Below are 115,343 nucleotides of genomic sequence, written 5' to 3' on the forward strand. Positions count from 1 at the left end.
GGAAAATCCATTACTTAGTTATAAAAATATAGTTAAAACAATAAACTCTAAAACGATACTAAAAGGCATTTCTTTAGATATACATGCAGGCATGGTGATTGGTTTACTAGGAAAAAATGGGGCGGGTAAAACCACACTACTGCGCAGTGCATTAGGCTTAGTAACACCAGATAGCGGAGAGGTGAGTGTTTTTTCAAATCCAAGTAATGCACTTTCAACAAGCAGCAAAGAAAAAATAGGCTATGTGCCACAACACGCTTTTGGTTATGAAGGCTTTACCATAGACGATGCATTAGAGCTGCACAGTAGTTTTTACCCGCAATGGGATAAGCAACTACAAGAAAAATGGTTAACGCGCTTTGAGCTATCAGCTAGCAGCGCTGTAAATAACTTATCAATTGGCCAACGTCAAACACTGGCACTGATTATGGCTATGGCTTATCGTCCGCAACTGTTAATACTAGACGAACCCGTCGCGAGCCTAGACCCTATTGCACGACGCGAATTTATGAGTGATCTATTTGATTTAGCGTTAGATGCAGGATCGGGGATTATATTTTCATCGCATATCACTTCAGATATTGAGCGTGTTGCCAGTCATATAGCACTGATAAAAGACGGCGAGTTGTTATTATTTAACGAGCAAGATGCGGTGCGTGAAACAATACGAAAAGTGACATTTAGCGATCCAAACATTGATTTATCGGCCTTTAAAATATTAAGTCGTCAAGCCAATAGTGCCATTATTGAACACTATAATAATCAGGACATTGAGGGGGCTCTAACGGTTACTTCACTCTCGTTAGAACAATTGTTTGTGGAGTTACATACATGAGTATAAAAGACCCCAGAGCATGGTATAAAGGCTGGATAAGCTTTTGGGTAAAAGATACCGGTGTTGCTAGCTACTTTATCCCCGCGTTATTTGCTAGCTTGCTGTCACCTTTACTGGTTGCCCTCGATCCAATCGCACTTAATATGGCGACACTATTTTCCATTGTGTGCATGTACAGCGCGTTGGCACAACAAAGTATTAAAATGCAAGCAACAGAATGGCAAAGCCTCGTTGTTGGTTACCAAGAGCATGTAATGCAACAAGGAAAAATCATACTACTGCTTATCAACATACTGATGATGTGTAATATTTTATTTATACAAAACGTACACTTAGCAGCCACTCTTGGTATGGCCAATGCATTAGGAATAAGCTTGTGGTTTTTATGTAGAGTGTATTCGCATTTATTTACTACCGCCTGCTACATCACGTTCACTCTGGCTATTTTGCTGATTATAGTGTGTGAACAAACGCCATTATTTTTTGCTCCAACCGGTTTTGTTATATGCTTAACCTTACTACTTTTTAATAAAAAGTTAGGCTTAGCTTATGCATTTAAGCATGATGCTTTAGCGAATTACCTTAATGGGGTGCAATCAGGTTGGTCGCCACTGCCAGATAAACTCCCACTGACCAACCTCGCCCACTTAAATAAATTCCTTTTTCCGTTAAGTTATTTTGTTGGTCCAGCTTTATCGCAATACCTTATTTTATTACTTTTTATCAGTGCTGCTGCGCTCGGCGTAAACCAATTTTACGATGTTTCAGAGCACGCTTTATTTATACTTTGTAATATCATTTTGGCGCTGTTTATGTTTTTTCACTGGAGTAAAGCCCAGCGCACTAAATCATGGGAATTACTGTATACCTTACCCATTTACAACAGTATTGCTCAAGCTAAGTTAGCACTGGCTTATAGCACCTATAAAGTCACAATATTATTAGCCGTGCTCTGTTTTGTATTTTGTTTATTAATAAATTCAGAGCCAGCGTGGCAGTGGCTACTTGCATTAAAGTTTAGCCTTGTTATCAGCGCAGGTGTGTTAGCAAGCTTTGTGATTGCAAACTTAAGCAAAAACAGTAATGTAATTGGTATATATTTATGCCTTTGGTATGGTGCTCAAATGGCTATAACCGTGAAGGTCGTTGAAGCGAAGAGTGAGAGTACGACGTTATTGTTCAGTGTTGTTTATCTATTAGTAACTTTACTACTTCATCGCTACACTATTGCGTTTGTAAACACTAAACACTAATCAATATTTAACCTTAAATTAGCTTTAATTTAAGGTTAAATCTCTTTTGACAGCCAGGCCATTACATTTAATAAAAACAGTTCATTTTGGTCTGCACCAGGCGATGTTAAACCAAACTTATCACCGGTTTTAACCTCTACTTGAGACGAAAACATCATCCCTTCGGAAAATACCGCAACCCGCCCCTTACCTATTTTTAGGATTGCCCCTTGGCTCCAGCCTTTCATAGAGACCCTGGGTGTTTGGCTATTAATTTTAAACGGGATTGTGGGTATAACAGATACAGCCTCATCGCCTAAAGTTAACAGCGAAATCGCCTTTGCTGGCGGTTTAAATGCAGAACCACCAAATGTACGAACATGATCGACATAATTTGACCTATTCCGGCGCAATACTGGCCATGAAAGTGATGGAGCAAAGCGGGCTGGGTTTTTAATATCATTTGGCTTTGTTATAACATGAGCAGTCAGCGTTTTATTATTAAGATTAAACTGTGCATTGGCTACATGGCCATTGCTAAACTCAAAACCAAATTCATCACTTAAATTTTTAATAAACCGTGGGAAAGGCGCATGATCGGCCACCAAAAAAAGTGAGCCTCCGTGTAATACCCACTGTTTTATTGCTGCCACTTCTTTAGCGCTTAATGCGTTGTTATAGGGGGGCTGCCAGTCGTGCCTATTTTTATCAAGTGCATTTGCAATGACTAAAATGTCCGCTTTATTTAGCTGGGCTTCGTTGATCGTCGCATTGCTTTTTTGTACGTTGTAACCATCACTAACCAATACATCATAAAATGGTTTATATCGGCCAGATAACGTTAAAAAGTTATGATGTTTTTCATCAATAAGCACCACCGGAGCGTTATTTAATGAAAACCGACTGTGTTTATTTTGGGGGATAAAATCAGGATCAGCAATCTGTTTATTGTCAGTACACGCAAGCAAGATGATACTTAAAAAACAAACTACATTAATTAAAAAGATAGACTTCATCGATATCCTATATTTCATTTTTATAACGCGGCGCGATGCAAAAAATAGTGTCCGTATAGATGTGCAGTAATGACACTCATTTAATTTTAAAAATGAAATACCACGCCCTGTTAATACGAGATTTGCCCATAACAAGTAAAGAAACGTCAAGCTAGGTAAAACAAAGTAAAGCTAATCCTCGGTAAAACAATACTCAGTTTATGTTCATTTTAAAAGCCTAGTATCGAACATGTACTATCACTTATTAAGGTAAATATGATGAAACTTAAATTCGCAATTCCAACAATACTTGTATCTCTTTTGTCAGCACAAATGGCGTTTGCAAATGCTTATCATGATAAACCAAACAAAGGTGTCACCCATAAGCAGCAAGTAAAGGCAAAAGTAAGCCCAAATGTAGTGGTAAAAGTAAATAAGAAGCACACACTGCCTGCTGCCACGGTTGTTAAATACAACGGTAATAAATTTAATGTAGTTGATGGCATTTTCTACATGATAAAAAATGCTAAATACATAATGACTCCCCCACCACAAGGGTTAAACATTAAAGTATTACCGAAAAATGCAAAGCTAGTTTCTTATAATAAGCAAAACTACTACCAGTATAAAAATGTGTATTATGTGAAAACCCATAATGGTTATCAGGTAGTCAAAGCGCCAGCAAAAAAGGCGGCTAGAATATAAACAAAACTCTTCGCTTTTAATTAAAATATTATTGATGTAAAACCTAATCGCTAACGCGATTAGGTTTTAGCTGTAGCGATAAAATCGCAGCGATCGCCACAAACACACTCGAAATACATAAACAAGCGACTAAGCCATAAGCTTGATAAACCCAACCAGAGAGTATTGTGCCAATTAAGCGCCCCATTGCATTGGCCATATAATAAAAACCAACATCTAAAGATACGCCATCATTGCCTGCATAGCTGACGATTAAATAGCTGTGTAATGATGAGTTTATAGCAAAAACAGCACCAAAAATAAGTAACCCTATAATAATGCTAGCTTGAATATAAAAATTAAAATATACAGCCAGCGCTATCAATACAGGAATAAAGGTTAGATAACTTGCCCATATTGCAGCGGTGTTCCCTTGTGGTACACGCCCTTGGTGTTTCCCTGTTATAAAAGGTGCAAACGATTGCACAATACCATAACCAACCACCCAACTAGCCATAAAGCCACCAACCCACCAATGATCCCAATTAAAAGTGGCGGCTAAAAATACCGGTAAGGCAACCACAAACCACACATCACGCGCGCCAAATAAAAACATACGCGCTGCGGATAACACATTTATGTTATGACTTTTCGAAAAAATATCATTAAATTTGGGCTTTGCAGATGCCTTACCTAAATCATTTTTTAATGCGATTAAGCTAATCACCCATACCACACTCAACATGCTCGCCATTAAAATGATTGCACCTTTAAAAGAGAGTAAAGTAAGTAACAATCCTCCCATAAAAAAGCCAACGCCTTTAAGGGCATTTTTAGAGCCGGTTAAAATGGCAATCCATTGGTATAATTTCCCTTGGGCATTGCCTGGGACTAATAATTTAATAGCGCTTTTTGCACTCATTTTATTTAAATCTTTGGCAATACCCGACAATGCTTGTGCCATCATAACGTACAGCATAGATAGCATATCGGCAGGTATTGCTAACATGCTAAGTGCGACTATTTGCAGCGCTAAACCTATATTCATAGTTTTATTAAGGCCCAATCGAGCCCCTAACCAACCACCGACAAGGTTCGTTATTACCCCAAATATTTCATAAAATAAAAACAACATAGCAATTTTAATGGGGCTGTAACCTAATTGATGAAAATACAAAACCACCAGCATACGAAGCGCGCCGTCGGTTAAAGTAAATGCCCAATAATTAGTGGTTATCATTAAATACTGTTTTATTTGTGGTGATAACTCGCTTAGCGATAACAAGCCCATTTTTTGCTATTCCTTATCAGCCAAACCAACCATACGTGCCAACTCTGCGGTTCTATTTGCATAACCCCACTCGTTGTCGTACCACACATATAATTTCACTTGAGTGTCGTTCACCACCATTGTTGACAGCGCATCAATAATACTTGAGCGCGGATCGGTTTTGTAATCTATCGATACCAATGGACGCTCTTCAAAGCCCATAATCCCGTTTAATTCGTTAGCTGCGGCCTCTTTTAATAACTGATTAACTTCATCTACCGTGGTACTGCGGGCTAACTCAAACACACAATCGGTTAAAGACGCATTCGCTAAAGGCACTCGGATTGCGTGGCCATTTAACTTCCCTTTAAGCTCAGGAAATATATGGGTAATCGCAGTAGCCGATCCTGTGGTTGTTGGAATTAAACTCATACCGCAAGCACGAGCTCGACGTAAGTCTTTATGGGGGGCATCAAGTATCGTTTGCGTATTAGTAATATCGTGAATGGTGGTCATTGAGCCATGTTTAATCCCTATTTTTTCATGCATCACTTTAACCACTGGCGCTAAACAGTTCGTGGTACACGACGCAGCTGTCACAATAGGGTGAATTGCTTTATCGTAATGTGTTTCGTTCACCCCCATTACAACATTTAACACCCCCTCTTCTTTTACTGGCGCAGTGACTACGACACGCTTAACACCTTGCTTTAAATAGCTTTGTAATAACGCTTTCGTTTTTATTTTACCCGAAGCTTCTATTACAACATCGCACTGCGACCAATCAGTATCTTCAGTCGCCACATTCTGACTACAAGGTATAACTTTGCCATTAATAACAATTGCATTATCTTGATGAGTCGCTTGGTGATGCCAACGCCCATGTACTGAGTCAAATGTTAATAGGTGAGCTAAGGTTTCTGCGTTCCCTGCAGGGTCATTAATATGAACGATTTCAATATCGCTCCAATCATACGCTGCACGCATAGATAAACGACCCATACGACCAAAACCATTAATGCCTATTTTAATTGTCATTGTTCAATTCCTTCAAAGTTAATACATTAATAATTATCAAAATAGCTGCGCTGCAGCGAGTTAATAAGCGCTTTTGGGCGAACTTGTTGAACTAATTTAAGTGCCTGCGCTTTAGTATAACCAAGTTCAAGTAATATCAATCCGATCACCAAACCCGTTCGCCCTGTTCCACCTTTACAATGCACGGCTGCGCTTCCTTGGTTTTTTAACAATTGAAAAATTTCGCTTTTATGTATGCGCCAACGTTCTTCAAATACTTGGCTGGGGCCTTCGTCATCCACAATAGGTAATTGCAGCCACGTCATGTTTTTTACCAATACATATTCTTGCAGCTGTGCAACGTTATGAGTTGTAAGCTCTTCATCGTCAAGTAAAGTGATCACCATATTTACCCCAGCCTCTTTAAGCTGAGTTACAGAGTCAGATAAATTTACACCTTTAGTACCTGGGCAGGGAGTGAAAATTAATTTTCCCCCGTCATTTAATGTTAATGTGTCAAAAGGGTGATAAGCCATTATTCATTCCTTATTTAAATCAATGTTGAGTGCGATTAGTAACTGCAACGAAAAGCAACATAATAGGTACTTCAGCTAACCCCCCACTGCCGTAACCAATGCCGCACCTGAATGTAATCAAAATAATGTAATAACCACAGCAACAGCCAATTAATGTTAAGAGTCAGTTTTTGGATTATTTCCTGCATTCATAATTAAGAGAAATCTATTTGCACACGCTGTTTTTTGCAGGGCGATTTTGCATTACTTTTAAACGCGCTAGCTCTTCGGTGATCAGCGCAATATTGTTTTCTGTTGTTTGTGCCAATACACCTTTGGCCCATAAAGGCAATTCTGGGTTTATCCGATAAAACACCCATTGCCCACTTTTACGGGCACTAATAATATTATTTTTTTTAAGCACCGATAAGTTACGCGACACCTTCGGCTGACTTTGTTCATCTAGCGCTTGCATTAATTCGCATACACACAGCTCCCCATGATAATGCGTTAACATTAATGTTTTTAAACGAATATCATCAGTTAAGCTTTTATAAAAATTGATAACATTTAAATCAGCGGGAGGAGGCGTAATTAATTTTTTGCTTTCGACTAATAAAAACATTGATATACGGTTATCAAGTTCGTTTAATGTCGCAAAAAAGGGGTCATTCCCTTGGCGTGATTTAGGATCTGGGAAATCCCACGCTAACTGCTTTTTAGCACCAGGGTAACTGCGGCACTCATCGCCCGCTTTATTACATAAGGTAATGACATAATCAAATACGTCACCTGCATATACCTCAATTCCCTTAGCCGTTAAGTTTTGACAATTAATACCTTGCTTATTTAATGCTGTTAACGCTCTGCTATCAACGTTTTCTGGCGTAGTTCCTGCACTATAAACAGTAAATATATCTCCTGCTTTATGGCGCAGTAAAGCTTCGGCCATTTGCGAGCGTGCAGAATTACCTGTACATAAAAAAAGGACTTTTTGTTTATTCATTTATAAGCTCACATAACCAATCTTGCATATACGAAATATTATATATACAAAAAGTCATATGTAAAGATAAGCTTTATTACCGTTTTATTAAAAGATCCCTCAGATTCATTTGAAAAATAAGTAAAAGTGAATTATTTAGTGCAGTAATAAAGTAAAAATATCGTATTAATTTTTTGAAAGACTCATTAAATTAACCACCAATGCGTTATATCTCAATATTTGTTTCGGCTAACAAAATACTGGCTATATTTTTAAAAATAGCTTCATTAGCAATCACCCAACGCCCATCTTCTTTAATAAACGTCCAAGGAAATGCTGTATATGTAACCGTATTAATATTGCCGCTTTCAATTACTTTATATTGTAAGGAAATAACAGCCGTTAGCTGTTGTGGGTTTTCAGTGATATTACTTATCACATTTGCATCATCTAAAGTAAGCTGTATCCGCCTGCAACCTTCATTAAATATTTTTGAAAATACAGCTGTATTGGTAAAGCTTTTATTAATCGCGTTATTTAAATCGCTGGTAAAATTATGATAAAACTCGGTATGTTCACAATGATTAAAAGCGTGTAAGCTTTTACTGATAACGAATACAACAGTATTGGTGATTTTAACTTTTTTTAAATTATCTTCAGGTGGGGCAACTTTAGAGCAGCCGCCCAAAATAAAACATATAATGACTATACTTTTTGCGGTAATCCATTTCATCATTCTTCCTTAAACTAATGAACGTTTTAATTATTACTGATTAATACAAGACTTAAATACAACCTTATTCCGACCGTTATTTTTGGCTAAATACAGTCGCTCATCGCACTCTTTTAACCACTCTTTCCAATTGGAGAAATGTGTTAACTCGCAGATACCAATACTCACGGTCACAGTATGCGTGTCGATCATAGGTTTATTTTGTACTTCTACGCGTATTTTTTCTGCAACCATCAATGCGTCATGGGCACTTTTTTCGGGCAGTAAAATTAAAAACTCTTCCCCACCTAAACGAAATAACATATCGGCTTCACCGCTATGACTTTTCATTATTTTGGCTACAGATTTAAGTACTTTATCACCTTCATCATGGCCAAATTGATCATTCACTCGCTTAAAATGATCTAAGTCGACCATTAAAATACAAGCGTTATTATCCTCATTTTGATATTCATCGATGGCATTTCTTAAGCTTTCTCCTAACAATAATCGGTTATTTAAGCCCGTTAATACATCGGTAGTCGACAACCTATGCAACTTAAAATGCTGGCTATAAATCTCCCTCAGTGTAAACAGAGCAAAAATACTAATTGCAATGAGGACCGCATAAAAACGAGCAGAAACATCTGTATCAAGATAATGCCACCCTACAGGAAGCATAAATAACAAATAAAATAAGTTAACTCGTTTAGCAAAATGTAAAGGCAACACAAAATAACAAGTTAATACGGCAGGATAAGACCAAAAAGAAGCGACCACTCCCCATTCATGTAATGCAACTAAGGAGCTTCCCATCAAAAGGGGAGTAATCACGAATAAATTTAGAGACAGTTTATACACCCCCTTAAAACAAATATAAGCGTTATAAGCACAAAACAATGTAATAATTAGGCCTAAAATACCGACCCCATTTCGGGTTGCATAAAAGTCATAAATTGTAAAAGGTGCAATAGCCAATACACTCAGCATTGCAACATTACGTGTAGAACGTAATAAAAATTTAGGATTATCTGGGATAGCTTTCGATTTATTATTTTCCATGCATATCTGCTCTATTTAATCGTGTTACTAATATGAAATAGCCATGTATCTATTTTATATTCCCATTAAAAGCCCTGTTATCTTATAAAGCGCTTTTAATATACCTGTACTTAAAACCTCTTTAGGGCATTGTTTATAGTCAACCTCACGACACTTATAATTACGCTTGTTGTGATTAAATCTGGTTGCGTTTATCACGTCACGACCGCTTTGTTAATAAACGCATATATCTACGCTACAAAACACAACCAGCATCGTTACCTATTACTTATTTTTATCATCACTTTTAGACTCAGATTCATTAATTGAATTACCTTTGTTCTCGCCTGGAATCGATAGTAATGAAATTAAATTACTGTGAGTAATGATATTTTTTAAATCGGTTAACAAAGCAGCCGGTTTTTTATCTGGGTTGTTTTCATCTTCACCATGAATAAAAAAGATCGTTTGTGATACTTCATTAGCAAGTTTCTCTTTAACATTATTATTAAGTAAGTAAGCCAAAAATAAATCATCATCAATTTCAGAACCAAGTAATAAAGCTAAAAATAAAAATCCAGTGTTATACGTTAATTTCTCATTATTTATATCTTTATTACCTAATAATAAACTCCCTAACAACAGCCAAGCGGCATGAGAGGGAGTAATAGCACCATCATTAACATGTGATAATAATTTTTTTAGATACTCATCGCGCTTTTCTAGTAATAAATTTGAACGCAAAAAGTGTAACCCTTCACCAAAGTTATGCTGCTCATTCATATACTCCTCATGAAAATCAAAACGTTTGGAGTCTTTTAAAATAATGTCGCTAAAAAGTGAAATCTGTTGCTGTTGATCTACATTTGTTGCATAAAAAAAGCTCGCCAGCTTTGTTTGCATAAACTCATGCGAAAAATTTTTATTATCAACAATCCCCATATAGGTTTTATCCATAATAAGTTCTTCAATTGAATTTATTAACGTTAATAAATCTTTTTCTAAGCGCTCATAAAATGTAGGTAGAAGCTGCTCGATGCTATTACGCTTGCTATCACTTTGACCATTATTATAAATAGCTTTCTTTTCATCGTTCATCATCACAACAGGGTTTGAGACTAAAAAAACGATAAAGCTGGTACAACTGCGTTTTGCATCTAACGCGTTTCGAGTCAGCACTGAATTTAATGCCGAGACTCGGTCAGCGTCTTTTTGATGTAACTCTTTTAATTTGGTTAAGCTATCTTGCTCTTGTAAGTTGGTCGCTATCAGCGCAATTTTAATCGCAACCCAAGCCCCAGCAAACCCGATGGCAATACTGCCTATAGCATCTATATAAGCCGACTCATTTTGCGTGATGCTTTTAGGGGAAGGAATAAACTCCCATAATATATAGCCTCCAGAGTGAACTAAACTAAAAATAGCAACTAAAATAACAATTAAACCCAATGTCATTAATAGTAGTTCAGTGATACTTTTATTTTTTCCAAACAACATAACGACCTCTTATTCTGTGTCCGCATCTTTATCTAAAATAAGCTGTGCTTTTTCTTTTGTAATTTTCGCAATATCAGCCACTAACGTTGAAAATTGTTGTTCACTCAATGCTTTTAATGTTTCATCTTGGCTAAATACTTGCTCACATAATGTTTTTACAATAACTGACTCATCAACTTGATAAAGCTTTTTAGCAAATTGTTCGGTACTAACACCACTATCAAATATAGCTTTAAACTCTTCACTGTAATCATCTGCGACTTGGCGTAATAAATTCACAGCACGAATCACTTGTTCTTCAGAAAAGCTTTGTTCATTATTAAGCATAATTCTGATTTCGTGGAACACTTCACCATCTCTTTGATCATATGCTGTAGTAATAAATTTTATTGAAGAGGTCAGCTTTAGGTTTAATAGCCCTAATTTGATCTGGCGATCTAATACTTCTTGTTTGCTGATCACATTTTTTGAGAGGTTGTATATAAATGGCGTTGAAAAAACCACTTCGGGTTTATTATCGTAAATTATACGAATAGAGAGGCTATTATCCTTTTTCTCATCAACATAATTTTCTGTCGCAAAGCCGGTATATAAAATAAAGCGATCACCCTCTTTAGTTTTATATTTCCAGTCTCGGCTGGTAAATGCACAAGTAATAACGTCGCTAACACTGTGTTTAACTTCACTCTGCTTTGAACTTTCTGCTTGTGTTGTTTGCGTTGGTGTTGAATCAGCCATGCAATCGGTGATAATTTTTAACACTTGTTTCGCTATCACTGGGCTGTTTTTTACAATTTCTTTTACTTTTACTGCAACTTCATCGGCTGCTATTTGCCAGGTTATGTGAGCAAATTTATGAATGCCAATTTTAAATTGATCTTGATCTAGATTTATTTTTTCATCAAGTATTGCTTCTAATTCTTCATCGATAGCGAAAGGTTGTTCTTCATCGGTTAAAAAAACCACCACACAGTCAACGGTCTCTGTATCATTGCTTGAAAAAATATAATGCTCTTGGTTAAGTGTAAATTTTAAAGTGTTTGGCGTGTGCTCACATTTAAGTTCACCATCTGTAAGCTCGGTAATTGCGCTTTTTACTAAATTGATCAACTCACTCATTATCATTCCTTATATCACAGCAAACAAAAACCAATAACAAAGAATTAATTTTTACACATTTGCTTATATTCGTTAATACAAAAACACTATTTAATACTTAAACATATCAGTAATTACATATCCCTTAAAGCTATTTATCATTTCATAAATGATTATTTACCAACTAATCAGATAGTTATGTCAGCTAAACTACCTCAATAAACAGTTAAATTTATAAAACCATGACCAAAAAATTGAAACACCGTTCATATTTTTCGCCGAAAAAATATTAAAATAGATCAATCACCATACAAAAAAATGACGATTCATTAATATTTCCACCTTTTTTGAGTAGATTTAATTCATTTTTTGAACAATAATGTCCCTTAAAGGGGAAAGTTAATATTGAGTTAATTTCTGCCACTTTAAAATAATGGATAATAATAAATAAATGGAGTTGTTTTTCGCATGATGGTTCGCGCTTTCAAACTAATTAAAATAATGACAATGCTTGTATCTATTACTTTAAGTATGTCGTTATCTGCCGCTCCACCCCATGCACATAAAGTAAATATCGTATTTGCTGCAAGTATGAATGAAATAAATTTAGAAATAAGAAATGGTTACGCCCCCATTGCACATTTACTAAAACAACAACGACAATCACCAACACCTACTTTTTTCTTTTTTGGTGGGGCCAGTGTGGGCCCTGCGATGCTATCTACCTTTGATTTGGGCTCTCATATAATCGATTTACTTAATAAAATTGAACCCGATGTAATGGCAATTGCTAAACGTGACTTTAGCTATTTAGAAGATGAGTTAATATTAAGATCTTACGAAGCCGCTTTTCCATTTGTATCTACAAACTTAATTGATAAAAGAAGAAAAACGCCACTTGAAGGGATCAAACCATACTTTATTGCAGAGCAAGGCCCCTACAAAATTGGGGTTCTGAGCACCTTATCAAGTAGAGCAATCAATGAATATAACCTTAAAAATATACAGATTATTGATGATGTAAAAATTATCAAACAGTATGCAAATGAGTTGAGGCACCAAGGGGTTGATTTAGTCGCTTTAATAGATACGGGATTTATTGAAGATACAACCATATTGTTAGAGAATAAGGTTGTTGATATTATTTTCACTAAAGATTCATCTGCGGCATTTCGAACAGATAGAAAAATAACCACCCACCCTCGTAAAGTGTTTATTGAAAATGTTGATGATATAGCAGTATCAACAATTAGCTGGAATACGCCAGATGATATAGTTATAGAAAATACATTCTATCCCTATAGCTCTCAGCCTAAAGATGCTGAAATGCAGAATATGTTGGCAGATTATAAAATTCGCTTAGATAATTTATTAGATGAAATTATTGCCACCACAACCACTGACTTTTCTACCCGTAGTATTTACATTAGAAATCAAGAATCGTTATTTGGCAGCATAGTAACCGATGCAATGAAAGATCATACCGGAGCTGATATTGCACTATTAAATAGCGGCACGATCAGAGGGCAGTCTTTTTATAAAGCAGGGCAAAGTGTTAGCCGAAAACATATTTTATTAGAGCTGCCATATCGCAATAATGTGGTATTAATGGACTTATCTGGCCAAGAAATTCGCTTAGCAATAGAGCATGGTTTAAGCGGGATGGATAAAATCCTCGGTTTATATTTACAAGTATCGGGGTTAGAAATTACCTATAACAGTAAGAGTCTTGTTGGTGAGCGCATTGTTAGCATAAAGCATAAAGGAAAAGAGATTTCAGATGATGACCATTACAAAGTCGCCTTAACTGACTACTTAGCCCTAGGCGGAGATAATTTTTCGATGTTCGCTCATCATTCGCCACTGTATTTTAGCCAACAAAATTATAGTTTACTCTCAGATGTAGTCATTAATCATATACGTAATTTACATGTTATCTCATCTTCACCAAAGCTAAGGTTGAATGATATAGCAAAGGGTAAATCACAGTTTATAACCTCCGATGAGCAACCTAATAATGAGTAAAATTATTAATACCAGTTCACTTTCTACTCTAGTGTCTGGTTCATTTGTAATTATCGTAACGTTAACACTTATTAGTACTTTCGCTTCTTATAGCCGCTTACAAGAGTTTAATCTTATTGTTTCTGATATTACCGATAACTCATTACATGAGGCGACAAAAGCAACTAAGATAAACAGTATATTAAAAGAAGTATTATATTTAAGTGAGCGCTTAACAACGGCAAACAATCAAGTATCCCGACGGATCTCTTTAGAGTTATTAATGGAACAAACGACTGAGCTTGGTTATTTATTGCAAAGTAGCGAAAGTTCAACTTATTTAAACAGCCAACTTGATACAATAAAAAATGAAGTTGCAGCGTTAAATTTATTAGTAACGACAAAAATCAATAATCGATTAATTATTCAAAATAAAGTGAATCAATCATACGAATTACAAAATAAAATAATTAATGATTTTAATGAATTAGGAATAGATAGCCGACTTCTTGATAATATAACCATGAATGTCGTGCGCAGCGTCTCGTTAAGCCATAAAGCGTTAACGCTTGAAAAACTGCAACCGGTAAGACAAATTTTTAGAGACGTTCAAAGTAAATTACAGCAAATATCAAATACTATTGCGGCGAATAACCTGACTAAAAATTCAGATTTAGCTGAAACATTACAACAGCTACACACTTTATTTTTGGCTGATAAAGGTCTTCTTAATTATAAAATTAAGCAATTACAAATTAAAGGTCGCGCTCGTGGCCGAGGCAGTTTTTTGCATAATTTAATTGCAGATGCCTCAAAGTCTTCAGAATATAGTTTTTATAAAACCAATGAGTCAATTATAAAAAACTCGCGACAAACAGAAAAAAGAATTGCAGAGCAAATTAAATGGTCGATATCGTTAGCTTGTGTTGTGTTTATTTTACTTGTGCTCACTATTTATTTAATAAACCATAAAATTGTAGCGCGCTTAGTGAGTTTAAATGCCAAGGTCATTCAGCGAATGAAGTCTCACGATGTTGAGATCGACACCTCTGGTAATGATGAAATAAGCCATTTAGCTCGCTCTATTGTATATTTTGCAGAAAAAGTTGAAAAACAAAGGCAAGAATTAAAAGCTCTTTCATTAACTGATAGCCTCACAGGCGTGTCTAATCGCCGGGCTTTAGATGAGCGTCTTAATCATGATTTACAAATAGCTAAACGAAACCAATGGCCACTCTCTTTATTAATTTTAGATATTGACTACTTTAAAAATTACAATGACTACTATGGACATATAGCGGGAGATGAATGTCTGGTAACGATTGCCTCAATCTTAAAGTCAGTTCCTCTTCGAGATTCTGATAATATTGCACGCTATGGCGGCGAAGAATTTGTTATTTTACTTCCCGATACTGATAAAAAGGGAGCGCAAACTAAAGCATTGCAAGTCATACATGCCATAAACCGATTACAGTTGCCTCATGAAAAAAGTTTGGTTTCTTCTCATATTACAGTCAGTATAGGAATTAGTACGTTTGATAAAATTGATAAAATCACTCTCGATGATGCTTTAAAATCAGCAGACAAAGCACTTTATTTAGCTAAAAAGACAGGGCGCAACAGGTATTGTCATGCCGAGCCACAATTAGTCTCTACGACGAGCAAAGCAAGTTAAAGATAGTAAACTACAATTAATTATAACTAACCACTAAAAACATAAATAAAACCTAAAATTTACATAAAGCAAACCTTTAGTCTTTATTTTTACTTTTTTAATAAAGACTCAAACGTAACAATTTAATTTACCAATTATTCACCTTTCATACAGGGTTCTTTTTACAAAGTACCTAATCGCTTAATTTCTCACTATCAAACTGAAATTCAAGTCAATATCTAACTCAAAAAATCACTTTAGACTTTGGTCTAAGAAAAATTGTTAACCAAATTGGTAACAATTAAAATAACCAATAACTAAGCCCTATTAACTATTTTTTTTGATATTTTTTTTATACTTTAAACATAATTAAAAACAATTAGTTAACATATTTGGTAATACCAATCACTGAATTTTTGGTAAAAAGCATTTGAATTAGAATAATAAATACCCTAATGTTAACAATGTTACCAACACACACACACACGGTAACAACATTGAAATATAGAAACACTGATTAACTAAATACACACACATACCCTAAATTGGGAGAGATACATGAAACTCAACAAAATCACATCATCTTTAATTACAAATAAAACAAAATGTAACCAAACACTGATTAGCGCAGCTTTTTTAGCCCTACTAACCTCCACAGGTGTATCAGCGCAAGACGAGCAAGCAGCTGCTCCTGCTAGTGATATTGAAGTCATCGAAGTTAAAGGCATGTTAGGCAGTATGAAAGCCGCGGCTATGCTTAAACGCACAGATGGACGTATTGTTGATGCTATTGTTGCAGAAGATATTGGTAAGCTTCCTGACAATAATATTGCTGAAGCATTACAACGTATTACGGGTGTATCAATCAATACTGATTTTGGCGTTGGTGATAGCGTTTCGATTCGTGGTTTACCTCAAAACCGTGTTGAATTAAATGGTCGCTCTACAATTGGTGATTCACGTGACGGTATCAGCTTACAAGATTTCCCTTCAAGCTTCTTAAAAACAGTTGAAGTTGTTAAATCACCAACCGCAGATATGATTGAAGGCGCGTTAGGTGGTACTGTAAGTATGAAAACAGTACGCCCACTCGAGCTTGATAAACTAACCGGCGCTGTGTCAATCGATGCAGAGTATTCAGACAAAACAGAAAACATTGCCCCCATTTTTAGTGGTTCAATTGGTAACAACTGGGACTTTGACGATGCAGGTACTTTTGGCGCCATTTTTATGCTTTCGTACCAAGATCGTGAGCTACGTCAAGATCAATATATAGCCCGCGCATTAGCAAGTGATATTGAAATCGATGGTTTAACAGGTAATGCACCCGATGGTGAATTTGTTGTACGTGACCAACATACTATTGAACAATACGTAGAAGGACGCGAACGAACTGCAGTTAACCTGTCTTTACAATGGGCGCCTAAATCAGGTGACGGTATGGTTTACCTTGATTTAAACACCACTAAACGCTCTGGTGAGCAAAATGGTACTTCTATTATTGGTGTAGGTGGCTCTTTAGTTACCGATTCAAATACAACGCAAGATGCCGGTGGTCAAATTAATAACTACACCTTAACTGGTGAGTACGCCATTCCTAAAACATACAGTGATTTTCGTGAAACAGATTCATTCTCTCACGCATTAGGCGGTGAATGGATGTTAACTGACAATATCACCATATCGGGTGAAATTGCGGTTGCATCATCTGAAAGTACACGCCCTGATTCTGAATTTACCTTACGCCCAATTGAGCGTGAATTAAATGCCGATGGTAGCCAAGCAAACCACTTATACGATGGCACTTTTTATCAATCAGGGAACAAATTACCAAGTATTATTCATTCAGACCCTGGCGCATACACAGACCCTGAAAACCTTGCTTTACGTACATTTAAAAGCGAGTTAAAAAACACTGACAACGATGAAACAGCCGTTCGTTTTGACGTAGTTATTAACGAGCCACTTGATGTTGAATGGTTAACTAAGGTTAAAACCGGCTTCCGTGCAACTAAACGTGACTACGAATATGAACAATATAAAGTAGAAGTTAAAGATATCTACAAAAATGCACTTAATGCTGATGGTTCATATGCAACACCTTATATTGATGATTTCAATGCTTTATTCCCAGGTAGCTTTGTAACAAATACTTACGATAACTCGTTTGATCAATTAGGTTTATCTGGTCAAAATGATCTTCTTACTTCTGCTATTTTCACTGGTTTAACTAACCCAGCTGAAACTTACGCGCAATTACAACAATTACTAGCAGGTACATCTTTAGCCTCTACTGGAAGCTTCGAAGATAACCTTGAGTTTCAAGACAGTGCTTATCGAGACATCAGCGAAAATACAACGGCATTTTACATTTCAGCATACTTAGATTTTGAAGACATTACGGCGATTGTCGGTGGCCGTTATATCACTACCGACCTTGAGTCTTCTGTTATTCGTAATGGCGTACTTGAAACCGGTGAAAATGACTACAGTGACTTTTTACCAAGTGTAAACGTAAGTTATAACTACTCTGACGATACATTGGTACGCTTTGCTGCAGCGAAAGTTATGCGAAGAGCAGACTTTGGTGAACTAAGCCCTGCATTCGATGTTAACAACGATTCAACGAAAGCGACACAAGGTGCAATCGACCTAGAACCGTACCGTGCAACACAATATGATTTATCAGTAGAGCATTACTTTGGTACGGGTAACATGTTGTCATTTGCAGTATTTTATAAAGATGTTGAGTCTTTCTTAAGTACAGAAAATACCTGTGTTGCTGATTCATCAACGCAATCAGGACAAAATGTAACTGAATGGTACGCGGTATGTCAGTTAGACTCTGCCGGTGTATCTAACTCTGAAATGGTATTCTCTAGCTCATCAGAGTTTAGCGATGCCGCTGGTTTTGCTCACGTAGAAGCGTTAAGAAACCAAGGCCTTACTGGTATCGATACTGAAAAAGTAACCAACGGTGAAAATGGTAAAGTACAAGGTTTTGAAATTGGTTACCAACAACACTTTAGTTCATTACCGGGAGCATTCTCTGGCTTAGGTATTAGTGCAAACTATACTTATGCAGATAGTGAACAACCCAATGGTAGCCCATTATTAGATATTTCTAAAAATACTTATAACTTACAAGGTTTTTGGGAATACTCTGATTACGCAGTACGTTTAGCGTATAACTACCGTGATAGCTTCTTAGCATCTGAAAGTGAAAAACGTGTACTTAATTTCTCTAATAACTACCGTGCTGATAGAGGTCAGTTAGACTTCTCTGCAAGCTGGGATATTAACGAGCAAGTAACAATGGTTGCTAACGCGACAAACTTAACGGGTGAGCCTTCAATATTTGAGTCTGAGCTAGGAAGTGCTTGGAAATACACTGAAGCGGATCGTCGTTACACTATCGGTATTCGTGCTAAGTTTTAATTGAAATCAATTACCTTGTATTTTAATAGGTAATAATCCAAAAAACAGTTATTGTTAACTCAATAACTGTTTTTTCATCTCCCCTTATTTTATCTAGCTATTTTTCAATTAAATTTAACCCCTATTTTAACTAAAAATTACACCTAAATTATCGCTAAAACTGTTTAAATATAAAAAATTGTTTAGCCTATACGACTAAACATTAAAGGCATCATACAGATACCAATAAATAAGCTATATTAGCAAGAGAAATGTAAACGAAATAAAAAGGGCAACAATGGCCCTAACAGTAGTTTTATCAGCGTTAAACAAAGTTAAAAGCGAGAATAAACCCATTATAGTTCGCAATAGTATCACTTATAACTTTATTACCATTAAGCAGCTAAATATATACTTGCTTTAGCTATTTTCTTGATAAATAGTGACTAAATTACGGCCATTTTGTTTTGATTGATATAAGGCCTCATCAGCAAGACGTAACGGCTCTTCAATGTCACTATGTTGGGGTTTAAACATAGCGACACCTGCACTAATGGCTAAATCAATGCTTTTATCTTCAAATTTAAATGGCGTATTTTTTATTTGCTTACGAATATTTTCAGCAACATGAAAACAGCCTTCGCTATCGGTTTCGGGTAATAACATCACGAACTCTTCTCCACCAAAGCGAGCAACAAAATCGCTTGTTCTACTATTTTCGCGTAAAAGGGCCGAAACGTGTTTAATAGCCAAATCTCCCGCCGCATGGCCATAGGTATCATTTATTGTTTTAAATAAATCAATATCAAATATAACGACGCCTAGAGTTCGCTTATACCTTAGGCTGGCTGCAACAACTTTCTCAGCTTGCAAATTAAGTGCCCGACGATTCAATAAACCGGTCAAATGATCTACGTTAGCATCGTACTGTAATTTATAAGCAAATTGGCTGATCTTATCAACCATCGGGCGAAATACTAATAATGCTTCAAATATAATAGTTAAAATAATGATACCTAGCACCACATTTTGTGCAAATCTAAGCTTGTTGACTTTCTCCACACTTTCTCGCTCATATAGCCCTACTACTTCATTTAATGCGTACAGTAAAGGCTCTTCAGCTAAAACCAAAAAACCCGACTTAATTTGCGAAATTAAGTCGGTTTCCGACGGGTTTTGTAACGCATCATTAATTTGACGAGAAAAAAGCTTAATTTTTGCATTCACATTTAGCGGCTCTTCAAAATACATCTTCAATAACGTGGGTGATAAAGGTGATTTTTCTCCGTTATTTAATGCCTGATAATGTGGCTCTAATAACCAAGTGTGATTCTGCTGCATTTTATCTAATGCGTTTAAGGCATATGTTTTTGCTTGCTCAGTCCCTAGCATTAAATATTCCATAGCAAATAAACTGGATCGTTGTGATAGCATCCTTTGCTGACCACTGATGTTAACAACTTTACCGGTAGCACTTTGCTCAGCAATCACTTTATCTAACATAAAATGTACAATAATAGAGAGCAAAGCAATTATAGACAAAGAAATAACATAAGTATAAGCAAGTGATTTTATGGGGTTTTTTATTTCAATCGAGGCAGCTGTTTGTGTCATTTGAATATCGCTATTTAATACGTGAAGGTAAGTTATTTGCTATGAAAATAGATAACTTATATATTAAATGTTAATTTAGCAATGTAATCCAAGATTCTCAATGTTTATTGTTTTGTTAATCGAATTAATTAAAGCCACATAAGCAATAAAAAAAACTGAGTAGCTTAATGTAAAGTGACTTTAAATATGTTGAGCTAAACGATTACTACAACTACTTTATTCGTTATCAGGTAGGTATCCTGATGTCGTTGTTAAAGCCATAAAGGTTACCTGAGTATAATCACCGTTTAGCTTATCGGTTTTCCAATCGCCAGTCCCCGGACAAGCGGGGTAACGAAAGCTTGGTTTATCGGCTGTGCTACATTGGTTATAGGCACCGGCTTTAAAAAAATGCCCTTCGCCTTGATAGCCTTTGGGGTGATCTAATGTATCTTGCACGCCGAACGCATCAATATTATTTGCTAAATTAATTTCGTACTTCATTGTCCCGTGGCGCTCATTAGTGAAAGTTAAATACATGGTATTATCAACGACGTTCACCTCATAGCTAAACGGTTCATCAAGAGCAATACCTTTCTTTGCAGGCTCGCTTTTATCTAACCAGTCATTTCCCCAAACCGGGTAACTGATATCGATTCTATTTGGATTATCTTTTTCTAAGTTACGCTCATAGTTCCAAAAAACAGAGCCATATTGATGATTTGGCCACTTTTTAAAATAAATTTTTAATGGTTCATTGCCCCAGCCGTAACCTTCACCTTCCGCTTGTCTGGCTGGATCTTGTATAGCATGCACTTGGCCTACCACCACAGAATATGCTGTGGGTTTTTCAGCATACTTAGCACGCTTTGAAACATGATTAACCGAAAGAGTGGCTTTTAAATTGCCTCCAATTTGTGCAAATTGTTCCGCGCGACGGTTATTTTTAAGTGCAAAGTTATTCGAAAAATCTTTTTCCTGGGCTAATTCCCCTCCTAACATATTATGTAACTCACTGCGAGTATTGGTAGAGTTAACCGATGTTATGGCTTTATTTGGTGCAGCAAACACCATATTCCCTTCATCGTTAATATAAAAGTAATCGGGATGATAATAACTTTGTAGCTCTTTTAGGCGTATTTCATCAACAACACCATCGTTATCAATGTCAGTTGGGGTGTTGATTTGCCATTGTGACAGATCAAATTTTTGTGCTGGTAAAATAACCCCCTCAGCAGCATTATTTTTCGTGCTATTTATACACCCTGTTAGCATAATTGAACTCACACACAGTGCGTAAAAAGGTAACTGGTTACTTAATTTCATAATGTATACTCCTACTCGCGCTAAATTAATTTTAATAAAGCCCGAGTGATTAATTAATGTTTATGGCACATAAACTTTGTTGATTGCCATCAATCAATAAAGCTCTATACGCCCTAACAAATTGCAACTGATACCCAAGCTATGTCGCACTTATATAGCGACTAATTTTTTCCACTATGTCATTTACCGATGCTTTAACATCGAGTGTTAAACCATATTGTGGTAATTCAAGTGTATTTAATTGTGATTCGAGTAACGATGCATCAAAGAAGTGATCTTGGCGAGAGTTGAGTCGAGATAATAATAGCTCGCGAGAGCCATGTAACATCACCCATTTAATACTCACCATACAATTAGACGCTAAGGTAATACGATAAGATTCTTTTAACGCTGAGCAAGCTAAAACAGCTCCTTTCCCTTCTTTTTCCCAAAGACAAAGCTGCTGAGATAACTGCTCTAACCAAGGTTTTCTATCGGTATCATTAAGCGCTATCCCATTTTTCATTTTTTGAATATTTGCTTTGCTATGAAAATCATCCGCATCAAAAAAAGGCAAGTTTAATGTTTCGGATACAGCCTTACCCACGGTTGATTTACCTGTACCCGATACACCACAAACAACAACAATCATATTTATGCTCCTAGTTACTCAATCAGTCCTAGTACACCGTTATACGAAATAATGATAGAAAACAGCAATGCCAGTCCTAACACAAAGTTAAGTAAATACCCGGCTTTATGCTCTTGCATTAGTTTCTTGTTATTAATCATTAAAATAATACCTAAAATAACTAAAGGTAAAACAAACACATTAAATACTTGGGTTAAAATTTGCCCTTTTACTGGATTAAAGCCAAATACCGGAATCGTTAACGCAAATAATGCCGCAATGCCGGTAATTATTTTAAATTGTTTAGATTGTGTATCGAGCTTACCAGAGCGGTAATCCTCTATAAGTAATGGTGCAATTAGCATACACGGAAACACCGATGATAAACCCGCTGCTAAGGTTCCAAAGAAAAATACAGTGAGCGCACCTTTACCTGCAATAGGCTCTAACGCAGTGACCATATCAAGTACTTTTGTTACTTTTTGTCCTTCATGAAATAACGACCCCGCAGCCACTGCCATGACCGCAGCACTAATAAGAAAGACTAATACCGCAGCAACTATCGCATCTTTTTTCTGTTGTGCCTGATCGCTTATATCCCAACCCTTACCCTGAATAAACAACGGTCTTGAAAGAAATGTTGCGGCCGCCATGGTTGTTCCAACAAATGCTGCCACCATCATTTTGCCGCCCTCAACATCGGGGATCACAGGAATTAAACCTTGCACCACTTCAGCCGGCAATGGGTGCACGACAAATAAAGATAAAACAAAAGATAGCCCCATACACGAGACAAAAATAACTAACACTTTTTCAAATAAAGAATACTTGCCAATTAGTAAAATTGAGTACATTACGCCGATCACCAGTACAGCAATACTCAGCACCACTGCATACTTGTGCTCACTGACAGAGGGGAAATACATAGCTATCATTTCATATAAAATATTGGCCGAAATTCCCAAAATTCCCATTAACGAATTCCACTGACCAAAACTTACGCCAATGATAATTAAAATAGCCATGGGCTTGCCAAATTTTAAATGCTTTTTGAAGCTGTATAAGGCCGTTTCTTTCGTTACTAAGGCAAAATTACCGTAGGCATAAATAAGTACCCCAGAAAAAAGGCAACTTAGTAATAAAACCCATAACAATTGCATACCAAAAGTACTACCAGCAACAATCATCGCTGTTACACTTCCCGTACCTATGGTGTAACCTATCGCTAAAAAAGCAGGTCCAAAGCTCAATATCGATCTTAATATTGCAGACACATTGTCTCTCCCAAAATGTTGTCAGTGACAGGAAAATCAACTTTACCTGTTGTGTGTGAGGTTATTGTTACCACCCAAAATGTGTGTGTGAGGGTGTGTGATTTATACAGTGTATAAATTACGCGTAATAATAAACTCGTGTTTAAAAATTACTTTCTTGTGCCATTTTTACAACGCCAACCGTTAAAATTAAATTAGCGAACCGGCGTTGCTCACCGGTTTGAATAATTAATACAGTGGCAGAATCTTTTATCTTGTCATAAAATTCCCAGCGCTCCATTTCATCCCAGCTAACCTCACCTAACAGCGATTTATATGCGTCATGAATCTCAGCACTCGCTGCAGCAGGCTTTTTCATCACTGTAGCGCCCTGTATCGGGCACACCGCTAAAATACCTTCAAGTACTGAAATAGCATCAAGCATGCCGGGACGAAAATTTAAGTGTACCGTCGTCGAGTTAGGGCCTGTCATTGCGCCTACAGGTAAATTGCCATCGGCAATCACCACCTGAGAAAAATGCCCACTGCGGCCAAGAGCTTCTAAAATAGTCGGATGAATGACTTCGGTTTTTAACATATAAAGTCTCTACCTTAAAAATAGATTAACGTTAATGCATCGTGCTACATGCAGTAAACGCCGCCATTAATATCAAGTGTTGAACCGGTAATAAAACCATCGTATTCAGAAGCTAAATAAATGACCGCACGAGCCACATCATCGGCATTACCTGCTCGTTGAATTGGAATCCCTGCAACTGTTTGATCTGCTGATTCTTTTGTGGTGTGAGTATTATGAAAAGAAGTACCTAAAATAAGCCCTGGTGCCACTGCATTTACACGCGTACCTTGTGGACCTAGCTCAGCAGATAAAGCGCGAGTAAACGTTAAAATAGCCCCTTTACTGGTCGAATAAACTAACGAGCCTGGGTGCCCGCCTTTACGCCCTGCTAAAGAGGCTAAATTAACAATACTGCTGTTTTGGTTTTTTGCTAAATGAGGGGCTGCGGCCTTAGTAACAAACATCATAGATGTTAAATTAATATCCATTACTTTATGCCAAAAAGTAATGTCCATTTCGTCTAACAATTTACGGTCAACTAAAGACCCTGCATTGTTAATTAATATATCTAATGAGCCTAGCGTGCCTACCGCTTGCTCAATTAACGTATTTGCTTGAGCCTCATCAGTTAAATCGCCGCTAAGCGCAATCGCTTTACCCCCTTTAGAATCGGCATATTCAACCAGTTTATTAGCAGTCTCAGCACTAGAAAAATAATGGATAGCCACGTTTGCACCGCTATCAATAAAGTGTTTAGTAATAGCTTCGCCAATACCTTGTGCACCCGCTGTGATTAATACATTTTTGTTTGATAATTTATTCATGTCATCCCCTAATATAGATTTAGGCGGTCAACTGTAGTCTAAACATGTGTTATTAATAACTACAAATTGACAACGTACTCGCGTTTAAGCCTAGCTAAAATCGACAAGATCTATTTTAACTAGCCTTAAACGACATAGAATTATTTGTAAGTTATGTTTTTAGTGGTGTATTCGTTGTTATTTGCGCGGATTTTAGGTGTATCTTTCATTGTCACATCTTCAATGACGGTAATTGGCTCGCCATTGGTTAAATATAAGCTCAATGGTGCACTTTTTTCCCACTTAGTATTGGCTATATGTAAATCTTGAACACCATGGAAATACATAGACGATGCAGAGCGATGTGTCGTGCCATTTCCAACATTAACTAACGTGTTATTGTCTACGTTTACAATAGGACCAAAAGTACTTTCATCAAAGCCACCACGATAGACTGTTGCTACTTCAGCTTTAATATCTTTAAAGGTGTTGCCTTTTAACGTTAAATTCTCAACACTATAAATACCTAAGTCATCTGTTTCATGGTTTAACACTAATATAGACCCTGTGATATTCGTCATGTTCGAATCAATAATTTCAATATAATCTGCAAATGTGTTTGCAGTCGCTTTAAAGAAATCAAAATAACCATTAATGTCTAAATTAGTCACTTTTACATTACGTACCGACAATGAATAGTTAATATTCATTGAGTAACCACTTGTTCTAATAATGTTATTACCTTTGTAATCGGGCGATTGTTCACCATCAAACCATAGATTTTCAACCTCAAGGGCTCCGCCATTTTCGATCACTAAAAAGCTTGGTTTTTGCGAACGAATAACCGGTTTTTTACCTTTTTCAGCCATAATAGTGAGTGGATGATTAACCGAAGCCAATTTAGTAAGTAAATACTCGCCACCATTTTCAAGTACTAAAACATCACCTGGGTTACTTGCTTTAAGTGCTGTAAGTAAGGTGTCTGATCCCGACTTTACGTTAATTTTTTTACCACTTTGAAAAGCAACCTTCGCTTCTTCTTTTGAATAAAAATCTGCACCTGTTTGTACTTTATTAACAGGCAATTTAATGTCACCAAAACCAATTTTATCAACCAACGATTTTGCAGGTACTTTTAACCCTTGTGCATTTTTAGTTAATGCATAAGCTACTTTACTAAAGCCTGTTTTTAGTTCGCCAGGGATATTTGCTTGGTCACTAATAATATTGTCTTTAAAATCGATACCCGATACATCATCATAGAGTTTAATTGAATCAGGGTTCGTGTTGGTCATAATTAAGTTATTACTAAATGAAGAGTCAATCGGAACAGCAGAACGCTCTTCATCACTACCTGCACCAAAATTAATGTAATCGCTATCGACAACAATATTGTTTTGCATTATGGCTTCAATAGCTTGGTTATAACGGTTAGGTGATGAGTTTGGCACACCATTCATAATCACTAAAGCACCACGAAAGCGATGCCCAGTTAAACCCGACATATAATTATTCTTTACCGTTTGGTATTCATTAATTATACGAATCCCTCCCGTATTTGGCTTGCCGTTACCAATAATGTAGTTACCTTCAACTAAGGTATGCTGGCCATGGCGCATAGTTAAAGTACCTTGGCTCTCAAAAATAACGTTACCGCGGTAAGTATTACCCGAAGTTTTGTTAGAAATAATTTCGTGCTCACCATTTACGCGGTCGAAAAAGTTATAACGCACTAATGTATTTGAATTTTTAGTCGAGAAATGACTCGTTCCTACACGTAATGTTTCTCCGCCATTAGCACCGAGGACTTGGCGTGGACCAAAATAATTATATTCAATAACATGATTATTTTCTTCGCTGCCAGCGGTGTTTAATCGAACCGCAAGTGTGACACCACGGTTACGTTTATTTATCAGTGTATTATGATCAAATTGGTTATGTTTACCATACATAGCAACCCATAGATCAGCTAAATGGCGCTCCGGATGACTAAAGTTATCAATAACTGTATTCGTTAAACGGGTGTAATTTGCTAACTCATCTTCAGCAGTACGAAACGAAATAACCTCACCGGTTGGGGTGTAACCATTTTTAAATAGCAGATCAGAAATAACTAAATGCTCACCCGAAATACTTAAATTTGATAAACCAGTGATCACTGCTTTACCCGGGGTTTGTGCTCTTAATGTAATTGGCTTTTTAGCTGTACCTTTCGCTTTAAATACCAACTCAACATTTTGCCAAACACCATTTGCCAGCACAATTTCATCGCCAGGCTTTGCCTGTGCAACGGCGTTATTAAATTGCTCTATATTATTGACTAACTTAGCATGCGCTGATTGTGTAAATATGCACAAGGCTAGTAGTAAGGTAAAAGGAAAAAAGTATACTTTAACGTCCTTAATCATGTCCTAACTCTCCAGAAATCATCTAAATAAATGTGTGTGTTAATTTTTACATTGTGTGTGTTAATGCTTACATTGTGTGCTTAGTATTAATGTCGCGTTTTGTTAAAAACAACGATTAAAATCACCAAAACCTGCCCAAAAACCCCTTTGGTAATACCAATAAAACAACTATTGTTATACAACAATGCTTACCATCACTCTAGCCTGTACAATAAGTGTCCGTCAAGCGGTTTAACGGCTCCCCGCCTACGCTTTTAGTCTATATAAATTGAGTATTTAAAAAGGCTAAACAGGGACTTAAGTTAACGTTATTGCAAAGCATGAAAACTAAAAAATAGGCTAGTACCGTTACATTAAATAATTTAAATCACGATTTATTTTGGTGCATTTTTGTACCCGCAACGGTGCAATTGAGCTTAATTAGAGCTTAGAATAAAAAAAATAATTATTAATTAACATTGAAAACATAAAGTTAACAACTTTGGCACACCCTATGCTTTAATTAAATAGAATTAAAAAATAACTGTTAATGAAGATGGTTATTTATTCATATTGCTTATACAAAAAACAAGCAATACGAGCAACGACGCTCATCAGGTGTATTTATTACAAATACACCTGATGAGCGTTTTTTTTTATAAAAAATAAGGGGAATTAAATGAATTGGCTTAAATCAGCTAAGGTTATCGCCTTTGCAGTTATCTTTAGTAGCCCAGCGTTACACGCAGACGAAATCGGTTTTGCAGAAAAAGAAGAGTTAACATTTGGCTTTATAAAATTAACCGACATGGCGCCTATTGCTATTGCCTATGAAAATGGTTACTTCGAAGATGAAGGGTTGTACGTCACTATCGAAGCACAAGCAAACTGGAAAGTACTTTTAGATGGTGTAATTGATGGCCGATTAGATGGTGCTCATATGCTGGCAGGTCAACCTATAGCAGCAACAATGGGTTATGGCACAAAAGCCGATATCATTACCCCTTTTTCAATGGACTTAAATGGTAATGGCATTACCGTGTCGAACGAAATTTGGGCGAAAATGAAAAAAAACATCCCCAAAGGAGCTGATGGCAAGCCTGTTCATCCTATAAAAGCCGATGCACTTAAACCGGTTGTAGAAGAATATAGAGATAAAGGAAAAGCCTTTAATATGGGAATGGTATTCCCTGTGTCTACTCATAACTATGAGTTACGTTATTGGTTAGCTGCCGGCGGAATTCACCCAGGTTATTATGCCCCGCATAAATCAGATACAACCGGACAAATTGATGCTGAAGTACTTTTATCGGTAACGCCTCCTCCACAAATGCCAGCAACCTTAGAAGCAGGAACTATTTATGGTTACTGTGTTGGTGAACCATGGAACCAACAAGCAGTATTTAAAGGCATTGGTGTACCCGTTGTTACCGATTATGAGATATGGAAAAACAACCCTGAAAAAGTATTTGGTATTAGCGCAGAGTTTGCCGAAAAATACCCTAACACGACCATTCGTTTAACTCGTGCTTTAATTAGAGCTGCTCAATGGTTAGATGAAAACGATAATGCTAATCGCCCTGCTGCTGTTAAAATTTTATCGCAATCTAATTATGTCGGTGCCGATTACGATGTTATTGCAAACAGTATGACAGGAACCTTTGAATACGAAAAAGGCGACAAACGCGAAGTACCTGACTTTAATGTGTTTTTTAGATACAACGCCACTTACCCTTACTACTCAGATGCAATTTGGTACATGACTCAAATGCGTCGCTGGGGACAAATATCTGAAGATAAAAGTGATGATTGGTACAAAGATTTAGCTAAGAAAGTATACCGTCCAGATATTTACACTCAGGCGGCAAAATCGTTAATAAAAGATAAATTAGTACAAGCTAAAGACTTTCCTAATTTTGCAACAGAAGACGGTTATCGTTCTCCGCAAAAACACTTTATAGATAATATCGTTTACGATGGTAAAGAGCCTAATGCATACATAAACAAGTTCAGCATTGGTCTTAAGTCAGGCGATAAACTGTAAAATAAACGCTGCTTAAGCTAAAACAACTTAAGCAGCGCTATATCAAAAACTGTCATTAAAGTAAGTAAACATAATAAAGGTATATCGCATGAGCATTGTTACTTTAGCAAATAAAGCAACGAATAATGTAGGCATAGCTAATAGCTTGCAGCATATTTTAACTAAGTATCTAAATGTCTTTATAGCGCCATTTTTGGGGATTTTATTTTTCTTAGGTATATGGTCTATTGCAGCGCAAAACATTCAAACATCATTAGGTGTTTTCCCAGGTCCTAGCGCTGTTTTAACTCAGTTCTCATCGTTATATGAAGAACATCTGGCTGAGCGAGACAAAGCCGATGCGTTTTACGAACGTCAAGAAAAACGTAACGCGGCAAGGGTTGCTCAAGATCCTAACTACGTAGCTAAAGTGCGAAAATACACCGGTAAAGAAACTTTTCTAGATCAAATTATTACCAGTTTAATTACGGTTATGTCGGGTTTTATTTTAGCAACCGTCATTGCGATCCCCTTGGGCATTACCCTAGGGTTAAGTAAAATTTTAAATACTGCAATAAACCCTATCATTCAAATATTTAAGCCTGTTTCACCCTTAGCATGGCTGCCTCTTGTTACCATGGTGGTCAGTGCAACTTATGTATCTGATGATCCTTTTTTTGCTAAATCCTTTTTAAACTCAATGATCACCGTCACTTTATGTTGTTTATGGCCAATGGTAATTAACACTTCTATTGGTGTTGCAGCACTTGATCAAGATTTATTAAACGTAAGTAAAGTATTGCGCTTACCAGCGTTAACTCATGTAAGAAAAATTATTATTCCTTCTTCTATTCCAATGATGTTTACCGGCATGCGTTTATCGCTAGGTATTGCATGGATGGTGCTTATTGCAGCCGAAATGCTTGCACAAAGCCCAGGTCTTGGGAAGTTTGTCTGGGACGAATTCCAAAATGGAAGTTCAGAGTCTCTTTCGCGCATTATGGCCGCAGTGTTAGTTATTGGTTTTATTGGATTTTTACTCGACCGAGCCATGCTATATCTACAGCGTCTAGTATCGTGGGACAAATCAAATGCTGCACTGTAAAAACAATCCCCTAACAGGAGAAATAAAATGAACCCAATTCTCGATATTAGTCATATAGACATGGTATTTCCGACCCCAAAAGGTGACTTTACAGCATTAAAAGATGTTAATTTACAAATAAATAAAGGCGAGTATATCTCTCTTATTGGACACTCTGGGTGCGGTAAATCAACCGTTTTAAATATAGTTGCAGGACTACATCAAGCAACCAGCGGAGGAGTTATATTAAACGGAGCCGAAGTAAAAGAGCCTGGTCCAGAGCGTGCCGTCGTATTTCAAAATCATTCATTACTCCCTTGGTTAACGGCTTATCAAAATGTTGAGCTAGCTGTTAAGCAAGTGTTTGCAAAAAAGATGAATAAAAAAGAAATGCAAGAATGGATTGAATACAACCTTACACTTGTTCATATGGACCATGCCATGGAAAAGCGCCCAGATGAAATATCCGGCGGTATGAAACAACGAGTAGGCATTGCAAGAGCACTAGCAATGCAACCCGAAATATTGCTAATGGATGAGCCCTTTGGCGCACTTGATGCACTTACCCGCGCACATATGCAAGACTCCTTAATGGAAATTCAAGCTGAACTTAATAATACAGTGATTATGATCACCCACGATGTTGATGAAGCTGTATTGCTATCTGACCGAATTATTATGATGACCAACGGTCCTGAAGCGACTATAGGAGAGATTTTAGAAATAGATTTAGACAGGCCACGAAGTCGTCTTGATCTGGCAAAAGACGAAAAATATAACCGCTACCGAGCCCAAGTTTTAGAGTTTTTATACAAAAAACAGCGAAAAGTTGAGCCTATGCGTAAAAGTAAAACCGAAAATAAAGTTAAAACCCCTATCACCTCAAACTTATAATTCCCATTGGCTAAGTACAATGACAGTTGTACTTAGCATTTTTACTATATACCGCGCTAGTTAAGCACTAAAAAATCTTACTTATACTATAATTTAATCACATTAGAACTGTGTATTTTACAGATTTACGTTTATACTAATTAATCCTGTATAAAAAATAAAAACCAATCCTTAATGCGTAATTTAATTTTTGTATTTATTCTCTTTTGTGCTCAAATAAATGCTTCAACTCACCTGCCTATAAAAAATATCAGTCAGTCTACTCCTGATCATAAAACGCAACGAACACTGCGAGTACAAAATTTATCGCAGGGCGATTCTTTTTACCAAGATGCAGTTCAACATTATGAAAAAAAAGAGTTTAGTGCAGCCATTGTATTATTTAAAAAAGCGGCAAGCCTCTACACATTAAGCAAAGATAAAAAGCATTTAAATCAACTAGGTAAAATATATACAGATATAGCGCAGTCATATAAACGTCTAAAAAAACGAGACGAAACCGTTGAATATTATCAAAAGGCTCTGTCCGTTTTTAAATTGATAGACAACAAAAGAAATATCGCACGAACTTATAACACGCTTGCAGAAGCGCAGCGTTATATTGATAAATACGAAATCGCACTTGAAAGTTCAATGAAGAGTTTAAAGTTACACAATGTCATTGACGATCCTGAAGGTAAAGCAAAAGCTCAAATTGGCGCTGCTATTATATATCGCCATATCGGTCGATACGAAGCCTCTTTAGAGCAAGCATATCGCGCATATCGTTACTTTAAATCTGTAAATAATACTGCGCGTATAGCTAAAGCTGCGAATGAAATGGGGCTAATTTACACTAAGTTAAAGCAGTTTGATCAAGCTAACTTCTTTTATAATCAAACAATTAATTTGCCGATTGAAGATATTGACACAAATACATTAGCAACAGCCTTACGTGAAACAGCTGTGATTGAATTAACAAATAAACATTATCAATCAGCGCGTGAATTGGCGCAGCAAGCGTTAGAGGTATATAGCAAAACACAAGAGTTCGACAAACAATCCGTTGTTACACGGATTATTGCTAACAGTTATCGTAAAGAGAAAAACATAGAACAAGCGATTTTTTATTATCAAAAATCGTTAGCACTTGCACAAGCAATTGATTCAGATATATATCGTATTAAAACACTCATACCGTTAAGTGATATTTTAATAAAAATTGATATTAACCAAGCAATATCACAACTCGAAACAGCATTGGCTCTATCTAAAAAAACTAATGATAAAAAACATCAGTTGTATATTGTTTCTACGTTAAAAAAAGCACATAAAAAGCAAGCTCACTTTGCTAAAGCATTATCTTACGCTGAACAATATATAAAATTAAAAGCGCAAATCATCAAACAACAAGATAAGAACCAATTAAAACTCGTTAAAGCTAACTTATATTCACAAAAACTCGAAATGGAGTTAATACAATTAAAAGAAAAAGCAAAGTCGGATAAGCTCGCATTAGCTAAGAAAAAAAATGAAGTAGAAATAGCACAAAAAGAAAAAACCATATCCGAGCTAAAACTGGCTAAAAACAAGTATACCACCCTCTTTTTATCTTTATTTCTTATTGTTAGCTTAATTAGTGTATTAGTAATTTATCGTAGTTTTATTGCCTCAAAAAAACTGAATAAAGAGCTCGATTATTTAGCCACTCGAGATCCGCTTACAGATTGTTTTAACCGCCGTTACTTATTTGATTACCTTAATAAGAACAATAATTTGGCGCTAAAAAAACTATGTTGCATCATTATGTTAGATATCGATCACTTTAAAGTTATTAATGATACTTATGGTCATTCCGTAGGCGACCAGGTATTACGTGATATTGCCAAAATAGTGAAAAACTCATTAACTGAGCATCATATTGCGACGCGCTTTGGTGGTGAAGAATTTTGTCTTTTATTACCTGATACCTCAGTTGACAGCGCGCTAGCTATTGCTGAAAAAATTCGAATCAAAGTAGAAAAGTACCGTATCAACGATATAAAAGTGACCTGTAGTTTTGGTGTTTCAACAACCGACGATAACGCTAAATCCTCATCTGGGCTAATCGATCGTGCTGATCTTGCTCTTTTCAAATCTAAATCGCTTGGCAGAAATACCGTCTCGCAATGGAGTGCTGATCTCGATAGCTAAAAATGCAATTTAATTACACTTTAATTGCACTTTTTTTACACATTTCACCTTTACACTCGCCTTTAGATTACATTTAAAGGCTAAAACATGAAATACAATGCTATTTATTTAAGTTTATTATTAACCGGTAGCCTACTTGTTGGCTGCTCTGGCACAGAAGAAACCTCAGATACAAGCAGCACTGACTCAACCGAAAGCACCGATACAACACAAACAGCATCATCATTAGTTATTAACGAAGTTGTTGCCGCTGCCCAAGACGATGGCAACGATTGGATTGAGTTATATGCCCTTGAAGACATTGATTCACTCGCTACCTATAGCGTAGTCGATGACAGCGCTGAGCGTGAACCACAATATTTACCCGATATAGCATTATCTGCTGGTGAATTTATTGTGATACAAGCAATTGATGAAGCCGATGCCCCTTTAGATGACGGCTACTACGTTACCTTTAAGCTAGGAAGCGATGATGCAGTAACTTTATTTAACGACGATGAACAAGTAGATCAGCTTGATTGGGAAGAAGGCGATGCACCTGAAGGGTCAAGTTATGGCCTTTACACCGACGGCACTGGCACAGCCCAAACTTTAACGCCCACTCAAGGCACTGCAAATGAACCATTGAGCGATGACTCAACGATTAATCTAGATACCATAACGAACAATGATGCCGCAGTGCGTATTAACGAAGTTGTTGCAGCCAATGCACAAGGCGATTACGATTGGATAGAATTTTATGTCACTGGCACAACCGATGTAAATTTAAGTGATTACAGTGTTGCCGATGAAGATGGCGTACGTGTTACCCTTCCCGATGTCACACTTTCACCTGGTGAGTATTATAGCGTTTACGCAACAAGTGACGAAGTAAGCGATATCGAAACGGTAAACTTTAAACTTGGTGCAAGTGATGAAGTGAGTTTATATCAAGCAGACGACTTAATTGATTATCTTCAATGGAGTAAAGGCCAAGCACTTTATGGTTTTAGCTTCGGACGTTTTCCTGATGGCAGCGATGCAACAAAAGTACTTTCTCCAACCGCATTAACAGCAAACGTTGAAGCAACCCATGGTCCCTTAATTATTAGCGAAGTAGTGGCTGATGATATAGACGAAGGCGCAGATTGGTTTGAGCTTTACAACAACAGCGACGATAACGTTACACTGACCGATTACACGATTATTGACGAAAGTGACGACATAGACCCAGCCAGCTTACCCGATGTAACTCTGGCACCTGGCGAGTATTTAGTTGTGTATGCCATCGATGAGGAAACCAGCGGTTATTCTGTACCATTTAAATTAGGTAAAGAAGACGAATTAAGCTTAATACTCAATAACGAAACCGTTGATTACATTAGCTGGGATGAAAGCGACGTAATAGCAGGTTTTAGTTATGGTGTTAGCGACTTATCAAATGCACAAAGTAGTTGGGAAACCGACTTTTTAACGCCGACTCAAGGTAGCGAAAATAGTATCGCTAATGCATTTACTCCAACCGAAGTGACAAATATATACATCACTATTAGCGACGACAACTGGAATGATATTCTCGACAATCCACTCGATGAAGAATACCACGAAGCAAGTATTACCTATAACGGAGTAACCCTTGATAGCGTCGCAATCAGAACAAAAGGAAATTCTAGTTTATCGACTGTTGCTAACTCATCAAGCGACCGTTACAGCTTTAAAATAGATATAAATGAATATGTTGATGGACAAAAGTTCTTTAACTTAAAAAAATTCACGCTAAATAACTCGTATAACGACCCTTCATACATGCGTGAAGCAATTGCTTATGATTTATTAACCGAAATGGGTGTTGCAGCACCACAACATGCTTACGTCAATTTTTATGTAAACGACGAGCTGTTTGGTTTTTATCTTATGGTTGAATCTATTGATGGCGAGTTTGTAGAAAACAATTTTACTAATGCCAATGGCGATTTATATAAACCAGATGGTACCGGCAGTGATTTAGTGTGGATTGATGATGATATTACCAGCTATTCCGATGCAAACTTAAAAACCAACGAAGATACCTCCGACAATGGGGCATTTATTAACTTTGTAGAACAAATAAACGATGGCTCAAATGATTTTACCGATGTAGATAGTTTACTTAGGTATTTATCGGTCAGCGTTGCCCTATCTAACCTTGATAGTTATCAAGGGACGTTAGCGCACAATTACTATATTTATGACCAAGATGGTGTGTTTACTTTATTACCTTGGGATTTTAACGAGTCTTTTGGTACATTTTCAATGGGATGTAGTAATAACTCAGATATAAGAGAGTTATACATTGATGAGCCAACCAGTGGCGCATTAGACGAACGTCCACTTATCGCCAGCGCACTTGCTAATCAAGATAACCTAACCAGTTATCATGAGTACTTAACAACGTTAATTGAAGGTTCTCTATCGAGTGAGCAATTTAGTGAACGCGTTAATGAGTTAAAAGCTTTAATTAGTGAGCATGTTGCCAACGATCCAAGTGCGTTTTATAGCTACTCGCAATTTGAACAAAACTTAACATCAACAGTCAGTGGATTTTATGGTTTAACCGATTTTATTGATTATCGCGTTGAAAATATAACTCAACAGCTTAACGGCCAGCTCCCGACTGCTGGAAATGGCAATGGGTTTTGTAATTAACGGTTTGTGCTAAACCAGGTTAACGATTTTTAATATAAAGCCATAACACCATGTTATGGCTTTTTTTAGTTACATTTAATCTTTTGGATAGTTTGAAGGAAAAAAGGCTTTTTTCGCTTGTTCATCAAACTCTTTTTTAAATTCAATATCAGTACCAAGATTACGTGCACGAGCCACCGCAGGACGACTATCAATGCTTGCAAACCAACGCTGTAAATTTGGGTAAGGCGCCAGCCCTTCTTCACCTAATACAACCGTTGCTTTATCTATCCAGCCCCATGCTGAAACATCGGCAATGGTGTATTCATCACCGACAATAAAGTCACGCCCTTCAAGGTGAGTATCTAATACTTCGTAATGACGTTGTGCTTCACGTAGGTAACGGTTAACAGCATAATCAAGGCCTTCAGGTGCCATGTGTCTAAAGTGCACCGACTGACCAGAATACGGACCTAGGCCCGAAGCAATAAACATTAACCACGATAGCATTTCTGCACGGTCTTGTGGTTTACCCGCAAGCTTTGAATATTTCTCTGATAGGTACATTAATATTGCATTCGAATCAAATACACGTGTCTCACCATCGACAATAGCAGGTGCTTTTGCATTTGGGTTAATCGCTTTATATTCAGGCGTATGTTGCTCACCCTTTAAGGTATCGAGGGGAACTAATTCAAACTCAATACCGGTTTCTTCTAAAAATAAAGCAACCTTCATAGGGTTAGGCGTATGGTGAAAGTAAAACTTGATCATAATGATTATTCCTCAAAAAATGTACAGTGATTAAAGCACAACTTGAGCAAGTGTTCAAAATATATTTATATCAATATTAAAAATAAAAAACGTGATACTTTTGTGATGTTTTAGTGATAGTTAATGCATTAATTTACATTACCCTAGGCAAAATCACCTTTTATATTACGGTATCAATATGTATGTAAAAAATGCCTTTGTTATAGTGTTTTGTGTATTATCTAGTTTGGTTTTTACTGCGAAAGCCAAAACGATTTCAAGCACTTCAAACCACACTACATTTTTAGAGTTATATACCTCTGAAGGCTGTAGTAGTTGTCCACCAGCCGAAAAGTGGCTCTCAACATTTACTCATCATAAAACCTTATGGAAAGACATTATCCCTATCAATTTTCATGTTACTTATTGGGATTACTTAGGCTGGAAAGACCCATTTTCAAACGCAGAATTTAGTAAAAGGCAGCGAATTTACAATGCACTGGGGAAAAGTAACCTTGTTGCAACGCCTGGTTTTGTCATCGATGGTCGCGGCTGGCAAGGATGGTTTTATAACAAAGCGCTCCCCGTCACCTCATCACCTTACAAAGGAAATTTACACGCAAGTATAAACGATAACACGATTGCCCTTAGTTATGATGCTGCAACGGTAGATCAAAAGTTAGTCGCGCATGTAGCACTTTTAGGATTTGATGTTCATACAAAAGTACACACCGGTGAAAATGCAGGGCGTACGTTAAAACATGACTTTGTGGTTATTGATTATCTACAAAGCGACATGCAAACCAATGGCAATATGGCATTTACTCATTTAAAACAACCACAAGTTGATAATATAGCCACCTCAAAGCAAGCATGGGTGTTTTGGCTATCGACGCAAAACGATCCAACCGCCCTGCAAGTAGCAGGTGGTTGGCTTTAATGTAACAAATACAAGGTTTAGTTTTATTCTACATAAGGCATTAAGCGGCCAAAAGTAATGACACTGCTCCATAATAACAAAGACGCCCATGCCACTAAATGGGCATCTTTTGTTAACCCCTTTGAGTTAATACCTGCTCGCATTTGTGGTTTCACTCTTAGCACAAAGTACACGGTGTTTAAGCCAGCGATTAAAATCGTACTCATTTTCACCCAAAATAAAATATTAACTAAATAGCGGTCTGAATCTCCAATTACAAACAATAGGCCCGAAACTGCATTTATTGTAAAACCAATGACTGCAAAATTTATAAACACCTCCACTCTTTCCATTGGGAGTGTTTTAGCCATGCCCACCACTCGTAAATCAACAATAAGTAACGAGCCAAACAATAAACATAAACCTAAAAAATGTGCCATTTCTAAGGCTGGAAAAACAATCGCATTTTCCATAATAAAATGACTTAAAGCACTCGCGTTAAGCGTATCGATAACCGTCGATAATATATTATTCATTTCATTTTTCCTTACGACATATAGCCAATTAAACGCCCAGCAATAATTGCCCCAGTCCAAAAAACAAGGGTGAAAACAGCTAATTTACGATGAGAAGACCTGACTGGCTTACCCTGTTTTATTACCGTATTTACCAACCAAAGGGTTAATAAAAAGCTAATAACAACCAATAATAGTTTGATTCTAAAAGCCCAATTAAAAAATAACTCTGTGGCGCTTGATACAAATAATGCAGTACCTGAGAGTAAATTAATAATAAGTCCTAATATAGAAACTCGCCAATATGGGTACAAAGAAGCAGGTACTATTTGTGATGCAAAACCAACAACCCTAATAGCTAACATAAATGAAATACCAACTAAAACAGCCATGCCAATAGCATGAAGAGTCAGTACTATTGGGTACCCCCATTGCGAGCTAGAAATTATTTCACCCAGCGCCGAGTGCTCTAATGTTGTTAATATTTTCATTGTCTTCGTTTTAGCAAAATTAGCACTGTGCTCATCATGCTCATCATGCTCATCATGCTCATCATGCTCATCATGCTCATCATGCTCATCATGCTCATCATGGTTATGAGAACGCTCTTCTGTTAGATCATCACACGCATAATCTTCAAACTCATCGGTTGTAAAGCGTACTTTATCCGAACCAGTCATTGGCTCTTGTAAATAAAGAGGATCGGTTAATGTATATTCTCGGGTGAGTACCTTACCTTCGCTATCAAGGGTAAAACGTTCAACAACCGTTAATTGCTCGCTATTTTTCGCCGGTGATGGAGGCCCTCCAGGTGGACCTCGGCGAGTGTTTGTATCGTTTAATTTACCATCTCGTGGTTTTTCCCCCTCAGGCGGACCGGGTGGGCGCTCACCCATTCCTTTAGGTGGTTTTTCTATTGATAAAGGGGCCATAATCCAACCTTCATCAAACCCAGTTGTGGTTACAACTAATGTTTTACCTTCCCAATGCCCAGTTGAAAACCCAGCTCGACTAGCCTGGTAATCACTTGGTTTAGTCGTCCCATCTAAATAAATCGTCCGCTGTAAATTCATAAACCCGTATTTGAGAACAATTTTATCCGTTGTTTGCTCAATAGCGTTTACCATTAAATCAAACCACCAATCCATAATAATATTGGTCGGCTTACATTCAAATCGAGGGTTTGCCTCAGACGAAGCATTCGCAATCGCAGCCTTACCTGCATTGGTTAACTTTGCTCGTCCGCCACCGCCGCCAGGGCGACCATTTGTAGGTCTAACCATCGCCCAATGACCATTTAAATTAGGCGAACCATCAGCAAGCTCAAGCGATCTTTGTGCAAAGCTTTCGGCTAATTTCATGGCACTTGTTTTTAAGTGTCCGTCGGCGTTAAATTCGCTATTTCGATTAGCTTTAACACCGTTTTCAAACGTAATAGAACGCATATAACATGTTCTCGGATCGTTTCTATCGGGCGAGCCAATAATTTCGATACGACGACCAACCTCAAACAATGATGCAGTCCAGCCTTTACGCTTTAACAACGAACCCGATTGCAGCTCACAACGCATATTAACAACCTCACCTTGGGCTGAATAAGCGTCGAAATAAACATAACCATGAGGATTGACTAACCTTACTTTGGTAATAGTGCCCGACAACGAGACCGATTTACTGGTATCAAATTGCCCACTACTGCCATGGTGTGCATAAACAGGTAATATACTCTGCGTACACAGTACTAATATTAAAATATAAAAAAGCCTGACCATCACAAACCCTAAAACGATAATAAACACTCTGTCAGCGGCTTAATGCAGCTTAAAGAATCACATGTGATTACATTAACATTTGAAAATGAGAATAGGAGTAGGCAAATTAGCAAACATTCCGCAATTTATATGCAAAGAATAAGTACAGTTTTTTTGCTCGCTAAATGAGACAATTAATTGCCCCCAAGTTTTAGACTTGCTACTTTATGAAAGTTAATTAATTTATAAGGAATACCATGCATTTATCTTTTTTTATCCCTTTGGTACTAAGCATAAATGCAGTACATGCAAAGCCCCAACAAAGTATGGAGCGCATCACAACAACCGCAGCTCGCACTACCGTTAATTCAACCCCTTTACCTGTGGTTGTTAGTAGTATTGAGCAAGCACAGTTGGATTTAATTGCCCCAACACATATCGAACAAGTGCTTAAACAGGTAGCCGGTGCCAATGTACAACACGGCAATGGTCAAGAATACTTACCAGCATTACGCTCTTCTGTGCTCTCTGGTGCGGGCGCGTGCGGTGCGATATTAACCGCCGAAGATGGTATTCCTTTACGCGCAGCTGGGTTTTGTAATATTAACGAGCTGTTTGAAGCACATAGCGAAATGGCGCAACGTATAGAAGTATTAAAAGGTCCAGGCTCTGCTTTGTATGGCTCAAATGCAATGCATGGTGTTATCAACGTAATAACCCCCGACACCACATACAACGAACATCAACTAGGGCTTGAGTTAGGTTCTTACGGCTATAGTCGCGTAAAAGTAAGAACCGGTAAAGATATGGGCAACCAAGGAATTGGTCTCAATGCCAGTATTACTAACGATACCGGCTATCGCGATGACGAAAGCGTAAAGCAACAAAAACTCAATCTTCGCCATCGCTACAATCAGCAAAACTTCACTTTAAATTCTGGCCTGACTTATACCAATTTAGATCAAAAAACGGCAGGTTTTATTACTGGATACCAAAGTTATAAAAATAGCGAAACAGCACAAGCAAACTTTGATCCTAATGCATTTCGTAAAGCTCAATCGTTTAGGGTGTGGTCAAAAGCAGTATGGCAAACCGATAAAAGCACACTAACAATAACCCCTTACGCACGCAGTCAAAAAATGACGTTTTTTAAACATTTTTTACCTGGCACACCGCTTGAAGAAAACAGCCAAAACGGAATAGGGATGCAATCGCTGTGGCACTATAATTACACCACCGACATTGCCTTAAATATAGGGTTAGATAGCGAATACACCCGCGCCGATTTTTTGCAGTACCAAAATGAGCCCACCGAAGGGTCGGATTTTTTAGTGGCAACCGTCCCCCAAGGTAAACATTACGATTACGACGTTAATAGCATATTATTAGCCCCTTTTATGAGCATTGATTGGCAGTGGCAAAAACTTAAATTAAGTGTAGGTGCCCGATTTGAGCAGCTCAATTATCAATACACAAACAATATGCTAACAGGGCGTACTAAAGAAGACGGTACGCAATGCAGCTTTGGCGGCTGTCGATACTCGCGCCCACCTAGCGGTGATAACAAATTTAGTAATTTATCACCCAAATTTGGCCTAAGTTATAAAATAAATAACGCCCATTATGTGTATGCAAATGCATCGCAAGGCTATCGAGCACCGCAAGCAAGTGAACTATATCAACTACAACGTGAGCAAAGTGTTGCTGATTTAAACCCTGAAACCGCCAATAACCTAGAGCTAGGCTTTAAAGGCAAATTTAAACAACTAAATTACGTACTAAGTGCTTATTCAATGAAAAAGGACAACGTTATCTTTCGCGATAGTGATTTTTTTACCATAAACGATGCTAAAACCGAGCACCAAGGTATTGAACTAGAAATAAACTACCCGCTAACCCAGTCACTACAATTCGCGCTCAGTGCCACCCATGCCAATCACCGCTACCGTTACAATCAAATATTGTCGGGCATTAACATTAATGGCAACATGATAGACACCGCACCAAAAAATATTGCCAATATGCAACTTAACTGGCAACCAACAGATAACGCCACTCTCGCCCTAGAATGGCACCATGTTAGTCAATACTTTACCGATGCAGAAAATAGCCACAATTATGCCGGCCATAACCTATTAAACCTGCGCGCAGCGTGGCAATTAAATAACCGGTTTACATTAAGTGCGCGAATAAACAATGTCGCTAACACGGCTTATGCAGATCGTGCCGATTACACCAGTTTTACCGGTGATCGTTACTTTCCCGGTAAACCCCGTAATATCGTTTTAGCAGCTAATTATCACTGGTAAAAAATATAATTTGTTGCTAAATATCTCTTTTTATCGCTAAAAAACCCAAATTTAACGCTTAAATCACTTTAATTACATGTGTTCAGATACACTTTAAAAAAAAATAAATGGAACTAACATGAAATTACCCGCTTTAAGCATTGCACTGAGCCTTGCACTCATTAATATGAGTGCATATGCCGCAGATAAAAACGATACAAAAAAAACAAAAACATTAAGCCAAATATTAGAAAATAAAACTGAATTTGCAGGTCTTTTTAATCTTTATCAAGATGACAAAACCGGTAAGCACACCCTGGTGATTACACAATCACAACTAAACACCCCGTTTGTTTATTTTGCTCATACTGTTGATGGTGTTACTGATGCAGGACACTACAGAGGCTCTTACAGAGAAACAAAATTAATCGAATTTAGAAAGTACTTTGACCGCATTGATATAATAAGTAAAACACCACGCTATCAGTTCGATAGCAACAGTGCTATGGCAAAATCGGCTAATGCCAATATTAGTGAAGCGGTGCTTGCCAGTATAAAAATAGAAAAAGAAGAAGAAGGAAAGATAGCCTTTAATGTCGATAAACTCTTTTTAAGTGAAGCCCTACATAAAGTAACACCTTGGAATAACCCAAATGATAAAAACGCAAAAAAGCGTTTTAAGTTAGGTAAATTAAACGATAAAAAATCACGTATTATAAAACATCGTCCTTATCCAAATAACTTAGATGTTGTTGTTGATTATGTCTTTAGTAACAGCAACCCAAGTGTAAGGGGTTCTAAAGCACTTAGTGACCCTCGTAATGTATCTATAAAATTACAACATTCATTTGTAGCACTGCCCAATAATAATTACAAACCTCGCTTAGATGATGCTCGTATCGGTTATTTTACAAACCAATTTGATCAAATGTTATCAACCGACTGGGCACCTTACACAGATGTTATTAAGCGTTGGGATTTACAAAAACAAGATCCAACCGCCGCTTTGTCTGCGCCAATAAAACCGATTACTTGGTGGATAGAAAACACAACACCAGTACAGTGGCGCGATACTATAAAAAATGCGGTTTTAACCTGGAATACCTCTTTTGAAAAAATTGGCTTTAAAAATGCCATCGAAGTAAAAATTCAGCCTGATGATGCTACATGGGATGCGGGTGACATAAACTATAATGTTTTGCGTTGGACTTCTTCACCTAAACCGCCTTTTGGTGGATATGGCCCTGCTTTAGCTAACCCGCTCACAGGTGAAATACTCGGCTCAGATATTATGCTTGAGTTTGTATTTATGAAAAATCGCTGGTTTTACGACAGCTTTTATACCCAAGGTAATACACCTAGTAGCGACGCGCAGAGCCACAGCCACAACGATGCATTAAATTGCTCGCTAGGGCATGAAATTCAACAAAATATAATGTTAGCAAAAGGCCTTGCGACAGGTGCCAGCATTACCGATAAAGAAATGCTACGCCAAGGACTCACCCAATTAGTACTTCATGAAGTAGGCCATACTCTTGGCTTAAATCATAATATGAAATCGTCTATTTTATGGAACGAAAAAGACGTTCACGATAAAAATAAAACTCAAGGTATAGTCACAGGTTCAGTCATGGATTATGCCCCAGCGAATATAGCGCCTGTAGGGATGAAACAAGGTGATATTTTCCAAACAAAACCTGGCCCTTACGATGATTGGGCAATAAATTATGGTTACAGCACACCTTTAGATAACGATAGTGAAGAGCAAACAAGACTTAATAAAATTTTAGCCCGTTCAAGCGAGCACTCACTGGCCTTTGGTAATGATGCAGACGATATGCGATCTCCTGGACGTCATATCGATCCGCGTATAATGATTGGCGATTTATCATCAAATCCTGCTGCGTATGGCGCTGATAGAATGGCACTGATTAATCATTTGTTTAGTCAATTAAAAGACAATGCCACTGTAGCTGGTGAGTCTTATCAGCAGTTGGTTACCACAACAAACAGCTTATTTGGCCAGTATCGTACTCAGGCAGGTATTGTGGCCCGACAAATAGGAGGGGTATACGTAGAGCGTGCTGTTGTTGGTGACAAAAATGCAGATAAACCATTTACTCCAGTACCAGCAGAGCGACAAAGAGAGGCGATGAACATTCTTTCAAGCTATGTATTTGCGCCTAACGTGTTACAAAATATGCAGCCTTTATATAACTACTTGCAAGCACAGCGCAGAGGGTTTGATCACTTTGGTAAAAACGAAGATCCAAAACCCCATAAAATGATTTTAGGTATGCAAAAATCAGTGCTAGCACACTTACTACACCCTGCTGTTATGTTACGTATTTCTGATTCAGCTATTTATGGTAATGAATACAGCCTGACCGAGTTTATGGAGAAGTTAACAGCAAGTATTTTTGTTGCCGATGCGAATGCAAATTCAATCAGTCATAACTTACAAATTGAATATGTAAATAGACTTATTGCAATATCAGGGTTAGAAAGAGCGAGTAAATACGATAACTTAGCTAAAACAGCCGCACTTTATCAACTCACTCAAATAGCCGATAAAAGTACTCCTTGGCTAGCCGATGACGCTGTAAAAGCGCACCATAAATACATTATGCATTTAATAAATAAAGCGTTTAACGCCTAATTATAAAATGTCACTAAAAAGGCCACGATTAACGTGGCCTTTTGTTATGGTAAAAATTTAGTGTCGCTTTTTTGCCCCTTTACGCACTAAGTCTTTACCATTATCAAATACAAACTGGGTGACCCAGCGTCCTAGTAAAAGCTGATGGTTATTATCAAGGACCGCCACAAACGGTTTACCATTACTATTATTGGTTGCAAGGGCTACACCCGTTACGTTATCAAGCCCTAAACCGCCACTATCAACTAATAGTAAAAAGGCTTCTAATTCTTCTAGGGTATCAATAATATCGTTATCGTTAATCATAAGTACGCTCTGTTAAACTTTTATTCCTGCATAATAACAGTTTTAAAATTATCGATATAGAAGCACAACAACAAACGCCCCTTATTGCAACTTTTTTGTAATAGTTGAACAAATGCTTAAGGCGGACGTTATTGGTAAGGAGGGTTAAAGTGAATGTCTGCGTAACGGTGTAAAAAAGCTCGGTGAAAAATAGACACGAAAAAATACCCTATCTATTTTACATCAAGCTTTTAATTTTAGGATGGATCATTTTTTCATTCTTTTTTCAGGCATTCGCCCACCTAATGAGTCCCTTAACATTTCACTAAGCTCAGCCAAGGCCGTTGTATTTTCAATGCCTATATTTTGCTCTATATATTCGTCTACACTTTGCCATACTTGGCTTATATCATTAACTAGGTTATGCCCTTTTGAGCTTAAGCGAAGCAAATTACGTTTTGCATTTTTTGCATCCTTCTGGCTTTTAATTAAATTTAACGCAATTAAACGAGAGGTCATGGTACTCATACTTGCTGGAGTAATATTAAATTCGCGAGCAAGTTCAACCTGAGAAATATTCCCCATTAAATTTATAGTTTTAATAACTCGAGCTTGATTAGGCGTTAAACCAAATGGCAGTAATTTAACTCTTAAATACTCTTGAATTAAATCAGCCGAATGCAACAGTAAATGAAATTTATATTTTTGCTCCCCCATAGTTAGCATGCTAACATAGCGGTAGTTTTTAACCCGTTTGAATTTAAAGTTTGTTCAAATATAGTCATAACTTTTACCTCATTTTAATAAAGTTATATTTATTAAAAGCGGCGATTAATTGAAACCGCTTAGTTACATTAGTATAAAAGGACAGAATAATGAATCAACCCTCTTCTCGTACAGGAACGCTATTATTTTTTACTAGCATTGTGGCTGTATTAGTTATTTTTACTATGATGTTTGGCGCTCGTTTAGGTTTTTGGCCACCTATTGTTGGCTTTGGTTATATTAGAAACTACCTTAACCCTATCGCTTACACCCTTTTTAGCTTTAGTGTGCTTGGGCTTATATATAATTTAAAAAATAAAAATCGAAAGGGGATTCTTAAAACTGTATTCGCAACTTTTATCGGTTTAGCTCTTTTATCGCCAACATTATATAGCTTGGTAAAACCAAAAAAACGCGCACCGGCTATTCACGATATAACGACCAATACACTTAACCCACCGCTATTTTTGGTTCTTGATGACTCTCGCCCTGGTGCAAAAAACTCTTTAGTGTATAGCGGTGAAGAAACAGCTAAAATCCAACAACAAGCATACCCTGATATTGCGCCCATTTTAACAAATCTTAGCTCTATAGAGTCGTTTAACAAAGCACTTAAAATTGCAAAAGATAAAGGATGGGATATTGTGATAGAAGATCCAAAAAACCTGCGATTTGAAGCAACAGCAAAAACAAAAATATTTGCCTTTGAAGATGATATCGTCGTTGTTATTACACCTTTAATACGTCAAAGCCGTATTGATATTCGCAGCGTATCAAGAGTAGGACGTAGTGATCAAGGCGCAAACGCAGCCCGAATAAAAGATTTTATTACTACTTTTAATCTGTAACTTTGTATTTTTTCAAAGGGTGTTTTTTTAGTGCTAATTAAACACCCAGCGCTGCCCTTGCTCTGGAATAATAAACGTTATTTGCATATCATTTTGCTCAGTAAGCTGGTTTAAAATAGTGTTTTCTATAGCAGTACTCTTTGCTTGTAAAGCATATTTAATATGACTAATGATCACCGATAAACCTGCTAACGACCCTTTTCCACCCGCTAACATTTCTAATTTATGTAGTTCTTTAATTAAGTGGTGCGGTGTTAAGTGTCCAAACAATAAATGATCAGGCCTATCGTTAGTGTATGAGTTTTCTATAATAATGGCCTTTAATGCCCCAGCTTTAATTTTCTCTGCCGCTTTTTTCCATACGGTTAATAGCGCATCTGTGTTTGAAATGCTATCAGGTGCCGTATCACCAAAACATAACACGCTCGCATTGTTACTGTTAATTAGAAATGCAGTCGATGGCTGTGTATGGCTTAAAGGAAATGCGGTGACCGTCATATTCGTATTTGTTAATTCGCGCGTCATTAATGGCTTTAAGGTGACATACTTATATTTATTTAGCACCGGTGGCGTGCCTGAATCTGCAAAATTAACCCACGACTTCCAATTAAAGTGAGTGTTTTTTATCGTGGCAATTGTAGCGGGTAAACCATAAATAGGTTTAGCTGAGTCATCGGGAGATGCAATGATTAAACCGGCTATATGATCTAAATGAGCATGACTAATTAAATACCCTTTTATATGCTCAGTTAAAACATAACCTACCTTGTTTAAAGGCGACGACTTAGGTACCACTATATTATCAAACACCCCTTTTTCATTGGCAATGCGTAATCCATTTACGAGGGTGCCAGCATCACATAAAACGGCACGTTCATCCCCTACTGGGCTAATCATAAACGAAGTTAAGTTACCGTCTTCAATACCGCCTTTAGCACCTAAAACAGTAATATTAAAACCACTTTTAGGTGCACTAGCGTCCGATTGGGGAATATAAAATCCCGATAAAAATAATGCAATAACACTACACACTAAACAATTTTTCATTATTAGCTACACCCGGTAAATGAGGGGATTAATTTATACATACAACGTAAACAAGGTAAAACAAAAAACTACTTGACCTGCTCAGACAAATAATAAGTTGTTATCCCTAGTAACTCATCAGCCGCTGTTTGTGTTTGTTTATCATTTTCGCTTAATACATTAAAAATATGGTTTGCATTTTTTATCACATATAAAGATGATTGCGCTTGCTTGGCCCCTTTAATCAATGCCACTGAATTTTGCCAAGGTACCGTTTTATCTGCCTGTGCGGCAATAGCTAAAAGCTTCCCTTTATAGTTTGCCATATCGGTTAAACTACTATTAGCAGCAACTTGCTCAAACCACGATTTATCAAACTTTAATGGCTGCGATAACCATGGGTATTTTATTTCGGCATATCCGTTATCAATCGCTTGTTGATAATATTGATCAAAAAAAGCTTTAAAACTGCTTACCCCATTGCCTGCAACACTCGACCAAGTCACCATAGATACTAACGGGATCTGGGTTGTTGTAGCACTAAGTTGGGCAATTAATCCCCCTTGGCTAAACCCCACTAAATGTACATTTTTATTATTAATATCGCTGCGTGATTTAATAAATTGATAAACCGAAACGACATCGCTTACTGCACTTTTTAAATTGTACTTACGGTAATCAACATCACTCTCCCCCGACCCTATAAAATCAAACCTAACAGAGGCAATACCTTGCGCAGCGAGTCGCTGTGCTAATTTTACATAAAGGTCACCCACTTCATTTTTTTGCGAAGCGGTACCATGCAACATAATAACAATGGGTAATTTTTGGTTTTTACTATGCTGTGGTAGCGTTAAAATGGCAGGGATTTTATGGTTTTCACCCGGTATTAATAATTTATTACTTTTCGCTGCGTAGACATTAAAACTGGCAATTAAAGTACTAAGCAGTATTAATAAAATGTTTAATATTTTCATTTGGCTCTTATTATTATAAATGCATAAAACGAATATTTATAATACAACGACCCTGACTAAATAGTAAAAATAAACCACATTAAATTACACTTTCATTATCTTCATTTATTATTCGTTAGTCTTAGCATTGTTGCTTAGTACTAAGCTTAGGTATAATGCTGGCTTATTACTGTATTTATTAAGGTGTGTAGGACAAGCAATTAGTTACTTGTAGCTATATATATAGCTAGATAAAAGGCGCAAAAACGTTAAACTAAACCCGCTAGGTCTCAACATCGATTAATGATGACACCGCCTCCACATTACACAAATTTTAATCCTGAAAAATCAACAGGCCCTAACCCCAAGTTGGACTAAAAATGAAAAAACTTTCCGCTGTGCAAGTAAAGCAACAAGCACTTGTGCTTAATATTGCCGATAAATTAGAAGCACAAGCAATAGCCGAAATCCCCGGCATGCTGCAATGCTGGTTTGATGTTGAATACCACTTGTTTCCAGGCTCTTTATTATTGTGTTTTCAGTTCGAAAACGAACAAGCATTAGCAGCAGCAAATCCCGACTTATTAAAATGGCAAAAACGCTTAAGTGCAGCATTAATGAAAAAAGGGGTCGTGTTAAAAAATATGCGTAAGCATTTAATATTTACTTTAAAAGGTCCCGAAGACTAAACCTACCTTACCAATACCCCTTAGTACTATGTGCTCTTTTGGCACATAGTACTTAACAGCTTTCACTATGGCGTTTATTGTTACGCTTTTCATCGCTCTGCCAGCACATAAATATCAACTAAAGGCTTTAAAAACAATGGCTTAAAATGTGTTTCATTTCGTTTAAATTAAAGGGTAGCAATAACAAGTTATCGTTTATCGGTAATTTATTATTGTTTTATATTCACCCTTATGGCATGTTAGTGTTTTAATTTAATGGATATAGATATGAAACCCTTATTAACTTTAGCTATATTAGTGATGTTATTGCTAAGCCAAACTGCTTGTACCACTATTAATTTAAAAGAATCACATTTTATAAGACCCGATAAAAATATTAACCTCAGTGCACTCACCCAAATTAACCACTCAGCACAAATAATACCGGTCGACATTAAAGCACACGATGGTGCTATATTACGCGGCACATTTATAAGTATTGATAATGCCAAAGCCACCGTTATATATTTTGGTGGTAACGAATTTACAATTCATCGTCACGGTGCAGAGCCCGCAGAAATTTTACTCGGCTTACAGGTTAATGTATTAATGGTTGACCATCGTGGTTATGGGCAAAGTGAAGGCATTCCAACGATTAAAAATATAAAGCAGGATGCGCTGAGCATTTATGATTTTGCCAGCCAAAATAAAACTATCAGCAATACCCCCATTATTTTACATGGCCACTCTTTAGGCAGCATGATTGCAGGCTACACAGCGACAAAGCGTCCGATTAGTGCACTTGTATTAGAGGGCAGTGTCACTAATGTAAGTAACATGATGAGCGAACTTATTCCTTGGTATGCAAAACCATTTGTAACCGTAACTTATTCTGATGAATTAACGGCCATCAACAATCTAACGGTTGTAAAGCAATACCAAGCACCATTATTAATAATGACCGGTGAAAACGATAAACAAACACCGAGTTCGTTAGCAAAGATTTTATACACAAATTCAAACTCAAAACAAAAACAGCTCTATATCGCCAAAAATAAGCATCATGGTAATGCATTAAAAGGCGATAAACTAAACGAAAAATATGCTGTATTATTATCTCAAATAACTAAAAGTAACTAACAATGAAAAAAATAACCTACATGAGTAACCTCATTTTAGCTTTGCTAATACTTGGTTTAGCGATCACCTTAATAAGTGCAACGATGGTAATACTCAGTAATACGCCACTTCTAAGTTACAACAGTGCAAGTGGGACAAACATGTGGATTGGCCTTGAAGTAAGTGGTTCATGGCAACACGCAGCACAGCGACTTAGTAGCAATAATTACAACCCTATTTTGTGGTTAGGCATAATGCAAATACTGCCTTTAATCTGTATTAATTGTATTTTAATTCGTTTATTTAGATTGTATCAGCAAGGGGTATTTTTTAGTGTTAAAAATAGCCAATGCTTTTCATGGTTAGGCGCTATTTTAGTGTTTCAGTTTGTCATGGTCGCTATCGCTCCAGCATTGGTGTTTACGATAATCACAGCGATAGATGGCATTGAGCTCAAGCGTGTAGTTTCAATTAGCGATACCGATATAATTAGCCTAATTGCAGGGTTAATTATTTTCGTTATTGGTTGGATTATGAAACAAGCACACCAATTACAGCAAGAACAAGCGCTGGTGATCTAAATGCCTATAATAATTGATTTAGATGTCATGCTCGCTAAACGAAAAATGAAATCAAGTGAACTGGCACAAGCTATTGGCATCACGGCTCAAAACCTATCGGTGCTTAAAGCTGGGCGTGCTAAAGCAGTTCGGTTTTCAACGTTAAATGCCATATGTCAGCATTTAGAGTGTCAACCAGGTGATATACTTCGCTTTGTTGACGAGCAGGCATAAAGTACCATTTATTTTTATCACACCTAGCAAGGTGGGTGTTTTGCTAGGTGTGATAACACCGTTTAATAAGAGTATTCAAAAAGCGTTTAGTCATGCCTGTTAGCATGCTTTAGAGTCATCATCTGCTGGGTCGCCGCTTTCATCTTCTTTTTTTATTTGTACCTGTTTTATTTTCTCAAGCTTTTTTACTTCTTCACCAGGTATCGGAAATAATGAAATAAGTGGAAAAAACGCTAAAAAAATAAATGCTCCCTTCGACATCTTTTTTGCCAAAAAAATCATTTTAAACATACCTAAAAATACAAATATAAAAGCAACAACAACGAATACAATCGCCACATACTTTGCATCAACGCCCACTAATAAATCCATTTTAACAACGTTTAAAACACCCATATAAATATTAATTGTGGTAATTTATTTAAAATCAAGCCGTTACTTTTTAATCATTAATACAAGCTCATATTTATAAGGTTTACATATCCGTCCCCAATAAAAATTAACCCAACTAAAACAAAAATTTAAAAAAACATGATTATTCTTTAATTTTTTTGGAATAAATCACATTCCCGCTCGTTACCTTTATGTCAATTCGCACAAACGAGAGGAAAATAGAATGACTAAACTAAACAAAACATTAATTGCAATGTGTATCGCAACAACAACAGGTTTTACCGCTTCCATTTATGCAGCAGAAATCGAAGTCGGTATTTCAACAGATCAACAAGTATCAGCACAGCTACAAACTAGCTCAGTACAAACCTCAAGTAATATTCAAGTGTCTAGCTCTGTTTTAACCCCAACAACTGATACAGAAGATACCGATGCTCAGGCAAGTACTGATACTGAAATAGCAGCATCTACCGAAACTGATATTGAACAAAATGACTCTGCCACGGCTTTAAACACTATCAATAGTGCCACAGACACAGTAAGCCAAGCCTCTTCAGCTCTTACAGATACACTCGATAACGTCAGCACCGATGCCACAGAACTGGCCGTAAATACCGTGCAAAGCATCTCAACCACTGAGGTTGTGAGCCAGATAAGTGAACCGGTCAATGCACTCCTACAAACGCAACTTAATGCCGCAAATGCAGTCACTACAGAGCTTAACTCAACCGCTAACAATACAGTACAAAGCAACGTGGCAGACAATGTACTGCAAGGTACTACCGAGTTAGTACAAAGCAACGTCGCAGACAGTGTACTGCAAGGTACTACCGAGTTAGTACAAAGCAGTGTTGAGCAAAATGTAAACTCAGTTATCTCAAGTAGTGTCAGCCAACAAGTGGCCGATCAAGTAACCGCCTCAACCACAACCGAAGTGGTAAACAATATTCAAAACAACCTTGGTTTAGGACTTTAAACCGCACAGAGCCGGGTAAATACCCGGCCTCCTTTGGAGGGATCATGAAACTATTTTTTAAACTAAGTTTGATCAGCGCTTTTTCAACCAGTTGTTATACACTAGCGTTGCAATCAGACTACAGCGCTGTGGCTGAAGTAGGTTTAACCAACAATTCTGATTTGGCTATTAAAGAGCTCGATGTCATTTCGTCGCAAAGTGATAGCGGCAATACGCTATCACTGGCTCTGAGTTCAAATATAAAGTTTAGCGATACATTTAAAATCACCCCAAGCTATAGATATGAAAAAGTAAACTACCAAACGTTAGATCAATATGACCTTACCCTGCATCAATATGGTGTAGATAGTAATGTAAAACGAGGTAATACAGATTTCGGTATTCGCTACGATGGGGCAACAGCAAAAGTCGCCAACGAGACATTTTTACGCTTAAACCAAGCGAGCCTTTATGCTGGTCACTTTATTTCTGCAACAACCTACATTCGTGCTTCACTTAACACCGCGTCTAAAACATTTTTAACGCAACCTGCGCGAGACTCTAACAATGTTGGGGTTAATTCAAGCCTGTACTACTTTATGAATCAAGGGAACACCTTGCTTTTAATTGGCGCAAAAATAGAAAAAGAACAAGCTGAAGACTCGCAATACGACTTCAAAGGGTATGGCATAAATACCAAATTAAGCCATAAGTTTACGGCCCTTAACTTATCAAACGAAGCCGGTATAGGCTGGAGCTATAACAATAAAGATTACCATGAAACCAACCCTGCCTCTTTTACAGAACCCACACTATCACGAGATGAAAAACGTAATGTATTCAATGCATTTTGGCAACTTAATGTGATTGACTCGATCAGCATTGTCGCAGAAGCCGAATATGGCGATTACTCTTCTAAAACATCAAGTAATACTTATACTCAAAGTGTCACCAGTCTCTCGCTTAAGGCTGAATTTTAAGCGAGCGTATGATCCCATAACCAAATACAGGGTCTTTACCGGGTTGACCGGCATCTACAGCACGTTGCACCAGCTGAGTAAAAATCTGTTGCGGTGTTTTTCCTTCAACGGCTAAGCACGCCGCAGCCGCACTAATATATGGTGCAGCCATCGACGTTCCCGACTCTCGCCCAGTACCACCGGCGCCATTTAATGTTAATACATTCACCCCTGGTGCAGAAAAGTCGATATGTTCCCCTTTATTCGACCAACGGTACACGGTATTTAAGTGACCCACTGCACTGACAGCGATGACATTATTATATGCTGCCGGATACAGAGGGAGTGCAGCAGGTCCTGCATTTCCTGCAGCACCAACCAGAGTTATTTTTTTCGCGTGAGCGGTTTTAATAGCCGCAGCTAAAATAGCATTATTTGGGCCGGTAAAACTCATATTAATAACGGGTACATTTTCTGCCACCAACCAATTTAACGCTTGAACAATAGCAATCAGCGTTGCCCCTTGTGAAAAATCTGATTGACGATGAAAAACCGCCGCACTATACAAGGTTGCTTTGTTTAACAATGGAGTAAGTAAGCCCTCTTTCCCTACCATCACCCCTGCTACAGCAGTGCCGTGTAAACTAGGCGACTCTATAGTTTCAGGCAAAAATGACTGCACTTTTATTGTGGTATGAGCAAACCCCGAATGCGCTACAGCAACGGCACTATCAATCATTCCCACGCTCACCGCTTGATCACACAATGGCATATGCTTGCCTTGTGAGTCTGACACGCCCATGCCCGACTGTGCTTGGTAAATATGATTTCGGCCAATTAACGCATCTTCAGATAACGATAAGAGTTTAAGTAGCTGTACTTTAGAGTCATACTTTTCAGGCACCACAAAACGCAATAAAATTAAATTTAGCGCGTCATACGATGTTCGAGTTAAAATCGTTGCGCCAATTTTATCTAATGTCAGTTGATGTTTTTGATCTGCTAATATTATCCATTCACGCTCAATAGCTCTAAAGCCTTGCTCCACTTCAACTTCAACAAACACCGTTTGTTTTGCCCTATTTAGCACATTTAAAGTAGGCGGTAATGCAGCTAAAGTTTGGCTAGCTTGCTCTAGTAATTCCAGCTCTTGCAATGACGTACCTAGCGTCTCTACATGCCGCTTAACCTCAACAATCGGAATTTCAACCTGTTGAATTATAGGTCTAATGGGTTTTATTAATTCAGCATCGGCAGTGTGGGCCAAGCCAACTAATAAGCAGAAAAAAACATATTTCATATTCATGTTAAGGTGTCTTTTTAAAAGTGAGCAATATCGTTATAACGTTTTAGCTAAAAATAAATTGCAATTATTTTGGAATAAAATGCAATGCAACACGTTACCTCACTAAGGAGAAAATAATATGACTAATACCATAACACAGTTATTACCGGCATTAAGGCGTTTTGCATACTCATTAACCGGGAATCAAGCCGATGCGGATGACGTAGTACAAATAACCATAGAAAAACTGCTAGTAAAAGGGCTACCCGATAATATAGAGCCATTAAAATGGGCGTTTAAAGTATGCAGAAATGTATGGATTGATGAGTATCGTTCGCAAAAAGTAAGGCAAAAATCTGTAAACGATCCCCAACTTCACGAAGCTGCAAGCAACGATGAGCAAAATAATTTAGCCGATACCCAAACTCTTCAACGAGTGAACAATGCGCTCACATCATTACCCAACGAACAACGAGAAATTGTTTCTTTAGTGGCAGTGCAAGGGATGGCATATAAAGATGTAGCTAGCATACTCGATATTCCCGTTGGTACTGTTATGAGTAAATTATCTCGTGCTCGCAGTGCCCTTTATCAACTCATTAAGCCCGATTTTAGCAAGGAGAACGCATGATGATTGATGATAAAACACTCAATGCATTTTTAGATAATGAGTTGAGCGAAACGCAAATGGAACAAGTTCGCCATGCTATAGCTCAGCAAGAAGATTTGGCCCTGCGTCTTGCCGAATTAAGCGAAGTCGACATGTTAGTAAAACAACATGCACAACATATTGATAATCTGCCTCTGAGTCACTCATTAGCAAACACAATCAATAACTTACCAAACAGCAACGTTGTTGAAATTTCACGCTGGCAAAAACTAAAAACATCGAGCAAAAAACAGCTTGCCATAGCCGCCAGTGTTGCTATTGCCTGTACAGTGAGTTTGGTCAGTTATATGCAGCAAGAACAGCTGCAATTAGACAGCCGAATAGTACAAGTGCTGGAGAAACAATTAAGTGGTGATAAAGCCAATATTGATCAGTCATTAGCCGTTACAGCAAATTTAAGCTTCATTAATAATAACGGTGAGTTTTGCCGCCAATACACTGTGTTTAAAGCAAAAACACAACAAGCTATGATTGCCTGTAAACAGCAAAAAAAATGGCAAATGAATGCACAAGGCCCGCTAATAAATCATAACCAGCAGTCGTATAGCATGGCAAGCCATGATGCACAGTTAGATAACTATATCGATGAAACACTGAAAGGGCAGCCGCTTGATCGCAGCCAAGAGCAACATGCCCGAAGCAGCAACTGGCAATAACAAGGAGAACTTATGCAATATTTAATGATTACAATATTAATTTTAACGTTAACTGCGTGTGCCAACAGCCACAATTCAAACTCCAGTGTGCGTGGCTACAGTGAGCAACAACTTGCACCAGATCAATTTGCACTAAGCTATAAAAGTAGCCGGCTATCAAAACAAAAGGTGCACGACTTTACCTTGCTAAAAGCGGCACACCTCACCACCTTGCACGGCTACGACTGGTTTGTTATAACTCAACAGAAAACCGAAATAACGACGCCAAGCGAATCGTTCGCAACAACCCATAGTTCGGCCTCACAGACAACTCGTTGTGGGCTATTATCATGTTCAACACACACATCCCCTTCTTATCCCACTGCGTCCGCTTCAATACAAAGGCAGCAAATAAGTTATTATATAAATATAAAAATGGGTACGGGCATTCAACCCAACGCAAAAACTCATAATGCCTATGAAATACAGCAAAAAGAATCAGCCACACAATATCTGAACCAGATTTGTCCTAATGATACAAGGATGTATAACAACTGATTTGGTCAGGAAGACGAGTTATAAATGTTACAAAGCAACCAAAAAACTAAAATTAACTTTTTTCATTTGCCGATAATTTAAAAGCGTTGAATAATGAGGGTTCATCAATGGCAATAATAATTTGGACTCTCATGATCAAAGCATTACTCACTACAGGCTTAATCGCTTCATCATTCACAGCAATGAGCCTCCCCCTAACCGTAGAAGAACAACGAATTAGCAAAGCTCAAGAGGCTATGCCAAATGTGTTAAACACGTTTTCAGCTCAAGTAAATTCGTTTGAACAAAAATTTAAAGCCTTAAGCACTTTTAAAGAAGCAAAAAACTTAGTGCAAAGCTATAGCTTTGAGCTGTGGGAAAGTGGCAAACAACAAATAACAAGCAGTCAATCGTACGACGACCGAGCACTTTATTGGACCCGTTTACTGTCAAGTAAAGTAATACGTACACACTCACCTCAATTCGCTATCACCGAAGCGCAGATAAACACCCTGCTTACCTTGCTTGAAAACGGCAGTCGCGGTCGCACCGACTTAAACTATTCAAGTGGTGCCGATAAAAAGATTTTACTCACCGGATTCGACCCGTTCTTACTCGACCGAAATATAAATCAAAGTAATCCTTCGGGTATTGCGGCTCTTCTACTTGATGGCCAAGTCATAAATTACAATGGAGTGAGCGCAGAAATAAACACGGTTATGGTACCGGTGCGCTACGAAGACTTTGATCAAGGTATAATCGAGTCACTGCTTGCACCTTATTATGCACTTAACAATGTAGACATGATTGTGACTGTAAGCATGGGTAGAACAGAGTTTGATCTAGAGCATTTTCCGGGCAAACGTCGCAGTGTAACCGCCCCTGATAACGCCAATATTGTATACGGTGGCACACAAACCAGTCCTGTTATCCCTAAACTCAATGGTCGTCCACTGCCTGGTAACGAATTTGTTAAATTTAGCCTGCCAGTAAGCGACATGCAAAAAGCAAAAGGCGATTACAAAGTGATCGATAACCACGAAGTCACCACGATTGAAAAAACGTATAAAGCGGGCTCGTATGGCGAACTTAAAAATAGTATTGCGGTAAATGGAGGCGGTGGCGGTTATTTATCTAACGAAATATCGTATCGTAGTATTCGTCTGCGCGATGAGCTAAATTCAAGTATTCCTACCGGGCATATTCACACCCCACGTATACAGCAATTTGAGCCCGAAACCGAAGCTAAAATAGTAAAACAAATAAAAGCCATGTTAGAGAAAAGCTTAGTAGCACTGTAGTTAAATACATAAAATGCATGCATAAAAAAAGGGCAAACTATTGCCCTTTTTTTATGCATGGTTCGCTTAGCGATAATTACTAAACTGGGTACACACTTTATTTTTACCATGTTTTTTTGAATCATATAAAGCGCTATCAGAAACCTCAAATAGCTCTTCAAAGTCATACCCAACATGCTCAGAACTTGCCACACCAAAGCTTGCTGTTAATGAAAATACCTGACCCTGCGACTTATTGGTTAATTCAATTTCGTGTCGGCATCGCTCTGCTATTTCAATCGCTTGTTCAAGATTACAGTCTGACATAATAATACCAAACTCTTCGCCCCCTAAACGCCCAATAAAGTCGCCTTTTCTACAACCTGCTTGCACCGCTAAAATAGCTGTTTTCAGGGCGATATCACCCATTTTATGACCATAACTGTCGTTTATCTTTTTAAAGTCATCTAAATCAAAAATAACTAAACTAACCGGAATTTCTTTTGCAGATAACGACTCTAAAATTTTAACTGCTTTTTTTGTAAAAAAGTGACGATTAGCAATACCAGTAAGGCTATCCTTTTGAGATATTCTTTCTAACTCTAGGTAATGGCTACGTTTTTTATATAACCATAAAACCACAAATAAAAATAAAATAAACAAGCCTAAAAAAAGTAACTTACGTTTATTACTTTCTTCGTAAGAAAGCCGAGCTTTGGCCCTTAATAACGAATTTTCGGCATCTAGTAAGTCAATTTGATTCGATTTTAATAGGTTATCTTGTTGCGCTTTATGAATGCTCAAACGTTTAGCATTCATACTCGAAAGATTTAATGATTTAGCCTTAGCGTAAGACTTATATAATACTAAGGCTTGCTCATAAAATTGTTCGGCTTCAGCTATTTTATACAGTACTTCATAAGCATCTATATCCGATATTACTGCATAATCAGCGCCTTTATCTTCATTAATAACTTTATATGCGTACTCTTTTGCTTTGTCGTATTCTTTACGTAAAAAGTACACTTTACTTAAAAGCGCATAAAACTCCTCAAGTATAGGTGCATAGTTAGTACTTTCTACATCGCTACGCTGCTGTAACAGCACCGATAATGCGTCCTCTGTTTTACCTTGATCATAAAGATAAATAGCATGATGGGTATTAATCGCATTTATCGCGATAGGCTCTTCAGCTGTTTTACAAAAAGTTAACGCTCGCTCGAAAGATGATTCAGATAACGATTCATTTTTAGTCGAGACCAAAGCCACAATAAGTTGCATGTTTAACAAACAGGTAAAACGTGTCGAATATTGACCATTTACTATCGAGTTTGCATAACTAATAACTGTTTCTTTTTCATCTATAGAATTGTAAAAGTTAATAATCGCATTATGACCCTGCTCTTTTGTTTCGCTATCATCAACTTGTTCAATATTCTCGGTTAAAAAATCCATGGCTTCAAATGCTGCAACCCAATTTTGAGTTGCAGCATTAATGGCTGCCAAAGCAGAATAAGCTTTAAACCTTAAATTAAAAGAATAAGAAGGGCTGGTTAAATCATTAAAAGCAGGCACAGAGGCGGCAATATCACCCATAACAAGCTTAAGGTAAGCATGTGTGTAGTCATATAGCTCTTGATCATCTTTGGAGAGTGTAGACTTATCGACCGTATCAAATAATTGAGCGGCTTGTTGTGGTTTTGAGCTACGTAATTTATATGCTTGCGCAAGTGCATCGTTACTAGCAGCATGCACCACAGGCAAAGAGCTTGTAGTTACCAATAGCAATAACAAAAATACAATCCGTTGAATTAAACTAATGACTTCGCCCCGTTCCTTCGCCAAAAAAACTCTATTTTTTAATATATTAAAAATTACTTAACCGTATACTAGCAAACTAAAACCATATCTTTTTACTATAAAATATTCATTTTATAAGTAAAGTGTTATTAATACATTTTAGATAGTTTTATATACAAAAAAGTCCTTTTTTCGTATTTTTTTTAACCTTAAAAACCGCAAAATAAGACATCATTGTTGTGATAGCCCTAAAACGATTCTTTTTTTACCAAAAAAACTCTGTACTTTGTTAGCCCGTATTAGACTAAAGTCTATAGCTTAATTAAATTCATCTATTAGGTTTTTTTATATCGTTTGTGGGTTTTAAGTGATTACTCTAAAGTTCAGTTGTCGGCAACAAGCACGGCTAACTTAATAGGAACATAATCATGAAATCACTTATCAAAACTATCGCAATAAGCGCTTTATTAACATCTTCGGCTGCTGCAGTAGCGGACCAAAGTGACTACAAATTAATGGTTATTGAAGCGCAAACTGCGCCAGAGCCTCTTGAGCAGTCGTTTAATAGCTGTGCATTAAACGTTAAATCAAAAAATTACGCTCAAGCAGAAGCCATTTGTACTAAAGCCATTGCTTTATTACAAGAAGCAGACGCACCGGCATCTAAAGTACGCCAGCTTACTAGCTTCGCACTTAGCAACCGTGGTGTAGCACGTTTAAAATCTCAAAAAGATACCGCTGGTTTAGCTGATTTATACGAAGCAAAACAGCTTTCTAATAGCCGCTATGTTACGCACAATTTAACACGTGCTAAAGAAGACTTATCACTATAAGTTTTTACTAAAACAAAATACATAAACACCCTTGATTAGTTTACCTAGTCGAGGGTGTTGTCATTTAAGGCATTGGTTTTTACCGTATTACTACAGCCGCGTACATAAATATTTATCCTCGTTTGTCACCACTTACTTTCACAATTAATTTATTAATAACTTAGCCGTAAAATTAAAATAGGCCGCTTTATTTAAAGTAATTACTTTAATAACGCCTTTATTCATATATGATTATGCTAGTTACACTTCTTTATGATCTTAATTTAGAAAGGAAAGCCTTTTGGCTGTATAAGAAATGATAAAAATGCTCCCTAAAAAGCCGTGGTTACTTATTAGTATATTATTTAGCAGTTTAATTTTAACCGCATGTAATAGCACACCAGAGACAAGCAAACAAAACGAATTAACAACACCACAAAAAAATGCGATAAAAGCAAAGCAAGGTGCGCTCAATGCCCGGGGTTTTTATGAAACCCAATTAGGCAATATTAATTACACCCACGCTCGCCAATGCAGTAACTTTGAACTACAAAGTCATCGTGGTTCTATCCGTTACCCCGAAAACTCAATCAGTGCAGTCATTGATGCTATCGACAATAACGTAGATGTTATTGAAATAGATGTTCGGATTACTCGTGACGATGTATGGGTTGTACATCACGATGCCCGCACAGGACGAGAAACCGGCACCATCGATAATAAACGCCGTAAAATTGAGTCAATAAAGTACGAAAAAGAATGGGGCTACTTACGCCACCGTAATCAAAATACGGGGTTATTAACCGATGATGTACCGCCTTCATTTAGAAAATTAGCCTCGACGTTTTCGCGTTTACGCAAATCAAATCAAAAACTCAACATAGAAATAAAATCAAAAGCATCAAATGATGACTTAAAAATGCTCGACTACCTTGCCTATGAATATGCAGGGCGTGGTAATTATTTTTTTAGTAGCCTAGAAATGCGAAACCTAACGCGTATGCGCGAAATAAACCCCGATATTTATTTAGCATTTATTCAATCGCCTGCCAAAACGTCAATGAACAAACTCGCTAGCGATCTAAAACGCGGCGCAGGTAGCGATCCTATTTATGAGCGTAACAAAGAAGAATTAGAAAGCTTGCAAGCTTTAGGGAATCGTTACCATCGTGAAAAACGCTACGACAGCCCAGTAAAATTAGACTCTTTAGCAAAGCAATTAAAGCGCAATTTTGGATATGTGCTTGATATTCGTCATTATAAACAAAGTGCGGCTCGTTTAAAACCCGCCGCACACGCCCGAGGAATTAAAATTGCCACTTATTCGATCAATGGCCACGACTACCACGAACGCAGTTTATTAGCGCAATCTCATTCTTTGCGCCCTGATTCGGTTATTATAGATGATAGTGTTTACGGCTTTTGCTCAGTGTTTGGGCTCCCCCAAATGCAGCCCTATGATACTGACGAACCTAACGCAAAACTCATTGCCAGTATGCCCATCGATCTCAACTTAGAGCGCCTTAACGAGCTTAATGACTATCACTTAAACCAACTTTATCCTGCGGTAGGTGGTGCGCTTAAATCAACGCAAACAGTGACTTATACACCTAAAGTGCGTACTCAAAAAACAGTGCCAAATTTAGAAATAGGCGCACGTGAGGCTGATGAAGAGTTTAGTTTAGAAACCGAACCAGCCGTTGAATTAGAACTACGTAAAAAATAATAAGAACAACTATGACCCAATTAATAAAACCGTTTTGGTGGCGCTGTTTGCTACTTGTTTTAGCTACTTTATATTTATTACCCGAAGCTATTTTTAATGCTCAGCTAGTATCGCTTGTCGGATTAGGGACACCATCGGCAATAGACCTAGAGCACCTTGAAATTTATGGTCGGGCCGTTTCAGGCGTAGGTGTTGCCCTGTTATTAGCCGATTTTTTACCTAAAACCATGGTGGCAAAATTTGGTCGCGGTATTTTTTCATTAATCGCCCTATTGTGCCTTGTGTGGCCGGTAATCTTTTTTGGTCAAAAGTATGTGATTGAAAAAGCCCTTATCGAACCATCAACATCCGAACAACGTCAATTTGCCACATATAGCGCGGCACTGCGCGATGCACTGGCGATAAACTCAATAAAAGTGAATGGCTTAGATTACAACCCAGCGCAATTACACAGCTCCGAAAATTTAACATTTTTAGCCTTGTTTGGTGGTTTACTTTACAGTGATGCTGCGCTTTCAGATAATCTAGAGCAAGATAAACGTAAAATTATAGCTGCGTTTGTACAAAAAAAAGCATACCAAGATTTTGATAAACATTATAAAAACTACAGCCAGTTGTACGATGAATTAGTTGTAAAATACAAAGCCTATGCTAATGGCAGTAAAAAATATAACAACGCACTTGCCAGCATTGCCGAGCGCGAACAAGGTTATTGGCAACAAGTTGAACAAGAAGTAAATAGCGGCTGGGGTAAATACCAACAAGCACAAAAAGCCCACATAGCCAAAGCGTCAGCAAGGGCACAAAAGTACGGTCCTAAAATTTATGATTATCATAAAAGCATTGCAAAATGTCGTGAGCGTTACGATAAAAGTAGCGAAAAAGACCGTCGTAACCGTTGTTACGAAAGAGAAGCGGCAGATTACCGTAGTACTATTTTAAAAGCAGGTATTGGCTATATTGAGCCCGATTACTGGTTAATAGTAGAAAATATATCAAGCACAGAAAACGCAGCAAACAGCTTATTAATGGGCGTATTAACCGGTGGCATATACACGGCCTTACAAGCAGCAAGCCTTGCTACAGGGGGCGATGGCGGTATAAAAGACAAGCGTTATAAATATACAAGCGACCCCGATCACTACCAGTTACGCTTTTTGCAACACCCTAACTTTCAAAAAATGTTTGTTAGCGAAACTGGCTACCCATTTACGATTGAAAACTTAATGACGTTTCGCTCACATAAAACGACACAAAATAAATTACGTGCCCACTTTGCTAGTAAAGGTTTAACCCTTAAAAGCGATTGGAATATCAATCAACGCCAAGTATTTGCACAAGCCGTATCGGCCAAAGTAACCAAAGAAGCCAACTTACAATGGCAAAATGAAATGCGTAAACGAGGCATGAACTTAAAGCCAAATTTAAGCTGGATTGAATTTCAGTTACACCCGCAAATTCAAGCTAAAATAGCTGAACGAATGGGCGATTTATACGTAAAAAATATTCGCGCCGATTTAAACAAAAAGAATTTTAAAAACCAAGTACTCGATCCAAACATTCAAAAACGTACCGATAAATACCTTGCCATGCTTAATAGCTCCCAAGGTAAATTTGCCGACGGAGGCGAGTATGCACAATACGGTAAACAAGCCTTACGCTCGGTGATCATACCGCCTATTTCAATGTCGTTATCATTATTTTTAATTTGCTTAACCTTTAGCAAATTACCGTTAAAATTGTGGCAATTAATTAAACCCCCGCAAGAAAAACAGTCAACCACAGTGGTATCGGTATTACAAAAATTAATTATGCCGGCAATCATTTTAATTGCGCCAGTATTATTTATTCATAATACCTTTACCGAAGATAAACAAAGCCCCGTAAACTACTTTTTAGATAAAGTAGATGAGTCAAGCAACCCTGTATTTAGTTATGCAATTAGGTGGACTTTGCACGCACAGCCTATGCTACATCCGCTGGGGTTAATGTTTGAAGAAAAACTGCATATTTATGAAAACTTTACACCAATAAGCCACGCTCTTGCCAAAATAGATATATTACGCCATGGCAATACCACTATAAGTAAAGAGCAACAAGCCAAAAGGCAGTACCTAGTTGAACAAAAAACGAAGCTTACTATCAACACAGCTACACCTAATACAACAATACGTATTATGAACATAGGCCCTAAATATCGCCCAGGAATGACATTAAAAGTCGGCTCGTACGATATTCAAATCAGCGCACCTGGCTATAAAACCTATCGCCGCTGGCACCAGCTAGATAGCGGCGAACAAACATTGTCTATTAACTTAAATAAAGCGTGATTAAAGTAGTAAAAACACAGTTACTTAAATAAAGCACCTTGTTTAAAAGTAAATACAAAAACCAATGACCTATGGGGTTAGGTATAACACCTACCCCCATTTTTTATGCTGTCACTTTAGTTAAAGTGGAAAAGTCACCTAATAAATTTATTATGCTAAACATAGGTTTTCACAGGCGCATTATAAATATGGTATTGTTATTGGAATGACTCTGAATTAATCCGGCGTGTTAGCGACAATAAAGACACAAAAACGTATTTTTTATCGAATAAATAAATTGCGATTAAGATACAACTAAAAATATAAATAACTAATAACCCCCCTTACTTATGTTGTAAAAACAACCCATTGTAATTAAATAGTGTAAATGAAAAAGGCGAACGCAGGCGTGAAAAGAATTAAACAATTTCAGAGTGTATATATTTCTATGTTGAGTATTTAAGTATGAATAGTCGTACTGAGAGTGCCTTAAATAAACAATTAACCTCGTTATTACTTTGGATTTTCATTGCCTGCTCGTTATTTACTAGCGTAGTTTTTGCTGAACAGGTCGCTTCTCTCCCTCAGCCATCTACTGATAATACTTTTTTCAAAGGCAAGCAGTACTTTCGCCAAGGTCAGTACCTTAATGCCATCGCTGAGTATCAAAAAGCGCTTGTATATTCTGACCACCTGACGCTAGAAGAGCATGAAACTTTAGCCGATACACACCACGAAATTGCACAATCTTTCAAACGCTTAAATGACTTTAAAAATGCATATAAACACTATGCATTGTCCTTTAATTACTACCAACACGCGACGAATACCATTGCAAAAGGAAAAGCGTTAAAAAACATGGCAATGAGCCAAAACAAGCTTGGTCAGTACGTAACGGCTTTAGAGTATGGGCTGCAGAGTTTAGAGATTCAAAAAGTTCATTCTACCAAAAGTGACAATGCGCAAATATTATTATTAATTGCGATTATTTATCGAAATATTGGCGATTATGATACGTCTTTAAAATACATTAAACAGTCTGAGTTATTATACAAAGAAATGGGTGATCTTCGGCACTTGGCCGAGGTCGACAATCAAACCGGGCTTATTTATACACAGCTAGCTCAGTACGACAACGCACGTTTCTTTTACCAACAGACCATCGCGCTACCTAAAGCCTTTGTAAAACCAGAAACAAGAGCTGCTGCGTTTCGTGAATTAGCCTCTATTAACTTACTTGTTGGTAATAATCAAAGTGCAATAAATATGCTTACTCAAGCTCTAAATATATACAAAGAACTTGGCATTAAACTCAGAATAACAGAAGTTAAGCTATTGTTTGCAAAAACTTATTTAGAAAATAAAGAGTTTTCGTTAGCGACTGACTTATTTAAACAGACTATCGAACTAGCAAAATCATTAAATAATAAACCTCTGCATGCCAAAGCATTAATTGGCCTTGGTCAAATACAGTTAAACATCGCTCCTGAACAATCAGTTATATTATTAAATGAAGCATTAGCACTTTCTGTTTATTATGACTCTAAAAAAGATCAAATAGAGTCGTATTTTTGGCTTAAAACACTTGAAAAACAACGTAATAACTATGTTAAAACACTCGAATATACAGATAAACAATATAGCTTAGAAAAAGAAATAAGGCAGGAAGAAGATAAAGCAAACTTAACCCGTGAAAAAGTGATTTTAGAGTCGCATAAACTCGAAAGAGACCTTGGTTTATTACAAGAAAAAATAAAACGAGAAGAATTAGAAGTTGAGCGCAAAAATGACGAAATTGAGCTAGTTAAACAAGCGAATAAAATAGCAGCATTAGAAATTAGTGAAAAAAGAGCCACGAATACGATGTTAACTATATTATTAGTATTTACAATAACCCTCTTTTTTATTGTATTTAGAAGCTTTTCTTCGACTAAAAAACAAAATCTTCAGTTAGATTATTTAGCGAGCCGAGATCCACTAACTGAGTGTTATAACCGAAGGGTGTTCTTTGAACAATTAAAGTCCGACTTAAAAGATAAAGCCAAGCGACAACATTATTCATTAATTATTATAGATATAGACTCATTTAAATCTATTAACGACCAATATGGGCATGGGGTAGGAGATCAAGTTATTTCTGCCACTGCACAAATTTTTGCAAAACGCACCGACAATAAATACTGTTTAGCTCGTTTTGGAGGTGAAGAATTTTGTATTCTCTTACATAAAACCACCGGTCAACAAGCCGCTGAGTTTGCTGAAAACTTGCGTAATGATGTTGAGCAACACACCTTTTTGCAAGGATTGAGCGTAACATGTAGTTTTGGTGTAACCGAGTATTCGCCTAGTATGTCGACTCAAGATCAATTTATAGACAGAGCAGATACTGCGCTTTATCACTCTAAAAACAAAGGCCGAAATCGTGTTACTTTATGGGACGAATCAAACAAAGCATTTGTTGATTCGCCACATGTAAAACCCTCACCAGCTCAAGATTGTAGTAAATAGCTAATTTTAGCCAGTACAAAAAACCTACAAATCAACTTGATTTATACATGAATGGTTACAAGCCCTACAGTACAGATGTCTTAAAAGAATAAAATATTGCGCCTTTGTGTTAGCTCTATTGAATTAGCACCGCATGATTAACTTGATGCCTATACTATTTCACCAACTTACCCCGTGTTACGAAATAACAAACCAATGAGCCAATTGTCACCATTACCACCCCCTCCCAAAATGCTGAACTTAACGAAATAGATAAATAAAGCGCAGAGATAATGGCCGAACATATGGGGGTAAAGTATGAAAGAGTACCTAACAGCATTAAGTTACCGCCAATAATAGCTTGGTTCCACAGTGCATACCCACTGCCGACTACTATACCCGCTAAAACAAGTGTTATTGTGCCATGCAGTGAAAATACCATTGCAGGTTCATCACTTAGCCCATAAAGTACCCACAAACTAAGAGAGGTAGCGATAAAAAACAGCACAATAGCATTTTGACCCTGGCTATGCTTTTGAGTGATAACACAATAAACAGCCCATATAAAAGGGGCTACTAACGCCAATAAGTACGCTGTAGGGTTGCTGGTAAAATTATTGGCTAAACTATTAATAGATAAACCACTGTCTCCCCCTACACACCATACCACTCCAAAAAAAGCGAGAAGCATACCTGGATAAATCCACACACTTACCTTGCTTCGATTAACAATAATACTGAGCAAAATCGTTAGTGTAGGCCACAAATAATTAATAACTGACATTTCGACCGCTTGGTGGCGGTTATTCGCCAACCCAACAAACAGCGCTAAACAAACTTCATAAACAGCAAATAAAGCAGTACCCCAAATAATATAGCGCTTACTAAAGCCACCTAACTTTGGACGCCCCATCACCATTATTAAAAACAAAGTACTTACACTGTACATTAGCGCAGCACCGCCAATTGGACTAAAAAGTTCAGAAACATCCCTAAGCAGCGCGACTAAACAACTCCATAATAAAATGGCAGTAATGCCATAAAGCGTATATTTGTGATTAGAAAAAAAGTCCATTAACAACCTAACAGCACAGCCTATATTTGGCACTAAACTAACAGTAATAAATACGACAAACAACTCTCAAGTAATTGATTTTAAATAGTAGTAACTCAACGTCAAACCAATCCACACAGAGCTGTAAAACAGAGTAACAACACAAAAAACGATTCACATACAGGCGAGGTTTAACCTGTTAAATATAAATTAACGGATTATTCTGAGTTAAAAACGCTCTAGTGAAAGCTGAGAAGTCCAGTTTCATGGCTCTGCCTAAATTTGCATCAGGGGTTTTTATTAACAGGTGGTAATAATTAGTCATTAAACAATACGAGTGCACGTCAATATTAAAACGAAGGCTTGCTTGTTCAATACAATATAAAAAATGCTTAAAATCGTCATCGCCCAAAAAGATATTTTCACGCCCTCTTCCACGATTCATTACATGATAAAATGCATTTTCATACTCTATTCGCAGCAGCCTAGCCATAGCAATTTACTCAATAAGCAGTAAACTATAAATCTAGATTTATGTATGAAGTCAAGATTTGACCCCTTTGGTTGCTTTGGTTGAGCCCTTTGGTTCCATATCAGTTACACGACAGCGCTTAAATTTTAATAATTAATTACCCTAAGGAGTAAATCAAATAACGAGTTTCAAGTGTGAGTGATGTGCAAAAATAAACCACGGATTTGTGATAAAACAGGGTGTAAACACAGCCTAAAACTGGATTAAAACTAGCACTAAGGTAGGTACAAAATTATAAAATAGCAGCTAAAATCAGTTGACCGCTACATCTAAAGCCAATAAAATCGCAAATAATCAGTAAGAGATCTGGTATTAGCAATACATTTTTCCTACAACTCTTTTAATTTTGAATTTGTTTCTAAATTGGACTAAGCAAAGAAAATAAGCTAGTAAAACTATTAAAATCATAGCCAATTTAATCCCCATTACATTATAGAGCTTACTTTAGCAGCATATTTTAGTGAGTATTTTTAAAGCGCTAAGGGCGTTTAGATTATCTATTCGAAATAATTAAAGATAAACCCCAGGCAAATCTAAAAATTAAATTTACTTGATATCCAAGGTTAGTTTTATTTTAAAAACTCAACCTGACTAATTAATAGATTTACAGAGCAATGGGTGACGTAAAACATAAGTGTCACTATTGTTGTAGTAAAATATAGTGTGCTAAATGAGCTTACCTCATTAAAAATTATGTATAGCATTTTGAGTTATTGAAAAGAAATTTAAAGTTTCCTCAAATATTCAAAGTATGTTTATAGCCAAGAAAGACAGCTGAAACCCAATAAAGCAAAATGGTTTCTAATTCGTAATTTGTATTTTAAAGGATTTGATTTGAATAACTTATTTAACCTTAGACTTAACTCTAAGCTAACATTACTTTTTCTTATCGTTGGCATTTTACCTGCTTTAATTTTGTTAATCATATCTACTAAAAACTCAAGTTCTGATATAACCAATAAAGTTGGCTCTTCTTTAACAGCTATAAACAATATAAAAAAAGAATCCATCGAACGCTACTTTGCCGAACGACAAGGCGATATGAGCGTATTGGTTGAAATTGCGAGTGCTTTCAAGAGTGAAGCTTTTGCAAAACTAAACGCGGTAAATACAGTAAAGTCGAACCAGTTGCATGACTACTTTAATCAAAACAAGCAGCAACTCCATTTTTTAGCCTCTCAAAGCATAGTTAAACAAGCGTTAACAGAAACGAGCCAAACCCTCATATCAAATCGAAATCAATGGCTACAAGTTTTGGATAAATATGACCAAACATTTAAACCCATTTTAGATGGCATGCAGTGGTATGATTTATTCTTAGTTAATATGCAGGGTGACATAGTTTACTCGGTCACTAGAGAAAATGATTTAGAGCAAAACTTAAATAAACAACTTAAAAGCACATCATTTGGTAGTGCTTTTGCAAAGGCCCAATCACTTGAATTCGGACAAATAGCATTTGGAGACTATCAGCCATATGGCCCTAGCGCAGATGCACCTGCTGCATTTTTTGTCACTCCCGTTATGTCAGGAAGTAAAAAAATTGGCTATGTCGCATTTCAACAACCAATTGAAAAAGTTAATGAGATTCTAGGTAATCGCATGGGTTTGGGGAAAACAGGTGAATCATATCTAGTCGGGTTTGATGGCTTAATGCGGTCTGATTCTTATCTTAATCCAACAGATTACTCCGTGTTAGCATCATTTTCGCAGAACAACAAAGTAGATACGCTCGCTATAAAAAGCGCAAAGCAAGGAACAGCAGGCACCGAAATAATTTTAGATTATAACAATAACCCAGTAGTTAGTTCTTGGGATATTTTTACTATTGATGCCGATAACAAATGGGCCATAATTTCAGAAGTCGATGTTGCTGAAGCCTTTAATCCTAAAATAAATGGTTCAACAGATTTTTATGCCTCTTATATCAAAGAATACGGATATTATGATTTATTTTTAATCAACACAGATGGTTATATTTTTTATACTGTAACAAAAGAGGATGATTATCAAACTAACATTATATCGGGTAAGTATGCCGAATCTAATTTAGGTACATTGATAAAAAATATTAAAACAACAAAAGCATACGGATTAACTGATTTTGCGCCATATGCCCCTAGTAACAACGCCCCAGCTGCATTTATTGCTCAACCCATTCTCAATGATGAAGGTAATGCTGATTTATATATCGCACTGCAATTGCCGCTTGAGGGCATTCAAAACATAATGTCTATACGTGCCGGGATGGGCGAAACGGGTGAGAGTTATTTGGTTGGCCAAGATAATCGGATGCGAAGTAATTCCTTTTTAGACCCTACAGGCCATTCTGTGGCGGCCAGTTTTTCTGGTACTGTAGCTCAAAATGGTGTTGACTCTGATGCAACTCGTCAAGCGCTATTAGGGCATAGCGGTACACGCATTATTACAGACTATAATGGCAACCCCGTTTTATCTTCCTATGATGCTATAGAGTTTGGTCAATTTAAATGGGCCATAATGTCTGAAATTGATGAAGCCGAAGCATTTGCTGAATTAAATGCCAACCGCTGGTTTTCTATAATATTAATTATAGTTGCTTCAGTAATCATATTAATAGTAGCTCGTTTAATTGCTAAAAAAATATCAACTCCTATTATTAAAATCAGCCAGGTTGCAGAAGAAATTTCTAATGGGAATTTACAATTCAGCGTACAAGTTGATCAAAACGATGAAGTTGGAGATCTGCAAATCGCCATCAACTCTATGCGGAATAAATTAAAAGCCATTGTTTCCAACATTGCCCAACAAGCGCATATGCAAGCTGCAACTTCCGAAGAGTTAGCTGCAATTACAACCCAAACAAGCGCTACAGTTGTCGAGCAACAAAGTATGACAGAACAGCTCGCAACTGCGATGGAAGAGATGGGAGCGACTGTCAAAGATATTGCTTCAAGTGCGAGTAATACATCTATGGCGACCAACGATGGGATCAATTTGATCGATAATGGATTATCTCATATAGATAGTACTTACGAACAAATAAATCTAGCTACTGCTCAGATGGCTCGTACTGAAACATCTGTTAATAAAGTCAAAGACGAATTTAAACAGGTTACTAATGTCTTAAACGTGATCATTGCCATATCAGAACAGACGAATTTATTAGCACTGAATGCGGCTATAGAGGCAGCAAGAGCTGGTGAAATGGGAAGAGGTTTTGCAGTTGTAGCAGATGAAGTGAGACAATTAGCTCAACGAACTCAAGCAAGTACAGCTGAAATTGAAGCAATTATTAGTTCAATAACATCAATAATTGATGAATCAGTAACCTCAATGGCTGATAGCGTTACCCTAACCGAAAAGGTACTTCAATATACAGAGTCTACTCGCACCATTGAACATGAAATAGCGAGTAAAATGCAATTGGTGTTAGACTCCGCAACACAAGTTGCAACCGCTACAGAAGAGCAGTCGGTAGTAATAGAAGAAATATTACAAAACGTACATGCAATTAATATTGGAATAAATGAAACCAGCCAAGCAACATCCGAAATAGCGCAATCAAGTAACAGCACCGCTGAAGTTGCTAGCGCTATGCAGAAGGAAATTTCTATATTTAAAGTTGATTAGTACTGTATTTTCACTTAATAGCTTAAATAACTAGAACAAACCTTAGCTGGGTGTTCACGAACCAAAAAAGTGAACACTTCTGCTCACCTTTACAGAGTAAAGGTTTAGTGAAAAGCAGCTTTTTAAACCACGCTTTTCGTTATAGAGTTTTAAATTATAGGTAAGGAGTTTTAGTAGAATTTAAGGTGTACTCTTAAGATATAAACTATATAGCCATTTAGCCTAGCAATGGGAGTATACGTTGCATAAAACTACTATCGTCAGTATTTTTAAGCTCTTGCATGATAAAACTCACTTTCATACTCTATTCGCAGCGGCCTAGACATAATAATAAGCTCAATGAGCAATAAACAATAAATCTAAGCCATTGATATGTAAATGGTTTTTTACAGTTAACTGAGGGTTTAATTAGCTCTTAATTTATTTAATGCTATTCCAGATAGGTAACGCTTTCCAATTTTCAGGGAAGCCCATTCCGGTTACCTCAATATTATACACCTCAATCAAGCTAGCTAACTTTTGTTTCCAATGGTGATTAGGGCTAATTAAATCCATAAAATAAGCACACATAACGAGTGTGTTGTATAACTGCTTAGTTGTATCGCTAAAGCTATTAAGTAAAACACTGTCGCCATTTGTTGGCAGCTTCATGGTAAATGTAAAGTCTCGGTTGTATAAACGGCTGTGGTGGGCACAGATATTACGTACCGTCGTTATGTGGTGTAAAAAAGATGAAAGTATTGTTTCTTTTACTTTATATGAATCCGCAATATCATTTTTCAGCGCTCGGCGCCCTATTGCATCATAACTTCTAGAAAGCCAGCCGAAACTCATTACTTCAGCAATAATCCAAATAGCGGGGGTTTCTTCATTATATTTGTGATTTTGCTTTTTTATATTTGTATCTGACGTTCGTTGAATTTCAGCACAAATATTACTAACAAAGTCGTTATGATTAAATTTAGAAGTAAATGCAGTCGAATTTAAGTGTGCATGTGAGCCATGCTTTTTTGCTAAATGATATGCCCACTGAGTTCGCAGAGAAACTTCTATTCTCTCAATGGCATCAAGTAGTAACAGTCTTAATTCTCTATCAAAAGAATAAAGATTTAACACTTGCTCAAACGTAGTACCAGACTTAAAAGTATGATTTTGATGATCTTCAATAAACGACCACCAATAAGTGCCTAGCCTGTAGTAATTAATATGGCTAAGATAAAAGGCTGCTGATTCTTTATCATTAATTACTAGCCCGCGATCTTCTAGTAAGTCGACTTGCTGCGCAAATGTTATGGGGGCTTTAGGAAACTGCATGAAGGCTAAATCCTTTTATCATGCTATAGAAATAATTAACCCCTCGCAGGGCGCTGAGCTTACGGGTAGCGGGAGGGGTGTTGTTACGCGTAATTATAGAGCTTAAAAGTATAATTTCAAGATATTTGTAGTTTGGGCTGAGATTGGCACTAAGTGATGACTGCAAGGGATTTAATTTATATGGCGTTTATGTTCACATCAATTGTGTTTGAAGGATTATAGCCTGATGCTCGGGCGCGCAGAGAGGTAACGAGTAGCGCGAGGAAGTGGAAGCATGCTGGCAGGACCCCAGCTTCAGGGATGAATAGCTTGCAGCAGAATAAATTTGAAAATCGACTTCCCCTTGGTTGCCGCCAGCAATCTGGAAAACCTTGAACAAGGTTTTTTTAATGTAGGTCGCGGATTTATCCCGACAATATATGTAAGTTAGCAAGTTTGAAAACAAAATATTTACAAGCAATAACACAGACTTTCAAATAAGCCCTGTTAGTTAAATTCACTATTTCGCCCTAAAGGACGACCTACAATTTAAATCAACCTCGTTGGGTTTCGTTGCATACTACCCAGCCTATGCAATTTGTGTTGTGAGGCGAAAGTTGAGTGCTTTCATCATCTTAAATACGCTTGCCGCCAGCAATCTGGCAAAAAACCTTGAATAAGGTTTTTTAATGTAGGTCGCGGATTTATCCCGACAATATATGTAAGTTAGCAAGTTTGAAAACAACATATTTACAAGCAATAACACAGACTTTCAAATAAGCTCTGTTAGTTAAATTCTCTACTTCGCCCTAAAGGACGACCTACTATTTAAATTAACCTCGTTGGGTTTAGTTTCACTCAACCCAACCTATACAACTTGTGTTATGAGGCGACAGTTAAGTGCTTTCATCACCTTAAATACGCTTGCCGCCAGCAATCTGGAAAATCTTGAACAAGGCTTTTTTAATGTAGGTCGCGGATTTATCCCGACAATATATGTAAGTTAGCAAGTTTGAAAACAACATATTTACAAGCAATAACACAGAATTTCAAACAAGCCCTGTTAGTTAAATTCACTATTTCGCCCTAAAGGACGACCTACTATTTAAATCAACCTCGCTGGGTTTCGTTTCACTCAACCCAACCTACATAAGCATTTAAAATGCTTTATCACCAAACGCAAAAAAGCCGTTGCATTGCTGCAACGGCTTTTATAATTTTGATAAATTCCCAAACTATAATAGAACTTACTACCCATTAAAGTTCAAAAATTAATCGCGATACGTATCTACCGCTGGGCATGAACATACTAAGTTGCGGTCGCCGTATACGTCATCTATACGTGTAACCGTTGGCCAGAACTTATCTTTAGCTACCGAAGGTACTGGGAATGCGGCGTAAAAACGGTCGTACGCGCGGTTCCATTCGTTACCTAACACATCAGCTTGTGTATGCGGTGCAAACACCAGTGGGTTGTTTTCGATTGACCATTCGCCAGAGATCACTTTGTCGATTTCGCCTTTAATCGACACCATCGCTTCGATGAAACGGTCGATCTCGCCTTTTGACTCAGACTCAGTTGGCTCAATCATTAATGTGCCCGCTACTGGGAACGACATCGTTGGCGAGTGGAAGCCATAATCTTGTAGGCGTTTAGCCACATCCATTTCAGTAATGCCTGATTGATCTTTAAGTGGGCGTAAATCAACAATACATTCGTGTGCAACACGGTTATTACGACCACGGTATAAAATTGGGAAGTGCTTGCTTAACTCGCTCGTTAAGTAGTTCGCGTTTACAATCGCCATTTCGGTCGCTTGTTTTAAGCCTTCGCTTCCCATCATGGTGATGTAAGCCCACGAAATAGGTAAAATAGCGGCTGAACCATAAGGTGCTGCCGATACTGCGCCGTTATCAATATTTGTACCTGGTACGTTAATAACGCTATGGTTTGGCATAAATGGCGCAAGGTGCGATTTAACACCAATAGGGCCAACACCAGGACCGCCGCCGCCGTGTGGAATACAAAAGGTTTTGTGTAAGTTTAAGTGCGATACGTCTGAGCCAATAAAGCCTGGGCTTGTTACGCCAACTTGCGCGTTCATGTTTGCGCCATCCATATAAACTTGGCCGCCATGCTCATGAACAATGTCACAAATTTCACGAATAGTTTCTTCGTAAACACCGTGAGTAGATGGGTATGTGATCATAATACACGATAGGTTTTCAGACACTTCTTCAGCTTTCGCTTTTAAGTCGTCCATGTCTACGTTACCGTTTTTGTCGCAGTTAACTACCACAATTTTCATGCTTGCCATTTGCGCTGATGCAGGGTTAGTCCCGTGCGCAGAGCTTGGGATTAAACACACATTACGGTGTGCATCACCGCGTGACTCATGGTATTTACGAATAGCAATTAAGCCTGCGTATTCACCTTGTGCGCCAGAGTTTGGCTGAAGTGAAACCGCATCGTAACCAGTAATGTTAACTAGCCAGTCGTGCAGCTCGTTAATCATTATTTGGTAACCCTCTGCTTGGTCTAGCGGGCAGAATGGGTGAAGGTTTGCAAATTCAGGCCACGTAATTGGGATCATTTCAGCGGTCGCGTTTAGTTTCATAGTACATGAACCTAACGAGATCATTGAATGGTTAAGCGCTAAATCCTTGTTTTCTAGGCGTTTAATGTAGCGAAGCATGTCTGTTTCGCTGTGGTAGCTGTTAAAGTTTGGATGCGTTAATACTTCATCATCACGCACTAAACTTGCAGGAATTGAGTCGCTACCGTTCGCTTCAATGTCAGCAGCAATGCTGTCTACACTCAAGCCGTGGCCTTCGCCTAGTACAATATCAAATAACTGCGCAACGTCTTCACGTGTTGTTGTTTCTGATACTGAAATTGAGTATTCACCGTCGTGGTTTGTAGCAAAGTTAACGCCTTGTGCAATAGCACGCGCTGTTACATCGGCTTTGTTTTCGCTCACTACAGTGAGGGTATCAAACCATGTGCTGTGCTTAAGAGCGATGCCTTTTGCTTTTAGGCCGCTTGCTAAAATATCGGCAAAGCGATGTATACGCTGCGCGATCGTTTTTAAGCCTTGTGGACCATGGTACACCGCATAAAATGCGGCCATGTTGGCAAGAAGCACCTGCGCTGTACAAATGTTTGAGTTGGCTTTGTCGCGGCGAATGTGTTGTTCGCGCGTTTGCATTGCCATACGAAGAGCATCGTTACCTAAACGGTCTTTAGATACACCAATAATACGCCCTGGTAATGAACGCTTGTAAGCATCGCGTGTTGCAAAAAATGCAGCATGTGGACCACCGTAACCCATAGGTACACCAAAACGCTGAGCCGAACCAAGTACAACGTCGGCTCCTAATTTACCCGGTGCTTTTAACAGTAATAAACTCATAATGTCGGCAGCAACACAGGCAATCGCTTTTTTGCTTTGTACGCCAGCAATTAAATCGGTTATATCAACCACTTCGCCCGATGTTGATGGGTACTGGAACAAGGCACCAAAAATATCGTGGTTAACGGCATCGGCTGCTTTACCAACAATAATTTCAAAACCAAACTGTTCTGCACGAGTGCTTACTACGTCGATTGTTTGTGTGTGTACGTCATCGGCAATAAAAAAGGTGTTGGCTTTTTTAGCTTTAGATACGCGTTTTGCTAGGCCCATTGCCTCTGCTGCCGCGGTTGATTCGTCAAGCAACGATGCACTGGCTAAATCAAGGCCTGTTAAATCAAGTGTCATAGTTTGAAAATTTAGTAATGACTCTAAACGCCCTTGTGCAATTTCTGGCTGGTACGGTGTGTAAGCCGTGTACCAGCCTGGGTTTTCTAGCACATTACGTAAAATTACGTGTGGCACATGTGTTGGGTGGTAGCCTTGACCAATATACGATTTGAAAACTTTATTTTTGCTTGCTACTGATTTTAAGTAGCTGAGTGTTTCAACTTCGGTACGGCTTTCGCCTACTGTTAATGGCTGTTCTAAACGAATGCTGGCCGGTACAGTTTGATCTATTAACTCTTGCACACTCGATACTTCTAAGGCACTTAGCATATCGCTTACTTGTGCTGGGCTTGGCCCAATGTGGCGACGAATAAAATCTTGCTTTTGCTCTAATTGTTCAAGAGATGTGGCTTTTGACATGTGTCCAAATTCCTATGATCTAAAAAGTTGGGTTACTGCTGTGGGGGTAAACGGCAATAACTTAAAAGAGTAAGACTTTACAATGGTTTGGTATGGAAACACGCTGTAAAATCATAAAAGCCCCATTTGCATAAATAGGGCTTTTTAATATCGATTTACGATTACTCGTCGTCGATTGTGTTAGCGTAATCTTCTGCGCTAAGTAGGTTTTCAAGCTCTGTTTCATCAGCAGCTTTAATGCGGAATAACCAGCCATCGCCGTAAACGTCGTTATTTACTGTTTCTGGCGCATCTTCTAGCTCTTCGTTAATGGCTACAACTTCGCCACCAATCGGTGCATAAATGTCTGACGCTGCTTTAACAGATTCAGCAACTGCACAGTCTTCGCCCGCTTCTACTTCGTCGCCTACTTCAGGTAATTCAACAAAGACCATATCGCCAAGAAGTTCTTGTGCGTGCTCAGAAATACCAACAGTAAAGGTGCCGTCACCTTCGTTGCGAACCCACTCATGTGAAGAGGCGTATTTAAAATCACTAGGGATATTGCTCATTATTTTGTTCCTTTGGTTTTTATAATTAATACTTAAAGTACCGATTTACCGTTACGTACAAAGCTAGGTTTTACTACTTTAACGTTTACTAATTTTTTGCGCATTTCTACTTGTGCTGTTTCGCCAACGCTACGAGGTACACGCGCAAGTGCAACACTAAAACCAAGTGTCGGTGAGAAAGTACCTGAGGTAATAACCCCTTCGCCGCCCTCAACAATCACTTTAGAGCCACTACGTAGTACCCCTTTTTCTTCTAGCACTAGGCCAACAAGTTTGTCGGTGCTTTTATCGGCGCGTTGTTTTACTAATACATCCCGGCCAATAAAATTACGATCTTCAGGTTCCCACGCAATGGTCCATGCCATGTTAGCTGCCAGTGGCGATACGCTTTCGTCCATGTCTAAACCATAAAGGTTCATACCTGCTTCTAAACGTAATGTATCACGAGCACCTAAACCGGCAGGTGCAACACCTGCATCTAATAGCTGCTGCCATAAGTTGGCTGCCTGCTCGTTAGGGACCACAATTTCGTAACCGTCTTCGCCAGTATAACCTGTTGTCGCAATAAATAAATCACCCACTTGCACACCAAAAAATGGCTTCATGCCTGCAACAGCTTCTTGTTGTTCTGCATTTAATAATGTTGCGGTTTTTGCTTTTGCGTTAGGGCCTTGCACTGCAATCATTGCAAATTCTGGGCGTTCGGTAACGGTTACGTCAAACTCACTCGATACAGTGGCTAAATGCGCTAAGTCTTTTTCGCGAGTGGCCGAGTTAACCACTAGGCGATAAAATGTTTCGCTAAAAAAGTAAATAATTAAATCATCGATTACGCCGCCTTGCTCGTTAAGCATACCGGTGTACAGCGCTTTACCAGGCTGAGTTAATTTAGCAACGTCGTTGGCGACTAATTTACGTAAAAATGCTTTAGCTTGCTCGCCTTTAATATCAACAATAGTCATGTGCGATACATCGAACATACCCGCATCGGTGCGCACCGCGTTATGCTCTTCTATTTGCGATCCGTAGTTAATTGGCATTTCCCAGCCATGAAAATCAACCATTTTAGCGCCCGCTTCAAGGTGCTTAGCATGTAGTACAGTTTTAGCAGTCATAACATTCCTTCACGTAGTTAATTTGCCCAATAAGGGCGAGGCCTTAATTATTTAATTGCCACTTAAGCGGCGTGGTTTTGAATTAAATCAAATCCTTTATTTTGTAGATATTGTTGCCATTTTTGTAAGTCGTCGGCTTTAGCAGCTAATAAAAATTGCTGTTCGTTATTGTGCGCAAAAGCAGTAACAAAGACTTCTCCACTTTGTGCGCCATAACATAGCTTATCGTTTGATAAACGAATGCCTGGTGTTAATTTAAATGCATCTACTAAGGTGTTAAATGCATTATTACCGCTTAATGTTAAGGTTGTTAAATCGCTACGCACTACATAATCTATATCAAATCGTAGTTGTTGTTCGTTCATTAATGCTTGTAATTGATGACATGCAGCTTGTTTTAAAATAAAGCGGTAGGCAGTGTCGCTAAAGTAATACACACAATAGCTATATAAAGATTGGTAATCACCATCTAAAGTGCCTTTAAAACCAAATCCGCTTGCGGTTAGTTTGGCTAAATCGTGGCCTAAAATAGTGCTTAAAAATAATGAGGCTTCGCTGCCACTAAAATCCAATATAATGTCGTCGTTATTATTGTGTAATGCATTTACAACAGCGCTTTGCACGTTGCTGTGATGGGCAAACATAATTGGATTAAAAGTCATGGTGGTAACCTTAAAATTTTTGATAACAAAAGTATATTGCTAGCGGCTAACAACAACAAATTGTAATTATTTATCAATTGATAAATAATACTTATATATATTGGCGCATAAATAGTAATTATTAATATGAAAAATATTTCTACCGACAGCCTACGAACCTTTATCACGGTAGTTGAAGTGGCCGGTTTTGCTAAAGCTGGCGATATACTGGGTTTATCTCAGCCAGCGGTGAGTTTACAAATTAAGCGTTTAGAAGAACTGCTTGGCTATAAACTTTTTAAAAAACAGGGTCAGCGCCAAGTATTAAACCAATATGGCGAACTCTTGCTGCCTTTAGCTAAGCAAATGATGCAGTATAACGATTCTATTTTGCAGCAATTCACCACAGAAAGCATAACCGGTAAAGTTCGATTAGGGATCCCTAGCGAGTTTGCTGCACGTATTCTTCCAGCTATTATTGGCGACTTTGTCGCGTTATATCCCGAGGTATCTTTAGAGGTAAGATCCCGACTTAGTAAGCACTTGCTATCGGCATCACGACAAGATCAATTTGATTTAATACTCGCGTTAAATGAGCAGTTAGATTCAGATAAGTTTCCTATTTTTATGCAAGATGAATTGGTTTGGGTTGGCAATTTAGCTCAAGCTAATAATTCGGTTGTGACATTAGTTACTGCACCCGATGGCTGTATATATCGTCGTCGCGCCACCGATGCGTTAAAAAAAGCCGGTATAAAATACCGTATTGTCTATTCTAACGCCGATTTAACCGGCCTTATTGCAGCGATTAAAGAAGGTTTAGGCATTACCGTTTTAGCTAAAAGCACAGTCCCAAGCGAGTTAAACTTTCAAACTCATAGCAAACATTTACCCGCTTTAGGGCGCATTGGTATTAGTTTAATTAAAAACGGTGGCGAGTCGGAGCATGCCGTCGATAAGCTGGCCGAATTTATCGCGTTACGATTAGGCTATTAATAAACAAAAAAACCGAGATTGATAACTCAATCTCGGTTTTTTTTAATGCTGTGTGTTTTAGCTATTAGCACCGCGTTGGCGTAATACTTCAAACAAACAAATACCGGTTGCTACCGATACATTTAAACTAGACACCGAGCCTGCCATGGGTATTTTTACTAATACATCACAGTGTTCGCGGGTTAAACGACGCATACCTTCACCTTCGGCGCCCATTACAATCGCCATTGGCCCCGTTAAGTTAGCATCAAATACATGGGTATCTGTTTCGCCAGCAGTACCTACAACCCATACGCCCGCATCTTTTATTTCACGCAGCGTACGCGCTAAGTTTGTCACTTGTATAAGCGGAACGGTTTCGGCCGCGCCACATGCTACTTTACGAGCGGTACCATTAAGTTTAGCCGACTTATCTTTTGGTACTATTATGGCATGAACCCCTGCAGCATCGGCGCTGCGCAAACAGGCACCTAAGTTATGTGGGTCGGTAATACCATCAAGCACTAATAAAAACGGCGTGTCTTCACGCTCAATGATCACATCGAGATCTTTTTCATTAAACGTAGGCGCTGCTTTTACGTTGGCAATAATGCCTTGGTGCTGTTCGTCTTTGGCTTTGTTATCCAGTGCTTTACGCTGCATAAACTGTACAGAAATACCAAATTTACGCGCTTCATTAATAATCGGGGTTAAGCGTTTATCATCACGGCCTTTTAGCGCGTAAATCTCTAAAAAACGCTCTGGCTCTTTTGCTAAAATTGCTTCTATTGAGTGAAAGCCAAATATTAATTCATTACTCACGTATTGTTTGCTCCTGAGCTATTACGTTTACGGGCATTTTTACCGGGTCTTTTCGGCTTTTTAGCTGCCTTTTTTTTGGTTTTTTTCTTTGTCGCAGCATCTGCGCTACTGACTGATTTTTTACTGGTTTTGCTTTTACTAGCCGGCTTTTTTTTCGCTTTTGGCTTTTTATCGCCACTGGCTTTGTCATCAGGAATTTTACCTGCTTTTAATTGCGAGCGAACACTAGCCGGTGCATGGCTTGATTTACCTTTAGCCCCAGCGCGTCTGCGGGCATAACGATCTTGTGGTGCATCGCCTTGCAGCATTAAATTAATACGTCGCTCATCTAAACTAACCGAAGCAACATTAACCGTTACTTTATCGCCTAGGCGGTAAACAGTATTGCTGTGTTCACCAATTAAACAATGTTTAGCGCCATCATGATGGAAGTATTCTTCACCTAAATTAGTAACATGGATCAAGCCATCAATTTGTAAGTCGTCTAGGCGTATAAATAAACCAAAGTTAGTGACCGATGAAATAACCCCACTAAACTGATCGCCAACGTGATCTTGCATAAACTCACATTTAAGCCAATCGGCCACTTCACGAGTTGCATCATCAGCACGGCGCTCTGTGGTAGAACATTGCTCGCCTAATTGGTCTACTTCGTCGTCGGTATAAGCATACTCGCCCGACGTTTGTTGCCCTTGTGCTTTTATAACGGCTTTAATTGCACGATGCACCACTAAATCTGGGTAACGGCGAATAGGCGAAGTAAAGTGTGCATAAGCAGGCAACGCCAAACCAAAGTGACCGATATTATCGGGCTGATAAACCGCTTGTTTCATCGAGCGTAATAACATGGTTTGAATAAGCTCGGCCTCAGGGCGATCGCCTAAACGGGCCAGTACTTGGGTAATTTCTTTTGGTGTTGGTTCGTCACTTAATGTACTTTGAATCCCAAGCTCAGCTAAAAATTGAGTAAAATTGCCTAGCTTTTCTTGATCGGGTTCATCGTGCACACGGTACAGTGCGCTCGCTTCGTGTTTTTCTAATAGTTTAGCCGCCGATACATTGGCTAAAATCATACATTCTTCAATTAGTTTATGTGCATCGTTACGAATAACCGGCACAATCGACTCTATTTTACGATGCGCATTAAATACAAAACGTGTTTCGAGCGTTTCAAACTCAATCGCTCCACGGATTTGACGCGCAGATTTAAGTGCCATATACATTTGCTGTAAGTCAGTTAAATGCGGAACAACGGCGGTGTATTCTTCGCGTAGTTTTTCATCACCTTGTAAAATGGCATTTACTTTGGTGTAAGTTAAACGCGCGTGCGAGTTCATTAATGCTTCGTAAAATTTATAACCCGATAGCTTACCGGCTGCAGAAATGGTCATTTCGGCCACCATACATAAGCGATCTACTTTTGGGTTTAATGAACATAGCCCGTTAGATAGCACTTTAGGTAACATAGGAATTACCTGCTCAGGAAAGTACACTGAGTTACCACGCGCAATCGCTTCTTTGTTTAACGGGGTGTTCATGCCAACGTAATGCGATACATCGGCAATGGCCACCCATAAGCGCCAACCACCTGACTTTTTACGTTCACAATATACCGCATCGTCAAAATCGCGAGCGTCTTCGCCATCGATAGTTACAAGTGGTAAGTGGCGTAAATCTACACGGCCTTGTTTGGCTTCCTCGTCAACAAATTCGCCTAAATGAGCTACTTGTTGTTCTACTTCTTCAGGCCATACGTGCGGGATATCGTGATTACGCAATGCGACTTCTATTTCCATGCCCGGCGCTAAATGCTCGCCCAACACTTCGGTAATTTTACCTACCGCATTCATGTTTCGGCTTGGATTTTGGGTAATTTTAACTTGCACCATTTGATTATGACGCGCGCCGTTTTCGTTACCCGGTAATATTATAATATCTTGTGTAATACGTGGGTCTTCGGCGACCACAACCGATACGCCATGCTCAACAAAGTAGCGACCAACAATAGGCGCGCGTTCGTTAGTAAGCACTTTAATAATACGCGCATCGCATTTTGAGCCAGAACCACGCTTAGTACCTTTAGCAAGCACAATGTCGCCATGTAGCACCATGTTCATTTGGTGCTTAGCAATAAACCAATCTTTGCTTTCGCCTTCAACTTCTAAAAAGCCAAAACCATCTCTGTGACCAATCACTTTACCTTTCGTTAATCCTGCTTCGTCAATTAAGGCGTAACATTTAAACTTGTTAAAATAAAGTTGGCCATCGCGTTCCATTGCACGTAATCGACGCTTAAAAGCAATTTGACGTTCTGTATCGTCAACCGCTAATTCGTCACATAACTGTGTGAAGTTTGCTGGTTTAGAACGCTCTTTAATATGAGTAAGTATAAACTCACGGCTAGGGACAGGGTTTTCGTACTTTTCTTGTTCTCGGCTGAGATTTGGATCTTGGTTTGACATTCACTATCTTGTTAGTTGGTTATGTAGGTATTTTAACCCATATATGCATAATGAAACAGGCAAAAGCGATTAAACTTTTAATAAACTGTATTTAACCGTATTTAAATCACTAAAATACGGCTATATAAAAAATATTACAGCCACCCTTTTTGTTTTGCAATACGTGCTGCATCAACCCTATTAGTGGCATTTAATTTAGCAATGGCGTCACTTAAATAATTACGTACAGTGCCTTCACTTAAAAATAGCTGCTTTGCTATATCACTGGTTTTTAAGCCGTCGCTGGCAAGTTTAAGTGCTTTTCGCTCTTTATTTGTTAAAGGGTCTGCATCGTCAAGGGCATTAATGGCTAGCTCGGGGTCAATAACTTTCTGCCCTTGCATTACTTTTTTAAGCGCATTAATAAGCTCATCACTAGGGGCTTCTTTTAATATAAAACCTTTTACTTGTGCATTTAACGAACGCCTAATATAACCCGCTCGAGAAAAAGTGGTCATAATAACCATTTTTATAGCGGGGTATTTTTTTGCAATAAGTTCGCTTAGCTCTATACCGTTCATATTGGGCATTTCGATATCGGTTAAAATAATATCGGGTAATGCATCTTCAGCCATATCGTTTATTGCTTTAAATGCATCTTGGCCATTACTGGCTTGGCCTATAACGTCAATATTAAAGTCTAAACTGAGTAACGCCGATACCGCATCGCGAACTAGCGCTTGATCTTCAACTAAAAATATTTTGATCATGATAAATCCTTTGTCGTTATTGGCAGTATCACCTGTAACGTAAATTGTTCGCCACATGTAAAAATAGCACTTCCATTAAGTTGCTCTGCCCGCTCTTTAATGCCATTTAAACCGTTGCCTTTATTTAACGAGCTACATGGTGCGTTATCTATTACGGTTATATTTAACTGCTGCATGGTTTGTATGATATTTATTTCACAATTTTTAGTGCTGCTATGGCGTAATAAATTAGTCACCGCTTCTTTAATGATAAGCCCGGCGATGCCCTCTACTTTTGCCGGTAAAGTGGCTAACTCTACATTAAAATCAACATTAAACGCTTGCTCTAGCAATCGCTGTTTAAGCTGTGCAATTTGGCTTACTAAATTAAGCTGCTTTAAATCACTGACTGCATTTCTTACATCACTTAATAACTGCCGTGCCAGTTCGGCCACTTGTGCAATTTCGTTATTGGCTTGCTGATACCGCTCACCTTGATTTAATTTATTAGCCAACTCTGCTTTTAACGCTATAGATGAAAGCGAATGCCCTAAAATATCATGAAGGTCTCGGGCTATGCGCTCACGCTCAGCTATCGCGGCAAGCTGCTCTAATTGGCTGGCACTTTCTTGCTCTCGCTTTTTATGAATATCTTCTCTTTTTGCGGCAATGCCATAGCTAAATAATGCGGCACATAATATTAAGGCTACACTTAAAAAGTATTGGATCTTTCCTATATCTCCTATGTACGTGCTTAATAAAACGGTAACAACAATGGCAATTGCGGCATAAATTCTTTGCTGATAGTTATAAGAATAACCGGCGATATACGCAACAAAGCCAAATAAGGTAGGCGTACCACTGGTGTAAAAGGTGGCGCTAAAACATATAAGTAACAACGCAACAAATAGTTTTGTCACGCCTGCACTATGACAATTTATTGCTTTTAAATACAAAAGAATAAACGCAATATAAAAAGCTAATGAGATAATAATTTGCTTAGTAGTAAAGCTATCAACATTAATTATTAACGGCAGTAAATAAAAGCCGGTAAAAATTAAATGTCCATATTTCCAAAACCCTTTATCGCCTTGCTGAGAAAAACGGCTATTTGTACTCATGCTAATACCTCTAAGTTATTATTTTTATTTATAGCTATGATTTTATTAATAAATAACATAAAAAAACCTATGAGTATAAAGTAATCATTTATAAATAGGTTTTGACTTAATCTGGTTGCTAACTCGCTAATATATAAACTCGTGAAAATTAATACGTTCATCGTTATCTCCTCGTTAATAGCTTAACTATGCCAAATCCTCAGGATATAAAGAGTGTAAAATGTCACTAACTTTGCTGACATTTGTCATATGCCACTAAAACTTTCAACTTTGCGTCATAAAAGAAGTGTTAATATATAAAAAATTAATTTTTAGAGTATGAAATGCAAGCTAAACAACACAGCTTAATATATTTACATATTGCAGTATTACTTTTTGGCGGTACGGCATTATTTGCCAAGTTAATTGGTTTAAGTGCAATTGATATAACGGTGTATCGATGTGCCATTGCTGGTATGGCTCTTTTTCTTTTTTTAAAACTACAAAAAACGGCAATTAAATTAAATAATACCAAAGATTACTTTATTGCATTAATACTCGGTATCGCCGTTGGACTACATTGGGTGACTTATTTTGCAGGCATGCAAATGGCTGGTGTTACCATTGGTATACTTGCGCTGTTTTGTTTTCCAGTGATTACGGTACTTGTTGAGCCATTTTTTCATAACAGTAAACCTAAACTTAAAGATATTATTACCGCTGCGGTGGTTGTTTTTGGTATTTACTTAATTATGCCCAGTACCAGTTTAACCAACAGTACAACGCAAGGTATTGTATTTGGTATTATTTCGGCTTTGTTTTATGCGTTAAGAAACATAGCCCACAAGCGCTACTTTAGCCAATACAGTGGCCCTCAAACGATGCTTTACCAAACCTTGGTAGCTTTTATAATGTTATGTGCATTTATTGAAGTGCCCATATATGAGGTTGCTAATGATGATTTGTTGTTAATTGTAATCGCCGGAATAGTATTTACAGCCACCCCACATTCATTATTTGCCGCCAGTTTAAAACATTTATCGGCAGCAACAGCGGGGTTAATATCGTGCTTACAACCGCTGTACGGCATTTTATTTGCTATTGTAATTCTTCACGAAAAACCCAATATAATGACCTTAATTGGCGGTGCTTTAATTGTCAGTGCTGCGTTTTACGAAACATGGTCGATTACACGGCGTAAACGTGTACGCCCTGCTATAAGTGAGAATTAATGAAAGTATTTGCTCATAGAGGTGATAGTGCCCATTTTGCCGAAAACACGCAAAGTGCGATTCAATCTGCATTAGAGATGGCTATAGATGGGGTTGAAGTAGATGTGCAAAGTGCCAAAGACGACTTTGTCATTATTCACGACTCGAGCCTAGACAGAACCACCAATGGGTGTGGCAATGTGCGTGATTACACGCTGCACGAGCTTGCTTTACTCGATGCCGGTAACGGGCAAAAAATCCCCTCATTGCAGCAATTACTAAATTGGAACAGTAATAAATCGTTACTTAATTTAGAGCTAAAACACACCTTTGATCTTAAATACTTAGCGTTATTATTAGAGAGTAATATTGCCAAAGGGATAATTAATCCTGAAAACATATTACTCTCGTCGTTTAATCACCACCAGCTAGCATGGATGAAAAACCGCCTACCTTGGCTAAAAATAGGTGCTTTAACGTCGTGTATTCCTCTTAGTTATGCTCAATTTGCTCAAGATTTAAATGCCTACAGTGTTCATGTAGATAAAAGCTTTGTTAATAAAGCTTTTTGTGATGACGCAAAACAACGCGGACTAAAGATTTACGCCTACACTGTTGATAAAAAAATAGACATAGAGCGCATGCTTAGCTTGGGCATTGATGGTATTTTTGCCAACGACCCTCTTAATGCAAAATCGATTATTACGGCATTAAACTCAAATAAGTCTCTAAATTAGCAGCAAAAAGTAGAAACGAGTCTAGAATATAAGGAGTTTTAATAAAAGGTACACTTAATGCGCTCTATTTTACTCTTACTTTTATTGTGTTGCAGTACCAACGTACTTGCAAATGTTGATAACTCAGAACCAAAGCGTTGGTTTAACACCCTTCAATATAGCAAAATAACCCCCGACAGTATTAATGCGTATCAGGCTACATCGAGCTATTTTTTTGCTGATCAACAACACAGTGGTGTATGGGATGATTATGGCTACTTAGATACCGACAGCAATGTATCCATAAGTTACCAAAATATCGATAGTGAGTCAGTGACAGGGTTTTATGGCGAGGGGTTTATTAATAATTGGTTTGTACTTGCAGAGGTCTCTGATACTGATAATTTTAACAACAACACCCTTGGTTTTGGCTATGTTTATAACGATAACTTAAAAGCTGCGGTACGCCTTGAAAGCGTAGAAAACGATAATAATACACTGTGGTTTTCTAGTTATTATAACACCCAAATAAACGACACCGATTACTTCGGGGCTGGCTTTGAAATTGACGAACACGTAGATAATTGGCAAGTGTCTAGCCGTTATTTTTCCCACTTAGGCAATAGCCGTTACTTCACCTTAGACACTGCCTATGAAAATGGCGAAGACAATGTATTTTCGGCACTGGCAAACTACTACTTTAATACACAATTTGCCTTAGGTGCCGGTATACAAGACTCGCACTTACAATTAGAGGCAAAGTACTTTATTAACAGCCGCTTCTTTTTTACTGCTAACTTTACCGATTATGACGAAGGCGATGAAACGAGTATTCAATTTTCGGCATTTTTCTAGCATCACTAAAAACCCCGTTTAGCCGGGGTTTTTACCACTGAGCTTGTGGTATTAACGCATAATAACGCTTCGTTAAATATGCGTTTAATGCAGGTTGTTCTATTTGTAGCTTTTTAATTTGTTTAATTGCCTCTGCCTGTTTATTTTGCGCAATTAACTCATCTATTAGTGTCAGTTTTTGTTTAATTGAGTCGGTGATCTCCGGCTCTTTATCGCCGTGATTTAGCGCTGTGGAAGTAGCTAATGCATGATCTTCAAACTGCAGCCTTTTACTTTGCTGCGCTTTTTTATTTTGCATAGCAGCATGCGCCTTCACGTCTTTAGCATTTGGTGCAACGTGTATTGCTTCTATAGCCTCATGTTGCATTATTTCACTATCTTTCGGTACGCTTAAATCTGAGGGAACTTGATTATATTGCTCGGTATTTTGCACATATAACACAGCAACCAATACCAATGATGCCGCAGTAGAGAGCTGAGCATACCAGGTTTGATAAAAACGGCGTTTTTTTATGGTAGTAATATTATTTACATGAGCGGCTGCATTAGCTGTATTGAGTATATGTTCGTTAAGTTTGGCGCTAGGTTGCTCGGTGGCACCTTGCTGATACAACGAAACTATATCTTGGTCGGAAAATTTATTACTCATCATTCCCTCCTATTTTGCTACTTAAACAATGCTTTAATTTACTTAGTGCATAACGAATACGGCTTTTTATTCCTTCATTTGGCTCGCTAAGCAAGTGCCCTATTTCGCTTAACGTTAAGCTGGCTTCGTGTTTAAGTAAAAACGCTTCTTTTTGATCTCGCGGCAGTTGCTCTAGGCACTGTTTTAGCTGCTGCACTTTATGTTGTTGATGCAATACATCATCGGGGGTCAGTAAATCTTGCTCAGCGGTATCATCGTGATCTATTAATTGCGCTGACGAACTTTGCATAACTTTGTTTTCGGTGCTTTGACGACGGTAATAATCAACTAATTCGTTATGGGCAATGTGGTACAAGTAAGTGCTAAATTTACTACTTACTTTATAGCGATGACGCGCATTTATAAGCTTAACCCACACTTGCTGAAATAATTCTTCAGCAAGAGCAACAGACGCACATTGACGCGTAAAATAACGGTATAAACTGTTTTTATGGCGCATATACAACACATTAAATGCATTCATATCGCCTTGTATATAATGCTGCATAAGTATTTCATCCGCTAAATTATTCATAACGCGTCTGTTAACTCCTTTTAGTCATCGTTACTGCAACGCAGCCGCTGTTTTTACCAGTTGTATAAATTCACTGCGGTATCCAAATGGGTCATCCCCTTTATTTTGGTTTGCCAAAGTGGCTATATCGTTATAGTGCCATTGCCCTAAATACTTTGCACCTTTTAACATTTGTGCAAATCCAGCCACGGCTGCTGCAAACTTAAAATCGCTCGAAACCAGATTATCCGCATTCGCTGTTAGCACCTTATGACTAATTAACTGGCTTTTATTGTTCGTAGGTTGTTTATAACGCACCTTTACAAACGCCACTTCAGAGGTATTTATATCACCCTGTGGGGTTTTATGGTTACTGCTGTATCGTAAATCGTCTATGTGCTTTTGTGTTGAGTTGGCCATTGTTAACTCGTAAATTGCGGTCACGGTATGGCCCGCGCCAAGCTCTGCGGCATCAATATTGTCGTTATTAAAATCTTCGTTTGCTAATAAACGATTTTGATAGCCAATTAAACGATACTCAGCCACCAGCTGCGGGTTAAACTCGACCTGAACTTTTACATCTTTTGCGATAATTTGCATGGTACTGCTCAACTCATCGACTAATACTTTGCGCGCTTCATTAAGATTATCAATATACGCGTGCTGACCATTACCTATATTAGCTAACTGCTCCATTAGCGCATCGTTGTAATTGCCTTGACCAAAGCCTAACGTGGTTAATGCAATGCCTGTTTCACGTTTATTAGCAATAAGTGCTTTTAACTCGTCTAACGATTGTGTGCCGACATTAAAATCACCATCGGTAGCGAGTATGACTCTATTCACACCGCCTTTTTTAAAGTTTTTTTGTGCAATTTGATAAGCAAGCTCGATACCCTGCTGTCCGTTTGTAGAGCCTCCTGCCGATAAAGTATCTAATGCTTGTGATATTTTTTGATGTTCATTTCCTGCACTTGCATCTAGCACCACACCTGCGGCTCCAGCATAAACCACAATAGCCACTGAGTCGTCTTCATCGAGTTGTTTAGTCAACATTTTTAAACTGCTTTTTAATAAAGGTAATTTATTAGCCGCATTCATAGAGCCCGACACATCAAGTAAAAACACCAAGTTAGCGGCCTTTAACTGCGACTTTTCAATTTCAAATCCCTTAATGCCAATATGCAGAAGTTGACGTTGTGCATTCCATGGCGCTGCTGCCATTTCGGTGTGTATATTAAAAGGCACATCAAATGATGCCGGTGTTAAATAGTCATAATTAAAGTAATTTATAAAAGCTTCTTCTCGTACAGCATCGCTGGGGGGGAGTTGCCCTGCATTTATCATACGACGGCTATTGCTGTAGCTACCGGTATCAACATCAATAGAAAAAGTAGACAACGGCTGCGTTACAACTTGCTTTACTGGGTTTTGTAATGATTTTAAGTACTGCTCGTTATTGTTTTTTTCGTTAATAATCGGCCGCTCTATAGGTGATGGTAATATAGGGCGCGGCATACTTATGTTGCGAGGCATAACAGACATTTTAGTTGTGGCAAACATTTGCTTTTGTGCCACTTTTAATTGCCTTACAGCCTTATCTTGTTGCTCACTAACTACAATATTATTGCTACTCACTTGTATTGTTTCAATGTCGGGCGTACTTTTCGGTTGTGAAGTGCTGGGTATCGTTTGTTGTGTACTTTGCTTATGACTTGAATATGTACACGCTGTTATTATCGCTAAACTTACCGCGGTTAATATCATTTTTGGGTTTATGCGCTGTATTTTATCGTTTTTCATAACTCACCTATTCGGTTTAAAAAAGTAATTACCGCTATAAACGCCCGAGATATAAAACTGGGGTTAAAATAAATAAGTTATTTTAATATGTGACACCGCAGGTTTTGTCCTCAACACTTAATACGCACCAAGCACACCGATATTGCACACGCTAATTAATGTGTATGAAGGCTAAGTTCTGGTATAATTTGACCATTCTTTTTGCAGATTTGAGTATTTTGTGAATAACGCTTTACCCTCTCGTACCACGCTTTCGAGTATCATTTTAATTACCGGTATATTTTTTATAGCCTTTAACTTGCGTGCACCGGTAACCGGTATTGGACCAGTACTTGATAATATTATTGCCAGCTTTAATTTAACGGCTTCGCAAGCAGGCATGCTGACAACCCTCCCTCTTTTAGCGTTTGCTTTAGCCTCGCCTTTAGCGTCTACACTAGCAAAAAAGCTAGGGCTTGAAATATCACTTTTTATTGCTCTTATTTTAATTGCTTTAGGGCTGCTATCACGATTAATACCCAGTGCTCCTTTGTTATATATAGGAACGGGAGTCATCGCAGTGGGGATAGCAATAGGCAATGTATTACTACCGAGTTTAATAAAGCGAGATTTTCCTCACAAAGTAGCAATTATGACTTCGGCATACGTGCTAGCAATGGGAGTATTTGCAGGAAGTTATTCGGCATTAATTATACCTCTTGCAGGGTATCAAGATATGGGCTGGCAAATCGCTCTTGCAAGCTATGCTTTGCTCACAATAATAAGTATTTTTATATGGCTACCCCAATTAAAATTACATACCAAACCTACAAAGGATGTCACACAAAGCGTACCTGGTAGCAAAATTTGGCACTACCCGTTAGCGTGGCACATTACGTTGTTTTTAGGTTTAAACTCATTTTTTACCTATATTATGATTGCTTGGCTGCCCAGTGTATTAATTGATGCCGGGTATGATGCGCAGCATGCCGGTGTATTGCATGGGGCCTTTCAATTTGCTTCAGCTTTGCCGGGCATTTTATTAATTCCTTTATTAGCAAAATTAAAAGATCAACGTATGTTGGCATTAATACTGGCCTTATGTGGCAGTGCTTGTTCGTTTGGCTTACTTTACTTTCCAAGCGCTGCATTTATATGGACCGCTACATTAGGGTTTTGCTCTGGGGCTACGTTTATTTTAGGCATATCTTACGTGAGTTTACGCTCTCACAACTCTCGACAAGCAACATCGTTATCGGCAATGGCACAATGCGCCGGCTATTTATTAGCAGCAACCGGTCCTATGTTTGCTGGTGCACTGCATAGCTATTTTGGAAGCTGGGATAGTTTGTTATGGCTTTGCGCCCTAGCCAGTATTGCATGCGGTATTTTTGGTTACTTAGGTGGGCGCGATATTTTACTAAGTAAAAACGCTTAACGACACAATTACGCTAAAAGCTGTTCAAACCATGCAAAAAAGCCTTTAGTTTGCTTTTTAGATGCCTGCTTTTTAGCATAATGTTTATTGGCTGCTTCACGTTGTTCTTTGCGCTCTTGCGCTAAATTTGCTTTAGCCGCAAAACGTAAACGCTGTTGTTGCGTTAATTCATTATCAAAGTTAATGGCAGACTTTTTTACTGCACGGCTACTTTTTGGTGAACTACACATAAAACCCTCCGTTTAATTATCTACTCAGTACAGTTAAATAAGTAGACACGAAAACACAGGGTTTTATTTCAAATTAGTTTGCAGGTGGTGTGGTTTCAAAGTTGTTCATCGTGTTTAATTCATTAAGCCATGATGCACTCGAACGACACCAAATTTGTGCTTTAGGTGTGAGTTGCTCACGCTCATGCACTGCCCCAATTCTTAATCCATAAATACGCTCAGCATCACTCCCTCCTACCGATGTAGCATACAATGAAGTACCGCAGTTACCGCAAAACCCTTGTGCACGCTTATTGCCGCTTTGCGCTGTTTTTATATACTCTTTAGGTAAAGTCGCATTAAAGGTGACCGCTCCTGGGTATGATAAAACCACAGTACGCAATGGGCCACTCGACATTTTTTGGCAATCAGTACAGTGGCAATTAATAACTTTATTTTCATCTACTTCTGCATGGTATGTTATATCGCCGCAGTAACAGCGTCCGGTTATTTTCATAAGTATTTTCCGAGTTAAATTTAGTGTGTTTTTCGTATTAAGTTATATACATAACCGATTATATTACTGTTTTGTAATAAAAAAAGACAGTAATGTTGCTCTTTAAAAACACCATTATGAAAGGTTACCTTGGCTTATACTGTGTTTTACAATGACTACGCATAATTTCAGGACTTCGTAATTGTAAGTGCTTGGTTTTACGCCCTGCATGGCGCTTACGCCATGTTTTAAATGCACCCGCTGATATATGCTTACGCATAAAGCAAACCAATGATGAATGGTTTAATCCATAAAGCTGCTCAATAGCTTCGTACGGAGTACGGTCTTCCCACGCCATTTCGATAATACGAGAAATATCTTCGCTACTTAACATGCATACCTCATTAGTCATATTTAAAAATGAGCTATACGATATACAAAGATAGGATGATCTATTTACACTAAATTTGTTTATAAAAAGCATGTTTACTCGTGCGTTATATTAACGCGCCAAGGGGGGTTAAGCCTGTTTTCGCCAGCATAATAAAGTTTAATTTTATTACCTGATGGGTCTTCTAACGAGGCTTCACTCCATAAGTAACGCTGCTTAGTTAGCGCAGTATTAAATTTAATCCCTTTGCTTTTAAGTGTATTTATCCAACTTTCTAGGTTATCGCTTTCGAAATAAAGGGTTGCGGCGTTATTAGCATATTCATCGGTTAATAATAATGAAAAACTCGCCCCATTTGGGCATTCAAAGCGCGAATAATGTTCTGTTTTAACAATTTGAGTAAAGCCCATTAGCAAATAAAATGCATTGGCTTTATCGATATCGACGACGGGTAAAGTGACTTGATTTAAGTTCATTGTAGCGACCTATTAAAATAAATAAGTCGCTACTGTAAAACCTCAACCATAGTTAAGGTCAATGGGTTTGTTAGGCTGGATATTTATTCGCATTTTTGAGGCTTTCAAAATCATTAAATCGCACCCCATGTTTTTTCATAATAGGGAGTACCTTTTTACTAAGCATTTGTCGTAAATAAAAAGGTTGATTAGGCACAAAGTGATGAATAGTGTGCGTATGACCAAAGTTAAAACAAAACAAATGAAAAGGCGCAAATAAACGACTTGTAATAACATGTGTTTGTTCAAGCATATTAGTAACACCACCGTAGTAATGCATACTTGAGGTAACAAAATTAAGCGAGCTTGATCGAATCACATTAGGCACAATAAGTACCACCATTAAAAACTCAAATACATTCATTATATCGAGTAATAAAACCGGTGCATTTGCACTAATCGGTGTAAACAAGTTAACAATATGAAAGATAATAACCGAATATAAAATAACAAAATGCACTGTAGCTAACGGAAAACCGGCGTTAAACACTTTTAAAAAGCTAAAGCCTTTTATTTCTTTACTAAAGCGTTTCGTGTTTATGGTTAACCCTAAAAGTCCATCAACAATAACTAACGCACGTAAAAATGGGTTTTTAATACCATTACCCACTAAACGCTCTTCTAAATCTTGTTGGGTACCCGATGTTTTATGATGATGCAAATGCATTTTGCGTCTAAACCATGGACTGACTGTATTTGGACGCATAACCCACACGCTAAGCATCATAAAGTTATGGAGCAACGGGTTATTGCTAAAATACTGTTTATGGATCAAATCATGCTCTAACTCATGTGAGATAGAAGTGGCAATCGCGGCCAAAATAATACACACCCAAGCAGGAATAATGGCTAAGTAATACAAGAGACCTAAACCAATTAGCGCACTTAATGAAATTAATAAAATAGCCATCCCCAAAGTATTTTGATGGGCTAATACTGGATATTTTTGGCGAAGTTTCAGCTCTTCGGCTTTAATTGCCCTAACTACGGCTTGAATATTTTCTTTGGCATTGAGCGTGTTCATAATTAATATCTACAAATCAAAGTTGTAAATATAATACCCGAATCAAGTTAAAGCTGCCAGCGCAGGGAATAATATCACCACCTTTTATCGTATTTTTCAGCTAGTTTTTAAGTACTCCACTGTGGCATATATTATTAATATTAGCGTATGCATGGTGGCTATATTTTGTACTCACTTACAAACAATGGGGTTAATAAAAGCGAGAGTTCATACTTCATTTCGCATTTAAAAATACATTGGCAGGCCCTCTGGCTGGCTTTGCCGTAATCGCATTTAAAAACTCGAGCAAAGCTGATATTTCTTCTTGCGTTAATGCAAGCGGCTTTATATGTGGCGATAACTGTGGTGATAATGGATCATTAGCATCGGGTTTTGTAAACCCGCCACCTACATTATATAAATTAACTATCCCCTGCATATCGACAAATAAACCATTATGCATCCAAGGCTTGCCATTCATTACACCGCGTAAACTTGGGGTTTTAAACTTACCTACATCTTGAGCTTTCGCGGTGACATTGTAACGGCCTAAATCTTGGTTTTTATGTTTATAAAAGGTCAGTCCAATATTATGAAATTTTTGATCGCTAAACATGGCACCCGAATGGCAATTGATACACCGCGCTTTGGTGCGAAATAAATGCAGCCCTAATAATGCAGAGTCTGACAATTTATTTTGATAAATATTTTTGGTGCGCGGATTTTGCTGTTTACTTGCAAGCATAAAATAATCAAAGTCACTTTTACGCGAAGTAATGGTGCGCTGAAACGTCGCTAACGCCATACCTATACGCTCAACCGTCACCTTTTCATCACCAAAAGCAGCCTTAAACTGCGCTTTATAGTCAGCTATATTTGCCAAACGCTGTTCAAGCTCTGGCAAAGTAAAGTTCATTTCCAGTGGGTCTTGAATTGGCATTAATGCTTGCGATTCGAGCGATAAAGCCCTGCCATCCCAAAAAAAATGTGAACTATAACCCACATTTTCGATTGACGGAGCATTACGTTTACCTTGTTGTCGGTTATGACCAAACGATTTTTTGCGCCCATCAGCCCATGCTAAATCGGGGTCATGACAGCTTGCACAAGCAATTTGCTCTGAGCGTGATAAGCGTCCGTCGTTAAACAGTTGTTGCCCTAATTTCATTTTGGCTTTTGTAAAAGGGTTACTGCTAGGGAACTTAACGCTATCGAGTAAGCCTAATTCACTATGCTCAACGCCTTCATCAAGCAAAGGTTTTGGCCAAAACTTGGGGTCTTGAGTATATATTTTTCGTAACTGCTTAATATCGAGATCACTGGCATATACCACGCTTACCCCATTCAAACACACCGACGCTAACAGTAATAAAATAAAGAAATTAAACATAAAAAATATACACCGTGGGGATCAACCCACCTACAATAACTAACCAGCCTCTTTTTAATCGCCAAGGACTGTATTTTCCTTTAACCATAAACAAAGCCGACAGGGCCAAAAAAATTAACATACCAGCATAGATATCAGAAAAAACAACCCAGCCTTTTTTCGCTTCGTTTAAATGCAAGGTATTAAATTGCTTAAATACCGCGCGCTCAGTAACACGTTCATATACTGCCGTTTGCCGTGAAAAATTAGCGGTTAACGTCCCGCCCTCGGCAAAAAATAGTTTGTATTGCTGCACCGACTCCCAATAGCTGGCCTTTATGGCCTCATTAAACTCAAACAAGGTACTAAGCTGCTCATTTAATTGCTCATCTGATAAAGTATTTTTAGCCTTAAAGGGTTTCTCTACACGCTCAATAATATAGTTCGGATTCCAATCTGCAATATGGTTTAACGCAATGCCCGAAACAGCAAAAACTAATGTTAAACCAATGCATAAATAACCAATATCGCGGTGTAATGTTCGGTTTAAACGAAACCAAAAATTAGCCGATTTTCTAGTCAAGAACTTTTACCCCAATCGGTGAAAGTTGATAAATAGACATACTCTCGGTTACATCAGTGCTGTCGAAAGCTTCACCTTTACGTTTTGCGATTTGTGCTTGATATTGCTTTGTTTGTTTTAAACTTAGTGCGATTTCTTGTAATTTCCCTGTAGCTAACGCTTCACGCCCTTTGGCATATAATGGAAATACCATATCGCCATCACGTACTTTTATGCGTAGTTTTTCAAATTTTGCATCAGAGGCAAGCTCCATCCAACAACCACGGTGGCTACATACTCCAACAATAGTGCCTTTAACGGTGACATTTTGATGTAGATACGCTTCTGGGTTGGCTAATATTGCCGATATTTTAACTTGTGAATCTGCGTTAACCGCTTTACCAAACGTTAATTCTTTTGCTTGTATGTTCAGTGCGCTAAGCCATAGCATGGTAATAAGTAGTAATTTTTTCATGTTTTATCCTGCGTTTTAAATTAATTAAATGAGTAAGTTAGGCCTAACCAAAATTGCCTACCGACCTCTATTCCGCTACTGTTTGCGTTAACGCTATAAGTTCTTGCGTCGAACAAGTTACTAATATCTGCACGAAATCGTAAACGGTGATTTTCGAAAAGCTCGGGTTGCCACGTGAGTCCCATATTAACCAGCACTCTTGATTGTATATAAACCTTTTGATAAGTCGGCACTAAAACAGCACTCGTCTGACATTCTGGGCACGCACTGCTCACTTGGTCTGTTTCGCTGTAGCCGCCTGTTAATTGGGCACTATCGTAACCTTGGCTGTAGTTACCAGTAAACGAAGTGGTTAAGTTGTCAAACCATTGCGTAGACCAGCCAAAACTGGCCATTAGTGGTCGTGCAAAATTTTCGTTGATCAGATCTAAATCGGCTTTAGAAATAAGATCTCCTTCGTACATAACTAACTCATCAAGGGGGACATTATCTGCAGAGGTATCATAGTCATCAACATTAGAGTAATTGTCGGTCACTGAGGTATTAAACCAAAATGAATGGTTTTTATATTGTGCATTCCAAGCAAAAGTATAACGTTCGCTATGACCATAACCGGCATTGTTTACTTGTATATATGAAAAACCGTCATTTTCTAACACAACATCTGATTCGCGCGCGAGTTGATCGTACTTATTACGTTTGACGTATTTTATCGAAAAATGACCAAAATGTTTTGTTGATTGTTTCCAGCCAATAACAAACTCATCATCATAAGGTGACTTTACATCCGTGTATCGGTATTTATAGTCGGCCACACCCGATGAGGTAAGCCAGCTTTGTAGATAGCTATCGCGAATAGGACGGTATTGAGTATATGAAGGTAATTGCTGTTCGCGCACCTTATAGGTTAATAAACCCGCATCGTAGTAACGGCTAGCGCCTAAAATAGCCATACTGTTACCATCATTAAACACGTCTATACCCAAAGAAAGTCTAGGTGAGAAATTTAAATTTTGAAAAAAGTCATCATATTCAGCTCGTACAGCTACGGTGGCGTTAACCCGACCCACTTCAATGGCATCTGAAAAAAACATGGCATATCGCATTAAATCAACCGCAATATGTTCTTGTGGTCTGACTATTCGTGACTGAAAATATTGCGGTGTAGTGGCCACATTATTTGAGTACGCTAAAATATGCTCGGGGTTATTGAGGTCTAATTCTCCCCCTAACTGCGTCTCTAATTGCGCTAATGGTTGATAGTAACTTAGCTCAATACAGTCAAGTGTGTAGCCACTGCAATTTAACGCTGTACCATCAAGTGCTGTGGAGTACTGTAACGCCGAATTATAGTAATAGCTGTCTTGATCTCTATCGCGTTTAATACTTTCATAATCAATATTTGTACCAAATTGAATGTCATGGGTACTGCCCATTAACTTATGGCTATCTAAGGTAAACTTGTTTTTCCAAGCAAAGCTGTCTTGGGTTTTATCAAGATCACCATCACCACCTTCAAGCGATACTGGCACTAAGTCTTCCGAGTTACCATCGGCGTATTGCCCCCACTCTTTTCCTTTAGCTTGAAGCCAAATGTAATAATGGGCCGGTGCTTCTCTAGAGTTTTCACTACGGCTAAAATTAAGCTTAGAATCCAGTCGTGCCCACGAAAAGTTATGCTTTATATTAAGTGCACTGCCAATGGCTCCACCATCAATAATGTAGTCGCTGTTTAGGGTGTCTTTTTTATAATTATGATTTTCATATGGCGCATAAATAAAAGACAGATCTAAATTATCAACCCACCCTTTTCTGTAACTGTATTTTATTAATGCATTGGTATTTCTACGTTCTTGCGTTTTTGTCTGTTGTAGCGATATATCTGAAATTACGCTTTCTAAATAACTCACATTGACTAACAAACCGTGTCGGTCATTAAACTTATGATTTAAGCTCATGTTGTAGTTATTTTTTTTAAAAATTGGCGGTTCTTCTTCAGCCAATTCGGTATCATTTTCACCTTCGTCTTCTGGGGTTATTGTATGATAACTCCCCCAATTACTTTGCGTACCGCGATAACCAAAAATAAACGAGGTTTTATCATCGTCGAATGGACTTTGTGTTTCAACTTCAACAACCCCACCAGAAAAATTACCATACTCTGCGGGGATATTGTTATCGTAAACACTAATAGAAGACACAATTTGATGATTTACATTCATCGTTTGCACTGCGCCTTCAATATCATTTGCCGAGCCACCTGTTGAAGCAGGGTCTTGACGAGAGTTATAGTTTAAACCATCAATATAAAACCCCGTTTGCCACGGTTTTCCTCCAGAAATAGAAATATCCTGCGCTTTTATTTCTTGTAAAGAGTCGATGGAATAAGCACTCTCTGATAGTTGAACACCTGGCAGTAAGGCAATTAACTCGTTAATATCGCCGTTCCCTTTTGGCGCATTTTCAATAAACTGTTTGTCTAAATAATAGCGGCCAATTACTTCGGGGGTTTCTAGCCCGATAAAACGCCCATATACTTCTATATGCTCTAATGCTTTTTCTTGCTCTAAACATGTTTGCATTGTTTTAGGGCTTTGCTCACTTTTTTCAATACGCTCAAGGCAGCGCATTAAATGAAGCTCAGTTGCAAAAAGCGTTTCGGCTAACTCGCTATAGTCTGTTGCCTGACCTTGTTGTGCCAAAGCAAAAGGTGAAGCAAGCGTAAGAAAAGTGGGAAACAAGATTCTATTCATTGGTGTTTTCTATCTAAATGAGTGCATTTCTAAAACATTAGAAATCATCTATAAATTGTATTATTCGATCGAATTGAGTTTGTTGCACTGCAAGCTAGCTTGCAGTGCAACAGTAACCGCAGGTTAGTCACCTAGTGGAGTATCGTCTTGTGTATCGACAATACCATCGTTATCACTATCTTCATCAAGGACTAGACCAGAGGCAGCAATATCATCATCGCTCACATCAAGCATAAAGAAGTTAGGGAAACCATCATGATCGGTATCAACCGATGCAATTGTACTGCCTGGGAAGTCATCGTAACTTGTATAGTACTGCGCAAAATTGGCATTTAATGCTAATTTATCTGCATCACCATTCACATCATGTGCTATAAGCTCAATGACTTTCGTTGTTTGACCACTATAAAAGTTAATTTTAACTAAATCTTCCATCATGTTTTGGATGTCATTGTCTGATAGTGTCAGCACTTTAGTGGTTAAGCTGGTTACACGGCTATTGATACTCTCTACTGCATTTTGGTAGAAGGTAACATAATCAGTAATATTTATTGCATTCGCTTTGACGCCGTAGATATAGCTATCGTAGCCTAAACTTGTATTTGAAACGGTGCCATTATTTAGTAGATAAAGTTCTAAATAACCTAATGCCGCCTCGATAAGGGTTGTATCATCCGTTGCAATAAGAGTATCAATGTTAGCTAGCGCTAGATCTAATACCGTTTTTGACTTTGTAAAAACAGCATATTTTAATAAGCTGTTTGCTAAGTCTAAATAGGCTTCAGTTTGCTCTTCTAAATCATCAAGAATAGCAATTTGCGTTAACATAACATCTGCAATTGCAGACACTTTCTCACTATCGCCAACAACCGCATAGGTATGAAGTAGATGATTTTGCGTTGAAATAATATCAGAAGTAGCAATACCCGAATCGACACCATAGTAATCATTTACTAAAGTTTCGCATACTTGAGCTTGCGCTTGTGCATCACCACCATAACTCATAGTTAATTCAGTAACACGAAAACAACCTGAGCGACCTGTTACATAAACGTCTGACCACTGTTGGTTTATATAGCTATCAGAAATAATTAAGTCACTCACTTTACCTAATATTTCAAGCGCACTACTTGTATAGCCTAAGTTAGCAAGTTGTATTGCTGCACCATCACCAGAATAACTTTCGATTAGTGTTTCAAATAGACCACGTAAGTAAAAATCGTCTGAATAGTATGTCGTTGCAGAAGCAACCCCTGCTTCTATGCCATTGCCTGCAATAACATCGCTTATAATCGTACTTGAGTAAAGGTTTTCGCGTGCGCTTGATTGATAAAAGCTACTGCCAAATTCATCCACTAATTTAATGGGAATATTAACTTCGGCAGTTGGATAATAACGTGCAAAAATACCTGACAGTTCACTAATAGCAAACATGTAAGACGTTCTATGATCTCGGGTAGCATCAACATATTCACCCAACTCATAAACATAATCTTCGTCGTAATTTACTTCGCCATACAAAGCGAGTAACTTAGCCATATATTCTTTTGTTTCTTCTTCTGCATCTATATTGTAAAAATGAGTAATCGCATAGCTCAAGTACACCCCTTTAATACGATCAGAAGGTTCATCGGTATAATTACCGCTCACGGTTTCAATTCGGTAGCCTGTTTGCTCTGCAAGTTCGGCAAAGTGTTGGATTGCCTCAACGGCAAGTTGATAGTTTTGCTCGGTTTTATCGCTTAAGTAAGTTGCTACAGCGATACTGGCATTTTCATCAAATGAAGTTAAAAAACTACCATAGGTTGAATCGTATTCTTCTTCTCTTATTGCATCGGCATAAAGCTTTAAGCTAGTTAATAAACGGTTGGCTTCGGTTGTTTGACCGGCTGCGAGGTAATCGCGGATCAAGCCTAAGAAAAAGCCTGCATCGCTTGAATTAATGTTATTTAGGCCTTTCTCACCTAGGTAAAGATTGTAGTTTTCTTCTGCAAGCTCTCTCAGCTCTAATGCTTTATCAAACAACTCTCGAGAATCAAGTGCTTCAGCAGATGCGTTATAGGCTTTTGCTTTACTGTACACATCTGAAATTTCATCTATGGTTGATTGGCCTGTTTCATCAAATCCTGAAAAATAATAGCTGGCAGCTAAATCAATATTTATCGTGTCTTGGGTTGCATCATCGGCAATATTTACTTTAATACTTTGCGCTTTAGCAATGTGCGATTTTTCTGAACTGTAATAATACGTAAGCTTATCTTGGTTAGTCACCATAGCGGCTTGCAGCGCTATAGTTGCTTCAATAGGTTGTTCGATAACCCCATCGGTATAACTTACAACAAATGATCCCGAAATAGCAGAAAGCTGCTCGGCTTGATAAGTCACTTCACCTGTAGAAGATAAAGTTAGGATACCGCTTTGCGGTGCTTCAACTAATGTAAAAACAATATCATCGCCATCTACATCAATAACATCGAGGGTTGCCACTGTTTGCGCAGAGGTGGTGACATTGATGGCAGTAGTAGAAAGCGTTGGTGCATCGTTGACAGCCGTTACAGTAAAGTTAACTGCTGCTTGGCTAGTTTGACTGCCATCTGATGCCTGTACGACAACACTGTCTGAGCCATTAAAGTCAGCATTTGGACTATACGAAAAACTACCATCGGCATTTAATGAAAACACACCATTTGAAGCAGCATTAACAACTGTATAACTTTTTGCATCGGTTGCACTTACTGAACCTTCCACTGCGGTGTCTTCTGAGGTAGAAAGCGAATAGCTAACCTGACTAAACTCAGGTGCAGAATTATCACTACCGCCTCCACAAGCGGTAAGAGTACTGGTGATAGCCAACGCTAATAAAGTCCGTGATGTTTTCATTTTGTATCCCTTAAGATAACTTTTAACTTTGTTTTTTTAATGGCTTGTCACTATACATTAATATTAATGATAATCAATATCAACAACATTAACATTTACACTTACTTTGAAATTATTGTGTTTTATATAAGCGTATTAATTTAAAAAGCGAAGAGATAGGAAATGAAAAACAATTTGATAATATTAATTATTTTTTAATTTTATTGGCTGTTTAAATTAAATCTATGCAAATTTAAACAGCCGAATAGCTTTTTTATCCTTTTTAATTTTAACCTAAGCTAGCAAAAGCATTACCCAAAAACTGTAAATACTTTGTAACAACAACGGGCATGCTTGGGTTACTGAAATTAAATAGTTTCTTGCAATTTTTGTTTAGGCTGTAATATAGCCTCGACTTTTGGCTCGGATGACAGTAATGCCTTTGCTAATATATTGAGCTCTTCTACTGAAACAGATTTCAGCCATGCTAAGTAGTGATCGGGCATCGGTTGGTATTCATTTAGTCGAGCAAATTGACTCATCCAACTGAGTTTTTGGCTATCTCGGATATTATCGACTTTTAAAGCGTTTTGTACTTGCTCTTTAACTGTGTTGAGTTCAATTTGTGTAAAGCCATTGTGTATTACATTTTGAATAACTTGCATGGCAATATGTTTCAACTCTTGCTCTCGTTCTGGTTGATGAGAATAACTCAGTGATGCAGAAAGCTGTTCGCGCGTGCGATCAACAGAAAAAGAAAACTGGGATGCATACACCCCTCCAGCCACTTCTCTTAGCTGCTCTCGCATACGAATATTAATTAATTTACCTACAATATTAGCGGCACGTTTTGTTTTAAGCTGATAAGGATAATCAATAAGCCAGAATAATTCTGTTGTCGCTTTAGGTTCTGTGCCCGCATGCACGATAACCGTATTTTTTTTAGGCGCTATTTTAGCTAATTGCAATTCGCCTTTAACTTCTCCTACTGGCAGATTGCCAACATACTTAGCCGCGGTACTAATAACCCATTGTGGATCTGCATTACCCACAATTAATAATTGATGTTTAGCCGAATGATTAAATACCTTTTGCCAAACAGGTAAAAGCATATCCGATGATATTTGCTCAACATCGCTTGTACTTAAAGGCTGTAATATAGAGTCGCGAGGATACAGTACAGCACTTAAAGCTTGCTGAAATTGACGTTGAGGGGATTTATGCTCCGCATTTAAACTTTTTAGTAATAAGGCTTTATTTGATTGCCAAATAGCATCATCAACACGAGGGGTTGTAATTTTTAAATAAAAGTTTTGCAACCAAGCTTCTAAAGAATCTTTTGTTGCGCTACCGGTTACTAAATGTTGTAACTGGCTTACCGTTGCCCCTAAATTAAAGTTTTTACCTGCATTTAATCGCTCTAATTGAAACACATTGAAATTAGCATACCCAAAACGCGCCATACTACTAACAGCAAGTTGTGCAATTCTTTGCTCTGACTTAGGTAAATGAGCTGTGCCTCCCAAGCCTTGCCAGCGGATCAATAAAGAGTCAGGTGTTTTATCACTAGGCTGAAACCACACTTCAACATCATTTTTTAGTGTCCATATATGATTTTCCCCTAGCATTTTATGGCTTATTACTTCGACATTTGGCAATTCTTTATTAAACAATGGTGCATCAACATTAACCTCCTCGCTTGGCGGTGGTGGTGTAGCGATAGCTTGCTGCCAAAATCCTTTAACCTGCTGCAAAGTAGGTAGCTTTTCTTTATTGTCAGATTTAACTTGGGCAATTACAGCAGCTGTTCGTTGTGATAATAAATTAGGGAGGTATTGGTTTACATCAGCTAAAGTAATTTCATTTAATAATCTTTGCGTTAAAGTCGCTTGATCTAAACGCGAAACAAATGGCGCATGATTTAATAGCTGATTATATAAAGTACTTAGCAAGGATTTATTGGTGATTGAAGCTAGGTTTTCGATTCGCGCTTGATAGCTTTTTTGCAACATTAGTTTTACAGAATCAAGCTCTGAAGCACTAAACCCATGTGCCACGTGACGACTAATTTCTGCAAACATTTCTTGTAACGCCTTGCTGTATTGCTCGTCTTTTAAAATAGCGAACATACGCGTATTACTATAACCTTGCGCTAAATCATATGCAGCAACCGACATTTTACTTATGTATAGCCCACCTGATTCGAAGTGCTGACGTAATCTGTCAGACATTAAATACACTGCAAGGTCAGATATCAGCTGCTGCTTAGCCCCTTCGATTGTTTCAACTACCGGTTGTTTAGCACGAAAGTTAATTGTCATTAGTTCAGTATTTAACTCGGGATCTGAAACAACGTTAAAACTCATCGAGTTTAATATAGGGATATCTGTATTTGGTTGAGGTGGCAATTTAACCGCTGGCATTTTATCGAAATATTTTTTAAGAGCGCTTACTATTTGCTGCTCATTTGTAGCACCCACAGCAATTAACACCATATTATTTGGATGATACCAATCTTGCCAAAAAGCTTTAATGCGCTGCGCATCAACATGACGAACTAATTCCATATCACCGATAGGTAAACGTTTAGAGTATCGGCTATTGGCTTTTGTTATTGCGCCTGTAGCAGTTGCTAAACGGTTACGTATGTTGAGATTTTTACGCCATTCTTCTTCAACAACAGGACGCTCTTTTTCTAATTCTTGTGGTTCAAAGGTAAGCGCACTCGCTTGTTGCGCTAACATATTAAAAGCTTCATCAAGTAACGCTGGGGTATTATTGGGTAAGTGTAAAAAGTAAGTGGTAGTATGAAAAGAGGTGGTCGCATTTACATCGCGCCCAAACACCATACCCAAAGACTCTTGACGTTCAATAATACTATTACCTGGGTACTGCTGCGTACCATTAAATGCCATGTGTTCAACTAAATGTGCAATACCTTGTTGATCGTCTTGCTCATGTAAAGATCCGGCCTTAACAACTAGCTGTAAAGAAATTTGATCAGCCGGTTTGTCATTTTCTAGTACAATATACTGCATACCATTAGCCAATGTACCTTGGCTAATATCTGCTCTCACAGGAAGCTTATCACTCACATGTTCGGTGTTACTTGGTGAAGAAAGCATACTACAAGCACAAGTAAGCATTATAAGAAATAAAAGAGACAGCTTTTTCATATTCATTAAAGTTTTAATCATTAAAAAAAGAGCAATCTAACCGAATAACAAAAAAATAACAATACAAATAAAAATCATTATTATTAGTGGCATTTAAAGTATTTACAATAATACTCACTGCTACTTAGCATTAGTCGTAAATAAAAAGATTAATTAGGCACAAAGTGATGAATAGTGTGCGTATGCATTAAAGTTAATGAGATAATCCCCGAACTACTTTACAGTCGCACTTGTTGCGTTATTTTTTTCGACGACTGAAATGAAATTAATCATGTTACAAAATACGTAAAAATCCCTCTTTACCTTCTTATTTATTATCAACTGAATACGGCAACTAAGCTAAGCAGCAATAAGTGATTTATTTTAACTTAATATTCACCCCGCGAGGTTCCTAACTATTATTAATAAAATATTAAAACTAATTTATTAATAAAATATTAAAACTAATTTATTAATAAGCAATATTATCAAAATAGATTGAACAAACTACACTCTACTCATCAAGTGAAACAATTCTACTTACTTTGGTGGCACCATTGTTTTAGTTTAATGCTTTAAAAGCACACGGCCCTTATTTTACAAATATATAAATTAAAATATTAAAAAATCAGTCACAGGAATTAAAACAATGAATAAAGTAATTTTAATTACGGGGTCTACCGACGGTATTGGTTTAGCGACCGCTAAGTCACTACTTGAGCTAGGGCATACTGTGTTATTGCATGGCAGAAGTGAGGCTAAATTAGCCTCAGCTAAACAACAACTCTCAGGCGTTGCTAACACAAATAAAATATATACTTATAAAGCCGACCTATCTGTTATGGCTGACGTTAAAGCGCTTGCAAGCGCAATAAAAGAAAATCATCAAACGTTAGATACATTAATTAACAATGCGGGTGTGTTTGTTGTACCTGAAAAGCTAACACCTAACGGCTTTGATGTGCGCTTTATGGTCAATACAATAGCTCCTTATTTACTGACTAAACTATTGCTTCCATTACTGAGAAACACCTCAAGGGTGATTAATTTATCTTCAGCTGCACAAGCTTCTGTTACGGGTGATGAAATCACTAAACCGAGTGTTTTATCTGATAGCGCCGTTTATGCAAAAAGTAAATTGGCGCTAACCATGTGGTCTCGCCAATTAGCACTGTTGATAGGTGATGATGGACCGATTATTATTGCGGTAAATCCAAAGTCATTCCTTGGTAGTAAAATGGTTGAACAAGCTTATGGTGTTGCCGGTGGTAATTTACAGCAAGGCGCTGATATTTTAGTACGCGCTACTTTATCCGACGAATTTGCTAACGCTTCTGGACTGTATTTTGATAATGATATTGGTCAGTTTACTGCACCACATCCAGATGCCGTTAACGCTGATAAAATTCAAAAAATCACTCAGGCTTTAGCCCTATTTACAGGCTTATAATATAAAGCATATCGGCATGTGCAAACTCATGCTACGTATGAATTAAGCAGATAAATGTACACAAGCGTGCGTTAAACTAACTTTCCCAATACGGTGTTTCGCCAAAGTAGTCTTTGAAGTATTCAATAAACGCACGTACTTTCGGGGCTAGTAGGCGAGAGCTTGGGTACACTGCCCAAATAGCGGTGTCAGTGGCTAAAGGGTAGTCTTTTAAAACTTCGACCAATTTTCCTGCCTTTATCGCCTCATAACCACACCAAGTAGATACCAACGTTAAGCCTATACCATCGATACACGCATCGCGTATTGATTCACCATTATCAATACGAATAGCTCCTTTGGGCTTTATTTTTACATCACCTTCTGGTGTTTTAAAAATCCACGTATCTATTCCAATCAGGTTAATGCACTCATGATTGAGTAAATCTTTGGGCGTATTCGGTGATCCATATTTTTTAATATAATTAGGAGAAGCACACACCATACGTTTATCACGAGCCAGCTTTCGCGCCACCAGAGTAGAATCATTTAATGACGCATTTCTGATCGCAATATCAAACCCGCCATCGACCATGTCGATAATACTATCGCTTTGGCTTAAATCAATTTTCAACTCGGGATACTTTTCAAGAAACCCTTTCATTGCTGGCACTATATGCATGCGGCCAAATGATGAAGGGGCCGTCACTCTAATTGTTCCTTGTGGTGTAAAGCTTCCAGCGCCAACTGCGGCTTTGGCTGCATCGACTGCATTTAATATCTCTTCAGCGTGCGGTAAAAACTCTTGTCCCTCTTGGGTTAAAGATACTTTTCGTGTGGTTCGGTGTATTAGTTTAACGCCTAGTGAATGTTCTAATTTATTAATATGCATGCTTGCAACAGGTGCAGAAAGCCCTAGTTCACTGCCCGCCATACTAATATTATGTGTCGTTGCAATTCTTACAAAAAGTTTTAAATGTTCATTATTCATTTTATAGCGCCATTATTAACAAAAAGTAAAAACTGATTAGCCTAATGACTATATTATCAAAGTTATTGTTTGTAAATATACTTAATCTACTAAACACATTAAGCCCAAAAACGATATTAAGGAGCTAACCATGAAAGCAATGACTATCAATGAATTTGGTGAAAGTAACGTATTTACAGTAGCGAACATCGATAAACCTTCAGTTAAAGCTGGCCATGTTGTAATAAAAGTAGCGGCATCAAGTGTTAATACCGTTGATACAATGATCAGATCAATGGGTGAAGCATTAGGGCCAATAACCCCCGCCTTGCCAGCCGTATTAGGGATGGACTTTGCAGGCACTATTGAAGAAGTTGGCGAAGGTGTAACAGGCTTTGCTGTTGGTGATGAAGTATATGGGTGTGCGGGTGGTTTAGCTGACTTACAAGGTGCTTTAGCAGAATTTATGCTTGTTGATGTGAAGTTAATTGCTCACAAACCCAAAAGTATTTCAATGCGTGAGGCTGCCGCCTTACCACTGGTGGGCATTACTGCGTACGAAGGTTTAATTCGTGCGGGGGTTAGCCAAGGCCAAAAAGTATTAGTACACGGAGGCTCAGGCGGTGTTGGTCATGTCGCACTACAATTAGCTAACTATTTTGGCGGGGATGTGTATTCAACTGGCGGCGGTGATGCTCAATCTGCTTTAATAGAGAAACTTGGCGCAACCGCAATTAATTACAAAACAGAGACAGTAGCCGATTATGTTGAAAAACATACCAAAGGGGCTGGTTTTGACGTGGTTTACGACTCTATTGGTGGGGCTAATCTTACTAATTCATTTGATGCTGCTGCGTTAAACGGCCACATAGCAACTACGGTTTCTATGGTAGAGCTAGATTTAACCACCGCTCACTTTAAAGGCTTATCGTTACATGTTGTGCTTATGCTCATTCCCATGCTGCATGATCATAAACGTGAGCAACACGGCGAAATACTTACTAAGCTAGCTGGCATTGTTGATGCGGGTAAATTAACGCCTGTGCTAGACGAAACTAATTTTAATTTTACCGATATAGCCAAAGCACACGACCGCCTTGCAAGTGGTCAGGCCGTTGGTAAAGTGGTTGTGTCTATCTAAAACCATTTAATTACCAACGTTAGAGAGTCAATACAGTGTGTATTAGGCTCTCTTTTTTATACCTAAACGTTATTTATACTAACTAACCTAATGTAATCGCTAATAGCTTCGAGTGATTATGACTTCTTTACAACACTACTATTAATTGCAATGTTTCATTGTTTTTAGCAAATAAAAAAAAGATAGCGACAATTGTAAAAATCACTATTCCTGCCATGTTAAGTCAATTTATTCCGCCAGTATCGGCCATGTTAGTGACTATTATTATCGTCAGTTACAGCAGCTTTGCTGTAAGCATATGGGGCTTAGCAAGTCGTAAATATATTTCCATTATTTTAATACTCGCCTTAACGATGCCATGACCGCCTATGGTCGAAAGTTACGGGGATGGTTGCATTGCCAGACATATTACTGTTAATAAAAACAGCGTTTGTTTTTTTGATGTTTTACCAATTTATCTAGGTGCTTATATTAACGGCCGAGTACAATACCAAGCGTTAATTATTGAATAATAAACTAGATAAGATTTTCATTAATAAAGGTAACCTAAAAGCCACGAACTTCTCTATTGTATAACGGTACACTTATATCTTGAGAGTTTCGATGATGAGCTATCTATAAACAACCAGTAAACTGTACTGACAATGTAATGCCACTTACACCCCATCAAAATAGCCCATAACATTGGGGTTTATCCTTATTAAAATATTCACAAAATAAGGTATTGGTTTAAAGTTTTATCGCGAATATTATCATTTTATTTCGGGCATAAAAAAACCCCAGCCAATTAGCTGGGGTTGTAAAAAGTGGTACCAGCGGGCGGACTCGAACCGCCACGCATTGCTGCAGGGGATTTTGAATCCCCCATGTCTACCAATTTCATCACGCTGGCATCATTTTTCTTTAACCTTCTAAAACAAGAGAAGATAAAGAAAAACCACTTTAGAGCTAGGACTTATCAACCTTGTCTTCGTCTCTATGGCAGCTATTATACAAACAATGTGGTTGGCGGCAAGTCTTTTATAGCAATAGCTTGGTCAACTGATTAACATTCAACCAACGATTCTGTTTCTTGTATTTTAATACTGTTAAAAATGTTTTACCTGATAGGTATAACGCTTAGTTTTTCGCTGTTTTTTTGATAAACTCACATGCATCTTAATCATTAGAGTTTATTTATGTCAGATGAGTTTCCACGTGCAGGTTTTTGGCGCCGTTTTGCATCACTTGTATATGATACGTTAGCTATAATTGCATTTGCTATGCTCAGTGTGGTGTTATATTTATTTGCAGTGCAGGGGCTTATTTCTATTGATGTTATTAGTCTAAATGGTGCAGAAGATGTCTCTGCACTAATTCAAAACTCAATTATATTATCAAGTATTCGTACATGTCTTTTAGTGGTGGTTTCGCTCTCATTTTTTGCTTATTTTTGGACTAAAAGTGGACAAACAATTGGCATGCGAGCTTGGCGTTTAAAAGTACAAACCCTTGATGGCAATCTTATTAGTTGGCGACAATCGGTTATACGCAGTGTAAGTGCATTGCTTGGGATGGGTAATTTAATTGTTTTATGCGATTTTAAAAACCATAAAGCATTACAAGATTACATATCTAAAACCGAAGTCATCACTTTAACAAAAGAAGAAAATAAACGTATTTACCGAGAGCTTGATTAAAAATTTAATCGACAATACTTTATACACAAAAAACGTGACCATTTGGTCACGTTTTTTGGTTAACGGTTAATTAATATTAAACTCGTTTATTCATTAAATATGTGGCAAAGCTTATAAATATAATACTAGGTACAACCGCGCCAATAATGGCGGGTATTTGATATACCATAACTACGGGTCCAAATATTTCGTTCGTAAGATGAAATACGATCCCGGTGACTACTCCCATAATAATACGTGCGCCCATAGTCACAGTACGCAGTGGGCCAAATATAAACGACAATGCAACCAGTAACATGACTGCAACCGACACGGGTTGCATAAGCTTTCGCCATAGTGCTAACTCATAGGTACTGGTGTCTTGTTCATTTTGCTGTAAATACCCTAAATAAGACCATAATCCTGTAAATGATAGTGACTCTGGTTTTACTGATACGACATCTAGTTTTTCTGCGGTAAGTTGCGAATTATAAAACTCTTCATCAACATGATCAGAGGTGATTTTTTCTTTGCTGATATGTACTTTATTAACATCACGCAATAGCCAGCCATTATCACGACTTACGGCCTCTTTGGCTTTTGTGATTTTAGTTAAATCGAGTGTTTTATTAAAATGATACATATGAACACCATGCAACATCCCATTTTGATCGACATCATCTATATTAATAAAATTGTCACCGTCTTTTGCCCACACGCCTTTTTGGGCATTAAACACATCACCACCATGAATCGCCTGATTACGCATTTCTTTAGCGTATTGCTGTGCTTCGGGCGCTCCCCATTCACCAAGAGCCATCATGCACAAAGCCATTAATATGGCTGTTTTCATTACCGAGCCAATAATTTGCAAACGAGACATCCCTGCCGCCTGCATAACAACTAACTCACTATTTGAGGCTAACGCACCAAGCCCTGTTAAACCGCCAATCAGTGCGGCCATCGGAAAAAACACGACTAAATCACCAGGAATACTATAAACGGTATACAATAATGCCGACATGATATCGTAACTACCGCGCCCTACCGATTTTAACTGTTCGATAAACTTTATTAAGGTGCTTATACCCACAAGCACCAATAATGCAAACCCTGTCGTTTGTAAAATGCTACGTCCAAGGTACCAATCAAGCGTTTTCATCATGCGCTTTGCTCCCTTTTAGACCACATGGCTTTTAGCATCACACCTAAAGGTCGGCCTTTAATAATCAATAAGCCACCCACAAATAATGCGCATAAATGTATCCACCACAAACCAATAGATGGGGGTATTTTTCCATCTTCAACCGCAAATTTAGCCGCATTAAGCAAAATAAAATAACCTAAATATAAACTAATGGCTGGAACTAACTTAGCAAATTTTCCTTGTCGTGGATTTACAACACTCAAAGGAACTGCCAGCAATGTTAATAGTGGAATAGATAAAGGGATAGCAATACGCCATTGCCATTGTGCAATCGCTTCAGAGGTATTAAGTGCAAGCAAGTTAGCCGTTGGAATGGCTTCTAATTTACGACGCTGATGCTCTATTTCTTGCTCACGAATTTGGACACTGTAGCCATCAAACTCTGTGAGGTTTAAAGCGGGAGTTGTGCCATCGGTTTCGTAACGTTTGCCATCGGTTAAAAGCAGTTGTTGCTCGCCCGTTTGCGATTCAACCACCACGCCTTTCTCGGCGTACACTAGCCGTGCTAAGTTGTCTTTTTCGGTATCGGGTAGTTGAGCTACAAACACCTTGTTAAGCTCTTTGCCTCCGTTATCAATGTTATGAATAAACACCACTGATTTTTCATTACCCGTTTGTTGAAAACGCCCAGCCCTCAGAGCCGATAACCCTGCATCAGCTTTCGCTTTCTCTTTTAGTTGATACTCTTGCTCGCTGGCCCAAGGCGCAACATACATTGTTAATGCAGCCGCTAAAATAGCCAGGCCTACACTCGAAATTAAGGTTACTCTAACAACGTACCATTCACTCACACCGCATGCCTTTAATACAGTCATTTCGCTGTCGGCATAAATTCGGCTATACGCTAAAATAATTCCCAAAAATATACTTAACGGAAGTATTAATGATGCCAACTGTGGCAATTTTAGAGCGATCATCGACAAAACAAGTTTCGCGGGAATACTCCCTTCTGAGGCATCACCTAAAATAACCACAAACTTTTGTGACAAAAAGATGGTCATTAAGGTTAAAAATACGGCGACTTGCGACTTTAAAACTTCAGCAGTCAAATAACGAAAAATAAGCAATACTCGCCCCTGTAAATAGAGATTTTCACTAATTATGTGAATTATTAATAAGAAAATACCTGTTTTAGCTACTTTAAACCGACAACAGACCCTATATTATAAGCTATGGCAATTAAATATCCTACCCAGCCGCTCAATATATTGACATATAGTGGTGATATAGTTGCATTAGTTACCCGTATACATATAAAGTTCAATAAACAGCATTGAGTTGCTAATTATTCACTAAAAGACTAGAAATTGGTTTTTTAGCCCTTATTTAATTGCTAAACAACTCATAATTAGGAGTGACAATGGAATTTAGCGTAAAAAGT

At 37.9% G+C, this 115,343-nt stretch carries 93 protein-coding genes and 1 tRNA gene (2 of these 94 running past the window's edge); 39 read left to right on the forward strand and 55 right to left on the reverse strand.

Going from position 1 to position 115,343, the window contains the following annotated elements; genetic code table 11:
* Positions 1-835 carry the 3' portion of an ABC transporter ATP-binding protein gene (locus J8L70_RS02165; RefSeq protein WP_211053826.1) on the forward strand. The gene continues 2 nt to the left of window position 1, outside the view, so only the last 835 of its 837 coding nucleotides appear in the window; the start codon is cut by the window's left edge — 1 of its three bases falls inside, at position 1; its stop codon occupies positions 833-835.
* Positions 832-2,088 (forward strand): ABC transporter permease, encoded by a 1,257-nt coding sequence (locus J8L70_RS02170; RefSeq protein WP_211053827.1) that lies wholly within the window; start codon positions 832-834, stop codon positions 2,086-2,088. Before J8L70_RS02165 ends, J8L70_RS02170 begins: the two co-directional genes overlap by 4 nt.
* A 35-nt stretch (positions 2,089-2,123) precedes the next feature.
* Here the strand turns inward: J8L70_RS02170 and J8L70_RS02175 are convergent, their stop codons facing one another.
* Complete coding sequence (locus tag J8L70_RS02175; protein WP_211053828.1) at positions 2,124-3,083, reverse strand: DUF4350 domain-containing protein; 960 nt, start codon at positions 3,081-3,083, stop codon at positions 2,124-2,126.
* A 258-nt stretch (positions 3,084-3,341) separates the two neighbouring features.
* Between J8L70_RS02175 and J8L70_RS02180 the strand changes: the two genes are divergently transcribed.
* Positions 3,342-3,767 (forward strand): DUF6515 family protein, encoded by a 426-nt coding sequence (locus J8L70_RS02180; RefSeq protein WP_211053829.1) that lies wholly within the window; start codon positions 3,342-3,344, stop codon positions 3,765-3,767.
* Positions 3,768-3,810: 43 nt separating this feature from the next.
* On the opposite strand, the gene arsJ is transcribed toward J8L70_RS02180, so the two are convergent.
* The 8 genes from arsJ to J8L70_RS02220 form a co-directional block, all read right to left on the reverse strand.
* The gene (arsJ, locus tag J8L70_RS02185; protein WP_211053830.1) at positions 3,811-5,037 is read right to left on the reverse strand and encodes an organoarsenical effux MFS transporter ArsJ; all 1,227 of its coding nucleotides are present in this window, start codon (positions 5,035-5,037) and stop codon (positions 3,811-3,813) included.
* A 6-nt stretch (positions 5,038-5,043) separates the two neighbouring features.
* Positions 5,044-6,054 (reverse strand): ArsJ-associated glyceraldehyde-3-phosphate dehydrogenase, encoded by a 1,011-nt coding sequence (locus tag J8L70_RS02190; RefSeq protein WP_211053831.1) that lies wholly within the window; start codon positions 6,052-6,054, stop codon positions 5,044-5,046.
* 26 nt (positions 6,055-6,080) lie between these two features.
* On the reverse strand, positions 6,081-6,569 hold the full coding sequence (locus J8L70_RS02195) for a tyrosine-protein phosphatase (protein WP_211053832.1): 489 nt from the start codon (positions 6,567-6,569) through the stop codon (positions 6,081-6,083).
* A 205-nt stretch (positions 6,570-6,774) separates the two neighbouring features.
* On the reverse strand, positions 6,775-7,554 hold the full coding sequence (locus tag J8L70_RS02200; RefSeq protein ID WP_211053833.1) for a metalloregulator ArsR/SmtB family transcription factor: 780 nt from the start codon (positions 7,552-7,554) through the stop codon (positions 6,775-6,777).
* Between the two features lie 205 nt (positions 7,555-7,759).
* Positions 7,760-8,266, reverse strand: a complete 507-nt coding sequence (locus tag J8L70_RS02205; RefSeq protein ID WP_211053834.1) for a hypothetical protein — start codon at positions 8,264-8,266, stop codon at positions 7,760-7,762.
* A gap of 33 nt (positions 8,267-8,299) precedes the next feature.
* Complete coding sequence (locus tag J8L70_RS02210; protein WP_211053835.1) at positions 8,300-9,307, reverse strand: GGDEF domain-containing protein; 1,008 nt, start codon at positions 9,305-9,307, stop codon at positions 8,300-8,302.
* A 264-nt stretch (positions 9,308-9,571) separates the two neighbouring features.
* Complete coding sequence (locus J8L70_RS02215; RefSeq protein ID WP_211053836.1) at positions 9,572-10,783, reverse strand: hypothetical protein; 1,212 nt, start codon at positions 10,781-10,783, stop codon at positions 9,572-9,574.
* A 9-nt stretch (positions 10,784-10,792) separates the two neighbouring features.
* Positions 10,793-11,902 carry a hypothetical protein gene (locus J8L70_RS02220; RefSeq protein ID WP_211053837.1) on the reverse strand — a complete coding sequence of 370 codons (1,110 nt, stop codon included), beginning with the start codon at positions 11,900-11,902 and terminating at the stop codon, positions 10,793-10,795.
* 447 nt (positions 11,903-12,349) lie between these two features.
* On the opposite strand from J8L70_RS02220, the gene J8L70_RS02225 reads away from it, so the two are divergent.
* The 3 genes from J8L70_RS02225 (at position 12,350) to J8L70_RS02235 (ending at position 18,977) form a co-directional block, all read left to right on the forward strand.
* Positions 12,350-13,906: a 5'-nucleotidase C-terminal domain-containing protein gene (locus J8L70_RS02225; RefSeq protein ID WP_211053838.1), complete on the forward strand. Its 1,557-nt coding sequence runs from the start codon at positions 12,350-12,352 to the stop codon at positions 13,904-13,906.
* Positions 13,899-15,560, forward strand: a complete 1,662-nt coding sequence (locus J8L70_RS02230; protein ID WP_211053839.1) for a diguanylate cyclase — start codon at positions 13,899-13,901, stop codon at positions 15,558-15,560. The genes J8L70_RS02225 and J8L70_RS02230 overlap by 8 nt, the downstream gene beginning before the upstream one ends.
* Positions 15,561-16,097: 537 nt before the next feature.
* The gene (locus J8L70_RS02235; protein WP_211053840.1) at positions 16,098-18,977 is read left to right on the forward strand and encodes a TonB-dependent receptor; all 2,880 of its coding nucleotides are present in this window, start codon (positions 16,098-16,100) and stop codon (positions 18,975-18,977) included.
* A gap of 399 nt (positions 18,978-19,376) precedes the next feature.
* On the opposite strand, the gene J8L70_RS02240 is transcribed toward J8L70_RS02235, so the two are convergent.
* The 7 genes from J8L70_RS02240 to J8L70_RS02270 all read right to left on the reverse strand — a co-directional run bounded on the left by J8L70_RS02240 (position 19,377) and on the right by J8L70_RS02270 (position 27,529).
* The gene (locus tag J8L70_RS02240) at positions 19,377-20,570 is read right to left on the reverse strand and encodes a diguanylate cyclase (protein WP_211053841.1); all 1,194 of its coding nucleotides are present in this window, start codon (positions 20,568-20,570) and stop codon (positions 19,377-19,379) included.
* A 216-nt stretch (positions 20,571-20,786) separates the two neighbouring features.
* Entirely contained in the window at positions 20,787-21,875 is a 1,089-nt protein-coding gene (locus J8L70_RS02245; protein ID WP_211053842.1) for a polysaccharide lyase family 7 protein, read from the reverse strand.
* Between the two features lie 139 nt (positions 21,876-22,014).
* Positions 22,015-22,506: a gluconokinase gene (locus J8L70_RS02250; protein ID WP_211053843.1), complete on the reverse strand. Its 492-nt coding sequence runs from the start codon at positions 22,504-22,506 to the stop codon at positions 22,015-22,017.
* A gap of 14 nt (positions 22,507-22,520) precedes the next feature.
* On the reverse strand, positions 22,521-23,759 hold the full coding sequence (locus J8L70_RS02255; protein ID WP_211053844.1) for a divalent metal cation transporter: 1,239 nt from the start codon (positions 23,757-23,759) through the stop codon (positions 22,521-22,523).
* Between the two features lie 142 nt (positions 23,760-23,901).
* The gene (locus tag J8L70_RS02260; RefSeq protein WP_211053845.1) at positions 23,902-24,336 is read right to left on the reverse strand and encodes an RbsD/FucU family protein; all 435 of its coding nucleotides are present in this window, start codon (positions 24,334-24,336) and stop codon (positions 23,902-23,904) included.
* A 44-nt stretch (positions 24,337-24,380) separates the two neighbouring features.
* Complete coding sequence (gene fabG / locus J8L70_RS02265) at positions 24,381-25,142, reverse strand: 3-oxoacyl-ACP reductase FabG (protein ID WP_211053846.1); 762 nt, start codon at positions 25,140-25,142, stop codon at positions 24,381-24,383.
* A 140-nt stretch (positions 25,143-25,282) separates the two neighbouring features.
* The gene (locus J8L70_RS02270; protein WP_211053847.1) at positions 25,283-27,529 is read right to left on the reverse strand and encodes a chondroitinase-B domain-containing protein; all 2,247 of its coding nucleotides are present in this window, start codon (positions 27,527-27,529) and stop codon (positions 25,283-25,285) included.
* Positions 27,530-28,187: 658 nt separating this feature from the next.
* Between J8L70_RS02270 and J8L70_RS02275 the strand changes: the two genes are divergently transcribed.
* The 5 genes from J8L70_RS02275 (at position 28,188) to J8L70_RS02295 (ending at position 36,345) form a co-directional block, all read left to right on the forward strand.
* Positions 28,188-29,552: a CmpA/NrtA family ABC transporter substrate-binding protein gene (locus J8L70_RS02275; RefSeq protein ID WP_211053848.1), complete on the forward strand. Its 1,365-nt coding sequence runs from the start codon at positions 28,188-28,190 to the stop codon at positions 29,550-29,552.
* 88 nt (positions 29,553-29,640) lie between these two features.
* The gene (locus J8L70_RS02280) at positions 29,641-30,636 is read left to right on the forward strand and encodes an ABC transporter permease (RefSeq protein WP_211053849.1); all 996 of its coding nucleotides are present in this window, start codon (positions 29,641-29,643) and stop codon (positions 30,634-30,636) included.
* A gap of 27 nt (positions 30,637-30,663) precedes the next feature.
* Positions 30,664-31,509: an ABC transporter ATP-binding protein gene (locus J8L70_RS02285; RefSeq protein ID WP_211053850.1), complete on the forward strand. Its 846-nt coding sequence runs from the start codon at positions 30,664-30,666 to the stop codon at positions 31,507-31,509.
* 174 nt (positions 31,510-31,683) lie between these two features.
* Entirely contained in the window at positions 31,684-33,681 is a 1,998-nt protein-coding gene (locus J8L70_RS02290; RefSeq protein WP_211053851.1) for a diguanylate cyclase, read from the forward strand.
* A gap of 87 nt (positions 33,682-33,768) precedes the next feature.
* The gene (locus tag J8L70_RS02295; RefSeq protein WP_211053852.1) at positions 33,769-36,345 is read left to right on the forward strand and encodes a CotH kinase family protein; all 2,577 of its coding nucleotides are present in this window, start codon (positions 33,769-33,771) and stop codon (positions 36,343-36,345) included.
* Positions 36,346-36,420: 75 nt separating this feature from the next.
* On the opposite strand, the gene J8L70_RS02300 is transcribed toward J8L70_RS02295, so the two are convergent.
* Positions 36,421-37,098, reverse strand: a complete 678-nt coding sequence (locus J8L70_RS02300; protein ID WP_211053853.1) for a glutathione S-transferase N-terminal domain-containing protein — start codon at positions 37,096-37,098, stop codon at positions 36,421-36,423.
* A gap of 178 nt (positions 37,099-37,276) precedes the next feature.
* Here J8L70_RS02300 and J8L70_RS02305 point away from each other — a divergent pair, with 178 nt between their 5' ends.
* The gene (locus J8L70_RS02305) at positions 37,277-38,017 is read left to right on the forward strand and encodes a DUF1223 domain-containing protein (RefSeq protein ID WP_211053854.1); all 741 of its coding nucleotides are present in this window, start codon (positions 37,277-37,279) and stop codon (positions 38,015-38,017) included.
* Between the two features lie 23 nt (positions 38,018-38,040).
* Here the strand turns inward: J8L70_RS02305 and J8L70_RS02310 are convergent, their stop codons facing one another.
* Together J8L70_RS02310 and J8L70_RS02315 are read right to left on the reverse strand one after the other, a co-directional pair.
* Positions 38,041-38,532 (reverse strand): DUF6644 family protein, encoded by a 492-nt coding sequence (locus J8L70_RS02310; protein WP_211053855.1) that lies wholly within the window; start codon positions 38,530-38,532, stop codon positions 38,041-38,043.
* An 11-nt stretch (positions 38,533-38,543) separates the two neighbouring features.
* On the reverse strand, positions 38,544-40,283 hold the full coding sequence (locus J8L70_RS02315; protein ID WP_211053856.1) for a DUF6152 family protein: 1,740 nt from the start codon (positions 40,281-40,283) through the stop codon (positions 38,544-38,546).
* Between the two features lie 236 nt (positions 40,284-40,519).
* Between J8L70_RS02315 and J8L70_RS02320 the strand changes: the two genes are divergently transcribed.
* Positions 40,520-42,571, forward strand: a complete 2,052-nt coding sequence (locus tag J8L70_RS02320; RefSeq protein ID WP_211053857.1) for a TonB-dependent receptor — start codon at positions 40,520-40,522, stop codon at positions 42,569-42,571.
* A 118-nt stretch (positions 42,572-42,689) separates the two neighbouring features.
* Positions 42,690-45,209 carry a zinc-dependent metalloprotease gene (locus J8L70_RS02325; protein WP_211053858.1) on the forward strand — a complete coding sequence of 840 codons (2,520 nt, stop codon included), beginning with the start codon at positions 42,690-42,692 and terminating at the stop codon, positions 45,207-45,209.
* Between the two features lie 57 nt (positions 45,210-45,266).
* Here the strand turns inward: J8L70_RS02325 and J8L70_RS02330 are convergent, their stop codons facing one another.
* Positions 45,267-45,515 (reverse strand): hypothetical protein, encoded by a 249-nt coding sequence (locus J8L70_RS02330; protein WP_211053859.1) that lies wholly within the window; start codon positions 45,513-45,515, stop codon positions 45,267-45,269.
* A gap of 246 nt (positions 45,516-45,761) precedes the next feature.
* On the reverse strand, positions 45,762-46,211 hold the full coding sequence (locus J8L70_RS02335; protein ID WP_211053860.1) for a MarR family winged helix-turn-helix transcriptional regulator: 450 nt from the start codon (positions 46,209-46,211) through the stop codon (positions 45,762-45,764).
* Positions 46,212-46,369: 158 nt separating this feature from the next.
* Between J8L70_RS02335 and J8L70_RS02340 the strand changes: the two genes are divergently transcribed.
* A complete protein-coding gene (locus J8L70_RS02340; protein WP_211053861.1) occupies positions 46,370-47,107 on the forward strand; it encodes a DUF1499 domain-containing protein in 738 nt (245 codons plus the stop codon).
* A gap of 33 nt (positions 47,108-47,140) precedes the next feature.
* Here the strand turns inward: J8L70_RS02340 and J8L70_RS02345 are convergent, their stop codons facing one another.
* Positions 47,141-48,154, reverse strand: a complete 1,014-nt coding sequence (locus tag J8L70_RS02345; RefSeq protein WP_211053862.1) for a 3',5'-cyclic-nucleotide phosphodiesterase — start codon at positions 48,152-48,154, stop codon at positions 47,141-47,143.
* Between the two features lie 68 nt (positions 48,155-48,222).
* The gene (locus tag J8L70_RS02350; protein ID WP_211053863.1) at positions 48,223-49,110 is read right to left on the reverse strand and encodes an alpha/beta fold hydrolase; all 888 of its coding nucleotides are present in this window, start codon (positions 49,108-49,110) and stop codon (positions 48,223-48,225) included.
* A 359-nt stretch (positions 49,111-49,469) separates the two neighbouring features.
* On the opposite strand from J8L70_RS02350, the gene J8L70_RS02355 reads away from it, so the two are divergent.
* The 4 genes from J8L70_RS02355 to J8L70_RS02370 all read left to right on the forward strand — a co-directional run bounded on the left by J8L70_RS02355 (position 49,470) and on the right by J8L70_RS02370 (position 51,670).
* Positions 49,470-49,778 carry a hypothetical protein gene (locus J8L70_RS02355; protein WP_211053864.1) on the forward strand — a complete coding sequence of 103 codons (309 nt, stop codon included), beginning with the start codon at positions 49,470-49,472 and terminating at the stop codon, positions 49,776-49,778.
* 267 nt (positions 49,779-50,045) lie between these two features.
* Positions 50,046-50,897 carry an alpha/beta fold hydrolase gene (locus J8L70_RS02360; RefSeq protein ID WP_211053865.1) on the forward strand — a complete coding sequence of 284 codons (852 nt, stop codon included), beginning with the start codon at positions 50,046-50,048 and terminating at the stop codon, positions 50,895-50,897.
* Between the two features lie 2 nt (positions 50,898-50,899).
* Positions 50,900-51,457: a DUF2975 domain-containing protein gene (locus J8L70_RS02365; protein WP_211053866.1), complete on the forward strand. Its 558-nt coding sequence runs from the start codon at positions 50,900-50,902 to the stop codon at positions 51,455-51,457.
* On the forward strand, positions 51,458-51,670 hold the full coding sequence (locus J8L70_RS02370) for a helix-turn-helix transcriptional regulator (RefSeq protein ID WP_211053867.1): 213 nt from the start codon (positions 51,458-51,460) through the stop codon (positions 51,668-51,670).
* 99 nt (positions 51,671-51,769) lie between these two features.
* Here J8L70_RS02370 and J8L70_RS02375 read toward each other — a convergent pair whose 3' ends face one another.
* A complete protein-coding gene (locus J8L70_RS02375; RefSeq protein ID WP_211053868.1) occupies positions 51,770-52,042 on the reverse strand; it encodes a hypothetical protein in 273 nt (90 codons plus the stop codon).
* A 244-nt stretch (positions 52,043-52,286) separates the two neighbouring features.
* On the opposite strand from J8L70_RS02375, the gene J8L70_RS02380 reads away from it, so the two are divergent.
* Both J8L70_RS02380 and J8L70_RS02385 read left to right on the forward strand, forming a co-directional pair.
* Positions 52,287-53,039 (forward strand): hypothetical protein, encoded by a 753-nt coding sequence (locus J8L70_RS02380; RefSeq protein WP_211053869.1) that lies wholly within the window; start codon positions 52,287-52,289, stop codon positions 53,037-53,039.
* 44 nt (positions 53,040-53,083) lie between these two features.
* A complete protein-coding gene (locus J8L70_RS02385; RefSeq protein ID WP_211053870.1) occupies positions 53,084-53,998 on the forward strand; it encodes a surface lipoprotein assembly modifier in 915 nt (304 codons plus the stop codon).
* Here J8L70_RS02385 and J8L70_RS02390 read toward each other — a convergent pair.
* Positions 53,982-55,283, reverse strand: a complete 1,302-nt coding sequence (locus tag J8L70_RS02390) for a S8 family serine peptidase (RefSeq protein WP_211053871.1) — start codon at positions 55,281-55,283, stop codon at positions 53,982-53,984. The genes J8L70_RS02385 and J8L70_RS02390 overlap by 17 nt on opposite strands.
* A gap of 118 nt (positions 55,284-55,401) precedes the next feature.
* On the opposite strand from J8L70_RS02390, the gene J8L70_RS02395 reads away from it, so the two are divergent.
* The 4 genes from J8L70_RS02395 to J8L70_RS02410 all read left to right on the forward strand — a co-directional run bounded on the left by J8L70_RS02395 (position 55,402) and on the right by J8L70_RS02410 (position 58,405).
* A complete protein-coding gene (locus J8L70_RS02395; RefSeq protein ID WP_211053872.1) occupies positions 55,402-55,893 on the forward strand; it encodes an RNA polymerase sigma factor in 492 nt (163 codons plus the stop codon).
* The gene (locus J8L70_RS02400; protein WP_211053873.1) at positions 55,890-56,588 is read left to right on the forward strand and encodes a DVU3141 family protein; all 699 of its coding nucleotides are present in this window, start codon (positions 55,890-55,892) and stop codon (positions 56,586-56,588) included. The genes J8L70_RS02395 and J8L70_RS02400 overlap by 4 nt, the downstream gene beginning before the upstream one ends.
* Before the next feature lie 12 nt (positions 56,589-56,600).
* Positions 56,601-57,125, forward strand: a complete 525-nt coding sequence (locus tag J8L70_RS02405; RefSeq protein ID WP_211053874.1) for a hypothetical protein — start codon at positions 56,601-56,603, stop codon at positions 57,123-57,125.
* Positions 57,126-57,256: 131 nt separating this feature from the next.
* Positions 57,257-58,405 (forward strand): hypothetical protein, encoded by a 1,149-nt coding sequence (locus J8L70_RS02410; protein ID WP_211053997.1) that lies wholly within the window; start codon positions 57,257-57,259, stop codon positions 58,403-58,405.
* A 66-nt stretch (positions 58,406-58,471) separates the two neighbouring features.
* Here the strand turns inward: J8L70_RS02410 and J8L70_RS02415 are convergent, their stop codons facing one another.
* Complete coding sequence (locus J8L70_RS02415) at positions 58,472-60,229, reverse strand: GGDEF domain-containing protein (protein ID WP_211053875.1); 1,758 nt, start codon at positions 60,227-60,229, stop codon at positions 58,472-58,474.
* Between the two features lie 383 nt (positions 60,230-60,612).
* On the opposite strand from J8L70_RS02415, the gene J8L70_RS02420 reads away from it, so the two are divergent.
* The 4 genes from J8L70_RS02420 (at position 60,613) to J8L70_RS02435 (ending at position 67,539) form a co-directional block, all read left to right on the forward strand.
* Positions 60,613-61,017 carry a hypothetical protein gene (locus J8L70_RS02420; protein WP_211053876.1) on the forward strand — a complete coding sequence of 135 codons (405 nt, stop codon included), beginning with the start codon at positions 60,613-60,615 and terminating at the stop codon, positions 61,015-61,017.
* A 295-nt stretch (positions 61,018-61,312) separates the two neighbouring features.
* On the forward strand, positions 61,313-62,722 hold the full coding sequence (locus J8L70_RS02425; RefSeq protein ID WP_211053877.1) for a glycerophosphodiester phosphodiesterase: 1,410 nt from the start codon (positions 61,313-61,315) through the stop codon (positions 62,720-62,722).
* 11 nt (positions 62,723-62,733) lie between these two features.
* Complete coding sequence (locus tag J8L70_RS02430; protein ID WP_211053878.1) at positions 62,734-65,052, forward strand: carboxypeptidase regulatory-like domain-containing protein; 2,319 nt, start codon at positions 62,734-62,736, stop codon at positions 65,050-65,052.
* Between the two features lie 444 nt (positions 65,053-65,496).
* Entirely contained in the window at positions 65,497-67,539 is a 2,043-nt protein-coding gene (locus J8L70_RS02435; RefSeq protein ID WP_211053879.1) for a diguanylate cyclase, read from the forward strand.
* 154 nt (positions 67,540-67,693) lie between these two features.
* Here the strand turns inward: J8L70_RS02435 and yddG are convergent, their stop codons facing one another.
* Positions 67,694-68,593 carry an aromatic amino acid DMT transporter YddG gene (gene yddG, locus J8L70_RS02440; RefSeq protein WP_211053880.1) on the reverse strand — a complete coding sequence of 300 codons (900 nt, stop codon included), beginning with the start codon at positions 68,591-68,593 and terminating at the stop codon, positions 67,694-67,696.
* Between the two features lie 178 nt (positions 68,594-68,771).
* Positions 68,772-69,065 carry a transposase gene (locus tag J8L70_RS02445; RefSeq protein ID WP_247664653.1) on the reverse strand — a complete coding sequence of 98 codons (294 nt, stop codon included), beginning with the start codon at positions 69,063-69,065 and terminating at the stop codon, positions 68,772-68,774.
* Between the two features lie 873 nt (positions 69,066-69,938).
* On the opposite strand from J8L70_RS02445, the gene J8L70_RS02450 reads away from it, so the two are divergent.
* Positions 69,939-72,716, forward strand: a complete 2,778-nt coding sequence (locus tag J8L70_RS02450; RefSeq protein WP_211053881.1) for a methyl-accepting chemotaxis protein — start codon at positions 69,939-69,941, stop codon at positions 72,714-72,716.
* Positions 72,717-73,136: 420 nt separating this feature from the next.
* On the opposite strand, the gene J8L70_RS02455 is transcribed toward J8L70_RS02450, so the two are convergent.
* From J8L70_RS02455 to J8L70_RS02475, 5 genes are all read right to left on the reverse strand, one after another.
* Positions 73,137-74,030, reverse strand: a complete 894-nt coding sequence (locus tag J8L70_RS02455; RefSeq protein WP_211053882.1) for an Abi family protein — start codon at positions 74,028-74,030, stop codon at positions 73,137-73,139.
* Between the two features lie 1,250 nt (positions 74,031-75,280).
* Positions 75,281-78,172, reverse strand: a complete 2,892-nt coding sequence (gene gcvP / locus J8L70_RS02460; RefSeq protein WP_211053883.1) for an aminomethyl-transferring glycine dehydrogenase — start codon at positions 78,170-78,172, stop codon at positions 75,281-75,283.
* Positions 78,173-78,333: 161 nt separating this feature from the next.
* A complete protein-coding gene (gcvH, locus tag J8L70_RS02465; RefSeq protein ID WP_211053884.1) occupies positions 78,334-78,723 on the reverse strand; it encodes a glycine cleavage system protein GcvH in 390 nt (129 codons plus the stop codon).
* Between the two features lie 32 nt (positions 78,724-78,755).
* Positions 78,756-79,838, reverse strand: a complete 1,083-nt coding sequence (gene gcvT, locus J8L70_RS02470; RefSeq protein WP_211053885.1) for a glycine cleavage system aminomethyltransferase GcvT — start codon at positions 79,836-79,838, stop codon at positions 78,756-78,758.
* A 62-nt stretch (positions 79,839-79,900) separates the two neighbouring features.
* On the reverse strand, positions 79,901-80,500 hold the full coding sequence (locus tag J8L70_RS02475; RefSeq protein WP_211053886.1) for a hypothetical protein: 600 nt from the start codon (positions 80,498-80,500) through the stop codon (positions 79,901-79,903).
* A 126-nt stretch (positions 80,501-80,626) separates the two neighbouring features.
* On the opposite strand from J8L70_RS02475, the gene J8L70_RS02480 reads away from it, so the two are divergent.
* A complete protein-coding gene (locus tag J8L70_RS02480; protein ID WP_211053887.1) occupies positions 80,627-81,475 on the forward strand; it encodes a LysR family transcriptional regulator in 849 nt (282 codons plus the stop codon).
* A gap of 57 nt (positions 81,476-81,532) precedes the next feature.
* Here the strand turns inward: J8L70_RS02480 and rlmB are convergent, their stop codons facing one another.
* The 4 genes from rlmB to J8L70_RS02500 all read right to left on the reverse strand — a co-directional run bounded on the left by rlmB (position 81,533) and on the right by J8L70_RS02500 (position 86,587).
* Entirely contained in the window at positions 81,533-82,276 is a 744-nt protein-coding gene (gene rlmB, locus J8L70_RS02485) for a 23S rRNA (guanosine(2251)-2'-O)-methyltransferase RlmB (RefSeq protein WP_211053888.1), read from the reverse strand.
* Positions 82,273-84,738 (reverse strand): ribonuclease R, encoded by a 2,466-nt coding sequence (gene rnr / locus J8L70_RS02490; RefSeq protein ID WP_211053889.1) that lies wholly within the window; start codon positions 84,736-84,738, stop codon positions 82,273-82,275. The genes rlmB and rnr overlap by 4 nt, the downstream gene beginning before the upstream one ends.
* A 134-nt stretch (positions 84,739-84,872) precedes the next feature.
* Positions 84,873-85,487 (reverse strand): response regulator transcription factor, encoded by a 615-nt coding sequence (locus tag J8L70_RS02495; RefSeq protein WP_211053890.1) that lies wholly within the window; start codon positions 85,485-85,487, stop codon positions 84,873-84,875.
* A complete protein-coding gene (locus J8L70_RS02500) occupies positions 85,484-86,587 on the reverse strand; it encodes a sensor histidine kinase (protein WP_211053891.1) in 1,104 nt (367 codons plus the stop codon). Before J8L70_RS02500 ends, J8L70_RS02495 begins: the two co-directional genes overlap by 4 nt.
* A gap of 323 nt (positions 86,588-86,910) precedes the next feature.
* Between J8L70_RS02500 and J8L70_RS02505 the strand changes: the two genes are divergently transcribed.
* From J8L70_RS02505 to J8L70_RS02515, 3 genes are read left to right on the forward strand one after another with little or no spacing between them, the layout of a single operon-like run.
* The gene (locus tag J8L70_RS02505) at positions 86,911-87,798 is read left to right on the forward strand and encodes a DMT family transporter (RefSeq protein ID WP_211053892.1); all 888 of its coding nucleotides are present in this window, start codon (positions 86,911-86,913) and stop codon (positions 87,796-87,798) included.
* Positions 87,798-88,514 (forward strand): glycerophosphodiester phosphodiesterase family protein, encoded by a 717-nt coding sequence (locus tag J8L70_RS02510; protein ID WP_211053893.1) that lies wholly within the window; start codon positions 87,798-87,800, stop codon positions 88,512-88,514. The genes J8L70_RS02505 and J8L70_RS02510 overlap by 1 nt, the downstream gene beginning before the upstream one ends.
* 57 nt (positions 88,515-88,571) lie before the next feature.
* A complete protein-coding gene (locus J8L70_RS02515; RefSeq protein ID WP_211053894.1) occupies positions 88,572-89,348 on the forward strand; it encodes a putative porin in 777 nt (258 codons plus the stop codon).
* A gap of 31 nt (positions 89,349-89,379) precedes the next feature.
* Here J8L70_RS02515 and J8L70_RS02520 read toward each other — a convergent pair whose 3' ends face one another.
* Genes J8L70_RS02520 through J8L70_RS02530 form a run of 3 tightly spaced genes read right to left on the reverse strand, consistent with a single transcriptional unit; the run spans position 89,380 to position 92,353 of the window.
* Positions 89,380-89,997, reverse strand: a complete 618-nt coding sequence (locus J8L70_RS02520; protein WP_211053895.1) for a hypothetical protein — start codon at positions 89,995-89,997, stop codon at positions 89,380-89,382.
* Complete coding sequence (locus J8L70_RS02525; RefSeq protein WP_211053896.1) at positions 89,990-90,571, reverse strand: sigma-70 family RNA polymerase sigma factor; 582 nt, start codon at positions 90,569-90,571, stop codon at positions 89,990-89,992. The genes J8L70_RS02520 and J8L70_RS02525 overlap by 8 nt, the downstream gene beginning before the upstream one ends.
* 30 nt (positions 90,572-90,601) lie before the next feature.
* Positions 90,602-92,353, reverse strand: a complete 1,752-nt coding sequence (locus tag J8L70_RS02530; RefSeq protein ID WP_211053897.1) for a VWA domain-containing protein — start codon at positions 92,351-92,353, stop codon at positions 90,602-90,604.
* A 220-nt stretch (positions 92,354-92,573) separates the two neighbouring features.
* On the opposite strand from J8L70_RS02530, the gene J8L70_RS02535 reads away from it, so the two are divergent.
* Positions 92,574-93,770, forward strand: coding sequence for an MFS transporter (locus tag J8L70_RS02535; RefSeq protein ID WP_211053898.1), 1,197 nt, complete (start codon positions 92,574-92,576; stop codon positions 93,768-93,770).
* An 8-nt stretch (positions 93,771-93,778) separates the two neighbouring features.
* Here J8L70_RS02535 and J8L70_RS02540 read toward each other — a convergent pair whose 3' ends face one another.
* The 11 genes from J8L70_RS02540 to J8L70_RS02590 all read right to left on the reverse strand — a co-directional run bounded on the left by J8L70_RS02540 (position 93,779) and on the right by J8L70_RS02590 (position 107,527).
* Positions 93,779-94,000, reverse strand: a complete 222-nt coding sequence (locus tag J8L70_RS02540; protein WP_211053899.1) for a hypothetical protein — start codon at positions 93,998-94,000, stop codon at positions 93,779-93,781.
* A gap of 73 nt (positions 94,001-94,073) precedes the next feature.
* Positions 94,074-94,496, reverse strand: coding sequence for a GFA family protein (locus J8L70_RS02545; protein WP_211053900.1), 423 nt, complete (start codon positions 94,494-94,496; stop codon positions 94,074-94,076).
* A 124-nt stretch (positions 94,497-94,620) separates the two neighbouring features.
* A complete protein-coding gene (locus J8L70_RS02550; protein WP_211053901.1) occupies positions 94,621-94,869 on the reverse strand; it encodes a TIGR03643 family protein in 249 nt (82 codons plus the stop codon).
* Positions 94,870-94,961: 92 nt separating this feature from the next.
* Positions 94,962-95,342, reverse strand: a complete 381-nt coding sequence (locus J8L70_RS02555; RefSeq protein WP_211053902.1) for a VOC family protein — start codon at positions 95,340-95,342, stop codon at positions 94,962-94,964.
* Positions 95,343-95,412: 70 nt separating this feature from the next.
* Positions 95,413-96,405, reverse strand: a complete 993-nt coding sequence (locus tag J8L70_RS02560) for a fatty acid desaturase (protein ID WP_211053903.1) — start codon at positions 96,403-96,405, stop codon at positions 95,413-95,415.
* A gap of 214 nt (positions 96,406-96,619) precedes the next feature.
* A complete protein-coding gene (locus J8L70_RS02565) occupies positions 96,620-97,774 on the reverse strand; it encodes a cytochrome-c peroxidase (protein ID WP_211053904.1) in 1,155 nt (384 codons plus the stop codon).
* Positions 97,767-98,336 (reverse strand): PepSY-associated TM helix domain-containing protein, encoded by a 570-nt coding sequence (locus J8L70_RS02570; RefSeq protein ID WP_211053905.1) that lies wholly within the window; start codon positions 98,334-98,336, stop codon positions 97,767-97,769. Before J8L70_RS02570 ends, J8L70_RS02565 begins: the two co-directional genes overlap by 8 nt.
* Entirely contained in the window at positions 98,329-98,790 is a 462-nt protein-coding gene (locus tag J8L70_RS02575; RefSeq protein ID WP_211053906.1) for a DUF4920 domain-containing protein, read from the reverse strand. Before J8L70_RS02575 ends, J8L70_RS02570 begins: the two co-directional genes overlap by 8 nt.
* Before the next feature lie 20 nt (positions 98,791-98,810).
* Positions 98,811-101,543, reverse strand: coding sequence for a TonB-dependent receptor plug domain-containing protein (locus J8L70_RS02580; RefSeq protein WP_211053907.1), 2,733 nt, complete (start codon positions 101,541-101,543; stop codon positions 98,811-98,813).
* Positions 101,544-101,666: 123 nt separating this feature from the next.
* Positions 101,667-104,423 carry a cadherin-like domain-containing protein gene (locus J8L70_RS02585; protein WP_211053908.1) on the reverse strand — a complete coding sequence of 919 codons (2,757 nt, stop codon included), beginning with the start codon at positions 104,421-104,423 and terminating at the stop codon, positions 101,667-101,669.
* 347 nt (positions 104,424-104,770) lie between these two features.
* Positions 104,771-107,527 carry a M16 family metallopeptidase gene (locus tag J8L70_RS02590; protein WP_211053909.1) on the reverse strand — a complete coding sequence of 919 codons (2,757 nt, stop codon included), beginning with the start codon at positions 107,525-107,527 and terminating at the stop codon, positions 104,771-104,773.
* A 679-nt stretch (positions 107,528-108,206) separates the two neighbouring features.
* Between J8L70_RS02590 and J8L70_RS02595 the strand changes: the two genes are divergently transcribed.
* Positions 108,207-109,007 carry an SDR family NAD(P)-dependent oxidoreductase gene (locus J8L70_RS02595; RefSeq protein WP_211053910.1) on the forward strand — a complete coding sequence of 267 codons (801 nt, stop codon included), beginning with the start codon at positions 108,207-108,209 and terminating at the stop codon, positions 109,005-109,007.
* Positions 109,008-109,083: 76 nt separating this feature from the next.
* On the opposite strand, the gene J8L70_RS02600 is transcribed toward J8L70_RS02595, so the two are convergent.
* Positions 109,084-109,977, reverse strand: coding sequence for a LysR family transcriptional regulator (locus J8L70_RS02600; protein WP_211053911.1), 894 nt, complete (start codon positions 109,975-109,977; stop codon positions 109,084-109,086).
* 130 nt (positions 109,978-110,107) lie between these two features.
* Here J8L70_RS02600 and J8L70_RS02605 point away from each other — a divergent pair, with 130 nt between their 5' ends.
* Positions 110,108-111,097, forward strand: coding sequence for a zinc-dependent alcohol dehydrogenase family protein (locus J8L70_RS02605; RefSeq protein WP_211053912.1), 990 nt, complete (start codon positions 110,108-110,110; stop codon positions 111,095-111,097).
* Positions 111,098-111,904: 807 nt separating this feature from the next.
* Here the strand turns inward: J8L70_RS02605 and J8L70_RS02610 are convergent.
* A tRNA-Leu gene (locus J8L70_RS02610) sits at positions 111,905-111,989 on the reverse strand.
* A 286-nt stretch (positions 111,990-112,275) separates the two neighbouring features.
* Here J8L70_RS02610 and J8L70_RS02615 point away from each other — a divergent pair.
* A complete protein-coding gene (locus tag J8L70_RS02615; RefSeq protein ID WP_211053913.1) occupies positions 112,276-112,776 on the forward strand; it encodes an RDD family protein in 501 nt (166 codons plus the stop codon).
* 76 nt (positions 112,777-112,852) lie between these two features.
* Here J8L70_RS02615 and lptG read toward each other — a convergent pair whose 3' ends face one another.
* Positions 112,853-113,920, reverse strand: coding sequence for an LPS export ABC transporter permease LptG (gene lptG, locus J8L70_RS02620; protein WP_211053914.1), 1,068 nt, complete (start codon positions 113,918-113,920; stop codon positions 112,853-112,855).
* Positions 113,917-115,029, reverse strand: a complete 1,113-nt coding sequence (gene lptF / locus J8L70_RS02625) for an LPS export ABC transporter permease LptF (RefSeq protein WP_211053915.1) — start codon at positions 115,027-115,029, stop codon at positions 113,917-113,919. Before lptF ends, lptG begins: the two co-directional genes overlap by 4 nt.
* 293 nt (positions 115,030-115,322) lie before the next feature.
* Here lptF and pepA point away from each other — a divergent pair, with 293 nt between their 5' ends.
* Positions 115,323-115,343 carry the start of a leucyl aminopeptidase gene (gene pepA / locus J8L70_RS02630; RefSeq protein ID WP_211053916.1) on the forward strand. The gene runs 1,491 nt beyond the window's last position, so only the first 21 of its 1,512 coding nucleotides appear in the window; the start codon lies at positions 115,323-115,325; its stop codon lies off the right edge, out of view.

Source organism: Pseudoalteromonas sp. MMG010 (assembly GCF_018100905.1).
Classification (GTDB): Bacteria; Pseudomonadota; Gammaproteobacteria; order Enterobacterales; family Alteromonadaceae; genus Pseudoalteromonas.

Excerpts from the sequence above, each read along its gene's own strand:
- J8L70_RS02170 (WP_211053827.1), top strand. The coding sequence starts at position 832 with ATGAGTATAAAAGACCCCAGAGCATGGTATAAAGGCTGGATAAGCTTT.
- J8L70_RS02175 (WP_211053828.1), bottom strand. The coding sequence starts at position 3,083 with ATGAAGTCTATCTTTTTAATTAATGTAGTTTGTTTTTTAAGTATCATC.
- J8L70_RS02180 (WP_211053829.1), top strand. The coding sequence starts at position 3,342 with ATGAAACTTAAATTCGCAATTCCAACAATACTTGTATCTCTTTTGTCA.
- arsJ (WP_211053830.1), bottom strand. The coding sequence starts at position 5,037 with ATGGGCTTGTTATCGCTAAGCGAGTTATCACCACAAATAAAACAGTAT.
- J8L70_RS02190 (WP_211053831.1), bottom strand. The coding sequence starts at position 6,054 with ATGACAATTAAAATAGGCATTAATGGTTTTGGTCGTATGGGTCGTTTA.
- J8L70_RS02195 (WP_211053832.1), bottom strand. The coding sequence starts at position 6,569 with ATGGCTTATCACCCTTTTGACACATTAACATTAAATGACGGGGGAAAA.
- J8L70_RS02200 (WP_211053833.1), bottom strand. The coding sequence starts at position 7,554 with ATGAATAAACAAAAAGTCCTTTTTTTATGTACAGGTAATTCTGCACGC.
- J8L70_RS02205 (WP_211053834.1), bottom strand. The coding sequence starts at position 8,266 with ATGAAATGGATTACCGCAAAAAGTATAGTCATTATATGTTTTATTTTG.
- J8L70_RS02210 (WP_211053835.1), bottom strand. The coding sequence starts at position 9,307 with ATGGAAAATAATAAATCGAAAGCTATCCCAGATAATCCTAAATTTTTA.
- J8L70_RS02215 (WP_211053836.1), bottom strand. The coding sequence starts at position 10,783 with ATGTTGTTTGGAAAAAATAAAAGTATCACTGAACTACTATTAATGACA.
- J8L70_RS02220 (WP_211053837.1), bottom strand. The coding sequence starts at position 11,902 with ATGAGTGAGTTGATCAATTTAGTAAAAAGCGCAATTACCGAGCTTACA.
- J8L70_RS02225 (WP_211053838.1), top strand. The coding sequence starts at position 12,350 with ATGATGGTTCGCGCTTTCAAACTAATTAAAATAATGACAATGCTTGTA.
- J8L70_RS02230 (WP_211053839.1), top strand. The coding sequence starts at position 13,899 with ATGAGTAAAATTATTAATACCAGTTCACTTTCTACTCTAGTGTCTGGT.
- J8L70_RS02235 (WP_211053840.1), top strand. The coding sequence starts at position 16,098 with ATGAAACTCAACAAAATCACATCATCTTTAATTACAAATAAAACAAAA.
- J8L70_RS02240 (WP_211053841.1), bottom strand. The coding sequence starts at position 20,570 with ATGACACAAACAGCTGCCTCGATTGAAATAAAAAACCCCATAAAATCA.
- J8L70_RS02245 (WP_211053842.1), bottom strand. The coding sequence starts at position 21,875 with ATGAAATTAAGTAACCAGTTACCTTTTTACGCACTGTGTGTGAGTTCA.
- J8L70_RS02250 (WP_211053843.1), bottom strand. The coding sequence starts at position 22,506 with ATGATTGTTGTTGTTTGTGGTGTATCGGGTACAGGTAAATCAACCGTG.
- J8L70_RS02260 (WP_211053845.1), bottom strand. The coding sequence starts at position 24,336 with ATGTTAAAAACCGAAGTCATTCATCCGACTATTTTAGAAGCTCTTGGC.
- fabG (WP_211053846.1), bottom strand. The coding sequence starts at position 25,142 with ATGAATAAATTATCAAACAAAAATGTATTAATCACAGCGGGTGCACAA.
- J8L70_RS02270 (WP_211053847.1), bottom strand. The coding sequence starts at position 27,529 with ATGATTAAGGACGTTAAAGTATACTTTTTTCCTTTTACCTTACTACTA.
- J8L70_RS02275 (WP_211053848.1), top strand. The coding sequence starts at position 28,188 with ATGAATTGGCTTAAATCAGCTAAGGTTATCGCCTTTGCAGTTATCTTT.
- J8L70_RS02280 (WP_211053849.1), top strand. The coding sequence starts at position 29,641 with ATGAGCATTGTTACTTTAGCAAATAAAGCAACGAATAATGTAGGCATA.
- J8L70_RS02285 (WP_211053850.1), top strand. The coding sequence starts at position 30,664 with ATGAACCCAATTCTCGATATTAGTCATATAGACATGGTATTTCCGACC.
- J8L70_RS02290 (WP_211053851.1), top strand. The coding sequence starts at position 31,684 with ATGCGTAATTTAATTTTTGTATTTATTCTCTTTTGTGCTCAAATAAAT.
- J8L70_RS02295 (WP_211053852.1), top strand. The coding sequence starts at position 33,769 with ATGAAATACAATGCTATTTATTTAAGTTTATTATTAACCGGTAGCCTA.
- J8L70_RS02300 (WP_211053853.1), bottom strand. The coding sequence starts at position 37,098 with ATGATCAAGTTTTACTTTCACCATACGCCTAACCCTATGAAGGTTGCT.
- J8L70_RS02305 (WP_211053854.1), top strand. The coding sequence starts at position 37,277 with ATGTATGTAAAAAATGCCTTTGTTATAGTGTTTTGTGTATTATCTAGT.
- J8L70_RS02310 (WP_211053855.1), bottom strand. The coding sequence starts at position 38,532 with ATGAATAATATATTATCGACGGTTATCGATACGCTTAACGCGAGTGCT.
- J8L70_RS02315 (WP_211053856.1), bottom strand. The coding sequence starts at position 40,283 with ATGGTCAGGCTTTTTTATATTTTAATATTAGTACTGTGTACGCAGAGT.
- J8L70_RS02320 (WP_211053857.1), top strand. The coding sequence starts at position 40,520 with ATGCATTTATCTTTTTTTATCCCTTTGGTACTAAGCATAAATGCAGTA.
- J8L70_RS02325 (WP_211053858.1), top strand. The coding sequence starts at position 42,690 with ATGAAATTACCCGCTTTAAGCATTGCACTGAGCCTTGCACTCATTAAT.
- J8L70_RS02330 (WP_211053859.1), bottom strand. The coding sequence starts at position 45,515 with ATGATTAACGATAACGATATTATTGATACCCTAGAAGAATTAGAAGCC.
- J8L70_RS02335 (WP_211053860.1), bottom strand. The coding sequence starts at position 46,211 with ATGGGGGAGCAAAAATATAAATTTCATTTACTGTTGCATTCGGCTGAT.
- J8L70_RS02340 (WP_211053861.1), top strand. The coding sequence starts at position 46,370 with ATGAATCAACCCTCTTCTCGTACAGGAACGCTATTATTTTTTACTAGC.
- J8L70_RS02345 (WP_211053862.1), bottom strand. The coding sequence starts at position 48,154 with ATGAAAAATTGTTTAGTGTGTAGTGTTATTGCATTATTTTTATCGGGA.
- J8L70_RS02350 (WP_211053863.1), bottom strand. The coding sequence starts at position 49,110 with ATGAAAATATTAAACATTTTATTAATACTGCTTAGTACTTTAATTGCC.
- J8L70_RS02355 (WP_211053864.1), top strand. The coding sequence starts at position 49,470 with ATGAAAAAACTTTCCGCTGTGCAAGTAAAGCAACAAGCACTTGTGCTT.
- J8L70_RS02360 (WP_211053865.1), top strand. The coding sequence starts at position 50,046 with ATGAAACCCTTATTAACTTTAGCTATATTAGTGATGTTATTGCTAAGC.
- J8L70_RS02365 (WP_211053866.1), top strand. The coding sequence starts at position 50,900 with ATGAAAAAAATAACCTACATGAGTAACCTCATTTTAGCTTTGCTAATA.
- J8L70_RS02370 (WP_211053867.1), top strand. The coding sequence starts at position 51,458 with ATGCCTATAATAATTGATTTAGATGTCATGCTCGCTAAACGAAAAATG.
- J8L70_RS02375 (WP_211053868.1), bottom strand. The coding sequence starts at position 52,042 with ATGGATTTATTAGTGGGCGTTGATGCAAAGTATGTGGCGATTGTATTC.
- J8L70_RS02380 (WP_211053869.1), top strand. The coding sequence starts at position 52,287 with ATGACTAAACTAAACAAAACATTAATTGCAATGTGTATCGCAACAACA.
- J8L70_RS02385 (WP_211053870.1), top strand. The coding sequence starts at position 53,084 with ATGAAACTATTTTTTAAACTAAGTTTGATCAGCGCTTTTTCAACCAGT.
- J8L70_RS02390 (WP_211053871.1), bottom strand. The coding sequence starts at position 55,283 with ATGAATATGAAATATGTTTTTTTCTGCTTATTAGTTGGCTTGGCCCAC.
- J8L70_RS02395 (WP_211053872.1), top strand. The coding sequence starts at position 55,402 with ATGACTAATACCATAACACAGTTATTACCGGCATTAAGGCGTTTTGCA.
- J8L70_RS02400 (WP_211053873.1), top strand. The coding sequence starts at position 55,890 with ATGATGATTGATGATAAAACACTCAATGCATTTTTAGATAATGAGTTG.
- J8L70_RS02405 (WP_211053874.1), top strand. The coding sequence starts at position 56,601 with ATGCAATATTTAATGATTACAATATTAATTTTAACGTTAACTGCGTGT.
- J8L70_RS02410 (WP_211053997.1), top strand. The coding sequence starts at position 57,257 with ATGATCAAAGCATTACTCACTACAGGCTTAATCGCTTCATCATTCACA.
- J8L70_RS02420 (WP_211053876.1), top strand. The coding sequence starts at position 60,613 with ATGAAATCACTTATCAAAACTATCGCAATAAGCGCTTTATTAACATCT.
- J8L70_RS02425 (WP_211053877.1), top strand. The coding sequence starts at position 61,313 with ATGATAAAAATGCTCCCTAAAAAGCCGTGGTTACTTATTAGTATATTA.
- J8L70_RS02430 (WP_211053878.1), top strand. The coding sequence starts at position 62,734 with ATGACCCAATTAATAAAACCGTTTTGGTGGCGCTGTTTGCTACTTGTT.
- J8L70_RS02435 (WP_211053879.1), top strand. The coding sequence starts at position 65,497 with ATGAATAGTCGTACTGAGAGTGCCTTAAATAAACAATTAACCTCGTTA.
- yddG (WP_211053880.1), bottom strand. The coding sequence starts at position 68,593 with ATGGACTTTTTTTCTAATCACAAATATACGCTTTATGGCATTACTGCC.
- J8L70_RS02445 (WP_247664653.1), bottom strand. The coding sequence starts at position 69,065 with ATGGCTAGGCTGCTGCGAATAGAGTATGAAAATGCATTTTATCATGTA.
- J8L70_RS02455 (WP_211053882.1), bottom strand. The coding sequence starts at position 74,030 with ATGCAGTTTCCTAAAGCCCCCATAACATTTGCGCAGCAAGTCGACTTA.
- gcvP (WP_211053883.1), bottom strand. The coding sequence starts at position 78,172 with ATGTCAAAAGCCACATCTCTTGAACAATTAGAGCAAAAGCAAGATTTT.
- gcvH (WP_211053884.1), bottom strand. The coding sequence starts at position 78,723 with ATGAGCAATATCCCTAGTGATTTTAAATACGCCTCTTCACATGAGTGG.
- gcvT (WP_211053885.1), bottom strand. The coding sequence starts at position 79,838 with ATGACTGCTAAAACTGTACTACATGCTAAGCACCTTGAAGCGGGCGCT.
- J8L70_RS02475 (WP_211053886.1), bottom strand. The coding sequence starts at position 80,500 with ATGACTTTTAATCCAATTATGTTTGCCCATCACAGCAACGTGCAAAGC.
- J8L70_RS02480 (WP_211053887.1), top strand. The coding sequence starts at position 80,627 with ATGAAAAATATTTCTACCGACAGCCTACGAACCTTTATCACGGTAGTT.
- rnr (WP_211053889.1), bottom strand. The coding sequence starts at position 84,738 with ATGTCAAACCAAGATCCAAATCTCAGCCGAGAACAAGAAAAGTACGAA.
- J8L70_RS02495 (WP_211053890.1), bottom strand. The coding sequence starts at position 85,487 with ATGATCAAAATATTTTTAGTTGAAGATCAAGCGCTAGTTCGCGATGCG.
- J8L70_RS02500 (WP_211053891.1), bottom strand. The coding sequence starts at position 86,587 with ATGAGTACAAATAGCCGTTTTTCTCAGCAAGGCGATAAAGGGTTTTGG.
- J8L70_RS02505 (WP_211053892.1), top strand. The coding sequence starts at position 86,911 with ATGCAAGCTAAACAACACAGCTTAATATATTTACATATTGCAGTATTA.
- J8L70_RS02510 (WP_211053893.1), top strand. The coding sequence starts at position 87,798 with ATGAAAGTATTTGCTCATAGAGGTGATAGTGCCCATTTTGCCGAAAAC.
- J8L70_RS02515 (WP_211053894.1), top strand. The coding sequence starts at position 88,572 with ATGCGCTCTATTTTACTCTTACTTTTATTGTGTTGCAGTACCAACGTA.
- J8L70_RS02520 (WP_211053895.1), bottom strand. The coding sequence starts at position 89,997 with ATGAGTAATAAATTTTCCGACCAAGATATAGTTTCGTTGTATCAGCAA.
- J8L70_RS02525 (WP_211053896.1), bottom strand. The coding sequence starts at position 90,571 with ATGAATAATTTAGCGGATGAAATACTTATGCAGCATTATATACAAGGC.
- J8L70_RS02530 (WP_211053897.1), bottom strand. The coding sequence starts at position 92,353 with ATGAAAAACGATAAAATACAGCGCATAAACCCAAAAATGATATTAACC.
- J8L70_RS02540 (WP_211053899.1), bottom strand. The coding sequence starts at position 94,000 with ATGTGTAGTTCACCAAAAAGTAGCCGTGCAGTAAAAAAGTCTGCCATT.
- J8L70_RS02545 (WP_211053900.1), bottom strand. The coding sequence starts at position 94,496 with ATGAAAATAACCGGACGCTGTTACTGCGGCGATATAACATACCATGCA.
- J8L70_RS02550 (WP_211053901.1), bottom strand. The coding sequence starts at position 94,869 with ATGTTAAGTAGCGAAGATATTTCTCGTATTATCGAAATGGCGTGGGAA.
- J8L70_RS02555 (WP_211053902.1), bottom strand. The coding sequence starts at position 95,342 with ATGAACTTAAATCAAGTCACTTTACCCGTCGTCGATATCGATAAAGCC.
- J8L70_RS02560 (WP_211053903.1), bottom strand. The coding sequence starts at position 96,405 with ATGAACACGCTCAATGCCAAAGAAAATATTCAAGCCGTAGTTAGGGCA.
- J8L70_RS02565 (WP_211053904.1), bottom strand. The coding sequence starts at position 97,774 with ATGTTTAATTTCTTTATTTTATTACTGTTAGCGTCGGTGTGTTTGAAT.
- J8L70_RS02575 (WP_211053906.1), bottom strand. The coding sequence starts at position 98,790 with ATGAAAAAATTACTACTTATTACCATGCTATGGCTTAGCGCACTGAAC.
- J8L70_RS02580 (WP_211053907.1), bottom strand. The coding sequence starts at position 101,543 with ATGAATAGAATCTTGTTTCCCACTTTTCTTACGCTTGCTTCACCTTTT.
- J8L70_RS02585 (WP_211053908.1), bottom strand. The coding sequence starts at position 104,423 with ATGAAAACATCACGGACTTTATTAGCGTTGGCTATCACCAGTACTCTT.
- J8L70_RS02590 (WP_211053909.1), bottom strand. The coding sequence starts at position 107,527 with ATGCTTTCTTCACCAAGTAACACCGAACATGTGAGTGATAAGCTTCCT.
- J8L70_RS02595 (WP_211053910.1), top strand. The coding sequence starts at position 108,207 with ATGAATAAAGTAATTTTAATTACGGGGTCTACCGACGGTATTGGTTTA.
- J8L70_RS02600 (WP_211053911.1), bottom strand. The coding sequence starts at position 109,977 with ATGAATAATGAACATTTAAAACTTTTTGTAAGAATTGCAACGACACAT.
- J8L70_RS02605 (WP_211053912.1), top strand. The coding sequence starts at position 110,108 with ATGAAAGCAATGACTATCAATGAATTTGGTGAAAGTAACGTATTTACA.
- J8L70_RS02615 (WP_211053913.1), top strand. The coding sequence starts at position 112,276 with ATGTCAGATGAGTTTCCACGTGCAGGTTTTTGGCGCCGTTTTGCATCA.
- lptG (WP_211053914.1), bottom strand. The coding sequence starts at position 113,920 with ATGATGAAAACGCTTGATTGGTACCTTGGACGTAGCATTTTACAAACG.